96 protein-coding genes, 1 tRNA gene and 1 pseudogene (2 of these 98 running past the window's edge) are annotated in these 115343 nt (G+C 64.3%); 65 read left to right on the top strand and 33 right to left on the bottom strand.

Going from position 1 to position 115343, the window contains the following annotated elements; genetic code table 11:
• Positions 1-253, bottom strand: partial view of a LysR family transcriptional regulator gene (locus tag ASF04_RS11005; protein WP_229205005.1) — the 5' end (the start) only. Its footprint begins 668 nt before the window's first position; 253 of the gene's 921 nt are visible here — the first part of the coding sequence; its start codon is at positions 251-253; the stop codon falls past the left edge of the window.
• Positions 254-362: 109 nt separating this feature from the next.
• Between ASF04_RS11005 and ASF04_RS11010 the strand changes: the two genes are divergently transcribed.
• On the top strand, positions 363-1202 hold the full coding sequence (locus ASF04_RS11010) for a phytanoyl-CoA dioxygenase family protein (RefSeq protein ID WP_056141115.1): 840 nt from the start codon (positions 363-365) through the stop codon (positions 1200-1202).
• Positions 1202-2017 carry a sugar phosphate isomerase/epimerase gene (locus ASF04_RS11015; protein WP_056141118.1) on the top strand — a complete coding sequence of 272 codons (816 nt, stop codon included), beginning with the start codon at positions 1202-1204 and terminating at the stop codon, positions 2015-2017. The genes ASF04_RS11010 and ASF04_RS11015 overlap by 1 nt, the downstream gene beginning before the upstream one ends.
• A 4-nt stretch (positions 2018-2021) precedes the next feature.
• On the opposite strand, the gene ASF04_RS11020 is transcribed toward ASF04_RS11015, so the two are convergent.
• Positions 2022-3080: a CHASE domain-containing protein gene (locus tag ASF04_RS11020; RefSeq protein WP_056141122.1), complete on the bottom strand. Its 1059-nt coding sequence runs from the start codon at positions 3078-3080 to the stop codon at positions 2022-2024.
• A gap of 3 nt (positions 3081-3083) precedes the next feature.
• A complete protein-coding gene (locus ASF04_RS11025) occupies positions 3084-4211 on the bottom strand; it encodes an HD domain-containing phosphohydrolase (protein ID WP_019923037.1) in 1128 nt (375 codons plus the stop codon).
• Positions 4212-4329: 118 nt separating this feature from the next.
• Between ASF04_RS11025 and ASF04_RS11030 the strand changes: the two genes are divergently transcribed.
• From ASF04_RS11030 to ASF04_RS11065, 8 genes are all read left to right on the top strand, one after another.
• Positions 4330-4815, top strand: coding sequence for a MarR family winged helix-turn-helix transcriptional regulator (locus ASF04_RS11030; protein ID WP_056141125.1), 486 nt, complete (start codon positions 4330-4332; stop codon positions 4813-4815).
• Between the two features lie 24 nt (positions 4816-4839).
• A complete protein-coding gene (locus tag ASF04_RS11035) occupies positions 4840-5586 on the top strand; it encodes a 2OG-Fe dioxygenase family protein (protein WP_056141127.1) in 747 nt (248 codons plus the stop codon).
• Between the two features lie 56 nt (positions 5587-5642).
• On the top strand, positions 5643-6995 hold the full coding sequence (locus ASF04_RS11040; RefSeq protein ID WP_056141129.1) for a hybrid sensor histidine kinase/response regulator: 1353 nt from the start codon (positions 5643-5645) through the stop codon (positions 6993-6995).
• 270 nt (positions 6996-7265) lie between these two features.
• A complete protein-coding gene (locus ASF04_RS11045; protein ID WP_056141132.1) occupies positions 7266-7952 on the top strand; it encodes a CerR family C-terminal domain-containing protein in 687 nt (228 codons plus the stop codon).
• Entirely contained in the window at positions 7949-9448 is a 1500-nt protein-coding gene (locus ASF04_RS11050) for a TolC family protein (RefSeq protein WP_056141134.1), read from the top strand. The genes ASF04_RS11045 and ASF04_RS11050 overlap by 4 nt, the downstream gene beginning before the upstream one ends.
• Before the next feature lie 38 nt (positions 9449-9486).
• Complete coding sequence (locus tag ASF04_RS11055; protein WP_373922132.1) at positions 9487-10629, top strand: efflux RND transporter periplasmic adaptor subunit; 1143 nt, start codon at positions 9487-9489, stop codon at positions 10627-10629.
• 8 nt (positions 10630-10637) lie between these two features.
• Complete coding sequence (locus tag ASF04_RS11060) at positions 10638-13754, top strand: efflux RND transporter permease subunit (protein ID WP_056141139.1); 3117 nt, start codon at positions 10638-10640, stop codon at positions 13752-13754.
• A gap of 10 nt (positions 13755-13764) precedes the next feature.
• A complete protein-coding gene (locus ASF04_RS11065; RefSeq protein WP_056141142.1) occupies positions 13765-14229 on the top strand; it encodes a GyrI-like domain-containing protein in 465 nt (154 codons plus the stop codon).
• Here the strand turns inward: ASF04_RS11065 and ASF04_RS11070 are convergent, their stop codons facing one another.
• From ASF04_RS11070 to ASF04_RS11090, 5 genes are all read right to left on the bottom strand, one after another.
• The gene (locus ASF04_RS11070; protein ID WP_229205006.1) at positions 14230-15633 is read right to left on the bottom strand and encodes an efflux transporter outer membrane subunit; all 1404 of its coding nucleotides are present in this window, start codon (positions 15631-15633) and stop codon (positions 14230-14232) included.
• Positions 15630-16808: an HlyD family secretion protein gene (locus tag ASF04_RS11075; protein ID WP_056141148.1), complete on the bottom strand. Its 1179-nt coding sequence runs from the start codon at positions 16806-16808 to the stop codon at positions 15630-15632. The genes ASF04_RS11070 and ASF04_RS11075 overlap by 4 nt, the downstream gene beginning before the upstream one ends.
• Before the next feature lie 16 nt (positions 16809-16824).
• The gene (locus tag ASF04_RS11080) at positions 16825-18498 is read right to left on the bottom strand and encodes an MFS transporter (protein ID WP_082488692.1); all 1674 of its coding nucleotides are present in this window, start codon (positions 18496-18498) and stop codon (positions 16825-16827) included.
• Positions 18499-18687: 189 nt separating this feature from the next.
• Positions 18688-21117, bottom strand: coding sequence for a catalase (locus ASF04_RS11085; protein ID WP_056141154.1), 2430 nt, complete (start codon positions 21115-21117; stop codon positions 18688-18690).
• A gap of 76 nt (positions 21118-21193) precedes the next feature.
• Entirely contained in the window at positions 21194-21574 is a 381-nt protein-coding gene (locus ASF04_RS11090) for a hypothetical protein (protein WP_056141157.1), read from the bottom strand.
• 179 nt (positions 21575-21753) lie between these two features.
• Here ASF04_RS11090 and ASF04_RS11095 point away from each other — a divergent pair, with 179 nt between their 5' ends.
• The gene (locus tag ASF04_RS11095; RefSeq protein WP_056141160.1) at positions 21754-24204 is read left to right on the top strand and encodes a hypothetical protein; all 2451 of its coding nucleotides are present in this window, start codon (positions 21754-21756) and stop codon (positions 24202-24204) included.
• Between the two features lie 234 nt (positions 24205-24438).
• Positions 24439-25572 (top strand): branched-chain amino acid ABC transporter substrate-binding protein, encoded by a 1134-nt coding sequence (locus ASF04_RS11100; RefSeq protein ID WP_056141162.1) that lies wholly within the window; start codon positions 24439-24441, stop codon positions 25570-25572.
• Here the strand turns inward: ASF04_RS11100 and ASF04_RS11105 are convergent.
• Positions 25566-26198, bottom strand: coding sequence for a biliverdin-producing heme oxygenase (locus ASF04_RS11105; protein WP_056141975.1), 633 nt, complete (start codon positions 26196-26198; stop codon positions 25566-25568). The two genes, ASF04_RS11100 and ASF04_RS11105, sit on opposite strands and share 7 nt — an antisense overlap.
• A 159-nt stretch (positions 26199-26357) precedes the next feature.
• Here ASF04_RS11105 and ASF04_RS11110 point away from each other — a divergent pair, with 159 nt between their 5' ends.
• Positions 26358-27977 (top strand): response regulator, encoded by a 1620-nt coding sequence (locus ASF04_RS11110; RefSeq protein ID WP_229205007.1) that lies wholly within the window; start codon positions 26358-26360, stop codon positions 27975-27977.
• Here ASF04_RS11110 and ASF04_RS11115 read toward each other — a convergent pair.
• From ASF04_RS11115 to msrA, 4 genes are all read right to left on the bottom strand, one after another.
• The gene (locus tag ASF04_RS11115; protein ID WP_056141170.1) at positions 27964-28419 is read right to left on the bottom strand and encodes a response regulator; all 456 of its coding nucleotides are present in this window, start codon (positions 28417-28419) and stop codon (positions 27964-27966) included. The genes ASF04_RS11110 and ASF04_RS11115 overlap by 14 nt on opposite strands.
• Before the next feature lie 13 nt (positions 28420-28432).
• Complete coding sequence (locus tag ASF04_RS11120; protein WP_056141173.1) at positions 28433-30694, bottom strand: ATP-binding protein; 2262 nt, start codon at positions 30692-30694, stop codon at positions 28433-28435.
• A gap of 104 nt (positions 30695-30798) precedes the next feature.
• Entirely contained in the window at positions 30799-31182 is a 384-nt protein-coding gene (locus tag ASF04_RS11125) for a DUF1842 domain-containing protein (RefSeq protein WP_056141176.1), read from the bottom strand.
• 106 nt (positions 31183-31288) lie between these two features.
• Positions 31289-31789 carry a peptide-methionine (S)-S-oxide reductase MsrA gene (gene msrA / locus ASF04_RS11130; RefSeq protein ID WP_056141978.1) on the bottom strand — a complete coding sequence of 167 codons (501 nt, stop codon included), beginning with the start codon at positions 31787-31789 and terminating at the stop codon, positions 31289-31291.
• A gap of 219 nt (positions 31790-32008) precedes the next feature.
• On the opposite strand from msrA, the gene ASF04_RS11135 reads away from it, so the two are divergent.
• Positions 32009-32404: a response regulator gene (locus tag ASF04_RS11135; RefSeq protein ID WP_056141178.1), complete on the top strand. Its 396-nt coding sequence runs from the start codon at positions 32009-32011 to the stop codon at positions 32402-32404.
• A gap of 59 nt (positions 32405-32463) precedes the next feature.
• On the top strand, positions 32464-32673 hold the full coding sequence (locus ASF04_RS11140) for a hypothetical protein (protein WP_056141180.1): 210 nt from the start codon (positions 32464-32466) through the stop codon (positions 32671-32673).
• 29 nt (positions 32674-32702) lie between these two features.
• On the opposite strand, the gene ASF04_RS11145 is transcribed toward ASF04_RS11140, so the two are convergent.
• Positions 32703-33377 (bottom strand): hypothetical protein, encoded by a 675-nt coding sequence (locus ASF04_RS11145; protein WP_056141183.1) that lies wholly within the window; start codon positions 33375-33377, stop codon positions 32703-32705.
• 143 nt (positions 33378-33520) lie between these two features.
• On the opposite strand from ASF04_RS11145, the gene ASF04_RS11150 reads away from it, so the two are divergent.
• The 6 genes from ASF04_RS11150 (at position 33521) to ASF04_RS11175 (ending at position 47961) form a co-directional block, all read left to right on the top strand.
• The gene (locus ASF04_RS11150) at positions 33521-37207 is read left to right on the top strand and encodes a DUF4132 domain-containing protein (protein ID WP_229205009.1); all 3687 of its coding nucleotides are present in this window, start codon (positions 33521-33523) and stop codon (positions 37205-37207) included.
• A gap of 89 nt (positions 37208-37296) precedes the next feature.
• Positions 37297-41073 (top strand): DUF4132 domain-containing protein, encoded by a 3777-nt coding sequence (locus ASF04_RS11155; protein ID WP_082488693.1) that lies wholly within the window; start codon positions 37297-37299, stop codon positions 41071-41073.
• Between the two features lie 12 nt (positions 41074-41085).
• Positions 41086-42183 carry an AAA family ATPase gene (locus ASF04_RS11160; protein ID WP_056141194.1) on the top strand — a complete coding sequence of 366 codons (1098 nt, stop codon included), beginning with the start codon at positions 41086-41088 and terminating at the stop codon, positions 42181-42183.
• Positions 42174-44783 (top strand): DUF5682 family protein, encoded by a 2610-nt coding sequence (locus tag ASF04_RS11165; protein WP_056141196.1) that lies wholly within the window; start codon positions 42174-42176, stop codon positions 44781-44783. Before ASF04_RS11160 ends, ASF04_RS11165 begins: the two co-directional genes overlap by 10 nt.
• Positions 44756-45940 carry a VWA domain-containing protein gene (locus tag ASF04_RS11170; protein WP_229205010.1) on the top strand — a complete coding sequence of 395 codons (1185 nt, stop codon included), beginning with the start codon at positions 44756-44758 and terminating at the stop codon, positions 45938-45940. The genes ASF04_RS11165 and ASF04_RS11170 overlap by 28 nt, the downstream gene beginning before the upstream one ends.
• Complete coding sequence (locus tag ASF04_RS11175) at positions 45937-47961, top strand: SWIM zinc finger family protein (protein ID WP_056141200.1); 2025 nt, start codon at positions 45937-45939, stop codon at positions 47959-47961. Before ASF04_RS11170 ends, ASF04_RS11175 begins: the two co-directional genes overlap by 4 nt.
• Here ASF04_RS11175 and ASF04_RS11180 read toward each other — a convergent pair.
• Positions 47950-50988 carry a sensor histidine kinase gene (locus ASF04_RS11180; protein ID WP_156368603.1) on the bottom strand — a complete coding sequence of 1013 codons (3039 nt, stop codon included), beginning with the start codon at positions 50986-50988 and terminating at the stop codon, positions 47950-47952. The genes ASF04_RS11175 and ASF04_RS11180 overlap by 12 nt on opposite strands.
• Positions 50989-51141: 153 nt before the next feature.
• On the opposite strand from ASF04_RS11180, the gene ASF04_RS11185 reads away from it, so the two are divergent.
• The gene (locus ASF04_RS11185; protein ID WP_056141210.1) at positions 51142-52722 is read left to right on the top strand and encodes a methyl-accepting chemotaxis protein; all 1581 of its coding nucleotides are present in this window, start codon (positions 51142-51144) and stop codon (positions 52720-52722) included.
• Between the two features lie 13 nt (positions 52723-52735).
• Here the strand turns inward: ASF04_RS11185 and ASF04_RS11190 are convergent, their stop codons facing one another.
• Positions 52736-53470 carry an alpha/beta hydrolase family protein gene (locus ASF04_RS11190; RefSeq protein WP_373922138.1) on the bottom strand — a complete coding sequence of 245 codons (735 nt, stop codon included), beginning with the start codon at positions 53468-53470 and terminating at the stop codon, positions 52736-52738.
• Between the two features lie 156 nt (positions 53471-53626).
• Here ASF04_RS11190 and ASF04_RS28185 point away from each other — a divergent pair, with 156 nt between their 5' ends.
• The 6 genes from ASF04_RS28185 (at position 53627) to ASF04_RS27470 (ending at position 59799) form a co-directional block, all read left to right on the top strand.
• Complete coding sequence (locus ASF04_RS28185; protein ID WP_229205012.1) at positions 53627-54028, top strand: antitoxin VbhA family protein; 402 nt, start codon at positions 53627-53629, stop codon at positions 54026-54028.
• A 3-nt stretch (positions 54029-54031) separates the two neighbouring features.
• Positions 54032-54925 (top strand): Fic family protein, encoded by an 894-nt coding sequence (locus ASF04_RS11200; RefSeq protein WP_056141212.1) that lies wholly within the window; start codon positions 54032-54034, stop codon positions 54923-54925.
• 543 nt (positions 54926-55468) lie between these two features.
• The gene (locus tag ASF04_RS26755; RefSeq protein ID WP_162241434.1) at positions 55469-56785 is read left to right on the top strand and encodes a protein kinase; all 1317 of its coding nucleotides are present in this window, start codon (positions 55469-55471) and stop codon (positions 56783-56785) included.
• A 15-nt stretch (positions 56786-56800) separates the two neighbouring features.
• Positions 56801-57919: an AAA family ATPase gene (locus tag ASF04_RS26760; RefSeq protein ID WP_082488696.1), complete on the top strand. Its 1119-nt coding sequence runs from the start codon at positions 56801-56803 to the stop codon at positions 57917-57919.
• A gap of 1 nt (position 57920) precedes the next feature.
• Positions 57921-59282, top strand: a complete 1362-nt coding sequence (locus ASF04_RS27465) for a hypothetical protein (RefSeq protein WP_156368604.1) — start codon at positions 57921-57923, stop codon at positions 59280-59282.
• Positions 59269-59799 (top strand): hypothetical protein, encoded by a 531-nt coding sequence (locus ASF04_RS27470; RefSeq protein WP_156368605.1) that lies wholly within the window; start codon positions 59269-59271, stop codon positions 59797-59799. Before ASF04_RS27465 ends, ASF04_RS27470 begins: the two co-directional genes overlap by 14 nt.
• A 1795-nt stretch (positions 59800-61594) precedes the next feature.
• On the opposite strand, the gene ASF04_RS11205 is transcribed toward ASF04_RS27470, so the two are convergent.
• The gene (locus tag ASF04_RS11205; protein ID WP_056141215.1) at positions 61595-61801 is read right to left on the bottom strand and encodes a hypothetical protein; all 207 of its coding nucleotides are present in this window, start codon (positions 61799-61801) and stop codon (positions 61595-61597) included.
• 404 nt (positions 61802-62205) lie between these two features.
• Between ASF04_RS11205 and ASF04_RS11210 the strand changes: the two genes are divergently transcribed.
• Positions 62206-62520, top strand: coding sequence for an AlpA family transcriptional regulator (locus tag ASF04_RS11210; RefSeq protein WP_056141218.1), 315 nt, complete (start codon positions 62206-62208; stop codon positions 62518-62520).
• Here ASF04_RS11210 and ASF04_RS11215 read toward each other — a convergent pair.
• The 4 genes from ASF04_RS11215 to pepN form a co-directional block, all read right to left on the bottom strand.
• Positions 62474-63718 (bottom strand): integrase arm-type DNA-binding domain-containing protein, encoded by a 1245-nt coding sequence (locus ASF04_RS11215; RefSeq protein WP_056141220.1) that lies wholly within the window; start codon positions 63716-63718, stop codon positions 62474-62476. The genes ASF04_RS11210 and ASF04_RS11215 overlap by 47 nt on opposite strands.
• Positions 63719-63910: 192 nt before the next feature.
• Positions 63911-63986, bottom strand: a tRNA-Thr gene (locus ASF04_RS11220).
• A gap of 105 nt (positions 63987-64091) precedes the next feature.
• Positions 64092-65093: a class 1 fructose-bisphosphatase gene (locus ASF04_RS11225; RefSeq protein ID WP_056141224.1), complete on the bottom strand. Its 1002-nt coding sequence runs from the start codon at positions 65091-65093 to the stop codon at positions 64092-64094.
• 19 nt (positions 65094-65112) lie between these two features.
• A complete protein-coding gene (gene pepN, locus ASF04_RS11230; protein ID WP_056141227.1) occupies positions 65113-67761 on the bottom strand; it encodes an aminopeptidase N in 2649 nt (882 codons plus the stop codon).
• Positions 67762-67970: 209 nt separating this feature from the next.
• Between pepN and ASF04_RS11235 the strand changes: the two genes are divergently transcribed.
• A complete protein-coding gene (locus ASF04_RS11235) occupies positions 67971-68657 on the top strand; it encodes a DUF4136 domain-containing protein (protein ID WP_056141230.1) in 687 nt (228 codons plus the stop codon).
• A gap of 90 nt (positions 68658-68747) precedes the next feature.
• Here the strand turns inward: ASF04_RS11235 and ASF04_RS11240 are convergent, their stop codons facing one another.
• The 5 genes from ASF04_RS11240 to ASF04_RS11260 all read right to left on the bottom strand — a co-directional run bounded on the left by ASF04_RS11240 (position 68748) and on the right by ASF04_RS11260 (position 73500).
• The gene (locus ASF04_RS11240) at positions 68748-68927 is read right to left on the bottom strand and encodes a CsbD family protein (protein ID WP_019923087.1); all 180 of its coding nucleotides are present in this window, start codon (positions 68925-68927) and stop codon (positions 68748-68750) included.
• Positions 68928-69030: 103 nt separating this feature from the next.
• Positions 69031-69522 (bottom strand): DUF6328 family protein, encoded by a 492-nt coding sequence (locus tag ASF04_RS11245; protein WP_056141233.1) that lies wholly within the window; start codon positions 69520-69522, stop codon positions 69031-69033.
• Positions 69519-70493, bottom strand: coding sequence for a quinone oxidoreductase (locus ASF04_RS11250; RefSeq protein WP_056141236.1), 975 nt, complete (start codon positions 70491-70493; stop codon positions 69519-69521). Before ASF04_RS11250 ends, ASF04_RS11245 begins: the two co-directional genes overlap by 4 nt.
• Before the next feature lie 39 nt (positions 70494-70532).
• Positions 70533-70919, bottom strand: coding sequence for a methylglyoxal synthase (locus ASF04_RS11255; RefSeq protein ID WP_056141240.1), 387 nt, complete (start codon positions 70917-70919; stop codon positions 70533-70535).
• Positions 70920-70977: 58 nt separating this feature from the next.
• Positions 70978-73500: an alkaline phosphatase gene (locus ASF04_RS11260; protein WP_056141243.1), complete on the bottom strand. Its 2523-nt coding sequence runs from the start codon at positions 73498-73500 to the stop codon at positions 70978-70980.
• A 202-nt stretch (positions 73501-73702) separates the two neighbouring features.
• Between ASF04_RS11260 and ASF04_RS11265 the strand changes: the two genes are divergently transcribed.
• The 11 genes from ASF04_RS11265 to ASF04_RS11320 all read left to right on the top strand — a co-directional run bounded on the left by ASF04_RS11265 (position 73703) and on the right by ASF04_RS11320 (position 84464).
• Positions 73703-74428, top strand: a complete 726-nt coding sequence (locus ASF04_RS11265) for a YebC/PmpR family DNA-binding transcriptional regulator (protein WP_019923092.1) — start codon at positions 73703-73705, stop codon at positions 74426-74428.
• Positions 74429-74434: 6 nt separating this feature from the next.
• Positions 74435-75721: a phosphoribosylamine--glycine ligase gene (gene purD / locus ASF04_RS11270; protein ID WP_056141245.1), complete on the top strand. Its 1287-nt coding sequence runs from the start codon at positions 74435-74437 to the stop codon at positions 75719-75721.
• Positions 75722-75723: 2 nt separating this feature from the next.
• Positions 75724-76650: an oxygen-dependent coproporphyrinogen oxidase gene (gene hemF, locus ASF04_RS11275; protein WP_056141247.1), complete on the top strand. Its 927-nt coding sequence runs from the start codon at positions 75724-75726 to the stop codon at positions 76648-76650.
• Positions 76647-77318 (top strand): nicotinate-nucleotide adenylyltransferase, encoded by a 672-nt coding sequence (locus ASF04_RS11280; protein ID WP_056141250.1) that lies wholly within the window; start codon positions 76647-76649, stop codon positions 77316-77318. The genes hemF and ASF04_RS11280 overlap by 4 nt, the downstream gene beginning before the upstream one ends.
• A complete protein-coding gene (rsfS, locus tag ASF04_RS11285) occupies positions 77318-78001 on the top strand; it encodes a ribosome silencing factor (RefSeq protein ID WP_056141252.1) in 684 nt (227 codons plus the stop codon). Before ASF04_RS11280 ends, rsfS begins: the two co-directional genes overlap by 1 nt.
• Before the next feature lie 6 nt (positions 78002-78007).
• Positions 78008-78478, top strand: a complete 471-nt coding sequence (rlmH, locus tag ASF04_RS11290; RefSeq protein WP_056141254.1) for a 23S rRNA (pseudouridine(1915)-N(3))-methyltransferase RlmH — start codon at positions 78008-78010, stop codon at positions 78476-78478.
• Positions 78479-78480: 2 nt separating this feature from the next.
• Positions 78481-79107 carry a nucleoside triphosphate pyrophosphatase gene (locus ASF04_RS11295; protein ID WP_056141257.1) on the top strand — a complete coding sequence of 209 codons (627 nt, stop codon included), beginning with the start codon at positions 78481-78483 and terminating at the stop codon, positions 79105-79107.
• Between the two features lie 62 nt (positions 79108-79169).
• Positions 79170-80648 (top strand): ribonuclease G, encoded by a 1479-nt coding sequence (gene rng / locus ASF04_RS11300; protein ID WP_019923099.1) that lies wholly within the window; start codon positions 79170-79172, stop codon positions 80646-80648.
• Positions 80649-80690: 42 nt separating this feature from the next.
• Entirely contained in the window at positions 80691-82112 is a 1422-nt protein-coding gene (locus tag ASF04_RS11305) for an AAA family ATPase (RefSeq protein ID WP_056141260.1), read from the top strand.
• A 3-nt stretch (positions 82113-82115) separates the two neighbouring features.
• Positions 82116-82751, top strand: coding sequence for a retron Ec78 anti-phage system effector HNH endonuclease PtuB (gene ptuB, locus ASF04_RS26765; protein ID WP_082488698.1), 636 nt, complete (start codon positions 82116-82118; stop codon positions 82749-82751).
• An 81-nt stretch (positions 82752-82832) separates the two neighbouring features.
• Positions 82833-84464, top strand: coding sequence for a ParB-like protein (locus tag ASF04_RS11320; RefSeq protein WP_056141269.1), 1632 nt, complete (start codon positions 82833-82835; stop codon positions 84462-84464).
• Positions 84465-84524: 60 nt separating this feature from the next.
• Here the strand turns inward: ASF04_RS11320 and ASF04_RS11325 are convergent, their stop codons facing one another.
• The 3 genes from ASF04_RS11325 to ASF04_RS11335 are packed head-to-tail and all read right to left on the bottom strand — an operon-like array spanning position 84525 to position 87083.
• Complete coding sequence (locus ASF04_RS11325) at positions 84525-85910, bottom strand: caspase family protein (protein WP_082488700.1); 1386 nt, start codon at positions 85908-85910, stop codon at positions 84525-84527.
• Positions 85907-86533 (bottom strand): anti-sigma factor, encoded by a 627-nt coding sequence (locus tag ASF04_RS11330; RefSeq protein WP_056141273.1) that lies wholly within the window; start codon positions 86531-86533, stop codon positions 85907-85909. Before ASF04_RS11330 ends, ASF04_RS11325 begins: the two co-directional genes overlap by 4 nt.
• Positions 86526-87083 carry an RNA polymerase sigma factor gene (locus ASF04_RS11335; RefSeq protein WP_162241435.1) on the bottom strand — a complete coding sequence of 186 codons (558 nt, stop codon included), beginning with the start codon at positions 87081-87083 and terminating at the stop codon, positions 86526-86528. Before ASF04_RS11335 ends, ASF04_RS11330 begins: the two co-directional genes overlap by 8 nt.
• Before the next feature lie 260 nt (positions 87084-87343).
• Between ASF04_RS11335 and ASF04_RS28715 the strand changes: the two are divergent.
• From ASF04_RS28715 to ASF04_RS11370, 8 genes and pseudogenes are all read left to right on the top strand, one after another.
• Positions 87344-87484 (top strand): annotated as a pseudogene (locus tag ASF04_RS28715) (zinc ribbon domain-containing protein); the annotation flags it as partial.
• Between the two features lie 300 nt (positions 87485-87784).
• Complete coding sequence (locus tag ASF04_RS27475) at positions 87785-88894, top strand: hypothetical protein (RefSeq protein ID WP_229205013.1); 1110 nt, start codon at positions 87785-87787, stop codon at positions 88892-88894.
• Between the two features lie 17 nt (positions 88895-88911).
• A complete protein-coding gene (locus tag ASF04_RS11345) occupies positions 88912-89628 on the top strand; it encodes a hypothetical protein (RefSeq protein ID WP_056141282.1) in 717 nt (238 codons plus the stop codon).
• A gap of 47 nt (positions 89629-89675) precedes the next feature.
• Complete coding sequence (locus ASF04_RS11350; protein ID WP_156368607.1) at positions 89676-90659, top strand: zinc ribbon domain-containing protein; 984 nt, start codon at positions 89676-89678, stop codon at positions 90657-90659.
• 49 nt (positions 90660-90708) lie between these two features.
• Positions 90709-91467, top strand: a complete 759-nt coding sequence (locus tag ASF04_RS11355) for a hypothetical protein (protein WP_056141285.1) — start codon at positions 90709-90711, stop codon at positions 91465-91467.
• Between the two features lie 73 nt (positions 91468-91540).
• Entirely contained in the window at positions 91541-92629 is a 1089-nt protein-coding gene (locus tag ASF04_RS11360; RefSeq protein WP_056141287.1) for a hypothetical protein, read from the top strand.
• Positions 92626-94284 (top strand): hypothetical protein, encoded by a 1659-nt coding sequence (locus tag ASF04_RS11365; protein ID WP_056141289.1) that lies wholly within the window; start codon positions 92626-92628, stop codon positions 94282-94284. Before ASF04_RS11360 ends, ASF04_RS11365 begins: the two co-directional genes overlap by 4 nt.
• Positions 94271-95077, top strand: a complete 807-nt coding sequence (locus tag ASF04_RS11370) for a hypothetical protein (RefSeq protein WP_156368608.1) — start codon at positions 94271-94273, stop codon at positions 95075-95077. Before ASF04_RS11365 ends, ASF04_RS11370 begins: the two co-directional genes overlap by 14 nt.
• Before the next feature lie 92 nt (positions 95078-95169).
• On the opposite strand, the gene ASF04_RS11375 is transcribed toward ASF04_RS11370, so the two are convergent.
• The gene (locus tag ASF04_RS11375) at positions 95170-95550 is read right to left on the bottom strand and encodes a hypothetical protein (RefSeq protein WP_056141293.1); all 381 of its coding nucleotides are present in this window, start codon (positions 95548-95550) and stop codon (positions 95170-95172) included.
• Between the two features lie 239 nt (positions 95551-95789).
• Here ASF04_RS11375 and ASF04_RS11380 point away from each other — a divergent pair, with 239 nt between their 5' ends.
• Positions 95790-96554, top strand: coding sequence for a hypothetical protein (locus ASF04_RS11380; RefSeq protein ID WP_056141296.1), 765 nt, complete (start codon positions 95790-95792; stop codon positions 96552-96554).
• Between the two features lie 160 nt (positions 96555-96714).
• On the opposite strand, the gene ASF04_RS11385 is transcribed toward ASF04_RS11380, so the two are convergent.
• From ASF04_RS11385 to ASF04_RS11395, 3 genes are read right to left on the bottom strand one after another with little or no spacing between them, the layout of a single operon-like run.
• The gene (locus ASF04_RS11385) at positions 96715-98109 is read right to left on the bottom strand and encodes a vWA domain-containing protein (protein WP_056141299.1); all 1395 of its coding nucleotides are present in this window, start codon (positions 98107-98109) and stop codon (positions 96715-96717) included.
• A 1-nt stretch (position 98110) separates the two neighbouring features.
• The gene (locus ASF04_RS11390) at positions 98111-98737 is read right to left on the bottom strand and encodes a TadE/TadG family type IV pilus assembly protein (protein ID WP_056141301.1); all 627 of its coding nucleotides are present in this window, start codon (positions 98735-98737) and stop codon (positions 98111-98113) included.
• Positions 98737-99258: a TadE/TadG family type IV pilus assembly protein gene (locus ASF04_RS11395; RefSeq protein ID WP_229205014.1), complete on the bottom strand. Its 522-nt coding sequence runs from the start codon at positions 99256-99258 to the stop codon at positions 98737-98739. The genes ASF04_RS11390 and ASF04_RS11395 overlap by 1 nt, the downstream gene beginning before the upstream one ends.
• Positions 99259-99576: 318 nt before the next feature.
• Here ASF04_RS11395 and ASF04_RS11400 point away from each other — a divergent pair, with 318 nt between their 5' ends.
• The 15 genes from ASF04_RS11400 to ASF04_RS11470 form a co-directional block, all read left to right on the top strand.
• On the top strand, positions 99577-101259 hold the full coding sequence (locus ASF04_RS11400) for a sensor histidine kinase (RefSeq protein WP_056141304.1): 1683 nt from the start codon (positions 99577-99579) through the stop codon (positions 101257-101259).
• Between the two features lie 13 nt (positions 101260-101272).
• Entirely contained in the window at positions 101273-101947 is a 675-nt protein-coding gene (locus ASF04_RS11405) for a response regulator transcription factor (protein ID WP_229205015.1), read from the top strand.
• A gap of 285 nt (positions 101948-102232) precedes the next feature.
• On the top strand, positions 102233-102394 hold the full coding sequence (locus ASF04_RS11410; protein ID WP_019924821.1) for a Flp family type IVb pilin: 162 nt from the start codon (positions 102233-102235) through the stop codon (positions 102392-102394).
• Positions 102395-102458: 64 nt separating this feature from the next.
• Complete coding sequence (locus ASF04_RS11415; RefSeq protein WP_019924821.1) at positions 102459-102620, top strand: Flp family type IVb pilin; 162 nt, start codon at positions 102459-102461, stop codon at positions 102618-102620.
• Positions 102621-102701: 81 nt separating this feature from the next.
• The gene (locus ASF04_RS11420) at positions 102702-103277 is read left to right on the top strand and encodes a prepilin peptidase (protein WP_056141310.1); all 576 of its coding nucleotides are present in this window, start codon (positions 102702-102704) and stop codon (positions 103275-103277) included.
• On the top strand, positions 103274-104800 hold the full coding sequence (locus tag ASF04_RS11425; protein WP_229205016.1) for an ATP-binding protein: 1527 nt from the start codon (positions 103274-103276) through the stop codon (positions 104798-104800). Before ASF04_RS11420 ends, ASF04_RS11425 begins: the two co-directional genes overlap by 4 nt.
• Positions 104797-105687, top strand: a complete 891-nt coding sequence (cpaB, locus tag ASF04_RS11430) for a Flp pilus assembly protein CpaB (RefSeq protein WP_056141318.1) — start codon at positions 104797-104799, stop codon at positions 105685-105687. The genes ASF04_RS11425 and cpaB overlap by 4 nt, the downstream gene beginning before the upstream one ends.
• Positions 105688-105731: 44 nt before the next feature.
• Positions 105732-107411, top strand: coding sequence for a type II and III secretion system protein family protein (locus ASF04_RS11435; protein WP_056141320.1), 1680 nt, complete (start codon positions 105732-105734; stop codon positions 107409-107411).
• 8 nt (positions 107412-107419) lie between these two features.
• On the top strand, positions 107420-107701 hold the full coding sequence (locus tag ASF04_RS11440) for a hypothetical protein (RefSeq protein ID WP_056141324.1): 282 nt from the start codon (positions 107420-107422) through the stop codon (positions 107699-107701).
• Between the two features lie 20 nt (positions 107702-107721).
• Positions 107722-108891: an AAA family ATPase gene (locus ASF04_RS11445; protein WP_056141326.1), complete on the top strand. Its 1170-nt coding sequence runs from the start codon at positions 107722-107724 to the stop codon at positions 108889-108891.
• A gap of 9 nt (positions 108892-108900) precedes the next feature.
• Complete coding sequence (locus tag ASF04_RS11450; RefSeq protein WP_200931084.1) at positions 108901-110244, top strand: CpaF family protein; 1344 nt, start codon at positions 108901-108903, stop codon at positions 110242-110244.
• 8 nt (positions 110245-110252) lie between these two features.
• Complete coding sequence (locus ASF04_RS11455; protein WP_056141329.1) at positions 110253-111227, top strand: type II secretion system F family protein; 975 nt, start codon at positions 110253-110255, stop codon at positions 111225-111227.
• A gap of 4 nt (positions 111228-111231) precedes the next feature.
• Positions 111232-112158: a type II secretion system F family protein gene (locus tag ASF04_RS11460; RefSeq protein ID WP_056141332.1), complete on the top strand. Its 927-nt coding sequence runs from the start codon at positions 111232-111234 to the stop codon at positions 112156-112158.
• Positions 112159-112169: 11 nt separating this feature from the next.
• Positions 112170-112727, top strand: coding sequence for a tetratricopeptide repeat protein (locus ASF04_RS11465; protein WP_056141333.1), 558 nt, complete (start codon positions 112170-112172; stop codon positions 112725-112727).
• On the top strand, positions 112724-115343 hold the 5' portion of the coding sequence (locus ASF04_RS11470; RefSeq protein ID WP_156368609.1) for a hypothetical protein. 311 nt of this gene lie beyond the right edge of the window; the window shows 2620 of its 2931 coding nt (coding positions 1-2620); it begins with the start codon at positions 112724-112726; the stop codon falls past the right edge of the window. Before ASF04_RS11465 ends, ASF04_RS11470 begins: the two co-directional genes overlap by 4 nt.

A 115343-nucleotide genomic window follows, 5' to 3' on the forward strand; every position in this document is an offset into this window, starting at 1 on the left:
TGGCCACTGCGCGCGCCGCCTCGTGCGCCTGCGCCACGGCGGCGGCGCACGGCGCCAGGTAGGCCTGGCCGGCGTCGGTCAGGCTCACTTCGCGGGTGGACCGGTGCAGCAGGCGCGCCTGCAGGCGGTCTTCCAGTTGCAGCACGTGCTTGCTGACCATGGCGCGCGTGAGCCCCAGCCGGCGGCCCGCCTCGCTGAAACTGCGCTGGCGCGCCACCTCGACAAAAATTTCCATTGCGCGTAATTGGTCCATGCTCGATTGTCTCCACTTTGACGACAATGTGTCAATGCTTTGATCGTTGTTGGAGCCAGCGGCCGCGCTTACAATCGCTGATCTTCTTAATTGAGCCTGGAGCTGCAACATGTTGACAGACGCGCAAAAACTGCAATACCAACGCGATGGTTACCTGGTCGTGCCGAATTTCAAGAGCGCCGCCGACATCGCCGTGCTGCGCGAGCGCGCGGCGCAGATTGTCAACCAGTTCGATCCGGGCGCGCAGTCGGGCATCTTCAGCACCATCGAGCAGGAAAAGACCACCGACGACTACTTCCTCGGCTCGGACAACACCGTGCGCTGTTTCTTCGAGGAAGAAGCGTTCGGCGCTGACGGCCAGCTGAAACAGGACAAGTCGCTGTCGATCAACAAGATCGGCCACGCCATGCACGATCTCGATCCCACCTTCCGCGCGTTTACCGCCGACGAGCGCCTGAACGCGGTCGCCCGCGACATCGGCCTGGCAGACCCCAAGGTGTGGCAGTCGATGTACATCTTCAAGCAGCCCGGCATCGGCGGCGAAGTGCGCTGGCACCAGGACGCCACCTATTTCGATACCGACCCGGTAAGCGTGACCACGTTCTGGTTCGCGCTGGAAGACGCCACGCTCGACAACGGCTGCATGTGGGCCGAACCGGGCGGCCACCGGGGCCCGATGCGCGAACGCTTCCTGCGCAATGGCGACCAGGTACGGATGGAAAAGCTCAGCGACATGCCGTGGCCCGACAACAGCACCGCCGTGCCGCTGCCGTGCAAGGCCGGCAGCCTGATGGTATTCCACGGCCTGCTGCCGCACTACAGCGCGCCGAACCGCTCGGCCGTCTCGCGCCACGCCTACACGCTGCACGTGACCGACGGCGCCACTACCTATTCGCCGCAGAACTGGATCCAGCGCGACGAGCGCCTGCCGGTGCGAGGCTTCATCTGATGCAGGTCCAGATTTTTGCCGCCCACTGGGGCAACAACGAGCTGCCGGCCGACGTCTTCATCGAACGCGTCAAAGCGGCGGGCTTCGACGGCATCGAGCTCTCCTTGCCTCTGGAGGCAGCCGCGCGCGACGACTGGACCGGCCGCATTGCCGCTGCCGGCCTGGCGCTGATCGTGGGCCAATGGGAAACCGCGCTGGTGCCGGAGTTCGCGGCCCACCGGGCAGCGCTGGCCGAGCTGCTGCACAATGCCTGCGCGGCACGCCCGCTGCACGTCAATTCGCAGACCGGCAAGGATTACTTCACGTTCGAACAGAACTGCGAGCTGCTCGACATGGCAGCGGCGATCTCGCGCGAGCACGGCGTTCCGATCTACCACGAGACCCACCGCAGCCGCTGGAGCGCACACCCGGCGCTGGCCCTGCCCTACCTGCGCCAGCTGTCCGACCTGCACCTGACGGCCGACCTGTCGCACTGGTGCTGCGCGTGCGAGTCGCTGCTGGGCGACCAGCCGCAGACGCTTGCCGCAACGCTGCCGCGCGTGCGCCACATCCACGCACGGGTGGGCCACGAGCAGGGACCGCAGGTGGCGGACTTCCGCGCGCCCGAGTCGCAGGCTGCACTGGCCGCCCACCTGTCGTGGTGGGACGAAGTGGTGCGCTGGCGCCGCGCTGCGGGCGCCGAGCGTTTGACCATCACGCCGGAATTCGGCCCGGTGCCGTACACCCAGACCTTGCCGTACACGGGAGCGGCGGTATCGAACGCGTGGGAGTTGAACGTGGCGATGCTGGACGTGCTGCGCCAGCGCTACTGCTAAATCTCTACTGCTGCACCCTGCCCGCCCGGGCGGGTCGCAGCATCGCAATGGCGGCGGCCAGCGCGCTGATGACCGCGCCGGCCAGCGCCACCGCCAGCACCGCCGCCGACGCGCCGCCGTAGCGCACGCCGGGCTTGCCCTCGAAGCGCAGCAGCCAGCGCCGCTGGCCCACCTCCAGCACTTTTTCCGCCACCAGTCCCGCGTTGTCGGTCCCCTGTGGCGCGGCCTTGCCCGCGCTGTCGTACAGCAGGTTGCCCAGGTTGTCGCTAGCGGCGCGCGGCGCCATGGCGCCATTGACGTAGCCGCCGTCCTCGATGCGCACGTGCAGGTGTTCGAGCAGCGCGCCATCGATCACCTCGCGCATCAGCGCATTGACCCGGAACACGATGGCGACGAAACCGACCAGCGCCGCGCGGCGCCGCGCCTCGGTATCGACCACGGCATCGTTGCGGTACACCGGCGCGCGCGCCACGAAGCCCGGTTCGCCGGTCACATCCTGCACCAGCGTGATCGGCTCGGTGGCGACGATGCCGCCGCTGTCGCGCGCCAGCGTCACCGCGCGCAGATGCGGCGGCAGCGCAGCCAGATCCAGGCCAACCGCGCTCTCGTTGCCTTTGACCGGCGCCGTGTACTCGATCACGTAGTGGACCGGCGCATGGGTGACCGGGTGCACGCGGAAGTTCGGATAGCCGCCCGCGTCCACGCTGGTGTCGGCGCGCACGGCAGCCACAAAGGCGTCGAACTGTTCTGCGGGCACGGCGCGCACGAACTGCACTGCCTGGAATCCGGGATAGCGGCGTTCGAGCTTGAGCTCCGCGCTGAAGCGGTGGAAGCGCGCGCGGTCGATGCGGTCGTCGAGCGCGTACATGCCCTTCAGGCTGAGCAGGACATCGAAACAGGTTTGCAGCCGCGCCTCGGTATCGCGCGCGACCTTCTCGGTGTCGCGCTGGAAGCGCGTCTCCATCTGCGCGCGCTGGTCCGCGTGCACCAGCCAGCAGATAGTGCCGGTCAGTCCCAGCCCGACGGCAAGGGTGACAAGACCGCGCGCGCGCATGGGCTGCATGGCCTACAGGTGCTGTGACAACAGCGGACCGATGCCATGCTCGAGGTCCTGCACATTGTCGGCGTAACGCTCGGCGATGTCGCGGAACTCTTCCTCGGCTGCCAGCATGGCATCGACCACGTCGGGATCGAAATGTTCGCCGCTGGCCTGGCGCACCATTTCCATCGCGGTCTCATGGGTAAACGCGGGCTTGTACACGCGCTTGGAAATGAGCGCGTCGTACACGTCGGCCACAGCCATCAGCCGCGCCGCCAGGGGAATCGCGTCGCCCTTCAACCCTTCCGGGTAGCCGGTGCCGTCGTATTTTTCCTGGTGCGAATAGGTGATCTCGCGCGCGTAGCGCAGGAAGGTATTGGTATAGCCCAGGTGGTTTTCGACGTTGACGATGGCGTCGCGGCCGTACACGGTGTGCATTTTCATCACCGAGAATTCGGCCGGCGTGAGCGCGCCGGGTTTGAGCAGAATGGCGTCGGGGATCGACACCTTGCCGATGTCGTGCAGCGGCGCGGCCTTGTACAGCGACTTGATGTTGGCGTCGCTCAGTTCCTCGGCAAAGCGCGGGCTGCCCTGCAGGCGGCGCGCCAGCGCGACGACGTAGTGCTGCACGCGGCGCAGGTGGTTGGCGGTTTCGTATTCACGCGTCTCGGCCAGCGAGGCCAGCGCCCAGATCATGGCGTCGAGCATCTGGCTCAATTCCGCCGTCACTTCTTCCACCACGTGTTCGAGCAGGTTGCGCTGCTGCTTGAGCAGCTCGCGCGCATGGCGTAGCTGCAAATGGGTGTCCACCCGCGCGCGCAGCACCTCGCCGACGAACGGCTTGGGAATGATGTCCACCGCGCCCTCGCAAATGGCGCGCGCCTCGTCGGGTTCCGACTGCAGGAAGATGAGCGGGATGTCGGCCGTGTCAGGGCTCGATTTGAGCTGCTGGCACACGGTATAGCCGTCGATGTCGGGCAGCGCGGCGTCGAGCACCACCAGGTCGGGCCGGGGCACGTGCTCCATCACCATCAGCGCGGCGCGGCCGCTGTTGGCCAGGCGGACCTCGTAACGGTCCTGCAACAGGCTGTTCATCTGGATCAGATTGTCCGAAGCCTCGTCAACGATCAGCACGATGGCTCTTTTGGCATTCATCTACCGCACTCCCTGAAAATTAGCTATTAGCAACATATGACCACATCATACCCTGTCAGTGACGACAATTTACAGGCCATCGCTTGCAATTGTATAGCGCACTACCCATAATGGGATCATGAATACCAAAACTTCCTCCGTCCCCGCCCCAGCCGAAGACGCTGCAGGCGCCGGCCAGGCGCCGCAACTGGACCAGCAACTGTGCTTCGCGCTGTATTCGACGTCGCTGGCGATGAGCAAGATCTACCGCAAGCTGCTGCGCGGCCTGGGCCTGACCTACTCGCAGTACCTGGTGATGCTGGTGCTGTGGGAAAAGGACGAGCAGACCGTGTCCGAAGTGGGCGAACGGCTGTTCCTCGATTCGGCCACGCTGACGCCGCTGCTCAAGCGCATGGAAGCGGCCGAGCTGCTCACCCGCACCCGCGCTGCCGTCGATGAGCGGCAAGTGATCATCAAGCTCACCGCCAGCGGCGACGCCCTGCGCGCGCAGGCAGCCAAGCTGCCGCCGTCCATCCTGCAAGCCACACGCTGCTCGGTCGAGCAGGTGGTGGACATGAAACAGCAACTCGACACCCTGCGCGCCAGCCTGATGGCCGCCGGCTAAATATACCGTCATACCGATATCGCCATGAAGCCATTCAACCCGATCTACACGCCGCGCGCGCAGGCGGCCGAAGCGCTGCGCACCCAGGGCTACGCGCTGCTGTCGCCGCAGGACGTGGCCGCGCTGGCCGGCGTATCGCGCGACGCGCTCGACGCCCTGGCCCCGAGCTGGAACGCGCTCGAACCCGACCAGTACCTCAAGGACGGCGGCCGCTACCGGCGCCGCCGCCACTCCTGCTTCGTGCAGGAAGGCGACCGCCTCACGCAAACCACGCACCGCGCGCACTGGCAGCCGCTCGAATACAACGCCCTGCACGGCGGCATGCACCGCCTGTTCGAGCCGGTGATGCCGGCCACCGTGGCGCAGCCGGCGTGGCCGGCGCTGATCGCCGCCATCGGCCAGGTGTGCAGTGCAGCCAGAGATAGCAACCAGCCGTGGTACGTGGAAGCGCACCAGTTCCGCATCGACACCGCCGACGGTATCGGCCGCCCCACGCCGGAAGGCGCGCACCGCGACGGCGTCGATTTCGTTGCCGTGATCCTGGTCGCACGCGACCAGGTCAAGGGCGGTGAAACCCGCGTATTCGAGGCCGACGGCCCCAACGGCAAACGCTTCACCATGACCGAACCCTGGACTTTGCTGCTGCTCGACGACGCCACCGTGATCCACGAATCGACGCCGATCCAGCCGCTGCACGTCTACGGACACCGCGACACACTGGTCCTTACCTGGCGCGCCGGCGCGTTCCAGGGCGAGGAAAAACCCCTGTAGCGGATTAAATCCGCTATAGTCACAATAGAAAATTCAAGCATTCAGGAGGGTGGTCAGTGGACGCCAGCTATGAGATACAGCCCGATGAAATCGAAATACTGATCGTCGAAGATAGTCCTACCCAGGCCGAGCGTCTGCGCCGGCTGATCCAGTCGATGCGCTATCGCGCCCGCGTGGCCGGCAACGGCCGCCTGGCGCTCGAAGCCATCCGCGAAAGCAAGCCGCACCTGGTTCTGTCCGACATCGTCATGCCCGAAATGGATGGCTATACGCTGTGCCGCGCCATCAAGTCCGACCCCGAACTGCGCGATATCCCGGTCATCCTGGTCACATCGCTGATGGACCCCAAGGACATCATACGCGGCATCGAATGCGGCGCCGACAATTTCATCCGCAAGCCGTACGCGGAAGACTACCTGCTCAACCGCATCGGCCACATGCTGATGAACCAGAAGCTGCGCCGCAACCAGAACATGGAAATCGGCATCGCCCTGTACCTGGGTGAGCAAAAGCACTTCATCAACGCCGAACGCCAGCAAATCCTCGATCTGCTGATCTCCACCTACGAGCAGGCGGTGCAGGTCAATGGCGAACTGCAAGCGCGCGAGCGGCAGGTCATCGAGCTCAATATGCGCCTGGCCAACCATGCCGGCGAGCTCGAAACCATCAACCGCGAAATCGCGCTGAAAAACCTCGAGCTGGCCGAAGCGAGCCGCATGAAGTCCGCCTTCATCGCCAATATGTCGCACGAGCTGCGCACGCCGCTCAACGCCATCATCGGCTTTACCGGCGCGCTGCTGATGAAGCTTCCCGGCCCGCTGACCGGGGAACAGGACAAGCAGCTCAACACCATCCGCACCAGCGCGCGCCACCTGCTCTCGCTCATCAACGACATCCTCGATGTGGCCAAGATCGAAGCCGGCAAGGTCACGCTCGAAGTGCAAAAAGTGCAGTGCCAGAACCTGGTGCGCGACGTGGTGGACACCCTGCGTCCGCTGGCGCTGCAAAAGAATCTCACGCTAGAGATCGACCTGGCCGACGAACCGATCGTGCTCGAAACCGACCAGCGCGCGCTCACGCAAATCCTGCTCAACCTTGGCAACAACGCCATCAAGTTCACCGAGACCGGATCGGTGCGTGTCTCGCTCGCGCAACGCGCGGGCGAAGGCCAGCAGATGATCGAATTCTCGGTGGCCGACAGCGGCGCCGGCATCCGCGAGGAAGACCAGAACAAGCTGTTCCAGGCCTTCTCGCAGCTCGATTCCACGTCCACCCGCCACGCCGAAGGCGCGGGCCTGGGCCTGTACCTGTGCCAGAACCTCGCCAACCTGATTGGCGGTTCCCTGTTCTTCAAGAGCGACTTCGGCCAGGGCAGCACCTTTACCCTGGCGCTGCCGCGCCGCGGATAAAATATATTTCGCACATGGTAGTTCTACGGTATTGCAGCGCAACATAAAAGGGGATATATTGGAACTGTCTCCTCCAACCGTTCGCTGAACATTGGAATTAAGCCCGCCACCTTTACAGGTCGCGGGCATTTTTTTGCCCGCATTTTGCCCGTATGCCTGGCTGCAAATAATCACGGATTTGATTGTGCCGTGCAGCACAACTCTCAGCAATAAACTAAACAACCGATTTAGTTATATCAATCGTTTAAATTGTGTGCTGTAATCGCAGCCATGAATCCCAAATCCACCTCTTCTTCCGCCGACGACGCCCGCAAGCCGCGCTCGGACGGCGAACAGTCGCGCGAACGGCTGCTGCACGCGGCCATGCGCCTGTTCGGCCAGCAGGGCTTTTCCAAGACCTCCACCCGTGAAATCGCCCAGGCGGCCGGCGCCAACGTCGCTGCCATCAGCTACTACTTCGGCGACAAGTCCGGCCTGTACCAGGCCTGCTTCGGCTTCATGTGCACCACGCCCGGCGGCAACGTCGCCGCGTTCGAGCAGCCGCACTTCACGCTGCGCGAATCGCTGCAGGGCTATTACCACCAGATGCTGGCGCCGCTGTTGCAGCACGAGGACGCCGACCTGCTGCTGCGCCTGTTTTACCGCGAGATGCTCGAGCCCACCGGCCTGTGGCAGCGCGAGATCGAAAACAACATCAAGCCCGAACATGCGGCGCTGCTGCGGGTGCTGTGTCGCCACCTGGGCACGCAGGAAGTCACCGACGACCTGCAACGCCTGGCCCATGCGATTCCGAGCATGTGCGTCACGCTGCTGATCGCGCGCGACGTCATTGCCGCCGTCTCGCCGCAACTGGTCGAGTCGCCTGCCGCGTTCGCGGTATGGGCCGAGCAGCTGGTCGATTACGCCGAAGCGCTGGTGCAGGTCGAAAAAAACAAACTTCAACAAAGGACAGCATGAACAGGACTTTACGGGTTGCCGTGGCGTGCGCCATGGCGGCGATGTTAGGAGCTTGCGCGGTCAAGGCGCCGGCGCCGCAGGTCGATGCGCAAGCGCCCGCGCAGTGGCAGGCCCCCCTGCCCCACAACGGCAGCCGCGCCAATCTCGCCACCTGGTGGCGCCAGCAGACCGACACGCTGCTGGCCGAACTGATCGAAGCGGCGCAGGCGGTCAGTCCCACGGTGTCGTCGGCCGCCTCGCGTATTGCCCAGTCGCGCGCGGACCAAGTGGCCGCCGGCGCCGCGCTGGTGCCCAACGTGGACGCGGCGGGCAGCATCAGCCGCGCCAACCAGCAGTCGCTCACCCCCATGGGCACCACGTCGCAGGCGGCGTTGCAGGCTTCGTGGGAGATCGACCTGTTCGGCGCCAACCGCGCCGCGCGCGACGCCGCGCAAGCGCGCTACCAGAGCGCGCAGGCCGGCTGGCACGACGCCCGCGTATCGGTGGCGGCGGAAACCGCCAACCAGTATTTCGCCCTGCGCGCCTGCCAGCAATTGCTGGACGTGGCCAGGCAGGACGCCGCCTCGCGCGCCGACACCGCGCGCCTGACGGAACTGTCCGCCGGCGCCGGCTTCGAATCGCCGGCCAACCTGGCGCTGGCACGCGCCAGCGCCGCCGACGGCAACAGCCGCTACCTGGCCCAGCGCGCCAGCTGCGACGTCAACGTCAAGGCGCTGGTAGCGCTGACCGCGATGCAGGAGCCGGAGTTGCGGCGGCGGTTGGCTGGTAATGCCGATGCGAGCGCTGGTGGAGCTGGTGCTGGTGCCGTTGCTGCTGGAGCCAATGCCGGCGATAACGGCGGCGCCAGCGTGTCGGCGATGGTGCCAGCCTTCGGCGTCACCGAACTGCCAGCGCAAACGCTGGCCCAACGCCCTGACGTCTTCACCGCCGAGCGCGAAGTGGCGGCCGCCAGCGCGGAGGTCGGCAGCGCCCGCGCCCAGCGCTATCCGCGCCTGACCATCTCGGGCGCGGTCGGCATCGCCAATTTCCATAGTGGCGGTGTCAATACCAAGACCGACACCTGGACTATCGGCCCGGTCTCGGTATCGGTGCCGATTTTCGACGCCGGCCGGCGCCGCGCCAACGAGGATGCCGCCGGCGCCCGCTACGACGCCGCTGTCGTCAGCTACCGCGCCACGGTGCGCCAGGCCGTGAGCGAAGTCGAGCAGGCGATGGTCAACCTCGACAGCACGGCGCAGCGCACGCTGGACGCCGGCACCGCCACGCAAGGCTACCGCACCAATTTCAACGCGGTGGAGCAGCGCTACAAGAACGGCATGGCCAGCCTGTTCGAACTGGAAGACGCGCGCCGCACCCGCCTGGCCGCCGAACAGAACCAGGTCACGCTGGCGCGCGAGCGCAACGCCGCCTGGGTGGCGCTGTACCGCGCCGCTGGCGGCGGCTGGACCGCTCCTGCTGCCGTTGGTAACTCTGCTGACACCGCAGCACCCAACTGATACCTGATCCCGGACTTATGAAAACTCTGAAATCGACTATGAATCCTGCGAATTTGAAGCCCACCGTGCTGGCCCTGCTGGCGGTGTTCGTGGTGGCCGGCGCCGGCATGGCGTTCTATTCGCCCGCCACGCAAGCGGCCGACGATAAAAAAGCTGCCGCGCCCAAGCCCGCGTTGACCGTCACCGTGGTCAAACCGTCGTCCGCGCGCCTGCCCATCACGCTGGCCGCCAACGGCAACGTCGCCGCCTGGCAGGAGGCCAGCGTGAGCAGCGAATCGAACGGCTTGCGCCTGACCGAAGTGCGTGTCAACGTGGGCGACGTGGTCAAGGCCGGCGACGTGCTGGCCGTATTCTCGGCCGACACCGTCAACGCCGACGTGGCGCAGGCCAAAGCGGCCCTGCTTGAAGCGCAAGCCAATGCCGCCGACGCCGTGGCCAATGCCGCGCGCGCCCGCACGCTCCAGGATTCCGGCGCGCTCAGCGCCCAGCAGATCAGCCAGTACAACACCGCCGAACAAACCGCCAGCGCCAGGATAGCCTCGGCCCAGGCGGCGCTGGCCACGCAACAGCTGCGCCTGAAATACACGAAGGTGGTCGCACCCGACAGCGGCGTGATCTCGGCGCGCACGGCCACCGTCGGCGCCGTGTCGGCGCCGGGAACGGAGCTGTTCCGCATGATCCGCCAGGGCCGCCTCGAGTGGCGCGCCGAGGTGGTGGCGCAGGACCTGCGCAGCATCGTGGCCGGTTCGACCGCGCTGGTGAAAGCGGCCAACGGCAGCGAAACCACCGGCAAGGTGCGCATGATTGCGCCGACCGTGGACCTGCAAACCCGCTCGGCGCTGGTGTACGTGGACCTGCCGCAGAACGCCGGCTCGAAAGACGCGCCGTTCAAGGCCGGCATGTTCGCCAGCGGCAAATTCGAACTGGGTTCGTCCGAGGCCCTGACCGTGCCGCAGCAGGCCATCGTGGTGCGCGACGGCTTCAGCTTCGTGTTCCGCCTCACGCCAGACAACCACGTGGCACAGGTGAAGGTGCAGCCGGGCCGGCGCCTGGGCGACCGCATCGAAGTGGTGGGCGGCCTGAAGGCCGATACGCCGGTGGTGCTGCGCGGCGCCGGCTTCCTCAATGACGGCGACCTGGTACACGTGGTAGCCGAGCAAGCCGCTACCGCCTCCAAGTAAGGAACGCCATGAACTTTTCCGCGTTATCGATCAAGAACCCGATCCCGGCGATCATGCTGTTCGTGCTGCTCACGCTGGCAGGCCTGATGGCCTACAAGGCCAACCCGGTGCAGGACTTCCCGGACATCGAGCTGCCCATCGTCACCGTCACCGCCACGCTTGAAGGCACGGCGCCGGCGCAGCTGGAAACCGAAGTCACGCGCAAGATCGAGGATTCGGTGGCCACGCTGCAGGGCGTGAAAAACATCTATTCGACGGTGCTTGACGGCGTCTCGACCACCACCGTCGAATTTATCCTGGAAAAGCCGATCTCGGACGCCGTCAACGACGTGCGCGACGCGGTGGCGCGCGTCAAAGCCGACATGCCGGCCGAGCTGCGCGATCCGTCCGTGACCAAGGCTGCCACCGCCGGCCGGGTGGTACAGACCTTTACTGCCGCTGCGGCCAATATTCCCGGCGAGAAGATGGACACGCAGGAGCTGAGCTGGTTCGTCGATAACGTCGTGGCCAAGCGCCTGCTGGCGGTGCCGGGCCTCGGTGCGGTCAAGCGCGTGGGCGGCGTCTATCGCGAGATCCGGGTGGAGCTCGACGATGCGCGCATGGCGGCGTTGCGCGTCTCGGCGCTCGACGTTTCGCGCCAGTTGCGGCTGGTGCAGAGGGAGGCGCCGGGCGGGCGCGGCGACGTCAGTGGCGCCGAGCAGTCGGTGCGCACGATTGCCACCGTCAAGAGCGCGGCCGAACTGGCCGCCATCGAACTGCCGCTGACCGACGGGCGCCGCGTGCGCCTCGACCAGGTGGCCACCATTACCGACACCGTGTCGGAACCGCGCGCGATCGCCATGCAGGACGGACGCGAGGTGGTGGGCTTTGAAGTGTTCCGCACCAAGGGCGCCAGCGAAGTGGCCGTGGCCCGGGGCGCGCGCGCCGCCATCGAACAGCTCAATCTCGACAACCCGAAAGTGGTGCTGCAACAGGTGATCGACAACGCGATTCCGGTCGAAGAAGATTTCGATGGCTCGATGCACCTGCTGTACGAAGGCGCGCTGCTGGCGGTACTGGTCGTGTGGTGGTTCCTGCGCGACTGGCGCGCCACGCTGGTGGCCGCCGCCGCGCTGCCGCTGTCGGTGATGCCGGCGTTCCTCGGCATCTGGCTGTTCGGCTACACGCTCAACATCGTCACCCTGCTGTCGCTGGCGCTGGTCGTCGGCGTGCTGGTCGATGACGCCATCGTCGAAATCGAAAACATCGAGCGCCACCTGCGCATGGGCAAAACGCCGATGGAAGCGGCGCTGGAAGCGGCCGACGAAATCGGCATGGCGGTGATCGCCACCACGTTCGCACTGGTGGCCGTGTTCCTGCCCACCGCGTTCATGAGCGGCGTGCCGGGCCTGTTCTTCAAGCAGTTCGGCTGGACCGCCGTGATCGCGGTACTGGCGTCGCTGGTGGTGGCGCGGTTGCTCACGCCGATGATGGCCGCTTACCTGCTCAAGCCTGCCGTGCACAAGGAAGAAAAAGACGGCTGGATCATGACGCGGTACATGCGCACCATGCAGTGGTGCCTGCGCAATCGCGGCAAAACGGCCATCGCTTCGCTGGTGTTCTTTGCCGGCTCGATTGCGCTGGTGGGCCTGCTCCCTACCGGCTTCGTGCCAGCGGCCGACCGTTCGCAAACCCAGATCAACCTGGAACTGCCGCCCGGCTCCACGCTGGCCGAAACCCGCGTGGTGGCCGAGCGCGCGCGCCTGGCGGCGATGCAGGTACCTGGCATCAAGGCGGTATTCAGTTCCATCGGCGGCGGCTCGAGCGGCGACGCCTTTGCTCCCGGCGCAGCTGCCGAGGCGCGCAGCGCGGTGCTCACGCTGTCCACCGTGCACCGCACCGACCGCAAGGAATCGATGGCGGACCTGGAAGCACACATCCGCGAACAGCTGAACAACGTGCCCGGTGCGCGCTTCAAGGTCGGCCCGCCCGACAGCGGCGTCAAGATGCAGCTGGTGCTGCGCAGCGACGATCCGGTGGCGCTGCGCGAGACGGCGCAAAAGGTCGAACGCGAGATGCGCACGCTGCAAGGCGTGGGCAATGTGCGTTCCACCGCGTCGCTGGTGCGCCCCGAGATCATCGTCAAGCCGGACTTCGCCAAGGCGGCCGACCTCGGTGTAACCGCCAATGCCATCGGCCAGACCGTGCGCGTGGCCACCGCCGGCGACTACGACACCGACCTGACCAAGATGAACCTGCCCGAGCGCCAGGTGCCGATCCGCGTCAAGCTGCCCGACGCCGTGCGCGCGGACCTCGACGCCATCGGCCGCCTGACGGTGCCGGGCAAGAACGGCCCGGTGCTGCTGGCGACAGTGGCCACCATCACCATGGAAAGCGGCCCGGCGCAGATCAACCGCTTGAATCGCAGCCGCAACGTCACGTTCGAGGTGGAACTGGGCAAGCGCACCCTGGGCGAAGTGAACACCGAGGCGCGCGCCCTGCCCACCATGCAGAACCTGCCCAAGTCGGTCCACATCGCGGAACTGGGCGACGCCCAGGAGATGGCGGCGCTGTTCAACAGCTTCGGCACCGCCATGCTGATCGGCGTGCTGTGCATCTACTGCGTGCTGGTCTTGCTATTCAAGGACTTCATGCAGCCCCTCACCATCCTGGCCGCGCTGCCGCTGTCGATCGGCGGCGCCTTTGTGGCGCTGTTGATCACGGGCCGGGCGCTGTCGATGCCGTCGATGATCGGCCTGATCATGCTGATGGGGATCGTCACCAAGAACTCGATCCTGCTGGTGGACTACGCGATCCTGGCGCGCCAGGCCGGCATGAACCGCTTCGACGCGTTGGTCGATGCCTGCCACAAGCGCAGCCGCCCGATCCTGATGACAACGATTGCCATGGGCGCCGGCATGATGCCGCTGGCGCTGGGTTGGGGCGCCGACCCGAGCTTCCGTTCGCCGATGGCGATCACGGTCATCGGTGGGCTGATCACCTCGACCTTGTTGAGTTTGCTGGTGGTGCCGGCGGTGTTTACTTACGTGGACGATTTCGAGCACTGGTTGCAGCGTTTGATGCGAAAATTACGCCGCGAGCCGGAACCGGGACCGGAGCCAAAAACACATCCGGCCACCACTTAAGGAGAACACGATGGAACACGACATCAAGGAGTTACCCGCAGTACGCCTGGCGGGCCTGCGCTACAAGGGCCCGTTCGGCCCCGGCATCGGCGAATTCTGGCGCGAAGTGTTCACGCCATGGCAAAAAGCCTATAACCTGCTGGACCGCCACACGTACGGCGTAGCGCTGGACAACCCGGACACCACGCCGCCAAGCGAAACCCGCTACGACGCCGCCGTGGAAGTGGCCGCCGATTACCCGATTGCCTCCCCCGCGATCGAATCGTCGATCCCGGCCGGCCGGTACGCGGTCGCCGCGTTCGAAGGCACCGCCCAGCAAATGCCGGCCGCCTGGGGCGAATTGATGAAAGAACTGCACAGTGCCGGCACTGCCGCCGAAGGCATCTGCTTCGAACGCTACAGCGCCAACGCCGACAGCGTCCCCGATCCCGCTACCGGCATCTTCAAGGCCGAGCTTTGCGTGCCGGTTAAATAGTCACCGAGAAGGGCCGGCGGTCCAGCCGCCGCCCATCGCCCGGTACAAATCCACCGACGCCGTCAACATGCGCGTACGCAGCTGCAAGCTGCCCACGTCGGCGCTGTACAGCGTGCGCTGGGCATCGAGTTCTTCCAGGTACGACGCGTAGCCGTTGCGGTAGCGGTTGTGGGCGATGCGCAGGGTTTCGGCCGCTGTCGCGCGGCGCGCATCGTTTTGCACTGCCTGTTCTTTCAACCGGGCGATGGCATCCAGGCCGTTGTCGGTTTCGGCAAAGGCGGTGCGCACCGCGCTTTCGTACGCGACGATCACCTGGTCGCGCTGCGCGGCCACCGAGTCGGTCTGGCTCTGCACCCGGCCGCCATCGAAAATCGGCGCAGCCAGTGCACCCGTCAAATGCCACAGCCGCGTGGGCGCGTTCAAAAAATCGTGCATCTTCAGGCTCTGGATGCCGCCGACGGCAGTGAGCTTGAACGATGGCAGCAGCTGGTCGCGCGTGGCCTGCAAGTTGGCGTTGATCGCCAACAGGTTGTACTCGGCGCGGGCAATGTCGGGCCGGCGCCGCAGCAGTTCGGACGGCAAGCCTTCCGGCACCGGCGGCGACTGCAAGGCCGTCAACTCCATGCCGCGCGCAATCGGTCCGGGGTTGCCACCGGCAAGGATGGCCAAGGCGTTTTCCTGTTCAAAAATCTGGCGCTTCAACTGCGGCACCGTCTCGGCCGTGGTCTGGTACTCGGCCTGCGCCTGCAGCCACTCCAGACGCGAACTGTAGCCGACGTCGAACTGGCGCTTGGCCAGGTCGCGCGACTGTTCGCGCAGCTTGAGGGTCGCTTCCGTCAGCGCCAGCTGGGCGTCAAGCCCGCGCAAGTTCAGGTAGCCGGTGGCCACGGTGGCGGCAATCGACAACGCCACCGCGTCGGCATTGGCCTGCTCCGCCTGGTACGTGGCAGTGGCGGCATCGGTGGCGGCGGCCAGCCGGCCCCACAGGTCCACCTCGTAGCTGGCCTGGACTTCGGCCTGGTAGACGTTGGTGACAGACGGCGTACCAACACTGGATACCTGGCGCGCGCGGGTGGGCGTGGTATCGGCCGACACCACCGCCTGTTGCCCGGCGGCCGCCACGCCCACCAGCGCGCGGTACTGCGCCACGCGGGCGCGCGCCACGCGCACGTCGCCATTGTGCTCGAGCGCCTGCGTCACCAGCGCGCTCAATACCGGATCGCCGAACGCCTGCCACCACTGCTGTTCCACCGGGCCGGCGTTCTGGCCCGGACCTGCTGCGGGCGTACGCCACGCCGCCGGCGTTTGCAGGGTTGACGCCGGTGGGGGAGCCACGGTGGCCGCGCAGCCGGCCAGCGCCAGCGCCGTCGCCAGCGCCGTCAGCCTGATCACGCTGTCCATCATGGCTGCCCTCCCTCGTCGGCATCGTTGAGCACCGCCGACGTGTCGATGCTGACGATCACCGACATACCGGGCGCCAGCCGCTGCGCGCGCGCCTGGCCGGCGTCGATGCGGATGCGCACCGGGATGCGCTGGGCGATCTTGACGTAATTGCCGGTGGCGTTATCGGCCGGCAGCACCGAGAATTCCGAACCGGTGGCCGGCGAAATGCGTTCGACCTGCCCGGTCAGCTGCGCACCGTCAAGTGCATCGACCTTGAAGGTCGCGCTCTGGCCCACGCGCACGTGGTTCATCTGGGTTTCCTTCAAATTGGCGATGACCCACAACTGGCGCGGCACCAGTCCCATCAACTGGGCGCCGGTGTTGACGTACGCGCCCTTGCGCACCGTGACCTGGCCCAGCTGGCCGTCCTCGGGCGCGACGATGCGGGTGTTCTCCAGGTCCACCTTCGCTGCCTTGAGCGCGGCGGCGGCGTTGTCCACTGCCGCTTCCAGCGACTGCTTGTTGACGGTGACCGAGCGCACCTGCTGCTTGGCGATGTCGAGGTTGGCGCGCGCCTGCGCCACGGCGGCGGCGGTTTGCGCCTGCACTGCGCGCGAGGCATCCTGTTCGCGCAGCGACAGCGAGCCGTCTTCTGCCAGCGAATCCACCCGTTTCAAATCCGCCTGCGACTTCATGGCCTGGGCCTGGGCATTGGCCAGCACCGCCTGGTTGAGCACCACGCCCGCTTCGGCCGTGCGGTGCGACTGCTCCCAGTTGGCCAGCGCCGCCTTCTGCGCGGCCAGTTGCGCCTGCGCCTGGTCGTAGCGCTGCTGGTAGATGCGGTCGTCAATCTTCGCCAGCAGTTCGTCCTTCTTGACGAACTGGAAGTCCTGCACATTGACCTCGGTGACATAGCCGGCGATCTGGGTGCCGATCAGCGTTACCTGGCCGCGCACCAGCGCATTCTCGGTGGAGACGATGGGCGTGGTAAACGGCGGCAGGCGCCACGCGTACAGCACCACCAGCACGCCCACCAGCGCGATCAGGGCAAAGGCGATGGTGGAGATGATCTGCGCGCGCCGGTGCGGCGGCGGCTCTTCCCTGGTGCTGGCCACGGCGGCCGTGGCGGCAGCGGCCGCTACTTCGGCCACATGTTTGTCGGAAGGCGTGGGATTGTCGGGAGTATTGTCGGCCATGGTGTTTTGCGAAAAATTATCGGGATTCGGAATTGGTCAGCGAGACGGCGGCTATGCCGGTCTGGGCGCCCTGGAACAGGCTCGGCGGGCACACCGTGCAGATGCTCCACAGGTAGCGCCCCAGCATCCACGCCAGCGTGAGCAGCGCGATCACGGTCACCATCAGGAATACATCGTTGTAGGCCAGGATATTGGCCTCGCGCGTGGCCGCCGCCCCCAGCGACGCCACGCCCTGCGCGCTGCGCACGGCCGGGTCGCCCACCACGCCGCCGAGCGCCGCACCGCCGTTCTGGATGCGCGCGGCCACCAGCGGGTTCAGGAGCGTCAGGTGCTCGGTCAGCAGGCTGGAATGGTATTTTTCGCGCACCACCTGGAACGTGCCGACGATGGCGCTGCCCAGCAGGCTGCCCAGCGTCTGCGTGATCGAGAACATCACCGAGAAGCTCACCAGGTTGTTGGGCGCGGCCACCACCGCGCCGAAGCCGGAGACGAACGTGGGGCCGATGAAGAACGCGCCGCCAAAGCCCAGCAGGAACTGGCTGATGTACATGTCGGCCGGGCGCGTGAGGTTGGTGGCGCGCGAATCCATGTAGGCGCCGATCGCCATCACCACCAGCGAGAACATGAGCTGCGCGGGAATGCGCGCCGGCGTGATGGTCCACGCGCTCACCAGCATGCCCAGCACGGCGCCGGCCATCACCACGATCCACAGCATCTGCATCTGGTCGTTATTGAGGCCCAGCGTCTGCAGGAAACCCACGGTACCATTGGCCTCCGACTGCACGATGCGGATCAGCAGCACCGACAGCGCCAGGCGCGTCATGTTGCCGGTAGTGAGCCAGCGCGTGTTGATCAGCGGGCGCGCGCGGTTATGCTCGATCAGCAGCGCGGCGGAAATGAGCACGATGGCGCCCACCAGGCACAAGCCCAGCCAGCGCGACTCGAACCACCAAACGGTGCGCCCCAGCGCCAGCACGGCGGACAGCAGCGCCACGCCGGGCGCGAACAGGCCGAACGTGACGAAATCCATTTTCTCGAACGCCTTGATACGGTCGCCCGGCGGCAGTTTCAGGTACAACACGCAGCCGAGCGACAGCAGCGCCAGTCCCAGTTCGAAAAAATACAACCCGCGCCACTCGGCGATTTCCATCAGGTTGGTGGAAAACAGCCGCGCCATGGGCGTGGCCAGTTGCGAAAAGCCGATCCCCAATACCACGCCTTTCACACGATGCTGGGCGGGAAACGCCTGCAGCACGTAGTACAGGCCCAAGGTGGTCAGCGCGGCGCCGCTCATGCCGTGGGCCGCGCGCACGGCAATCGCCGACGCCAGCCCGTGCACGAACAGGTGGGCCACCGTGGCCAGCGCGTACAGCACCAAAAACAATTCGGTAAACAATCGCAGCCCATACTGCTGGCGGAACTTCACCAGCAGCAGGTTCATGGAGACGTTAGCCATCACGTAGGCGGCCGGCAACCATTGAATTTCAGCCGAGAACACGCCCAGCGAGCCTTGCAGGTACGGCAGGTTGACGATCACCAGTGCGTTGCCGAGGCCGCCGGTGATGGCGACGATGAAGCCGATGACGAAAAACGCCACGCGGCGCGGGAAGGAATGGTGCGGGCTGGACGGCGACCCGGGCAAGGTGGGACGCTCATGCGGTTGCCAGACTTGAGGGGCGTAAACGTCCATCGGGGCCAGTTGTTTTAGTATTTTTTGACAGGGTAAGCTGAACTGCGACAGCCAGTATGTTGCATATTACTATGATGAGCCTGCGCACACGATTTGACGACTGCCCGGAAGTGAGGGAGCTTACAGAAAACCAGGCACAAAAAAAACGCCGCCACATCGCTGCGGCGGCGCCTCATGCTGCAATCGCGCTTACACCATCGAACCTTCGGCTTCACGCTGGAAGTTACGGTGTGCGCCCAGTGCCGCCTTGAACTCCGCCAGCGCCGACGTGACGCTGCCGGCATCGACGATCCACAGCGACGGATCGCCCTGGCCGCTTGGCAGCTTGACCTGCACACCGAGCTTTTTCAGCACGTCGGCGCCAGCGCCGATGGCCAGGATCGGCTTGCAGTGGTTGTACTGCTGGCGCACGAAGTCCAGCGCGATGGCTTCCGCCTGCAGCGATTTGGCACTGCCCTCGCCGTCGGCAATGACGACCGCGTCGTACAGCACGGCAGGACCGGCCTCGAACGAGATTTCCACGTCGAGCGCACTGCCATCGGCCGCTTTCAGCTGGCCCAGGTAAGGACCGACCACGCGCGGCACCGCGCCAGCCTTCAGCAGGTCCGCATACACGGCCTGCACCCCGGCTGCATCGACCCCATGCGAGGCGATGATGGCGACCTTGCGGCCTTTCACACCGACCGAACCGGGACGCGCCAGCAGCGACAGGGCCGGCGACGGCGCGTATTCCGGTGGCGTGGCGTCGGTGGCCAGCGGCATCGGCGCTGGCACGTCCAGGCCCAGGCCGGTGGCCACGCCCTGCGCCAGTTCGGCATCGACATTGGCCAGCATCGACAGCAGGCGCACGCGGATCGCGGGCACCGTCACCCGGCTCAATTCAAAACGGTAGGCGTTGATGATGTGGGTTTGTTCGGACGGCGTCTGGCTGATCCAGAACAGGCGCGCCTGCGAGTAGTGGTCGGCAAACAGCTCCGGCTTGCCGCGCACCTTATCCTCGGGCTTTTGCAGCTTCTGGTCGATGCTGGAAAACGCCGTGGTAAAGCCGGCCATGCCAGCCTGGAACGGGCAGCCGCCCGCCAGCGAGTTCGGTTCATACGCCACGCGGCCACGGTGGATGGCCTGGCGGTGCATGCCATCGCGCTGGTTGTTGTGCACGGGCGCGATCGGTGCATTGATCGGCAGCTCGTGGAAGTTCGGACCACCGAGGCGGCTGATCTGTGTATCGACATACGAATGGATGCGGCCTTGCAACAGCGGGTCGTTCGTAAAATCGATGCCCGGCACCACGTGCGCGGTGCAGAAGGCCACCTGCTCGGTCTCGGCAAAGAAGTTATCGGGGTTGCGGTTCAGGACCATCTTGCCGATGGGCTGGACCGGCACCAGTTCTTCCGGCACGATCTTGGTCGCGTCGAGCACGTCGAACGGGAATTGTTCGGCCTGTTCTTCGCTGAAGACCTGCACACCGAGTTCCCACTCGGGGTAGTTGCCCGCCTCGATCGCTTCCCACAGGTCGCGGCGGTGGAAGTCGGCGTCGGCGCCGCAGATCTTGGCAGCTTCGTCCCACACCAGCGAGTGCGTGCCACCCACCGGGTTCCAGTGGAATTTGCAGAATACTGAAGCGCCTTGCGCATTAACCAGGCGGAACGTATGCACGCCGAAGCCCTGCATGGTGCGCAGGCTGCGCGGGATGGCGCGGTCGGACAGGTGCCACATCAGCATGTGGGTCGATTCCGGCATCAGCGTGACGAAGTCCCAGAAGGTGTCGTGTGCGCTGGCGGCCTGCGGAATGCCGTTGTGCGGTTCCGGTTTCACGGCGTGGATCAGGTCCGGGAACTTCATCGCGTCCTGGATGAAGAACACGGGCATGTTGTTACCAACCAGGTCCCAGTTGCCTTCGTCGGTGTAGAACTTGACCGCGAAGCCGCGTACATCGCGCACGGTGTCGGCCGAACCGCGTTCACCGGCCACGGTGGAGAAGCGCACGAATACCGGCGTGCGTTTGCCCTTGTCGGCAAACGGCGCAGCGCGCGTGAGTTCCGAATAATTGTCATAGCTTTCGAAGTAGCCATGGGCGGCCGAACCGCGCGCGTGCACCACGCGCTCCGGAATGCGCTCGTGGTCGAAATGCGTGATTTTTTCGCGCAGGATGAAGTCTTCCATCGCGGTCGGGCCGCGCAGGCCGATCTTCAGCGAATTCTGGTTGTCGGCTACCGGCACGCCCTGGTTGGTAGTCAGGCGCTGGCCGGTCGCATCGACGCGCACGCGGTCGAGCGGGTCCACGGTCGGGTTGACGCCTTGTGGCTGGATGCCGTCGCCGACCTTGGCCGACGCGTTGGTCTCGGTAGTAGTGCTGGCGCCACCGAACAGGTGCTTCATCGGGCAGGTAGCGCCCGCTTGCGGCGTGCGCGCGGCATCGCCATGCTCACCGGCCTTGTTCGGATTGAACGGCATGCCTGCAGCCGCTTCCTGGCCGCCGGCCACCTTGTCGAGCAAGGCTGCCTCTTGAGGCGCGCCACCGAGACTTCCTGGCGGCGGCGCGGATGATGGTGTTGACACGGTACTCAAAACGGAACCGGCTCCCATGACGGAAGCCGGTGTTTTCTTAGCATTGCTCATTGGATATCCCTTGGTGTACGGCGCCCGCGCGGGCTGCCGGACATACCGGCAGCAGGACCGGCAGGGCAGCCTGGTTTTACTTGCGCGAGTTCAGCAGCTTGGAGATGCCGTAGCCAGCAGCGGCGGCAATCAATACTGACAGTGCTGGGTGCGAACGTACCTGGGTACGGCCCGATTCGGCCCAGACCTTGGCGTTTTCGCTCAGTTGCTTGGTGCCGGCGGACAGGCGCTCGACGGTGCCATCCCATTTCTGGTTGACGCTGTTGACGGTGTCGGCAACCTTGTCAACGCCGTTGTGCGCGCTTTGCGCCAGACGGTCGGTGGTTGGCGGCACTTTGTCGGCCACGCGGTCGATGGTGGAATGGGCATCGGCACGGACGTCACGGTTGATCTTGGTGATACCGTCACGGGCGCTGTCGATCTTGTTCTCAATCTTGTTTTGCGTATTGTTATCCATGATCGTTCCTTTCGTTAGTTTGCGAAGCTGCAAGAACGACAATATGCTCATTTGTGACATGCGACCGTGCGGAATCTAACCATGAGCGTATCTGCAGCCATATGTGAGCTGGCACACGGACGAGCCGGCTGCACTGGAGGATGCTAAACTTTCCCCGTACTGTCTCTGAGGAGCGCGCCATGTTTCCGATCTCGTCCACGCTGACCACGCCGGTCAATTTCCCGACGGTGAACCCGACGCTGCAAACCTCGGCAGTGAATTCGGTCAACTCGTCCACCCAGGCGGTCGGCTCTGCCACCGATGCGCCGCTGGCCTCGGTCACCATCGACCTGTCGCCGGTGGCCGGCTTCCTGCTGGCGGTATCGCGCTCGCAGCAGCAAATCGCCCAGCTGCAAGCCGGGGGCAGCCGGGCCACCCTGGACGGCGCCCTGCGCGCCAGCCTGCTCAATGACGCCACCCAGCAGGTGGTCGATGCGTTCAACCTGTTGCCGGGCGTCGATTTCAACCAGTCGCAGCCATTGGGCTCCACCTTGCTCAACAACCTGGTGAACAATCTCAACCAGCAGGTACAAGGCCAGCAGACCGGTGCCGAAAACCTGGCCCGGCTTGGCGTCACGCTGCAGCCGGCGCTGCTGTCCGATCCCACCGGCGGCCTGTCGCTCGACAATGAAATCCTGCGCGCCGCTTTCAATACCAACGAACAAAACACCACCAGCACCTTGCAGGACACGCTGACCAATTTCCGCAACCTGGCCACCGAGTATGCGGAGCAACTGAGCGCCACGGCCACCACCTCGTTCAACCAGTTGCTGCCCGGCGACACGGCCGCACTGTCGCCGGCCGACCAGGCGCAAAACGCCCGCCTCGACTTCGCCCGCGCCCAGCTCGACCTGCTGTCGCAAAACCCCTTGAACGAAACCGCCGCCGACCGCCTGGGCGCGCAGCGCGCGGCGCTCGAACAGCCGCTCACGCCGACCGCCACCGCTCCGCAATCGCCGATCGTCAATCCCTTGTTCACCTCGACCTCGGCCGCCATCGCCGCCCAGAACGCCCAGAACAGTCAAGCGTTGCAAGCGCAGCAGACCGACCTGGCGCAACGGGCGGAACAGACGCTGCAAGCGCAACAAACCACCCAAGCTGCCAACGTGGCGCAACAGCAGGCGCTGCAAGGCCTCAATTACGCCGAGCTGCAACAGGCGGCACTGGCCGAGGCCGCCAACCTGAACGCGCAGCAAAATCTGCAAACCGACGCCACCTTGCAAGCACAGCAGGCGGCCCAGGCGCAACAAGTAACCCAAGCCCAACAGGCGGCCCAGGCCCAGCAAGATCTGCAAGCCGACAATACCTTGCAAGCGCAGCAGGCAGCTCAAGCCCAACAAGCAGCCCGGACCCAACAAGACCTGCAAGCCGACACCACCTTGCAGGCGCAACAGGCGGCGCAGGCGCAGCAGACAATCCAGGCTCAGCAAGCAGCCAGGGCGCAGCAAGACCTGCAAGCAGACAACACCTTGCAGGCGCGACAAGCAGCCCAGGCGCAGCAGACGATCCAGGCTCAGCAAGCAGCCCGGGCCCAGCAAGGTCTTCAAGCCGACAATACGTTGCAGGCGCAACAAGCCGGCCAAGCGCAACAAGCACTTGCGCAGCAGGCGCTGCAAGCCCAGCAGCAAGTCGCCAATACGCAGCTGGCGCAGGCGCGGCAGAATGCGCAGACCGTCAACGCCGCGCAAGTGCAGCAGGATTTGCAATCGGCCAATTTGCTGCAATCGCAATTGGCCGCGACGCAGGCTGCGCAGCAAGCCACCGAGCAAGCGACGCAAACATCGGCCGCCACACAGGCACAGCAAGCCAACCAGGCCCAGCAGGCCAACCAGCTGCAGCAGACGCAGCAGGCAGACCAGGCGGCCGAGACCACCGCGCGGGCCGACGAGGCCGACGCCACCCAGGCAGCTGCCGAGGCCGCTCAAACCAGCGCCCAGGCCCAGGCCGCCCGCCAGCAGACCGCAGCCGGCCTGAACGCGGCCACTGCCGCCAGCACCCAAGCGGCGGCCCAGGCGCAAGCGGCGCAGAACGCTGCCGCCACCGCTGCCGCCAACAACCCGGCCAACGCCGGCAGTCCCGAACAGCAGGCGCAGGCGGCGCAAGTGGCCGCCTCCAGCCTGGCTGCGGCGACGTCGGCAGCGTCCAGTGCGCTGGCCCAGGCCCAGGCGGCGCAAAGCGCGGCCGATGCCCTGTCCGCGCAAAGCGCCGCTGCTGCCGCAGCAGCCGATGCCGCGCGCACCGTCCTGGCCCAGGCTGGCAACTCGCCGGCTGCCACCGCCGCAGCGGCAGCAGCGGCGCAGCAAAGCAGCGCGGCCGACACGGCTGCCGCCAACTCGGCGGCAGCCAATGCGGCAGCGGCCGATGCCGCCCAGCAAGCGCGCGCGGCCCAGGCCGCAGCGGCGCAAGCTGCCGCCATGCAGGCCAATCCGCTGCAAGGCAACCCGGCGCTGGCAGCAGCGATTGCCGCCTACAACATCAACGACCCCACGCTGGGCAACAACACGCCCCGCGCCGTCCAGTCCGCCACGCCTGCCGTGGCCCGGGTGGGTGCGGTGACGGCGGCGGACGGCACCCGTGGCATCGGCGCGTAAGCGCTGAGCAATTGCCAAGTCGCGAAGCCGGTGGTGCACATTCGGTGCACCACCGCCTCGCCACGGTGCAACCCGAATTAAATTCGGGTCAGTTGCCCGGCCGCCCCTGCTCCCGCCCTGAAACGGCTGCGAACACGGTACAACTCGCACGATAATATGTCGAATATTTAGCGATAATCAGCGCTCGCTTTATAGCGTTCATAACGTTTGCAATCATCGACATCGGGAGTTCGCATGGGTTTGAAGGACAACGTGAAGTACGCCGCAGCCGCCATGGCGGTACTGGCAGCCACTGCAGCACAAGCGCAGGAAACAGTGGTCAAGATCGGCCATAGCGGCCCGCTGTCGGGCGCCCAGGCGTTTTCGGGCAAGGATAACGAAAACGGCGCCCGCCTGGCGGTCGAGGAACTCAATGCCAAGCCCGTCACCGTGGCCGGCAAAAAACTCAAGTTCGAACTGCTGTCCGAGGACGACCAGGGCGATCCCAAGGCCGGCGTAGCTGCGGCCCAAAAACTGATCGACAACGGCGTGCGTTTCATCGTCGGCCCCTACAACTCGGGCGTGACCATTCCCGCCTCGCGCGCCTACAACGACGCCGGCGCACTGGTGGCCACCGTGGCCACCAATCCGAAAATCACCCAGCAGGGTTACAAGGGCCTGTTCCGCGTCAACGCCAGCGACACCCAGCTGGGCTCGAAAATGGCGCTGTACGCGGCCAATGTACTCAAATTCAAAAACGTTGCCGTCATCGACGACCGCACCGCCTTCGGCCAGGGCGTGGCCGAAGAATTCAAAAAACAGGCGCGCGCCTCGGGCATGACCGTGGCAGGCCACGAGTTCACCACCGACCGCGCCTTCGACTTCAACGCCATCCTGACCAAGCTGAAAAACAAGAAGATCGAGGCGATCTTCTTCGGCGGCTACGCGCCACAGGCAGCACCGATGGCGCGCCAGATGAAGCAGTTGGGCATCAACGCCAAGCTGCTGGGCGGCGACACCATCTGCACCGCCGAAATGGGCAAGCTGGGCGGCGAGTCGGTGGGCGAGAACGTGATGTGCTCGCAGGGCGGCGCCGTGCTCGAGAAGGCCAGCGCAGGTCCGGCCTTCAAGGCCCGCTTCAAGGCCCGGTTCAAGAAAGACCCGGATGTGTACGCGGCCGCTTACTACGACGCCACCATGCTGTACGCGCAGGGCATGCAGAAGTCGGCCTCGGTCGATCCGCAAAAAGTGGGCGCGGCGATCAGCGCCGGCACCTACCAGGGCGTGGCTGGCAACTACGCGTTCGATGCGCGCGGCGACATGAAAGAATCGCCGGTCACCATCTATACCTTCAAAGGCGGCCAGCCCGTGCCGCTGAGCAGTTACTGATCCATTGCGCGGTTAAGCGCAATCAACCGGTCGAAGGCGTCGCGCGCACCGGCGCAGGCGTCTTCGATCTGGGCGGGCTCCACCACGTTTGCGCGCAGCGCCGCCAGAAACTGCTGCCAGCGCGGCCCGGGCGAACCGTTGCCGCGCAGGTAATCGAGCGGATGCGGCGCCAGCCGGGACGCCAGCCGTTTATAAAGCACCGCCCCGCCCAACTGCGATCCTTCCACCACGTAACACACGCCCCAGCGGTAGGCGGCACTGGCCTGCGCCGGCCAGGGTGCAGGCTGCTGCGATAGCGACGGCGGCAGTTGCTGCGGCTGCGGCTGTGACCGCAGCGGCGACGACGGCGGCACCGACTCCTCCCCGGCCGCTGCCGACACCAGTGCGCTATGTGCCAGGTCCACGCGGATCGCACCGAGGTAATCGGGTAATTGCGGACCATCGTTGAAGCCGGCCAGCCACCCGGGCACGGGCGCCAGCCAGCGTTCGAGCAGGCGCAGGTGCGCGCCGTAGGCGGCCAGATCGACCTCGGGCGCGGCCAGCGGCGTGTGCGCGTCGAGCTCGGCATGCCGCGCGGCGGTGGCGGCGCGCAGTGCGGCCAGCACGTCTTGTTCCCTGGTTTCCAACAAATCAACTCCTTTTGTAAGATGCAATGATTTTACACAGGCGTGCAACAACCCGCACACCGTAGGAATTGCCGCCTTGGCTGGTGAGACGCTGAGGTAGAATCTGATAACAACGTCCTATTTTGCCCCATGAGCGACAACCTTTCCCAGAACTGTTCCGTGCTGCTGATCGATGATGAACTCATCGCGCAAGACCTGATCGGAGACCACCTCAGCCGCCAGCCCGGGATCCACCTGCGCTACGACCAGCACGCCGAGCGCGCGGTCGAACTTTGCCGGGAAACCGAAGCCAACGTCGTCCTGGTGGACTTGCGCATGCCCGGCGCCGACGGTTTCGACGTCATCCGCATGCTGCGCGCCAATGCCGATACCGCCCACGTGCCCATCATCCTGCTGTCGTCCGAAGACGACGCGGAAACCAAGGCGCGCGCGTTTGCACTGGGCGCCAACGATTACCTGGTCAAGTGGCCCGAGGCGCGCGAGCTCGAGGCGCGCATCCGCTACCATTGCGCCGCCTACCACGCGCGCCGCCAGCGCGACGCGGCGTTCATCGAACTGCGCCAGCGCGAGGAAGAATTGCGCGCCAGTCAGGCCGCCCTGCACCAGGCGCAAAAAATGGAAGCGATCGGACAGCTCACCGGCGGTGTCGCGCATGACTTCAACAACGTCCTGCAAATCATCAGCGGCAACCTGCACCTGCTCAAGATGCTGGGACTGGTCAGCCCGCAGGGCATGGTGCGGGTGGAAAACGCCCTGGCAGGCGTGGAACGCGGGGCCCGCCTCGCTTCGCACCTGCTGGCGTTCGCCCGCCGCCAGCCGCTGCAAAGCGCGGTGGTCGATCTCAAGCCCATGCTCACCGACATGGACGACATGCTGGGCCACGTACTGGGCCCGCGCGCCAAAGTGGTCACCGATATCGCGCCGCACCTGTGGAATATCGAGGTGGACGTCGGCCAGCTCAACAACGTGATCCTCAACCTGGCCATCAACGCCCGCGACGCCATGCACGGCGAAGGCACGCTCACCATCCGCGCCCGCAACCTCGACGCCGACGCTGCGCGCCTGCACAAGGTCAATGTCGCGGCTGGCGAGCACGTACCGCACGCCGACTACGTGCTGATCGAAATCGTCGATACCGGCGTGGGCATGAGCGACGCGGTGATGCAGCGCGCCTTCGAGCCGTTCTTCACCACCAAGCCTACCGGCCAGGGCACCGGACTGGGGCTGTCGATGGCGTATGGCTTCGTCAAGCAGTCGGGTGGCGAAATTACTCTGCGAAGCCGCCCGGGCGAAGGTACGTGCGTGCAAATCTACCTGCCGCGCAACGAGGCCGTGGCGGCAGCCGACCATGCGGCCGGTGCCGAAACCGTGACCGGCGGCGCCGAAACGATTTTGGTGGTGGAAGACGAGGAAGCGGTGCGCAGCGCCACCGTGGCCATGCTGGCCGATCTCGGCTACCAGGTACTGGCCAGCCCGGATGCCGACGATGCCGCCCGCATGCTCGAAGGCGGCACCGGCATCGACCTGCTGTTTACCGATGTGATCATGCCGGGACGCCTCACCAGCCTGGAACTGTCCGAGCTGCTCAAGCGCCACCAGCCGCAAGCCCAGGTGCTATTTACCTCGGGCTATGCCGAGGGCTTGCTGGCGCACGACGGCAAGCTGCCGCACGGCGTCAACCTGCTGGCCAAACCCTATACCCTGGAAACCTTGAGCGCGCGCATCCGCCAATTGCTACGCCAGCGTTCCACCGCAGCAACAAACATTACTGCGGCTTGATGTAACGCTGCGAGCCTGGCGGCGGTTCGTTGAGCACCGCCCAAAAGATGCCGAGGTCGGAAATGGCGCGCACGAACTCCTGGAAATCAACCGGTTTTACCACGTAGGCGTTCACGCCCAGCTCGTAGCTGCGGATCAGATCCTGCTCTTCGCGCGACGACGTCAGCATCACCACCGGCAGGCTCTTGAGGCCTGCGTTGTCGCGGATTTCCGCCAGCACTTCCAGCCCATCCACTTTCGGCAGTTTCAGGTCCAGCAGCACCACCGCCGGGTTACCCTGATCGCGGTCGGCAAAGGCGCCGCGCATGTGCAGGTAATCGAGCGCGTCGGCCCCATCCCGCACCACGATCACTTCGTTGGCCAGCTGGCTGCGCTCGAGCGCGATCAGGGTCAGTTCCAGGTCGTGCGGATTGTCTTCGACGAGCAGGATGGGTTTTAGCATGCGGGTACCTCGGTCATTCTTTATCAGGTGGGGGTGTATCGGGAATGCTGAACGAAAAAGTCGCGCCCTCGCCGGCGACGGAACGAGCCCAGACCCGGCCGCCATGGCGCTCGACGATGCGGCGCACATTGGCCAGGCCGATGCCGGTACCGTTGAAATCCTCCATGCGATGCAGGCGCTGGAATACGCCAAACAACTTGTGCACGTAGTCCATATTGAAACCGACGCCATTGTCGGCAACATGGAACACGACTTCGTTGCTTAATTTCTCGCTGGTAATACGGATCACGGCGGGATCGCTCTGCGCCGTGAATTTCACGGCATTCGAAAGCAGATTGTACAACGCCAGCTGCAGAAATGCGGGGTCGGCGATCACATCAGGCAAGGTATCGACGTGCCATTCCACGCGCCGGCTGGCATATTCGGGCGCCAGCCGCTCGATACAACCATTGACCATCTCGCCCATGCGGATGCGCACGGGCCGCAGCGCCGCCCTGCCCATCTGCGAAAAACTGAGCAAATCATCGACCAGCTTGCCGGCCAGCCGGGCCGACGTCTTGATATTGGTAAGAAAGCGCAGGCGCCGCTCGGGATTGTCGTTGCCGGCAGTTTCCATCAGCAGGTCGGAAAAGCCCACGATGTGGCGCAGCGGCGCGCGCAGGTCGTGCGAGACCGAGTACGAAAACGCTTCGAGCTCCTTGTTGGCGCGGCCCAGTTCTTCGGCCAGGTCGGCCATCTGCTCGGCGCGTTCGAGCGCGATGCCAAGCAAGGTGGTGCGAAATTCCAGCGCCAGCTCCAGTTCTGCATCGTGCCACGGTGCACTGGTGCCGTGCACGGCTTCGCGCCAGCTCTCGAAACTGGTGCGCGGCGACAGCGCCCCGGGGCCGCGTTTGTCCTGCGGGCGGCCGGCCCAGTCGATGGTGTACACGTGCTCGGGCCGGAACCACAGCAGGTAGTGCTGGTGAATGCGCGAAATCGGCATCGCCAGCAGGCCGCTGGCGATGCGGGCATAGGCGGCTGCGGGCGGATAAATCGCGCCCAGGTGCGCGCTGTGGAACAGGTCTTCGTGCGAGTGCAGGCTGAGCCAGCCTGCCAGTGCGCGGATCTGTTTGTCGGTCGGGGTATCGCCAAAGCTGATCAGGCGGTCGTCAATGACAATGGCCACGCCGCCGGCGCGGGCAAAGCGCAGCAGCTCCGGCATCACGCTGCGCAGGTTTTCGATAAAGTCGGCGCCCTGGGTGAGACCGCCCAGCAGGTTCACCATCACGCGCCGCACTTCGAGGCGGAATTGCAGTTCGTCGGCGTCGGCACGGTTACGGATGCGCAACGCCAGGATCTGGCCGATTTGTTCGCATACGGTACGCTGGTGATAGCTGAGGCGGCGCGGCGTGGCGTGGTGGCATGACAACAGTCCCCACAGCTTGCCCTCCACCACCAGCGAGATCGACATCGAGGCCAGCGTACCCATGTTGCGCATGTATTGCAGGTGCACGGGCGAGACGCTGCGCAGCGATGCCAGCGATAAATCGGTGGCCCGGCCCGTGAACGGATGCGTGGGGGGCAGCAATCCGGCCGGCGTGTAGTTGGCGTCCTGGATCAGGCGGATGCGGTTGAGCAGGTACAGCTCGCGCGCCTGGCGCGGGATATCGCTGGCCGGAAAGCGCTGGCCCATATAGGCCTCGTAGCCGTCCTGCACGGCCTCGGCCAGCACCGTGCCGTGACCGTCCTTGTCGAAGCTGTACACCATCACGCGACCGAAACCGGTAAGCGCGGCGATCTCGTTGACCGCCAGCTGGCTCATGTCGGCAATGGAATCGGCGTCGTTGATCTTGTTGAGGAAGTCACCCACCACCGGGTACAACCGGTGCAAGCTGGCCTCCAGGTTGCCGGCAGCCGGTTCGAATTCGAGCACCAGCAAGCCGTCACGGACGTGGGCCAGCACATCGAACTGGGCGTCATCGGCCGTGAGCGCCACGGTGGCCAGGAAACTGGCGCGTTCATGTACCTGGTCCTGGCGCAACAACGGCGCCAGCTGGTCGGCAGCGTTGCCGATGACGTCACGTAACTGTTGGCCCAGCGCAGCGGCGGGGGCCATGCCGGTGAAATCGGCCAGGTTGTCGCTGACCTGCACCACGCGCGCGGCCGAAGCATCCGCTGCGTCCGGCACGTCCGACAAATCGAGGGACAGCAGGAAGCCGTGCGGCTGAATCGCGCCGGGTATGCGGATCGGCTCGCTTTCGCAGGTGGCGATGTCGGCGGAGGTGGCCTCAGGCATGGTGAACTTACATGGTTGAGCAAAAGCGCATGATAGCAACTTTTACCAACGTCCGACGCGCCGTACGGCCCGCTAGTCCATTTTTATCGCGTGAATTTTCCGGGTCAATGCATATACTCGGGCAACACCGCGTGAGCCACGCCGTCGCGAATTTCCAGCACACGTGGCTGGTGCATGCCAAAGCTCATCTTGTAACAGACCTGCCCCGCCTTCCACGCGGTCGGCAATACCATCAGGAGCTGGAACGCACTTGGTTGCTCTTCACCAACAAAGATTGGTGGAGTACCTGCAAGCAATATCGCCTGCATTGGTTGCTCGCCATCAATCTCGACGTGGTGGCCGCGTACCGTGATCTCGCGCTCCCCATCGAGCCGGGCATTGCCGACGATGGTGTCGTTGCGGCCGTCGACCACCAGGTTCAGGCGCAAGTTGGGATGGCCTTCGACGGGGCTGCTGATGTCGTAGACGGCAGTGAAAAGCTGGCTCATGTTCTTTCCTTTGGAAATGCTCAAAACAGGATCGAACTGTAACCGCCAGCGTCACGGCCGTCCTTCCGGATACCTTCCGAACGGCAAGTGACTGATTTATAAAGATTTAGCGCTTGGGCAATTGCCAGCCCGGCCGCACGTAATGGCAGGTGTAGCCGTTGGGAATGCGCTCGAGGTAGTCCTGGTGCTCGGGCTCGGCTTCCCAGAACGGCCCTGCCGGCGCCAGTTCGGTCACCACTTTGCCGGGCCACAGGCCCGACGCATCGACGTCAGCGATCGTGTCCAGGGCGGTTGCCTTCTGTTGCTCATCAGCATAATAAATGGCAGAGCGATAACTCGTGCCGAGGTCATTGCCCTGCCGGTTGGCGGTGCTGGGATCGTGAATCTGGAAGAAGAATTCCAGCAGCTTGCGGTAGGAAATGACTGCCGGGTCGAATTCGATCTCGATCGCTTCGGCATGAGTGCCGTGGTTGCGGTAGGTGGCATTGGGCACGTCGCCGCCGCTGTAACCCACCCGCGTGGCGACCACGCCGGGCATTTTACGGATCAGGTCCTGCATGCCCCAGAAACAGCCACCAGCCAGGACAGCTTTGTCAGTTGCGCTCATCGTCATTCCTTTTCATTGATCTGGTCAGGCCACTTATGTGGCGACGACGTGGTTTTTATCAACCGTTTACCGCCACACAAATGCATTTCGATCTATAATTTGCCTGTAGGAAAAATTTTACACTTTTGCGTGCCACCTCCCCGCGCGCAGCCCTTCTCCGGCCTGGACCCAGCCGAAAGACCGCGACCTTGATGGTTGCCAACGTTTCGATTGCCAGCCATGGACCATTCCCCTTCTATTAGTAAACGCGTCCTGATCGTTGATGACAACGTGCAAGCCGCGGATATCGCTTCGGAGTTGCTCGACCTCTATGGTTACCAGACCGCAGTGGCGTACGGTGGCCAGCAGGGTTTGCAGGCGGCCGAAGCATTTGCGCCAAACGTCATCCTGCTCGACCTCGGCATGCCCGGCATGGACGGTTTCCAGGTGGCTGCCGCGCTGCGCGCACGGCCGGATTTCCGCGACGTGGCGATTGTGGCGTTCTCGGCCTGGGGCGACAAGGGCACTCGCCAGCGCACCAGCGCGGCCGGTTTCAACGACCACCTGACCAAGCCGGCCAGCCTCGATGAAATCGTCAGCACCATTGCCGCCGCCTGCCAGCCCTGCCACGCCTGACGCCACGCGGGGTTTATGCTATTGTCAACCCATATTCCCCAGCAGAAGCAGGATGCACCATGAACAACCCGGAACCAGGTTCACGACCAGACCGCAGCAAGGCCATCGCGGTCGAGGCGGGGCTCGACCTGCTGAAAACCGAGGGTCGGGCCGCAGCGGCCGCCTTCATGGAAGACGCCGGCGTGCCGCTGGCGGTGATCGCCCGCGTACTTAACGAGCCGGACCGGCGCCGCCTGCATGCACGCGAAGACCCGCAATATATTGATTAACTAGTAGCGATTGACTACCGGGCAACCAGCTATTGGTCGCCCACCAGTTGCACGGCGTCCACAGTTTTGTAATCCCGCTGCAAGTTATTGGCGAACGTTACCTTGACGACCTTGGCCTTGTAGGCGGTCTTGTCGAAAGTACGCACGAACCAGGTACGGTTGCCGTTTTCTTCCTTCTTGACGTCGCTCAGTCCTTCCCACACCGTGTGCCATTTGGCGTCGGTATCCTGCAATTCCACCTTGTTGATCGCCTCCACGCCCTGGCCGCCCGTCAATACCACGCGGACCTCGGTGGCGTTGACAGGGTTGGCATACGTGGTTTCCAGCCAATCGAAACCCTTGTCGATATTATCGTTGGTCCAGTCGCGACCATCGGCCGGCCCCACCGCGCTTTGCGGCTTGTTGGAATCGGACACGCTCTTGTCCTTGTCGCCGAACACCGAACTGGCCTTGGCCTCGGCCGCCCACTGCGCACGCGGATCGTTGATGAACTTGTCTTCCTTCGTGGCGAAGGCCAGCAGCGCCTGCTTGCGCGCCAGTTCCTGCTGCTCCGCCGTCTGCTCGGCCGGTGGCGGTGCCGTGGCGGCGGCCGGCGCCGCAGCGACCGGCACTTCGGCGGCCGGGGCCGGCCCGGGCTCGCGCTTCTTGCACGCGCCCAGCAGCGCAACAACGATCAACGGCACAACAACGGCGGTACGATTCATGCGGGCTCCTGGCGAATGGAAATGTGTAAATGACATTATCAAAATGATCTTACCCGATTTTTAATGTCGAGCGCGCAACGTTGTTCCCCAGCCGAGCAGGAGGCATGGCAAAATATGCAACTGCCAAACTTGATGCAACTTCAATGCTCACATTATTGCAAACCGGATTGACCGGCCTGGACCTGATAGAAACCGGCCTGGCGCAGCGCGCCGCCCGATATGCGGCCAGCGGCGACGACGCGGCCGTGCTAGCCCACCTGGCGACCCTGCCCGGTACACCTGGTAGAGCCGGAGCCGCGCTCGGCTACCCGGGCCACCTCGCCTGGAACGAGATGATCGGTACGCCAGTCGGCTTCCATCAAGCATCGCAAGCCAGCATTGGCGGCCGTCACCAGTTATATCGCGCTGCGACACTGGAGCCGGCCTGCGTCGCCATGCTGGTGCGCTTGGGCAAGGTACTGGCAGCGGCCGACCAGTCGCAGCTGCTTGTGCGCACCGCGCCGTCCACGCCCGCCTGGCTGCAATATCTGCTCAACGACGCCCTTGGCGGTACGTTCAACTGGGAGCGCCGCACCAGCGGCCCCGAAGACCGCGCGGCCTGGAACGTCACCCTGGTAGCGGCGCTGCTGGCCGACGACGGCCAGCCCGAATCGCTGTTGCTGCCGATCGCGTTCGAGCGGCGCGAACTTCATCCCTACCAGGCCGACATGGTACTGCGCCAGTTGCTGGCGCCCGGCGCGCTGGACGACTACCTGCGGGCCCACGTCGCCGAAGTGGCGGCGCTGGCGCCCGTGCTGCCGGTGGCAGGACGGGTCATGCTGGTCAAGCGCCTGGGCAGCCACCCGCCGTTGCTGGCGCCGTTCGCCGAACTGCTGCTGCGGCTGGCCCTCGATAGCAGCAAGGTCGTGCGCACTGCCGCTGCGCAAATGCTCGACGCTATCGACCGCGACCGGCTCGGCCCCTTGCTCGCCACCATGCTGCGCAGCAGCCTCAGCGCGGAAGTGGGCCACGCCGCCGATCTGCTGGCACGCCTGCATGGCGATGCCGCCCGCGCCGCGCTGGAGGCGGCTCTGGCGGATACCACCGGCAAGGCCGCCGCGCAGGCGATCCGCGCCGCGCTGGGCCGCCTGACACCCACCGCCACAGCACAGCCACCGGAGTTGCCGGCGCCCCCGCCGCTGCCGCCGGCCCCGCAAGAGGTACTAGCCGATGACGCGGTCGAGCTGCTGCAATCCAACCACGCGGCGCTGCTGGCACAGGCACGCCTCGATGCGGCAGAGGAGATCGAAAAAAACCGTGACCGCGAGTACCAGTCCGACTACTCCCAGCGCGCCCTGGCGCTGTACAGCACCGTCACCGGCGAGCACTTGCGCCAGGCGGTGCAAGCGCTCAATGGCCAGGCGCCGCTGGCCGCACTGGCCACGCCGGCAGTGGACACGGTGCTCGACTACCGGGGCCTGCTGGCGGCGCGCGCCGACTTCGGCCTGGCGCAATTGCTGCGCCGGCTGACGGCCACCCGGCGCGAAGGCGGCAGCATCTGGCGCCATCCGTTGTTCCGGGCCTGGTTCGCGCAACAGGACCAGCAGGTCGATCTGCGCCAACTGGTAGCGATCATCGATGCCAGCGGCGCCAACGGCCTGCACCTGCCGCTGACCTGCCTGTACTGGAACGACGAACAGTCGCCGCAGCAGATGCTGCCGGCCGACCGCGTGTGGCCGGTGTTCGCCGAACGCACGGAACTGATCGACATCGGCCTGGGGCTGGCGCCGCCGCTCGATCCGGCCACGTATTTTTATACGCCGAGCTTGGTCAACACGCTGTCGGTGCTGGCCACGTTCCCGGTCATGCCCGCGCGCTGGCTGCCACGCCTGCTGGAACTGGCGCTGGGCACGGGCAAGACCGACCGCGCCGCCATCCAGCAGGCGCTGGCCCGGGTGCCGGACATCGTCGCCCGCGTGAGCGAAGCGCTGGGATCGAGCCAGCAGGAAGTGCGTATCGAAGCGGCGCGCTGGCTGGGCGCGCTCGGCGACCGCGCTGCGCTGCCGGCGCTGCAGGCGGCGCTGAACAAGGAAATCCGCGAAGCGGCCAGCGCCGCCATGCTCGGTGCGCTCGAAGCGCTGGGCGAGGACATCGCCACCCACCTCTCGCCCGACAAGCTGCTGGCGCAGGCACGCAAGGGCCTCAAGGCCAGGCTGCCCGCCGGCCTGGCCTGGCTCGACCTCGACGCCCTGCCGCCATGCGCCTGGCGCGACGGTACCCCGGTGGCGGCCGAGATCATTTGCTGGTGGGTGGTATTCGCCTGCAAGCTCAAGGAACCGGCCGGCAATCCCCTGCTGGAGCGCTACCTGTCGCTGCTGGCGCCGGAAGCGCGCGCGACGCTGGGGCGCTGGCTGCTGCACCGGTTCATCGGCCATGACACACGCGGACCGTCGCTGGAAGAAGCCATGGCGTGGGCCGACGCCAACCTGCGCCGTACGCTGGCACTGTACCAGTCGGCACACCACCACATGGGCATGGAGATGCCCACGACGGAGCAACTGTACGAAGACCTCAAACGCGAACACCTGGCCTCCTATATCGGCACCGCAATCTCTGAAAAAGGCATGCTGGCACTGACCTCCGGCGTACCGGGGCGCGAATTCACCGCCATCATCAGCGACTACATGCGCGCGCACTACTTGCGCCGCGCGCAGGTGGAAGCGCTGCTGGAAGCGGCCAGCAACATCGACGACACGGCCGTGATCCAGCTGATGCTGGCCGTCGCCCGGCGCCACCGCACGACGTCGGTGCAGGAAAAAGCGCGCACGCTGGTGCAGCGCATCGCCGACCGCAACGGCTGGACCCGCGACCAGCTGGCCGACCGCACCGTGCCCACCGGCGGCCTCGATGACAGCGGTACGCTGGCGCTGTCGTTCGGCAGCCGCCAGTTCACGGTCACGCTCGACGCCGACCTCAAGCCCGTGCTGCGCAACGCCGACGGCAAGGTGATCGCCGCCCTGCCCGAACCGCGCCAGGACGACGATGCCGATGCGGCCAAGGAAGCCAAACAGCTGCTGGGCGCCTGCAAGAAGGAAGTAAAACAGGTAGTGACCTTGCAGACCGGCCGCCTGTACGAAGCCCTGTGCACCGGCCGCGTATGGCCCGCAGCCGACTGGCGCACCTACCTGCAACAGCATGCGCTGGTAGGTCGGCTGGCGCAGCGGCTGGTGTGGCAGCAGGTGGCATCCGATACGGCGCCGGCGCGTACCTTCCGGCCCACCGAGGACGGCACACTGATCGACGTGGACGACAACGAGTTTGCGCTCGCCGAGGGCGCCGGCGTACGCCTGGCGCACCGCGTGCTGCTCGACGCACCGGCTGCCGCTGCCTGGGCCGCGCACCTGAAAGACTACAAGGTCACGCCATTGTTCGCGCAACTGGCACACGCACTGCCGGTGGCGACGGTGCCGGAAGGCAGCGTTATCGACGACCGCCTCGGCTGGCTGGCCGACAGCTACAAGCTGCGCAGCGCGTTCACCAAGCGCGGCTACCGCAACGCCCCGCCCGAACACGGTCCGGTCTTCTACGAGTATTACAAGGAGTTCGAGAGCGCCGGCCTGTACGTGGGCATCCAGATCAGCGGCAGCGCGCTGTCCGGCGAAAACGATCCTGCCGCGCTCAAAACGCTGGGCGTGCGCAAGCTGGGTCAGCACCGCTACGGCGGTGGCGAGATACCGCTGCGGCAGTTGCCGCCGGCGCTGCTGGCCGAAGTCTGGGCCGACTACCACGCGGTGGCGGCAGCTTGCGCGGGCTTCGATCCGGACTGGCAAAAGAAGGTGCGATGGGAGTGAAGCGGGCCGACCTCGATTTGCCCAAAGCGGGGATTCATGTCAGCATGCGGTTCGTTTGATTTGCCTGTTCGCCAATGTTAAAAAAGATAATGGATGCCCTCGGCACCGCACGCCTTGCACTGAGCTCGGACCTTGCCCTGATCCGCAGCGGTCTGGCCGGCCTGGACCTGACCGACAAAACGCTGACCACCCGCGCGGCCAACTTCGTCGCCAGCGGCGACGATCCGTCCGTGCTGACGGCACTGGCGGCGCTCGGTGGCTTGCCGTTCGAAGCGCTGGGCGATCCGGGCTTGATCGGCTGGGTGCATGGCGGCCGCGCGCAATCGCAGGCCGGCGCAACGGAGGCCGCCACGGCCAGCCTGCGCGCCCGCGCCAGCCTGTACCAGCGCGTGACGGGCGAACCGGAGCAGGTCGCCATGCTGGCGCGGCTGGGGCAAGTGCTGGCGGCAGCCGGCCAGGCGCAGCACCTGAGCCGCCCTATCGACGGTCTGCCCGACTGGCTGCAAACCCTGCTCAACGACGCGCTGTGGAACACCGCCCCCCGTAACATCGGCAGGTCCGACATCACGCCGGAACTACGACCGGCATGGACGGTCGCGCTGCTGGCCGCCTTGCTGGCGGACGACAGTCGCTGCACAATACCAGTGCTGTCGATCGTTTTCGAGCGCAGTGGTATCGACAGCTATCACCAGGACCGTATCTACCTGCCGCTGCTCGCGCCCGGCCTGCTCGACGACTACATGCTGGCCCATCCCGCCGAGGTGGAAGCAGCCGGCCGCACGCTGTCGGCCGTCGGCCGCGTGCAACTGCTCAAGCGCCTGGGCAGCCACCCGCCGCTGCTGGCTGCCTTCAATACACTCATCATCGCCATGGCCGCAGGCGACAGCAAGACCGTGCGCGCAGCAGCCATCCCCCTGATGGACAGCATCGCCCAACCCACCGCACTGGCGGCGCTGGCCGAACTGCTGGCCGACGGCCGCACCGGCGAACGCGCCAACGCCGCCGACCTGCTGGCACGCACCCAGGGCGAGGCCGCGCGCCCGGTGCTGGAGGCGGCGCTGGCGCGGGAAGCCGGCAAAACGGTGCAGCAGGCGATCCAGGCGGCGCTGTCGCGTCTGGGCGCAGCCACCGATGCCGGCGAACTGTCGCTGCCGGAGCCGCCGCCGCTGCCGCCCCCGCCCACCGAGGTGCTGGGCGACGATGCGATTGAGCTGCTGCGACAGAACCGGCTCGAACTGCTCGAGCGATACCGCACCGGCGCGGAACAGGAAATTGCCGACAACCGTGACCGCACCCATCCCTACAAATTTGCGCAGGAGAAGTACGCCCGCTACCGCAAGCTCGACGACGGCATGTTGCGCGACGCGATCCTGGCCGCGAATGGCCAAGGTGGCCAAGGTGGCAAGGGCGGCGAGCGGGCCCGCGCGCTGCTGGCCGACCGCGATCTTATGGCCACGCTGGAATTGGGCGGGCGCCTCGAAGCGCGCGCCGACTTCGGCTTGCTGCAAGTACTGCGCCTGACCGTCGGCAGCGGTTTCAATTACTGGGGCTTGTGGACCCGGCCGCTGTTCCAGAACTGGCTGCGGCGCCAGGACCAGGGGCGGGTCGATCTGCGCCAGTTGATGGCGCTGGTAGGGCAATGCGGCGGCGACGTCCGCGCCTTTGGCGCCAGCCTGCTGCGGCCGCACGGCGGCTCGGCCCTGCTCGATCAACTGCCGGCCGACCGCGTGTGGCCGCTGTTTGCCGAGCATCCGGAGCTGATCGATATCGGTCTCGGGCTGGCGCCGGCCAACCTCGACCGCTACTTTCACGACGTAGGCTGCACGCTGGCGGTGCTGGCCACGTTCCCCGTGATCCCGCCGCGCTGGGTACCCACGCTGATGGAACTGGCGCTGGGCGAAGGCAAGTCCCACCGCGCGGCCGCCCGCCAGGCCATGGCGCGCATGCCCGACATCGGCAAGCGCGTGGTGGATGCCCTGCAATCGGGTAAACAGGAGCTGCGCATCGAAGCGGCACGCTGGCTGGCCGCGCTCGACTACCGCGCCGGCATCCCGGCGCTGCAGGCGGCGCTCGACAAGGAAACCCGCGAAACTGCCAGCGCCGCCATGATGACCGCGCTTGAACAACTGGGCGTGGATATCGCCGCCTACCTGGCGCCGGAAAAACTGCTGGCGCAGGCGCGCAAAGGCCTCAAGGCCAAGCCGCCGGCCAGCATGGCGTGGCTCGATCTCGACAGCCTGCCCGCCTGCACCTGGGCCGACGGTTCACCGGTCGAGGCAGAGATCATCCGCTGGTGGGTGATCCTGGCCTGCAAGCTCAAGGAACCGGGCGGCAATGCACTGCTGGAGCGCTACCTGGGCCTGTTATCCAGGCCGTCGGCCGCCGCCCTGGGCACGCTGCTGCTGCACCAGTTCATCACGCGCGACACCGCGCGTCCGCCGCTGGAAGACCTCAACGCCGACGTCGATGCCAGTGTGGACCGGCACTACCAGGATTATCTCGCCTCGATCAAGCGCTATCCCGAGGCTTACGCGGGCCAGGCCAGGCTCACCCTCGAGCAGATGCGCGCCCAGCTGTACGACCAGCTCAAGCGCGAGAAAATGAGCGAGTACCTGGGCACGGCCATCAACGAGAAGGGCATGCTGGCGCTGGTGGCCTGCGTGCCGGGCGCACAGCTGGTGGCCGCCATCCAGCAGTACATGCGCGACCACTACCAGCGCCGCGCCCAGGTCGAGGCGCTGCTGGAGGCGGCCTGCGGATCCAACGACGGCGCCGTGATCCAGTTCGCGCTCGGTATCGCGCGCCGTTACCGCACGGCGTCGGTGCAGGAAAAGGCACGCATGCTGGTGCAGCGCATCGCCGACCGCAATGGCTGGACCCAGGACGAGCTGGCCGACCGCACTGTGCCCACCGGCGGCCTCGATGACAGCGGCCGCATGGCGCTGCAATATGGCAGCCGCGTATTTACCGTCTCGCTCGACGCAGCCCTCAAGCCGGTGCTGCGCAACGAAGAAGGCAAAACGGTGGCCGCACTGCCGGCGCCGCGCCAGGACGACGATGCGGACGCCATCAAGGAAGCCAAACAGCAGTTCGCCACCTGCAAGAAGGAAGTGAAACAGGTGGTGGACATGCAGACCAGCCGCCTGTACGAGGCCATGTGCGCCGGCCGCCGCTGGCCCGCCGTCGAATGGCGCCAGTACCTGCTGCGCCACCCGGTGGTCGGGCGCCTGGCGCAGCAGCTGGTGTGGGAAGAAGTGGCGATCGATGGCGCAGGCATAGTGGTCACGCGCTGCTTCCGCCCCACCGAGGACGGCAGCCTGATCGACGCCGGCGACGACGACATCGACCTCGATGACGCGGCGCAGGTACGCCTGGCGCATGGCGCGCTGCTGCCGGCGGCCGCCGCTGCCGCCTGGACCGCGCACTGCAAGGACTACAAGCTGACGCCGTTGTTCGCGCAGATGACGCATGCGCTGCCCGCGCAGCGGGACGGCAGCGCAATCGACGACCGCCTGGGCTGGCTGTCCGACAGTTTCACCCTGCGCGGCGCCTTTGCCAAACGTGGCTACCAGCGCGGCGCGGCGGAAGACGGCGGCGTCTTCTTCGAGTATCACAAGGACTTCGCGGCCAGCAGCCTGGCCGTGGTGATCGAATTTTCGGGCAGCAGCCTGCCCGAGGAAAATATCACCGCCGTGCTCAAGTCGCTCTCGTTCCGCCGCCACGGCGCGCACCGCTACGACTACAGCACAGTGCCGCTGGCGCAAGTGCCGCCGGTGCTGCTGGCCGAAGCCTACGGCGACTACCTCGCGGTGGCCGCCGCCTGCACCGGCTTCGACCCGGACTGGGAAAAGAAAACGCCGTGGTAACCAAGGAATGCAATGACTGAACCAACCATCCTGCGCGCCAGCGCCGAACTGCGCTACCGCGAAGAACTCGAGCGCCTGCGCGCGGTCGACAGCGACCAGCGCCCCGCTGGCTGGCGCCTGTCCCCGCGCGCTGTGCGCCGCTTCATCCTCGGCGATGCGGCGCTGGACGTGGGCCGCAAGTTCTACGGCGACGACCCGCTGGTGGACCGCGCCATCGTCACACTGATGGGCCACCAGGGCCTGATGCTGGTGGGAGAGCCGGGCACCGCCAAGTCGCTGCTCTCGGAATTACTCAGTGCAGCCATCAGCGGCGATTCGGCGCTGACCATCCAGGGCACGGCCGGCACTACCGAAGACCACATCAAGTATTCGTGGAATTACGCGCTGCTGCTGGCCGAAGGCCCGAGCCTGCGCGCCATGGTGCCGTCGCCGCTGTACCAGGCCATGGTGGCCGGGCGCATCGTGCGCTTCGAGGAAATCACGCGCTGCCCGCCCGAGATCCAGGACGTGATGATTTCGCTGATGTCGGAAAAGCAGATCATGGTGCCGGAACTGGGCGAACAGGCGCGCGTGCATGCGCAGCGCGGCTTCAACGTCATCGCCACCGCCAACCTGCGCGACCGCGGCGTGCACGAGATGTCGTCCGCGCTCAAGCGCCGCTTCAATTTCGAGACCGTGCGGCCGATCCGCGACCACGACTTCGAGGTGGAACTGGTGATGCAGCAGGTGAAACGCGACCTGGACGGCGCCGGCCTCGGCGCCCAGGTGCGGGTGGAGCGCGACATCGTCGCCCTGCTGGTGACCACGTTCCAGGAACTGCGCGCCGGTCAGACGCGCGAAGGCACGGCCATCAAGACGCCGGATACCGTGATGTCCACCGCCGAAGCGGTCAACGTTGCCTACGCCGCCGCGCTGGAGGCCACCTATTTCGGCAACGGCCAATTGACGCCGCGCGAGATCGCCAACCAGTTGCAAGGCGTGGTCCTCAAGGACAATGCCGACGACCTCAAACGCGTACAGCATTATTTCGATACCGTGGCGCGCGAACGGGCGCGGCGCGACAGCAACTGGAAGGCGTTCTGCGACGCCGCGCGCAGCCTGTGGCCATAGCGCCGGCGCCCACGCTGGCGGCGCTGGCGCCGCTATTGATCGACGGCGTCCACTTCGCGCCGATCCGCCACCACAGCCCGGCGTGCGCGCTGGCGGTGCAGGCGCTGATCCGCGAAGTGCGCCCCGCCGCCGTGCTGATCGAGGGGCCGGACGACTTCAACGCGCTGCTGCCGCTGCTGCTCGATGCCGCCACCCGGCCGCCGGTGGCGATCCTGGCCCAGGCGACGGCGCCGACCGGAAGGAACGATCCCGACGCGGCGCGCTCGGTGTTTTACCCGTTCTGCGACTACAGCCCGGAATGGGTGGCGCTGCACGAAGGCCGCGCGGCCGGCGCGCAACTGGCTTTTATCGACCGCCCGTGGCGCCCCAATGACGATAACTACGACCGCAACGACAGCGACGACGATGAGGACATCGGCAACCTGATGTCGGAGCGCTACCTGGCCCACAGCGACTACCTGAAGGCGCTGGCCGCGCGCACCGGCTGCCGCGACCAGGACGAATTGTGGGACCACCTGTTCGAGCTGCGCGACAGCGCCGCCCTGCGCGACTGGCGGCATTTGTTCGCCGACGTCCACGCCTACTGCGCCATGGCGCGCAACGATTACGAGCCGGCAGTGCTGGAAGCCGAGGGCAGCCTGCCGCGCGAACGCCACATGGCCGCGCACCTGCGCGCCTGGCGCGCCAAAGTCGAAGGCCCGATCGTAGTGGTGACCGGCGGCTTTCACACCACGGCGCTGCAACGCATGCTGCACGCACCGGAAACGGCGCCTGCGGTGAGAGACAGCGGCGCCGGCAAGCGCCTGGGCAGCTGGCTGATCCGCTACAGCTTCGACCGCCTCGACGCCCTGAGCGGCTACGCCTCCGGCATGCCCTCGCCCGCTTATTACCAGCGCGTGTGGGAGAGCGCCAACGCCACCGCAGACGGCCCGCTGTTGGCCGACGTCGCGGCCGAATGCCTCACCGGCCTGGCGCGCATCAGCCGAGAACTGGGCCTCTCCGAGCAGATTTCCACGGCAGGCGTGCAGGCGGCGGTGGTGCAGGCGGTGCGCCTGGCCGACCTGCGCGGCCACGCGGGACCGGGCCGGCAAGACCTGCTCGACGCCGTGCGTTCGTGCTTCATCAAGGGCGCTATCGACGACGGCACCAGCGGCATGGCGGCCGACATCCACCGCTACCTCGGCGGCAGCAAAATCGGCGATATTCCGCCGTCGGCCGGCTCGCCGCCGTTACTGGAAGATGCACGCCGCACAGCCGCGCACATGCGCATCAACCTCGGCGACAGCACCGCGCGCACCGTGCGCCTGGACCTGTACCGCAAGGACCGCCACCGTGCGCGCAGCCGCTTCCTGCACCTGATGGCGTATCTCGACACGGGCCTGGCGCGGTGGCAATCGGGCCCGGACTTCATCGGCGGCAGCTCGCTCGACCTCCTGATGGAAGAGTGGCGCGTGGCCTGGAGCCCGCTGGTGGAAGCGCGCCTGATCGAATGTTCGCCGCTGGGCGCCACCTTGCAGGCGGTCGCCATGGCGCGGTTGCACCGCGACCAGGCCGCGCTGGCGGCGCAAGGCCAGGGCCGCTCGGCGTCGGCGGCGGTCAGCCTGCTCACGCGCGCTTGCGTAATTGGCCTGCACCAGCAACTGCCGTCGCTGCTGCAACTGGTCGCCGACCTGCTGGACGAGGACAGCAACGCAGCCTCGGTGATCACGTGCAGCCACCGGTTGCTGCTGCTCTGGCGCGGACGCGAGCCGCTGGGATTGCAGGAGCATCCGCAACTGCGCGCACTGCTGCTGCAAGCGTGGAACACCGCGCTGTACCTGGTGCCGCAACTGGCGCAGGCCAAGCCTGAAGACGAAGCGGCCGCCATCGGCCACCTGCGCACCCTGCGCACGCTACACGGCGCCTTGCGCCAGTTGGCAGATGATCGGGCGGCCGGCGCTCCGGCTGCTGGCGCTGCTGCGGCTGAATCTCCGGCAGCCGGCGTCCCAGTGGCTGACGGTCCGGCGGCCGGCGGCCCGGCGGCCGGCGCTCCGGTGGCCGGGATCACGGTGAGCGGCATCCCGGCAGCGAGTGCGCCCGCGCCGCGCCATACCAGCATCTGGCAACGCCAGTTACTGGCGCTGGCCACGGCCATCGACGGCGCGCCCGGCGTGCGCAGCGCCGCTGCCGCCACGCTGTTCATCGACGGCGCCTGGACCGATACCGAACTGGCGGCGATGCTGCAAGCGTGTTTCGGTCCCGGCGCCCTGCCCGGCGACGCCGTGCGCGGCCTGGCCGGCCTGATGGCGGTGGCGCCGGAGCTGCTGCTCACCCAGGCAGGCCTGCGCGCACAGGTAAGCGCCATCGTGGCCGGCTGGGACGAGCGTACATTCATAGACTTCCTGCCCGACCTGCGCCAGGCATTCACCCTGCTCAAGCCGCAGGAGACGGCGCACCTGGCCGAGGCGCTGACCGGTACGCAGCAACTGACGCTGGCCGAAACCCACTACACCGCCACCGAGGCCGACCTGCTGGCCGGCGTGGCGCTGCAAGCGCGGCTGGCCGCCAGCGTGGCGCGCGACGGCCTGGGTGCATGGCTGACCACCGGGGCCACATCATGACCGACACCATGAACACCCAGCACAACGACAGCGCCAGCGACCCCGAACTGCTGCGCCGCTGGCGCCTGATCCTGGGCCGCTACGCCGGCCAGCCCAACAGCGTCGCCATGAGTCCGCGCGACCAGCAGATCGACCACGCGCTCGACTACCTGTACGGCCGCGAATACCAGGGGCGCGGCCTGCTGCGCACCCCGGGCAGCGGCGGCTCGCTCGACCCCAGCGCGATCAAGGCGGTGGACTGGTTGCAGCGCACCCGCACGCTGTTCCCACAGGACGTGTTCGAGCGCATCCAGCAGCACGCGGTGGAAAAATACCAGTTGGCCGAACTGCTGCAGGACCCGGACGTGCTGCGTTCGCTGGAGCCGAACCAGGCGCTGGCGCGTACCCTGCTCGGCATGCGCGGACGCTTGAGCGCGCAGATGCGCGACGCCGTGCAGGACGTGATCCGCCAGGTGGTCGAGGAGATCACGCGGTGCCTGCGGCCGCAGTTCGTCAACGCGCTGGTGGGCCGGCGCAACCGGTTTCGCCGTTCGCACATGCCCAGCGCGCAGAACTTCGACTGGCGCGCCACCATCGCCGCCAACCTGCGCCACTACGACCTGGCCAGCGGCCGGCTGGTGATTGCGCGGCCGATCTTCAATGCGCGGGTCAAGCGTCACCTGCCGTGGGACGTGATCCTGTGCGTGGACCAGAGCGCGTCGATGCTCGATTCGGTGATGTACAGCGCGGTGGTGGCCGGCATCCTTTCCAGCCTGCCCACGGTCAATGTAAAACTGGTGGTGTTCGATACCAGCGTAGTGGACCTGACCCACCTTGCTGCGGATCCGGTGCAGCTGCTGCTCACGGTGCAACTGGGCGGCGGCACCGACATCGGCCGCGCCATGCAGTATTGCGAAACGCTGGTGCGCACGCCGCAGCGTACGGTGGTTGCGCTGATCAGCGATTTCGAGGAAGGTGCGCTACCGGGGCCGCTGCTGGCCAGCGTGCAGCGCATGACCGAAGCGCGCGTCAAAGTGCTGGGGCTGGCGGCGCTCGACGAAGCGGCGCGACCGGTGTACGACCACACCATGGCGCAGCGCCTGGCCGGGCGTGGCGCCGAGGTGGCGGCGCTCACCCCCGCGCATTTCGCCGAATGGCTGGCCGAGGTGATGGCGTGACGGACTGGCTCCATATTTACCGCAACACCGACGACGACACCCTGGCCGCCCTGGGCAGCACGGGCCTGGTAAGGCGCGCCGCCAAGGACGTGGAAGCGGGCAAGGTGGCGTGGGAAACTGCGCCCCACCTGCTGCGCGCGGACGGACAACTGGTGCGCATCGACGCCGGCGGCCCGGCCCGCGCCAGCTGCGACTGCCCCGCACCCGGCGTATGCAAACACATACTGGCCGCCGTCATCTGGCTGCGTAACGCCGCGCCGGAGCCTGATGTGGCCGATGCTCTGCCTGTCCTGCTGGCCGAAGTAATGGCGCTGGATCCTGCCGCCGTGTTCAAGACCGCCGGCCTGGCCGCCACCCGCAAGGCAGCTGCTCTGCACGCGGTGGAGCATCCAGTGACCTTGTCCGCCACCGCCGGCGCCTTGCTGATCACGCTGCCGTCGCTCGACATCACATGCCGCTACATCGGCGGCGCCGGCTTTGCCGGCATGGTGTCGGAAGCGCCGGCCGCGTCGCGCGCGGCGGTGCACGTCCTGGCGCTGGCTGCCGTCTGGCGCCAGCAGGGCTGCGCCATCGCATGGCCGGCGCCGTCCAGGTCCGGTGCAGCTGCGGCGCCCGATGATGATGCCGGCCTGTCCGCCGACGAGCAGCGCTTCATCGAACGCCTGCGCGCGCTGGTGCTGGCCGCGTTCGAGGATGGCTGGTCGCACGTGAGTGAGATCGTGCCGGCGCAGTTGCGCGCGCTGGCCATGTCGGCGCGGGTGGAGTCGTTCCCGCGCCTGGCCGGCATGTTGCGCGCGCTGGCCGGCACCGCCAGCTTGCTGGTGGAGCGCGACGCGGGCGCCGACGAGCGCCAGGCGATCCGCCTGGCCACCGGCATCTACGCCCTCACCCACGCGCTGGAATCTGCCCGAGGTGGGCTGCTGCGCGAGCTGCGTGGCCGCGAGCGCCGCAGTTTCGACGGCAACCAGGCGCTGGAACTGCTGCCGCTGGGCGCCCACTGGTGGGAACAGCGCGGCGGCGCGCGCGGCTTGAGCATCGCGTTCTGGAACCCCGCCGCACAGGGCGTGATGCAGGCGGTGCTGGCGCGCCGCGACCACGCCGACCGCCACTTCAACCGCGAACTGGCCTGGAGCACGACCAGCCTGTGGCAAGGCGCAGGCGCCGCGGCCACGCTGGCCGGTGGCGCGCTGACGCTGGAACAGGCGCGCATATCCGACGACTTGCGCCTGGGCCTGAGCATGGAGACCCGCGCCAGCGTGCAGCCGCCCTGGCGCGCCACTGACGAGCGCTGGACCAGCGCCGGCTACGACGACTGGAATGTTCTGGCCGATGCCCTGCGCGCCAGCGCCGGTCTGCGCGGCGAAGCGCTCGACTGCGTACTGCTCAAGCCCGCGCGCTGCGATACGCCGCGCCTCGACGAAGCGCGCCAGACCTTCGACTGGACCTTGCGTGACAACAGCGGCGCGGCGCTGGCGCTGCAACTGCCGTGCGACCCCGTGCACCATCAGCGCATCGGCAACCTGGAGGACTGGGTGGCGAACGGCGCGCCGATCAGCGCCGTGCTGGCGCGTTATGAGCGCAGCCTGCAGGGCGGCCGGCTCGAACCACTGACGTTGATGATCGAAACGGCCGGCGTGCTGCGCGCAGTTTCGCTCGACTACGAAGGCGCGCCAGCCGGTGCGGCCAGAAGCGCACCGCTGCTGCAACGACTGGCGCGCTTGTTCGGCGCCAGGTCGGCTGCCGCAACGCCAGCCGACATCCCTGCCGAATCCATCGAGACCGCCACCCACGCCGGCTGGATCGGCGCCATGCAACAACTGCTGGAAAACCAGGCCATGAGCGGCAGGCTGCATGTGCCAGGGGCGGACCGCCAGCGCCTGGTCGCGCTGCGCGCCAGCCTGCGCGCGAGCGGCGTCGATCTGCTGGCGGACGCGCTGGCGCGCTATCTCGACCAGCCAGACACCGCGCGCGGCATCGCCCTGCTCTACCTGTGTCTGACCTGCGCCGAGCTAGGAGGTTAGCGGTACCTCCAGGCGTACCTCGGTGCCACCACCGGCGCGGCGGCTGATGCGCAAGCTGGCTTTGACCAGGTGCGCGCGCTCGCGCATGCCGGCCAGGCCCCAGTGGCCGTGCGGCGCACCGTGGGTCAGTACCTGGTCGTCGATGCCGCATCCGGCATCGAGCACGCGCAGTTGCACACCATCCGGCGCGTAGCGCAGTGCGATGTGCACCGTCACCGCGCCGGAATGGCGGCAGGCGTTGTGCAGCGCCTCAAGCGCGATCGCATGCACTTCGTGCTGCACACTGTCGGACAGCGGCACCGGCTTGCCCTGCTGCTCGACATGCACGGTCACGCCGTACTGCTGGCCGCAGGCGGCAGCCGCTTCTTCCAGCGCCCGCTGCAGGCCCGGTTGCGCGTCGTCACCCGAGCGCAGCGCCCATACCTGTTCGCGCCCTTCCAGCAGCACCGCGTCGGCGGTATCGAGTGCGTGGTCGATTTCGCGTTGCAGCGGATCGTCGGTGGCGATGCCATGCTTGATGCGGTCAAAACGCATGATCAGTGCCTGTACGCTTTGCAAGAAGCTGTCGTGCAGGGTGCGGGCGATGCGGGTACGCTCGTCGAGGCGCTCCTGCATGCGCTCGGCCACGCGCGCCGTCGCCAGTTGCACGCGCCAGCGGAACAGGCCATAGCCGGCCAGCGCCAGCACCAGCGCGCACAGCAGCTTGAACCACAGCGTCTGCACGAAAGTCGGTGCGATGGCCACATCGAGCGTGGCCGGCCGCGTGCTCCACACGCCGTCCTCGTTCGAAGCCAGCACCTCGAAGCGGTAGTCGCCCGGTCCCATGTTGGTATAAAAAGCCTGGCGCCGGGTGCCGGCGTCGCGCCAGCCATCCTCCAGTCCTACCAGGCGGTAGCGGAAGCGCGCACGCTCGGGGATGGTCAGCACGGCGGCGGTGAAATCGAGTTCGATGTTTTCGGTACCAGCGGGCAGGCGCGCGGCGCCGTTGAGCGGGTAGGAACGGCCTTCCGCGCGCAGGCCGATCACCTGCGGCGTGGGCATCAGCGGATTATGGGTGATGTGGCGGGGATCGATCCAGCCGACATAGGAGCTGGAGGCGTACCAGATATGGCCGTCGCTGCTTTCCGCCAGCGTGGGGATGGGGCGCAGCTGCGTGGCGATGCCGCCATAGCCATCGAGGTAATCGAAGCGCTCCATGGGCACCGCCACCGTCGCTGCGCCGTTCGCCAGCGCGGCAGCCACGTCGCGTGCACGGATATGCGCCAGCCCACCGACGCCATGCAACCACAAGTCGCCGGCAGCGTTTTCCACGATGCCCGACACGCCGAACAGTTCGGCGCTGCCCGCATCGCGCAACATGGCGAAGCGCTTGCCGTTCCAGTGTGCGAAGCCATGGTCGCCGCCAACCCACAGGTGCTTGCCACGACTGTTGATGGCGAGGATATTACCGGCGGCCAGGCCTTCGCCGGCGCCCAGCTGGCGCAGCGCGCCATCGGCCGACAGCACCGCCATGGCGTTTTCCGGATAGCCGAACCAGAGCCGTCCCTGTGCGTCGGCATGCAGCGAAATCGCCGTGCGCGCCGCCAGTTCCGGCGCCGCCGGCCGCCCCCACACGCCCGCCTTGAATGTATGGATGCCGTGGCCGATGATCGAGAGCCACAGCGTGCCGTCGCCATCCATCGCCATGGCCTGCACCGCCATCCTGGCCGGCCCGCTCGGCAAAGGCCAGCGCCGGTACCGGGCATCGCGCACCTGCCACAGCGCGCCCTCTGCCGCGAACCACGCGCTGCCATCGGCGGCGCGGGCGCTGGCTGTCGGGCTGTGGATCGGCGTGGCAAAGCGGCGGCCATCCTGGTCGACCCGGTACAGGGTATCGTCGAAGCCGATCATGCCCGGCGTGCTGCCCATCCATAACTCGCCGTGCGCACCGGCCAGTACGCTCATGAACGCGGTCTGGGCGCCGCCCCACTCCAGCCGGTTGATGCGGCCGTGGCTAAGGCGATCGACGCCACCTTCCGTGGTCAGCCAGGTATTGCCTTCGCGGTCCGTGAACTGGGCGTGGACATTGCGGCCACTGAAACCACCTTCAATCGCATCGGCGCTGCGGGCCGGATCCGACGGATCGACCTGGTACACCCCCTGCGGGGTCATGATCCATAACCCACCGTCCATTTTCTGAAAGACGTCCAGCCGTTGCTGCGTAAAGTGCGGCAGCGCCAGTGGCCGTACCAACTCGGTGGCGGGATCGAAAATGAACAACGCCCGGTGCTCGGTCTTGAGCAGGATGGTGCCGTCGGGACGAAGGTCGCCGCTATCGATGGGGGGCAAGCCCGATGTACCTGATATGCGCCGGAACCGCTGGCTGCCCGGCTGCCTGATGTATAAGCCCGTATCCGCGTATGCCAGCAAGGCGCCATTGGGCGCCACCGTAAAATGGCTGAAATTGCCCGGTGCGATGCCCTCGGCGGCGCCCATGGCGGCCCACCGCTGGCCATCGCGGCGGAACACCCCGACGTAAGTCGCCGCCCACATCACCCCGTCCGGGGTGCGGGCCAGTTCCTGCGTGGTACGCGCCGGCAGGCCTTGCGCCTCGCGGTAGTGCGTTACCGCGCCGTGCTCGAACACGCTCGCACCACCGAACCGGTAGCCCACCCACAGCGCGTCACCGTACGCGGCCACCGCCGACACATCGGTCGCCAGCAGCTTGTTGCCATCAATCGCATCGACGCGGTCGAAGCGCACACCGTCAAACCGGTGCAGCCCCTCGTAATTGGCCAACCACAGCATGCCACGACTATCCTGCGCCATGGCGATAGCCGCCGACGGCGCACCATCGCGCTTGCGCCAGGCGACATGCTGCAAGGTGCTCTGCCGGTACGGCGCAACCGGCACTTCGACCTGCGCTCTGTCGAAGACCTGCGGCGGCGGTGGCGCGGGCGTCGTGTAGCCGATGGCCGGCGCAAGCGCCAGCAAAAGCAGCACGGGGCGAGCGGCCAGCCGCAATGCGCGTAGGGACAGTGGAACCATGTGATGTTGTGACGAGGGAGGCCACGCATTATAGACCGACAGGAAATTTAGAATCTCCCCTCTAATTAATAAATTCCACATGGAAATTACTTTTCCAACAAGAAATATTCAATTACTATTACTTTTCCTCAATATGTACAAAAAATATAATCAATGAAGAATTTATCGTTCAAGCAAAAACTATGGCTGCCCCTGATACTGAGTCTGCTCTGCATCTTTGTCATTTTTGTCCACGGCGCGATCCAGACGCGCGATCTGCGCATGCAAGAGCGCCAGAAGGATCTCACCAACGTCAACCAGGTAGGCCTGAGCATCGTCAAGCATTTTGATGCGCAGGCCACCGCCGGCCAGATCACAAAAGAAGAAGCGCAGCGCCGCGCCATCGACGTTGTGCGTTCGCTGCGTTTCGGCGAAGACGGCTACACCGCCATCGCCAGCAAGGACATGATCTCGCTGATGAATCCCTTCGCGCCGCAAAACAACGGCAAGGACATGAGCGGCTTCAAGGACATCAACAACTATTACCTGTACCGCGAAATCGCCGCCGCTGGCGCCAGCACCACCGGTTCCGGCTACGTGCGCTACGTGTGGCCGCGCCCGGGCGGCAAGGAGCCGCTGCCAAAGACCAGCCGCGTGGACCGCTACGGCCCATGGGGCTGGGACCTGATCACGGGCGTGTACATGGACGACATCGACCGCGCCTTCCGAGCGGAGCTGCTGAAATCGGGCAGCGTGCTACTGGGCGTGACGCTGCTGCTGGGCTTTATCGTCACCCGCATCAACCAGGGCCTGCGACAAACCATCGGCGGCGAACCGGCGCTGGTGCGCGAAGCGGCCGCCCGCATCGCCAGCGGCGACTTCAGCGTGCCGATCCATGTCGACGCACGCGACGACAGCAGCATCTTCTTCGGCATGAAGAGCATGCAAACCCAGCTCGCCAGCACCATCGGCGACATCCGCCGCAGCGCCGACACCATCGCCCTCGCCTCGTCCGAAATCGCCAGCGGCAATATGGACCTGTCGGCCCGCACCGAGTCGCAAGCCAGCTCGCTCGAACAGACCGCCGCCTCGATGGAAGAGCTGACCGCGACGGTCAACCAGAACGCCGTCAACGCCCAGCAAGCCAACGAGATGGTGATCTCGGCCGCCAGCGTGGCCGGCAAGGGTGGCGAAGTAGTCGCCAAGGTCGTGCAAACCATGGACACCATCAACAGCTCGGCCACGCGCATCGTCGATATCATCAGCGTGATCGATGGCATCGCGTTCCAGACCAATATCCTGGCCTTGAACGCGGCCGTGGAAGCGGCGCGCGCCGGCGAGCAAGGCCGTGGTTTCGCCGTGGTCGCGAGCGAAGTGCGCAACCTGGCGCAGCGCAGTGCAGCCGCCGCCAAAGAGATCAAGACCCTGATCGGCGACTCGGTGGACAGCATCAAGGTGGGCAGCGGCCTGGTGGCCGAAGCTGGCGCCACCATGGACCAGATCGTGGCGAGCGTCTCGCGCGTGACCACCATCATGACCGCGATCACCGCTGCCTCGCACGAACAGAGCATCGGCATCGGCCATGTCAACCAGGCCATCACCGAAATGGACGCCGTGACCCAGCAGAATGCCGCACTGGTGGAAGAAGCGGCATCCGCCTCGGCCAGCATGCAGGACCAGGCCAGCATGCTGGCGCAACTGGTGCTGCGCTTCCGCCTGGACAAGGCCGAGCGCAAGGTAGCCCTGCTGCGCTAAGGCGCTTGGTCCGTTAGCGCCGTTCGAACCACGCCATGAAGGCGTCGTATTCGGGCTGCGCCTCCGGCACCGGCCGGCCTGCCGGCACCAGCTGATGTCCGGCCAATGGAATGCGGCGGAACGTCACATCCCGGCCCTGGGTGCGCAATTGCGCGTACAGCACTTCGGTGGACAGGATCGGAACGCTGTCGTCCTGCATGCCGCTGGCCAGGTACACGCGCGCCTTCGAGTGCGCCATGTTCTCCGCCGTGGACTGCGCAAAGAAACTGCTCCAGCGCAGGTACGGGTGGCCCCAGGCGAACTTGCTGGTGCTCGTCGGATCGGCGGCGATCGCACCGTAGGTCCGGTCCAGCTCCTGCAGCTGTTTGAGCTTGTCCTCGTCGCTGCCGTTCGAGCGATAGATGTTGGCGGCGAAGTCGTAGAGCTGGGTCGGTCCGTTGGCAGCGATAAGCACCACGTCCGTCACCTCGGCCAGTTCACGCGCCAGTCCGGCGGCCATGGGTGCGCCTTCCGACATCCCGATCACCAGCACGCGCCGCGCGTCGACTTCGGGCCGCAACAATGCGTGGCGCACCGCCTGCTTGAGCGTGGCCAGCCACGTGTCGTAGGAAAAGTGGCGATTGAAATCGCCGGCGCAGCCGACTGCCGAACCGGGGGCGCCCTGTTGCGGTTCGTCCGACTGGAAAGGCTTGTCCACGGCCATGACGGCATATCGCTTTTCGGCCGCGAGCGGTATCCACGAATAGATATTCGAAGAGCGGTTGGCCGTAGCATGGCGGGGCTTCGTTAATCCAAATAGCTATTTTGCCGGAAAAACCATTTTGCAGGATAAAGTCGAAATAAGAATGTGATGCGCGACTTGAGAATTGACTTCATGCAGCTATGTGTGTGCATTGAATGTGCAATGCACATACACTACAATAAAATCTGCTATTCGCCGAAGTTCGACTTTTTAAAAGGTGCCATGATGTCCAAGGAAGTACAGATGACTTTTCGCGTCGAGTCTGAATTGCGCACGGATTTTGCAGCAGCAGCTGCTGCAGAAGATCGCCCCGCTGCCCAATTATTGCGAGAGTTTATGCGGGCATATGTCAACCAGTCGAAACAAAAGCTGCTTACCTCGGCTAACAATATCGTTTCGCCCGCTGAGAAGCGGCGCAGGGAGCAGGCCGTTAACTTTGCCCGTGCGTCCGTAGGACTGGAAGGCTTCAAGCCGTCACCGGCAGCGGAAGCCAGCGCCCGACAATTCATTAATGGCCGAGTCAACATGGCTGAATTAGTAAAGCCAATCAAAGACTCCGAATAAGCCATGAGCAATAAATCGTTGACCGACGAGCAGCGCGAACAGCTTGAAGCCGACTTCACATTCAAAAGAATTTACGAACTTGAGCTGTACCCGGTGCAAGGAAAATTCGACGCAAGCCACTTGCGCGAAGTCAACCGCCGAATTTTTCAAGACCTGCCCGGCGCCGGCTTTGATCACGTCACCCCAGGCGAATATCGGAAGCCGGTGCCTGATGGCCGAGACTGGATGAAGCAGCGCGGCCTATCGACCGTGAACGGCCAATTCTTTGTAGCCTACTCACGTATGGACGCGCTCGCAATTAACCGGATTGACATCGCGCTTGCTACGGCCACGCCCGGCGAACTTCGCAATTTGAAGACATCGGAATTCACGGCGCGACTTGCAACACTTTACACGGAGCTTGATTACCTTCATCCGTTCAGCGACGGCAACAGCCGAACCTTGCGAACCTTTACCAGGCAACTCGCCAGGGAAGCGGGCTATCAACTGGAGTGGGAACGGTTTGGAGGTAGCGAGGTTGCCCGCGACCTCCTGTACATCGCACGTGACCGCAGTGTCAACGAACTGGCAAAACCGCATGTTCAACACGAAAACACCATGCGCAAAATCATTTTTACTCGTGACCGACTGGACGGCAATCGAAACTTGCCGGACTTACTGCGCGATGTGGTTCGTCCTGGCCGCGCGGTAGCTTTCGAGAGAAGTCCCGAAGCGCAAGCGTTGGAAGATTATCCAGAACTGAAAGAGGCATACAAAACGATGCACGAGGCCGCGCGGTATTTTGCGACCAAATGGCCAGGCAAGGTCGCGGCGCAAGAGCAAGCAATTCAGACTGTGATGAACCACGTTCAGGAGCGTTTGAACGCTGGCGAAACGACAGATTTTTGCAATTCCTAAAATGGAAAAAACCGCGCCCTTCTTTGCAAAGGTGCGGGCTTCTGCTATTACTTGAGCTTGCCGGAATCACATTCCGCTATGGCGCACCTCTCCCAGAGACACAAATGTCCCTCGCTTGTCCCTCAGGCGGACTCTTGTTCGCCAGTATGGTTCCCGGCGTGCTCTGGAGCAATTGAACGTGGCCAATTTCCGAGCTGCTTGGGCGTTGGACTAGGGGGCGGGGGGAAAGTTCAAATTTTTTTCGCTTCAGGCTGCATCACGTGATGTTTATCGCGCGTGAGATATCGTTGCGCCTGGGAATTTTACGCATTGATGCAACCCCGGCCAAAGCTGCCCCTCCATCAGTGCGTGTCTTTGGTTGCGTACAATCCTGATCGACATTTGAGTGGGATGCGCAGAATTTAGAGGAGGACCCGGGCCAGTTTCTTCGGAAAAAAGTTGCATTCTGGGTATAATGAACCACGCTTTTCAAGGCCTTTCGCCAAAGCGCTACCCTGCGTTCCACATGATTTACCTTCCTGTAGGTATTGCACGATGCATGACGTGAAAAACCTCATAAATAGCAGCTTTCGCCAATACCAAATCACGCGAATGCTCGGTGAAGGCGCTGATGGCATAGTCTACGCAGCCACCGGCCCAGAAGGAGAAGTTGCCCTAAAGCTTTTTTTCCCAGATGTGCTTGCCCGCAATGGAATTGAAGAAGGCCTGCACCGCTTGGAGTTGCAAATGCAACTTCGTGGAGTAAAAGCTCATCCTAATTTGGTAAAGCTAATAGACGGAGGATTCTGCCAAGAGTTGCAAACACTATATGTCTTCATGGAGCTTGTGCCAGGATCGTCCTTGGACAAAGTGGCCAGCGACGTCCCAAGAGCTGCAATTCCAGCCTTAGTTATGCAATTAGCGGGAGCCGCCGAATTCCTTGCAGGTTTGGAGCTAATACATCGTGACATTAAACCTGCGAACATAATTGTAAGCGATGATTTCACCCACCTGACACTTTTGGATTTAGGTGTAGTTTTAACTATACCGAGTGAAGATGATCCGCGACTTTCTGGCGATAAATTTATCGCGACTACTCGTTATAGCCCTCCAGAATTCGTATGGCGAACGGAGGATTCTGATGATAAAGACGCTTGGAACGCGATCACGTTCTATCAAATAGGTGCAACGCTTCACGATATTCTAATGCGCAAGGCGATCTTTTCGGGTTTTGATCAGCCACATGCCAAACTGTATGACTCGGTAAAGTATCTTTCACCAGTAGTAGATGCCACAGATTGCGACCAATGGTTGATTTCCTTAACGAAATGCTGTCTTGTAAAAAACTGGCGAGATCGAATTCAAATGGTCTCATGGGAAACTTTCAAAGGGCCAGTTGTTTCTCATACAGAACTTGATCTCCAGCAGCGGGCGATTCGCTTAAAGCAAATTCGAAACCAGGAAAAACGCGCAATGGAAGAAGCCCAGCAAATAAAGCCGCCCACAAATGACAGAATACACCAGCTTTGGCAACTGCAGGAAAGTGTCTTCATGGAAATACGTCAGTATCTACTCGGGGCAAATATATTTCCTTCCCGTTTTAGCGCGTTGCAAACTACTCAATCTGAATCGTCGTATATTATAAAATTCACTTTTGAACCGCAGTCGCAAATTGGATTTAATGAGGCATTCACAGTAACAATAGTCATGTCAATCAGCTCACAATTTGAGCAAGCCACGACAATGATAATATCAGGATCAATTGGATCAAACTCCGAACTATTCGAGGCAAAGTGGAATGAAATGCTTACAGTTGAGTCTTCAGTCAAAATCATTCAAAATTGCTTACTGAATATCGTTGACCAAATCATTCCTGACTAAAACTTTGAGGATAATATGCGCGGCACATTTTGGATTGGTGAGTCTCAGCTCGACGTCGAACAAGCTGCTGCAGTACAGAGCATGGATGGTGCCGATAGCTTTCTTGTTCGCGGCCCAGCTGGGTCTGGAAAAACGAACATATTATTACTACGCGCAAAATGGCTTAAATTAAAAGACATTCATGAATTTAAAATTATTGTCTTCACCGCAAGCCTTAAGCGTTTTGTGCAGGAAGGATGTGAGGGATACGGAATTCCACCACAGCATGTCAGTACAGGAATGCAGTTCTTTAAATCTTTACTTGACGAATATCATATAAAGCTGGACTTGACGAACGATTTTGAAACTGATCGAGCCATGGTTGCCGGACGCGTGCAATCTCTTGTCGATGAGAAAGGGATAAAGCCAATTTACGAGGCTTTGCTTGTAGATGAATGTCAAGACTATATGGACACGGAATTGCTTGTAATGCGAAAACTTTGTGATCGCTTAATTCTGGTCGCTGATTCTCGCCAATCGATCTATAAAACAACTCATACACCGAGACTTTTAGAATCGTTAGTAAGCGACAAAGTGATTACATTGAAGTATCATTATCGTAGTGGTCTTAACTTGTGCCGCGTGGCTGATACTATTCTGAAAGATTCGGCGAACTTTGCGCCAGTCTATGGCGAGTGCCGATATGATGAAGCATCCCAGCCATCGTCAGTTGTTTCAGTGACTAGTAGCAATTTTTCTGAGCAAGTCAGTTCTATCATCTCCAAGCTGCGAGGCCAGGTCGATTTGTATCCTGATGAACTAATTGGTGTGCTTTTTCCCAAACGAGAACAACTCGACCAGTTTACCGCTAGCTTGGCCATAGTTGCTGGTGAGTTTGATACGTCACGCATTCGCGCTGAGACGATGCACAGTGCAAAAGGCCTTGAGTTCAGGGCGGTGCATATCGGTGGTTGTGAAGCGCTATACAAGATGGGCTCCGTTCAAAAGCGTCTTGCTTACACAGCGGTGCTTCGTGGACGAACCTCAGTACACGTGTACTACACCGGAAGTATGCCGGGCTACCTGGAGAGTGCAATCGCTCGACTATCGGCACCAAAAGCTAATCCCGTGATGGGCGACCTCTTTAGGAAATAAGATGTTTACGAAGCAATTTCTTAATACCGCTACTATTTTTGGCTCTGCCTCAACCGAAAAGCCAGCTCTCAACGACCTTTTGACAATTAGCGGCGCTGTGGAACAGCCTCTCCATGAATGCTATTTTGAAGACGGAGCTAACTCTGGGCTGCCGGCTTTCGTAGTTCCTTACAACGATGATGAAGAGAGTTTTTTTGCGGATGTTGCGACCTATTATCCTGCATGGTCCCCCGTTACCGCCCACATTCATGTGCTCCGAAAGGAGCAAATTCCGGAAAAAATCGCAACGACTCGTGCTCGCACAAAAGCAAAGACAAATATTCGGCCGGAAAAAGTCACGCTTAGCATTTGGAGTGCACTGGCATATTCGGAAGCTGCGTCTCTTTGCGTAATTCACAATCTCACTGAGCAAGAGCCAAGCTATGGATTATGCAGAAGAACGCTTGCATTTTCCTTGGCTAGAGCAAGTTCATTATATCCCGCTATTCCTACGCCTGTCGTCACAGAAAAATGGAACAAACTTCGCGCAATCACACATGGTGAGCCAATCCACTTGCTGATCGAAACCGTAGATTTTTTATCATCCGTATTGAAAGGGGTCCCTCAAAAGACATCAAATGATCAATTCGGTGAAGTATTACCATTTTTTCCTGATTTGGATTTTCGCCAATTTTTAACTGATGATGATTATATCGGACGTTATTTACTTGAGTATCATCCATTGGTCGAAAATGCAGCTTCGGAGCTCTCAGGGGACTTTGATCGACGAATGGAAGCGTTCCAGAAAATTGTTGATTTGGTAATGAAAAATCCACACAGCCAATTAATTGATACGGTAACTATTGGCTTTTTTGCGAATAGAATTTTACCCGGTTCAATGCGATATATGCGCGTACTAGGGCGCTTATTGGGTAATTACCAGTCGCTGTTGGTGTGGTATGGATTTTTCTCTGCGCTATCAGAGCGTTATACCTCGGAAAGTGCCGCATTGGCTATCGATAGAAAACTGCAACGGGACATCACCCAATATTTTGACCTACGTATCTCGCCGCAAGTTGATATTTCTATCGATGAATTCCATACAATCTCTCGAGTTGGTCTTAAATCCATAGCGCTACGACCTGTGCAGCCCCGATCCTTATTTGTATCTTTACTGCCTGGAATCGATGTACACGTCCGATTAAATGAAGAATTTAGCGATTCAGATAATAAAGATTCGGAGAATTTGCGACAGTTAAAACAACGCGATAGGTTATTAGCAAACGTGTTGAACGAAGCGCAAAAGCTTTTAAATACTTCGTTAGCCGATGATCAATTTTCCCCAAAAAGTAGTAAATCTCGATATATTCGTGATCGATATTAAAAATTCAATAAAATTTATGAAATTCTCTTTTGAGTCATTAAAATTCTTTCGAGGAGTGGGCGAAGATATTCTGGTAGATCGCCCAACGATTCATAAGACGAGGATGGATCGACGTCCGAGAGATTTAGCTTTAGGACTTCATGAAGAGGCCGACAATTGGTTTAACATGAGATTCGGTGTGCGGTATCGCAGCCAAGCACTCTTCATTACCGGCTCTTGGACTGCGGCTCGAGCCTACGCTGCTAGTGACCAACATGTCGTACGAATTATTCCCGCAGAGCAATATAGATTTTGCTGGTCAGCGACACTCCGCGATCTACTTGAGTATCATACGACAGCAAATGCAAACGAATCGATAAGCAATTTTCTCGAACGAAACTTGTATAGCGAAGATGACCTAAAAGCCGCAAACGTGTCTGGTCACGAAGTTATGTTGCACTGCTCTGAATATATAGCCATTCCTTACCCGCGCCCGCCAGACCAGATTGGAAAGTCGAGCTTGATCTTGCTTGGTTAATTGACACGTAAGCTGAGTCAGAACACAGCGAATCACCGTTTCTAGCTCCATGGAAACGCTGTTCAAGAAAAATTCCTTATCGTCTACTACTGGTCAACGACCAGAAGTGGAGGGTCCGGATTTTGCCGCGCATGCTGCGCTGCTTACGATCATGACCAACGTACTGACAGGTGCCAACGGCGGTGTTACCGGACTTTGAATCATCTCGACGGGCCTAGATCGCAAGGGCGCCGCCCGTTCATCTCTGCCTTTTTCTTTTTTAATCGCCCCGTCTGCATTTGATCCAGTAAGCAGACGGCCATGTTCGCGCTCGATGGCACGCCTCAACAATTCGTGGCGTCGATAATCATGGCTGTCCGATGTAACTCCGCCATCGACGGGGGGGGAGGATCACCAGCGCATGCACATGAGGATGCTCGGTGTCGATGTGGCACATGACCAGGAACGATTGTTTTCCAGTCCCATTCCACGCAGGTATTGCTGGGCAATCTGCCTCCACATTTCGGCGCTCACGCTTTCAAGGGTGCCGCCGACAACGCCCCATGCAAAACGGCCCTTGCCTAGCATGAAAGGCGGCTGTCGGATTTTAACGAATTCCCTTGCCAGCGGGTGGCGTGCTCACATTCATGCAATAGCACCAGCTCATCGCAATCAACGGCTCAAAAAACGGTCGTTCGACTTCATCCTATTTCCCGTACATAAATATCCAATTCCGTCGCTAAGCCATTGATTTAATTGATACTTTAAAACATAACAACGTCCTAAACCATCCGATTACATCCGATTACATCCGATTGGGCGCGGCTCATACCTTTGGACCAAGCGGGTATGCAGCGGTGCGGCCCGCCCCTCCCAGCGACAGCAATTCATTCATCTTCATCCGATTGAGCAGATCTTTTCCTTGCCCCTCGGATAAACGGCAAAGTTCGCAATCTGTTCGTAGCCTATTCGTAGCCTATTCGTAGCCTATTCGTAGCTCATTCGTGGCTCATTCGTGGCTCATTCGTAGCTCATTCGTAGCTCATTTGTAGTCGAGTCGTAGCCTGTTCGTACCCATCCTTCGCCCACTAATACTCTGGCGAAAACGTCGCCCGGAACGTTGCGGCCGACAGTAACGTCAATCCTCCCAGTGCGGGGAGTCCCCGCGCCCCTGCCAATCTCTCACACATCACGCAACCTCCGGTTGGGCCGCAAAGCCGCGCCAGTGCTGGCTTTGCGCGTTAACGCGTTGCAGCCCTCTGTAAAACAAGGTTGCCCCCGATTGAACCGCAAAGCCGCACCAGCACTCGCTTTGCGGCAGATTTAGGCGATAACACGCTCCGGTCCTCGGCGAAACGGTTTAACGCCAGGAAGAATCAGCCGCAGAGACTGCAGGCCTGCAACTGTTCGAGCAAATCGCCCGCACTGGTCACGCGGTGGCCTTGAGGGCAAGGCATCGGAGTTGCTGGCGTCACTGCGGCCTGTCGCGATCGGTGCTGGCCGGGACATGCTGATGACCGCCGCCGCCATGCCGGTGACAATCTGCATCCCGACGCGCGTAACGCTGAGCATTGCTGCCTTTCGGGCTACCCGGCCTCGCAGAGCAGGATTCCGTTGAGCACGAAGTGCGAATAAGGAGTTGTGATGGAGGAATACACGCTCGCGTGTAGGCCTACATCACCTATCCTGCCCTGCTCTCAGCATCGATTGATTCACGAATGTGTCCGGTAGGTTGTCCGGTTTGAGCGCGTTTTTGCGCGGTTTTGGCAGGGTTCTGACCGAAACTCAGGCAGCAGATAATCCGCAGGCATGGATTTCAGATCATTGAGGACTGAACCGGCTCCAGCTGCCGACCTGCCAGGTGCGTGCGGCGCCGCTGCTGCATGACGGCGCCGACGTTCCTGCTGGCGCCGACCTGACGGCGCACCGCGCCCACCGTCATCAACTGGCGTGCTGCCGCCCTGCTCATCCAGCATGTCGGCGGCGTGGATGAGTTGTGCGTACTGCCGACGTCCGCGCTCATGATGGCCCGTCCTCGCGGCAATGGCGTCTTGCCACGCCGCAGCTTCCGGGCTCATCAAATAGTAATAATAATATTACTATTATTATTCTTATTCTTCTTATTATTACTCTTACCGCAGGCCTAAGACGGCCCCAGCATTTTTCTGGATGAGTACGTCTCAGCGGACTGAGGCGCATCGGCAGCCGGACTGTGCCGGCGCAGCGCGGGAGGGTCGGCGGATCATGCCGTAGGTAAAAGATTCAAACAGGAAGTTAGCACACCAGTTTCCTTTTCGCAGCATTGGGCAAACTCAAGCGTGCGCCATCTTTCCGGCGCAAGTCGCTACAAGCTGGCGCTGCGACAAACCCCGCTGGCAGTCAGCGCCCTACTTTGTCGTTAGAGCTGCCGAGACGAGGAGACACCGCATGGACACCAGCCACACCGATAGCCCGCCTGGCACGTCGCGCCTGCTGCGCATCCGCGAGGTGCTGCACCTGTGCGGGCTCTCGCGCGCCACGCTGTACCGCGAGATCAAGCTGCATACCTTCCCTGCCCCGGTCAAGCTGTCAGCGCGGTCGGTGGGGTGGTTGCAGGAGGATGTGGCGCGGTGGCTCGCGGCGCGCATTGCCCAGCGCGGACCGGCCTATGACGCGGCGCCGCGCCGAAACGCAAGCGCGGCGCAGGAGAGTGCTGCTACTGCGGACCGGGGCCGGGACCGGTCACAGTGCGAAGGGGAATGACGTCGGCGCCGGTGCGCAGCTTGTCCAGGTAATCGGCCCAGCGCTGCATCATCGCGGCGCGTGCTGGCAGGTGCGCGGTGCGGTTGTAGGCGCGGCCGTTCGGGTCGATCACGCGGTGCGCCAGCTGGTGCTCGATCAGGTCCACGCGCTCGCCCAGCACTTCGTCCAGGATCGTGCGCGCCGTGGCGCGGAAGCCGTGCGCCGTCATCACCTCCTTGGCAAAGCCCATGCCGCGCAAGGCCGCGTTGATGGTGTTCTCGCTCATGCAGGCCTGCTCGGTGCGCAGGCTCGGAAAAACGTACTTGCCGTGTCCCGTGATGCGGCGCAGCTGGCGCAGGATGTCGAGTGCCTGCGTGGACAGCGGCACCATGTGCTCCATCCGCATTTTCATCTTGGCGGCCGGGATGCGCCACGCGGCGCCGTCAAGATCGAATTCGCGCCATTCTGCGGCGCGCAATTCGCCGGGACGTACAAACACCAGCGGCGCCAGTTTTAACGCCGACACGGCCACGATATGGCCGTTGTAGGCGTCGATGGCGCGCAGCAGCACCGCCAGTTCTTCCGGCTCCGTGATCGCAGCAAAGTTGGTGCGCGGGACGGCGATCAGCGCGCCCTTCAAATCGGGCGTCACATCGCGCTCGGACCAGCCGATTGCCACGCCGTGGCGCAGCACCTGGCCGCACAGCTGCTTGATGCGGTGGGCCGAATCGACGGCGCCGCGCGCCTCCACCCGCTGCACCACGCCCAGCACGTCGCGCGGCTTGATGCTTGATACGGGCAGGCTGCCGATGTAGGGGAAGACGTCGTGCTCCAGCCACGCCAGCACCTTCTCCTGGGTGGCGGTGCTGCGGCTGGCGTCCATCTTCGCCAGCCACAGGAGCGCCAGTGCGCGAAAGGTGTTCTGCGCGTCTTCGCGCCGCTGCTGCTCGTACGGGTCGATGACCGGCGCCCGCGGATCGACGCCGGCGCGCAGCAGCTTGCGGGCGTCGGCGCACGCTTCGCGCGCCTCGGCCAGCGACACGTCCGGGTAGATGCCAAGGGCCAGCGTCTTGTGCCTGCCGTCGAAGCGGTAGTTCATCCGCCAGTACTTGTTGGACTCCTTGACCAGCAGGTACAGCGCGCGGCCGTCGCTGTATTTGTCGCCACTGGGTTTGCCGGAATGCTTGAGCTTCCGGATAAAAAGATCGGTGAGTGCCATGGCGCAATCCCATTCCGAGTGCGGCGCCGATTGAGGGACCAAGATTTTTCGTGAGGGACAAGCGCCAATTTGTCCCTCACCGGTCGTGGATTTCATGCTACACCCCGGTAAACCACGAGACAACAAAAAACCCGCGCTCCCTATGAGAGAGGCGGGTTTCGAGACTTCTTGACACTTTTTACTGCTGAGTTCTGGTGCCGCTTGCCGGAATCGAACTGGCGACCTTTTCATTACGAATGAACTGCTCTACCAACTGAGCTAAAGCGGCGACGACCCGCATTCTAACAAAGAACCTTCGCACCACGCTAGTCCAAAACCAATAAATTTTGGCAGTGGTGCAAAAATAACCTTGCTATCTACGGATCAGGGGCGATCAGCCCTTGTGATAACCGGCCACCACTTCCACTTCCTCGCGCGAGCCGAGGAAGACTGGCACGCGCTGGTGCAGCTTGGTCGGCTGGATGTCGAGGATGCGTTGCTGGCCGTCGGTGGCTACGCCGCCAGCTTGCTCGACGATGAAGGCCATCGGGTTCGCTTCGTACATCAGGCGCAGCTTGCCGGGCATCGAGGTGTCGCGGGTGTCGGCCGGGTACATGAAGATGCCGCCGCGGTTCAGGATGCGGTGCACGTCGGCCACCATCGAGGCAACCCAGCGCATGTTGAAGTTCGCACCGCGCGGACCGGTTTCGCCGGCCAGCAGTTCATTGACGTAGCGCTGCACCGGTGCGTGCCAGTGGCGCGCGTTCGACGCGTTGATGGAGAATTCGCGGGTCTTGGCCGGGATCTGCATGTCGCGCTGGGTCAGTACCCATGAACCCATTTCGCGGTCCAGGGTGAAGCAGTTGACGCCGTTGCCGGTGGTGAGTACCAGCATGGTCTGCGGGCCGTACACGGCGTAGCCTGCGGCGACCTGGCGGCTGCCCGGTTGCAGGAAGTCCTGCTCGGTCGGCTCGGTCATGCCTTCCGGCGCTTTCAGCACCGAGAAGATGGTGCCGATCGAGACGTTGACGTCGATGTTCGACGAACCGTCCAGCGGGTCGAACGTCAACAGGTATTCGCCTTTCGGATAGCGGTTCGGGATCTTGTGGATGGTTTCCATTTCTTCCGACGCCATCGCGGCCAGGTGACCGCCCCACTCGTTCGCTTCGAGCAGGATCTCGTTGGAGATGATGTCGAGTTTTTTCTGTACTTCGCCCTGCACGTTCTCGGTGCTGGCGGTGCCCAGCACTTCACCCAGCGCGCCTTTGCCCACGGCGTGGCTGATGGTTTTGCAGGCGCGGGCCACCACTTCGATCAGCAGGCGCAGTTCGGCGGGGATGGAGTTGTTCTGGCGCTGTTCTTCGACCAGGTATTGGGTGAGGCTGATACGTTTCATGAGGGGCCTTTGGTTAAGATTAATTGGCGAGTGCCTTGGTGATCACTTCCAGCACGTCGTTCGAGAGTTTGGTTTGGGCGGCGACCTGCTCCAGCGCGGCTTTCATTTTCGCTTGCAGCGCCGGGGCGTAACGGCGCCAGCGGTCCATGCTGCGCGCGAAGCGGGCGGCTACTTGCGGGTTGATCGCGTCGAGCTTGATCACGTGTTCGGCCCAGAAGGCGTAGGCGCTGCCGTCCGCCGCGTGGAACTGCGACGGGTTGGCATTGGTGAAGTTGAACAGCAGGCTGCGCGCGCGGTTCGGATTCTTGAGCGTGAAGGCCGGGTGCTGCATCAGCTTGCGCACGGCGGCAACATCGGTGGTCGGCGTGGCGGCCTGCATGGCAAACCACTTGTCGATCACTAGCGCCTCGCCCGCGAAATCGTCGTAGAAGCGTTGCAGGAACGCGCCGACCTCAAGACCGCTGTGGATCAGCGCCACCAGTGCGGCAAAGCGGTCGGTCATGTTGCCGGCCTGTTCGCACTGGTGTTGCGCCAGCGACTGCGTGACCGCGTCCGGCGCCACCAGCAGGTACGACAGGCACAGGTTTTTCAGCGCGCGCTTGCCGGCCGACAGTGCGTCCGGGCTGTACTCGCCCGGGGTCTGGTTGGCGTGGTACTGCGCCAGCAGTTCGGCACGCAGCTCGGTGCCGATGGTGCGGCGCATGAACTGGCGCGCGATGTGGATCGCGTGCGGATCGACCACGTCCATCTGCTCGGCGATGATGCCCTCGGATGGCAGGATCAGCGCCAGTTCGCGGAAGGCCGGATCGAGCGTCTCGTCGATCAGCAGCGCGCGCTGGGCGTCGAGGAAGGTCGTATCGAGCTTGAGCGGCTTGTCATGCTTGCCTGCCACCTGCGCGGTGAGCTTGAGCAAGCGCGCCATGGCCAGGCGCTGGCCCGCTTCCCAGCGGTTGACCGGGTCGCTGTCGTGGCGGAACAGGTGCAGCAGTTCGTCGTCGGTGTAGTCGTATTCCAGAATCACCGGCGCGGAAAAATCGCGCAGGATCGATGGCGTGGGACGCTCGTCGATATTGCGGAAGCGGAAAATCTGCTCGTGTTCCGTCAGCTCCAGCACCACCGTGGTGGCGCCCTTGTCGTGGTTGCCGCCGTCGAGCGTGAGCGGCAGGTCGCGGCCGTCTTCTCCCAGCAGGCCCACGGCCACGGGAATGTGGAACGGCAGCTGGTCCGGGTGGTTGCTGCGCTGGCTCAGGATGATGTCGAAGTTGCGCTTGACGGCATCGTAGCGGGTGCGCGCGGTGACTACCGGCGTGCCGGCCTGGCTGTACCAGCGTTCGAACTGGCGCAGGTCGCGACCATTGGCGTCGGCCATGGCGGCGCGGAAGTCGTCGCAGGTGACAGCCTGGCCGTCATGGCGCTCAAAATACAGGTCCATGCCCTTGCGAAAGCCGTCGCGGCCCACCAGGGTCTGGTACATGCGCACCACTTCGGCACCCTTTTCGTACACGGTGACGGTATAAAAATTGTTGATCTCGACGAACGAGTCGGGACGCACCGGGTGCGACATCGGTCCCGCATCTTCCGGGAACTGCGCCTGGCGCAAGGTGCGCACCTGGTCGATGCGGGTGACGGCGCGGCCGCTGTCGCTGCCGATCATGTCGGCGGAAAATTCCTGGTCGCGGAACACGGTCAGGCCTTCCTTGAGCGACAGCTGGAACCAGTCGCGGCACGTCACGCGGTTGCCGGTCCAGTTGTGGAAGTACTCGTGGCCCACCACGGCTTCGATGCCGGCGTAATCGACGTCGGTGGCCACGCGCGGGTTGGCCAGCACGAACTTGGTGTTGAAGATATTGAGGCCCTTGTTTTCCATCGCGCCCATGTTGAAGTCACCCACGGCAACGATCATGAAGCGGTCGAGGTCGAGCTCGAGGCCGAAGCGCTCCTCGTCCCAGCGGATCGAGTTTTTCAGCGACTGCATGGCGTAATCGGTCTTGTCGAGATTGCCGTCTTCCACCCACACTTGCAGCAGCACGTCGCGGCCCGAATTCAGGGTGTAGGTCTCTTCCTGGCACACCAGTTTGGCCGCCACCAGCGCAAACAGGTACGACGGCTTCTTGAACGGGTCTTCCCACTTGGCGTAGTGGCGGCCATCATCGAGGTCGCCCTCTTCGACCAGGTTGCCGTTCGACAGCAGCACCGGGTACATGGCCTTGTCAGCGCGTAGCATCACGGTGTACTTGGCCATCACGTCCGGACGGTCGGGGAAATACGTGATGCGGCGGAAGCCTTCGGCTTCGCACTGGGTGAAAAAGTTGCCGTTCGACACGTACAAACCGGACAAGGTGGTGTTTTCCACCGGCGCGCACAAGGTTTCGATTTCCAGCACCACGTGCTCGGGCGCATCTTTAATCGTGAGCACCACGCCGTCGATCTGGTACTCGCCCGCTTCCAGCAGCTTGCCGTTCAACCGCAGTTGCACCAGTTCAATTTCCTCGCCGTGCAGGACGATATCGCTGTGCGTGCCTGCCGGGTTGCGCTGCATGGTAATGCGGTTGGCAACAATGGTGCGGTTGGGGTCCAGGTCGAAGCCCAGTTCAACCGTATCGACCAGGAAGGCGGGAGGGGTGTAATCTTTGCGGTAAATCGTCAGTGGGCTGCTATCGGTACGCATGGGATTGTGTTGGACGTTAGGCAAAAGTCTATTTTACCAATACCAGCGCCGCGCCGACGCTTGATTTTCCTCAAGGCTGGTCGAAAGTTGCTGATTTCCACGCTGCCGTAACATTCTGTAATAATGATGCGTAGTCTGTGTGTGCGACGTAAACTGTAGTACTGAACATACCGTCTTTCCCGCGTTTTCCCGTTTTTAAGAGGCCTATCATGAGATATCTCGCCATCCTGGCGACTGCCGCCGTCATGCTGTTGACCGGTTGCGCCACCACCATCCGCAGCGACGTTACCGCTTTCAACGCCTGGCCGGCAGACCTGCAGGCCAAAACCTACGCGTTCGAGGCGCCGCGCGGCGTGGACGATACGCTGGAATACCGCAGCTACCAGGTGCTGGTGAGCAATGAATTGAGCAAGCTGGGCTTCCAGCAGGCCGACGAAGGCCAGCAGCCCAACCTGCTGGTGGGCATGAAATACCTGACCATCGACCAGCCGGTGCGGGTGATCCGCGAAGATCCGTTCATGGGCGCGCCGTGGGGCAGCCCATACTGGGGCCGTCCCGGCTATGGCCGCTACGGCTGGGGCTATTCGCGCTGGGCCTACAGCCCGTTCTACGATCCCTTCCGCTACAACGGTTTCGGCGTGGAAGAGCGCATACGCCACCAGTACCAGCGCCAGCTGCGCGTGACCATCAACACCACCAGCGGCCGCAAGCTGTATGACGTGACGGTGCAAAACACCAGCAGTGTCGCTGCCACGCCGCACGTGATGCCGGCGCTGGTGCAAAGCGCGTTCACCGGATTCCCGGGCCAGAGCGGCGTGCCGCGCCGGGTGGAAATCACCATCGATCCGAAGGTCGATACCGTGGTGGCTGGTCAGCCTGCCGTCAAAGCAAATTGAGGTTGAGTCGTTCCCGCCAATGCGGGAACGACGGACAAAAGAAAAGCGCCTGTGTCTGCACACAGGCGCTTTTTCTTTTACGTCAACCAATTACTTGGTGGCGATTTTAGCGGCTTCTTTCAGATCGCCCACTTTTTCCTGGACCTTGCCTTCGCCTTGCTTGGCCAGGCCTTTGGCTTCCTGCTCTGGGCTGTCGATCAGATCGCCAACGCCTTCTTGAATTTTGCCGCCGATGTTTTTCAGTTTGCCTTCGATTTGGTCTTTGTTCATGATGGAACTCCTGGTCTGGGCAAAAGCCGGAATGGCTTTGCATTGAGACCAGAATACTTCCCACTAGCAAACCCGTCTGTACGCTTGCGTACAAAAACCCGGACTACACGCCGGCATGCTTTTTCAGGTACTTGGGCATCCACCACCAGACCACCAAGATCAGCAGCGCCACCAGGCCGGACGTGATCAGGCCCACCATGGCGCCAAACACTTCCGAGATCACCAGGTCGGTGCCCAGCACGAGGGCAATGGCCAGCGTGAGTGAACCGCTGACCATCAGCTTGGTGGCCACGCGCTTGAAACGGGCCCGGTCCTTCAAAGGCCGCATCATGCGGTGCTGCACCGCTGGCGCACTCAATAACACCAGGCTGGTAAGCGACAACACGAAGGTGGCCAGGAACAGCAGCTTCTCGCTATGGACGATGCGCGCAAAGCCGCCGTTGAACGGCAGGATGATCAGGAAGGCCGTCAGCATTTGCGCACCCGGCAGCAGGATGCGCATTTCGCTCAGCATGTCCGAAAAATCGCCGTCGTCCTCGTCGTCATCCTCCTGGCGATGGCGCCCTTCGTTTTCGTCGAAAATCTGCTTGCTCATGGCAGCAGGATGGTCGAACCCGTGGTCTTGCGCCCTTCCAGGTCGCGGTGGGCCTGGGCCACGTCGGCCAGCGCGTAGCGCTGGCGCACGTCCACTTTTACTTCGCCGCTGGTCACCACGCCGAACAGCGAACGCGCCGCCGCTTCCAGCTCGTCGCGCGTGGACAGGTACGCCGCCATCGACGGCCGCGTCACGTACAGCGAGCCGCGCTTGGCCAGTTCGGCCAGCGCGAACGACTCCACAGGGCCCGATGCGTTGCCGAAGCTGACCATGGTGCCCAGCGGCGCCAGGCAGTCGAGCGAGGCGATGAAGGTGTCCTTGCCGATCGAGTCGTACACGGCGCGCACGCCCTTGCCGCCGGTGATCTCGCGCACCCGTTCCGTGAAATTCTCGGTGTTGTAGTTGATGACGTGAGCAGCGCCGTGTTCGAGGGCCAGCGCCGCTTTTTCGCTTGATCCCACCGTGCCGATCAGCGTCACGCCCAGCACCTTGGCCCACTGGCAGGCGATCAGGCCCACGCCGCCGGCAGCGGCATGGAACACGATGGTGTCGCCGGCCTTGAGCGCGACTGTACGGTGCAGCAGGTACTGCACCGTGAGGCCTTGCAGCATCATGGCGGCAGCGGTGTCAAACGCCACGTTCTCGGGCAGCACCAGCAGCTTGGACGCCGGCATATTGCGCGCCTGCGCGTATGCGCCGATCGGGCCGCCGGCATAGGCCACGCGGTCGCCGACTTTTACTTCGGTCACGCCCTCGCCCACCGCTTCCACCACGCCGGCGCCTTCCATGCCCAGGCCGGCCGGCAGCGGTTGCGGGTACAGGCCGGTGCGGTGATAGACGTCGATGAAATTGAGGCCGATGGCTTCGTGCCGCACTTGCGCCTCGCCAGGGGCCGGCGATTGCAGGTCCACGTCCACCAGTTCCATCACTTCGGGGCCGCCGTGGCGGGAAATACGAATTGCCTTGGTCATCGTTTGCTCCAGTGTGTAATGGTGGCAGTGTAGCGCGCGTTACGCGGTCGCAGCGCGCAGCTGCAACTGCGACAGCACCAGGTGCGCCGACGAGACGTTGGTCGCGCACGGCGTGTTGTGGACGTCGCACGCGCGCACCAGGGCGTTGATGTCCGGCTCGTGCGGCTGCGGCGTCATCGGATCGCGCAGGAAGATCACGCAGTCGATTTCGCCCTGCACCAGCATCGAACCGATTTGCAGGTCGCCGCCGAACGGGCCAGAATGCTTGCGGTCCACGGTCAGTCCCAGCTCGTTGGCCAGGCGCCCGCCGGTGGTGCCAGTCGCCACCAGGTCGCAGGTAGCGAGGAAATCGCGGTACTGGCCGGCCAGCAGGATCATGTCGTCTTTTTTCTTGTCGTGCGCAATCAGGGCAATACGGGTTTTCATGGTCTCATCCGTTTATATGATTTACAGATGATACCAGCCCGGATTGCCCTCTTGACAGCTAGCTGACGACCACTGCCGCCACGCCTGCAGTCACGGTGGCAGTCGTCGTGCGCGCCACCAGCGTGGCCGGTGCGCTGGTGCCCACCAGCTTGTTCACCTGGCGGAACTGCGCCACCAGCCTGGCCGGCGTGAGCGTGACCAGCGTGTAGCCTTGGGCATCGGTGTTCAGGTGCTTGATCCAGCCGTTGTTGCCGAGCGCGGCCAGTTGCTGCGCCAGCGCCAGCAGGCTGGTGTTGAAGTCGCTGCTCGCCTGCAGGCCGGCCATCACCGCCGTGACGGTCGCTTCCAGCGCGCCTTCCGCCACGCGTTTTGCTGCCAGCGCGCCGCGCAGCTGCACCCGCAACTGTTCCAGCAACTGCGCCAGCGTGGGCGCAGCCTTGCCCATGGTGTAGTCGAGCAGGTTGAAGTTCAGGCTCACCGTGCCCACGCCCGGCACGGGAGTCGCCAGCGGGTACGACACCAGCGTGCCGATGTCGCCCAGCGCGGATGCCGCGTCGCGCAGGTAGCTGAAGAACGAGTCGGAGCTGATCCCGGCAGAAACCAGATCGACCATTACCGGCGTGCCGCCGCCGGCAGCATCGAAGTCGTCGTTGACGGTGCCGGCAAAGAAGGCGTGGATATCGCCGGTGAGCGCCACCACGTTGCCGATGTTGTTGGACTTGAGGTGGGCGATTAACGCCTTGCGCTCGCCGTTGTAGCCGTCCCACTGGTCGCAGTTGAGCAGGAAGCGCGCGAAGAACGGCGCCAGCGCTTCCTGCTTGCCCGAAGCGGCAACGAAACTCGAGGCGGCGCCTTTGGCCTGCACATCCTGCTTGATATAGCCGAACGCGATGGTCTGCGCCGCTGCGCCGGCCTGCGCGATGGCAGCGGCGCCACCAGCGGCGGCCATGGTCACCGCCGCATAAACCGCCACCGCCAGTCCCGCCTGCGTGGCGCTCAAGCCGGCGCCCACGCCCGCTGCCGCTTGCGCTTGCGCCGCGCCACCGGACAGCGCCGCCGTCATGATGGCGGCCGCGCCATTTTGAGCGGTCCTGGCAGCAGCACCGGCGGCCGCTGCAGCGACGATCGCGCCGGCCAGCGCCACGTTGCCGCCAGTGGCGCCAGCCGTGGTGCCCACCTGCGCGGCCACGGTGGGTACGGCGTTCAGGGCCAGCAGCGTGGCAATCGCATCGATGCCATTCATCCCCATGCGCAGCAGCGACACTTCATTGCCCCACAACTTCCAGGTACTGGTGGCGGCCTTCATCTTGTCCATCCACCACTGGCGCTGGGTGTTGCCGAGGATGGAGACACCGGACAGCGGCGCCTGCCCGGCGGCGGTGGCGCCGGCGATTTTTTGCGCTTCGACGGCGGCCAGCGTCTGCTGCGGCACCAGGTAGCGCGAGCCGATGCGGCCCAGCGGCTTGCCGGTGGCCGGATTGATGCTGGACTCGGGAATGATGTGATCGGAGCGGTACAGGCGCTGGTCGGTCATCACCAGCTGCATCAGTTTGCCGAACTGGAAATCACGGTAGATGCGGATGTTCTGGAACGAGCTGTCGGCCGCGTCGAACGATACGTCGGCCGGCATGAACTCGAACCACGCCTGGTTGGCGTTGCGGCGGCGGCTGGACTGGTGCAGGTCGGTGCCGTCGGCATTGGTGCTGCCGTCGTAGGTTTGCGCGTCCTGCCAGGCGTCGTCGGTGAATTCGTGGTCGTCCCACACGGCGATGAAGGCAAAGCGCTCGTGCAGCGCCTGCAAACGTGGATCGGTGCGGTACTGTTTATACAGGTAGCGGTAGTCGGCCAGGGTGTTGGCGTACTTGGCTGTGCTCGATCCCGCCTTGGCCACGCCGTCGGGCAGCGTCAGCGCGCCGTGGCGGCTTTCCACGGCGCCCAGCTGGAAATCGTCGCCCACGGTCTCGTAGATGTAGTCGCCCAGGTGGACGATGAAATCGAGCTGCTCGACGGCGATCGACGTCATCGCGCCCCAGTGGTTCACGCTCCAGTCCTGGCAGGTCATATACACGAACTGCAGTTGCGCGACGTCGGCGGTGGCGGCTGGCGCAGTCTTGAAGCGGCCCACGTTGGAGCGGGTATCGCCGGCGACGAACTGGTAGTAATACACGGCGCCCGGCGCCAGGCCCGTCACCTTGTGGCGCACCGTGTTGTCGTACTGGCCGAGCAAAGGCAGGTGCACGTCCACCACCGGGGCGCCCGCCAGCACGGCGTTCGAACCCAATGCGGCGCTGTTGTCGCCAGCGGTGACCAGCAGGCGGATCGCGCCGTCCTGGCCCGCAGGCGCGGTGGCGACATTGCCGGCGGCGGCCGGCACGGCGCGCGTCCACAGCAGGATGCTGTCGGCGCGCGGGTCGCCCGAGGCCACGCTTTGCGGGAATTTCCAGGCGCCCGTGACCAGCGGCGCGCCGGTGTCGCCCACCACGACGGTGTTATCGCTGCCGCCGCAGCCGGCCAGGCCCGCGCCGGTTGCAACCGACGCCGTAATAAAACCGCCCCACTTCAAAAACCGCCTTCTGTCCATAACCGTTCCGCCTCTACAACAGTATTAAAAAATAAAGGCTAACACCGGTATATGACAGCATCTCTACAGGAACTTGAGCGTTGCCTCTAGTAAACGGTAACGGCGGCATCCCCGCCCCCGCTGGCGGTTTTGGCAAGGGGTCTTGTGCTAGAATACCGCCCTCACCGGATACCTCAAATCTACCGCCAAAGGACGACCGAACATGGCTGGACACAGCAAATGGGCCAACATCAAGCATAAAAAGGCTGCCACCGACGCAAAACGGGGCAAGATCTGGACGCGCCTGATCAAGGAAATCACCGTTGCCGCACGCATGGGCGGCGGCGACATCGCGTCCAACCCGCGCCTGCGCCTGGCCATCGACAAGGCGGCCGACGCCAATATGCCGAAAGATAACGTGCAACGCGCGATCACGCGCGGCACCGGCGGCGAGGACGGCGCCAGCTACGAGGAAGTCCGCTACGAAGGCTACGGCATCGGCGGCGCGGCGATTATTGTCGACTGCATGACCGACAACCGCGTGCGCACCGTGGCCGAAGTACGCCACGCGTTCAACAAGAACGGCGGCAACATGGGTACCGAGAACTCGGTCTCGTTCATGTTCAAGCACTGCGGCCAGTTCCTGTTCGCCCCGGGCACCAGCGAAGACGCACTGATGGAAGCGGCGCTGGAAGCCGGCGCCGAAGACGTGCTGACCGACGACGAAGGCGGCATCGAAGTGCTGTGCGGCCCGCACGACTTCGCCGGCGTGAAAGATGCGCTGGAAGCGGCCGGGTTCAAGGCCGAAGTGGCCGAAATCATCATGAAGCCTGCCACCGAGACGGTCTTTACCGGCGACGACGCGCTCAAGATGCAAAAGCTGCTCGACGCCCTGGAAAACCTGGACGACGTGCAGGAAGTGTATTCCAACGCACTGATTGAAGACTGAGGACTTATGAAAATTTTGGTAGTCGGCTCCGGTGGCCGTGAGCACGCGCTGGCCTGGAAACTGGCGCAGTCCGAACGCATCCAGATGGTGTACGTCGCCCCCGGCAACGGTGGCACCGCGCACGACTCGCGCATGGTCAATGTCAACATCACCGACCTGCACGAGCTGGCGAACTTCGTCGAGAAAGAACACATCGGCCTCACCGTCGTCGGCCCGGAAACCCCGCTGGCCGGCGGCATCGTCAACCTGTTCCGCGCCCGTGGCCTGAAGATCTTCGGACCGACCAAGGAAGCGGCGCAGCTCGAATCGTCGAAAGACTTCGCCAAGGCGTTCATGCAGCGCCACGGCATTCCGACTGCCAAATACCAGACCTTCTCGGACGTGGCGCAAGCGCACGCCTACATCGATGCCAACGGCGCCCCGATCGTCATCAAGGCCGACGGCCTGGCTGCCGGCAAGGGCGTGGTCGTTGCCCTGTCGCTCGAAGAAGCGCACCGCGCGGTCGACGACATGCTGGCCGATAACCGCTTCGGCGACGCCGGCGCGCGCATCGTGATCGAAGAATTCCTCGCCGGCGAAGAAGCGAGCTTCATCGTCATGTGCGACGGTAAAAACGTGCTGCCGCTGGCCACCAGCCAGGACCACAAGCGCCTCAAGGATCACGACGAAGGCCCGAACACGGGCGGCATGGGCGCCTACTCGCCAGCGCCGATCGTCACCCCGGCCATGCATGCACGCGTGATGCGCGAGATCATCAACCCGACCATCGCCGGCATGACCCGCGACGGCATCGTGTTCACCGGCTTTTTGTATGCCGGCCTGATGATCGACGCCGAAGGCAACCCGCGCACGCTGGAATTCAACTGCCGCATGGGCGATCCGGAAACCCAGCCGATCATGGCGCGCCTGAAAACCGACCTGCTGTCGGTGATGGAACACGCGGTCAACGGCACCCTGAACCAGGTCGAACTGGAATGGGACCGCCGCACCGCCGTGGGCGTGGTGCTCGCTGCCGCCGGCTACCCGAATGCGCCACTGAAAGGCGCCGTCATCAGCGCGATTCCGGCCGAAACGCCGGAGTCGGTCACCTTCCACGCTGGCACTGCGCTCGCTGGCGAGGGTCACAACGGCGGCAACCAGCTGGTGGTCACCGGTGGCCGCGTGCTGTGCTCCGTCGGTCTGGGTGACAGCGTCAAGCTGGCGCAGCGCCAGGCGTACGACGTGGTCGACCAGATCTCGTTCGACGGCATGCAGTGCCGCCGCGACATCGGCTGGCGTGGCCTGAAGCACTGATCATGTCCGCCGCACTCGCCGCCGCGCCCGACACCGCCGCCGTCAAGGCCTGGCTGCTGGACCTGCAAGAGCGCATCGTCTGCGCGCTCGAAGCGGTGGACGGCACGCCCTTCCTGCGCGACGCGTGGGACCGGCCCGAGGGCGGTGGCGGCATTTCGCGCCTGGTCGAAGAAGGCAATGTGATCGAGCGCGGCGGCGTGAATTTTTCGCACGTGATGGGTTCAAAGCTGCCGCCATCGGCCAGCGCGCTGCGCCCGCACCTCGGTGGCCAGCCATGGCAGGCGATGGGCGTGTCGCTGGTGATCCATCCGCGCAATCCGTATGCGCCCACGGTGCACATGAATGTGCGGTTTTTCAGCACCACGACCAACGAAGGCGAGCCGGTGTGGTGGTTCGGCGGCGGCATGGATCTGACGCCGTATTACGGTTTCGTGGAAGATGCGAAGCACTTCCATCAGACGTGCCACGATGCGCTGGCGCCGTTCGGCGCCGATCTGCATGGGCGCTTCAAAAAGTGGTGCGACGAGTATTTTTATCTGAAACACCGGCAGGAAGCGCGCGGCGTGGGCGGCATCTTCTTTGACGACGTCAACGATGGCAGTTTCGAGCAATGCTTCGCCATGGAGCGCAGCGTGGGCGACGCGTTCCTGGCGGCCTACCTGCCGATCCTCGAGCGCCGCAAGGACCTCGAATACGGCGAGCGCGAACGCGACTTCCAGGCGTACCGGCGCGGCCGGTACGTGGAATTCAACCTGGTGTTCGACCGTGGTACCCTGTTCGGCCTGCAGTCCGGTGGCCGCACCGAGGCGATCCTGATGTCGATGCCGCCGGTAGTGAAGTGGCGCTATCGCTGGGAGCCGCAGGACGGCACGCCCGAGGCGGCGCTGTATTCCGACTTCCTGCCGCATCGCGACTGGCTGGCTGCGTGACCGGGCCGCACGCACAGCGGATCGCTCTGCTGGGCGGCAGCTACGATCCGGTCCACCTTGGCCATGTGGCGCTTGGCGCGCATTTCGCGCAGCTGCTGCAAGTGGATCAATTGCGCGTGGTGCCTGCCGGTTTGCCGTGGCAAAAGTCCACGCTCAAGGCCACGCCCGCACAGCGCGCCGAGATGGTGACGCTGGCGTTTGCAAAACAACCGTTCCCGGTGGTGGTGGACATGCAGGAAATCGAGCGGGCCGCGCGCGGCCAGCCAACCTACACCATCGACACCCTGCGCGCAGTGCGCGCGGAACTGGGGCCGCAGGCCTCGATCTCTTTTCTGATGGGAGCCGACCAGTTGCAGCGGCTCGACACCTGGCACCAATGGCAAGCGCTGTTCGACCACGCCCATATCTGCGTGGCCGCGCGACCAGGTTTTAGTATCGATGGCGCAGGGCTACCAGCCGCCGTCGCCGCGGCGTTTTCCAGTCGACTGGGAACGCCCGACAACATCCGCAACACGCCGCACGGTCTGACGTATCTGGCACAAGACTTCGCGGTGGATATTTCCGCCACTCAGATACGTGCGGCATTACAACGGGGGGAGCAGGCAAATTCGCTTATCCCGCCGCTAGTGCTAGACTATATTGAACAACATAATTTATACAGAAGCTAATGGACATCAAAAAACTGCAAGCCCTCGTCGTTGACGCCCTCGAAGACGTCAAGGCACAAGACATCACGGTATTCGATACGACCCACCTGACCAGCCTGTTCGACCGCATTGCCATCGCCTCCGGTACCTCCAACCGCCAGACCAAGGCGCTGGCCGCTTCGGTGCGCGATAAAGTCAAGGCCGCCGGCGGCGACGTGTACGGCATGGAAGGCGAGGACACCGGTGAATGGGTGCTGGTCGACCTGGGCGACATGATCGTCCACATCATGCAGGCACCAATCCGCGCCTACTACCGCCTGGAAGAAATCTGGGGCGACAAGCCAGTGAAACTGGGCGCCGCCAAGCGCAAGGGCACCGTGGAAGCGGAAGAAGCAGCGCCGAAAAAAGTCAGCTCGCACCTGGCCGCCGGCAAAAAAGCGGTCGATGCATCGCCAGTGGTCGAGAAAAAGACCCCGGCACGCAAGCCTGCCGCTGCCAAGGCTGCCGCTACCGGCGAGAAGAAAGCCGCCAAGCCAGCCGCCGTACCAGCCGGCAAGAAGATCAAGGTCGCCCAGCCAAAAGCCACGGTCGCCGCCGTGAAAGCGTTGAAAGCCACGCCGAAGCCGAAGGCCGCCAAGCCGAAAGCCGAAGAAGCGCCGGCCAAGACCGTCATCAAGCGTATCAAGAAACCGGCAGCGGAATAACGCTGTATGCAGCTGATCATCGCTGCGGTCGGCCACAAAATGCCGGCCTGGATCGAAAACGGCTACGCCGAATACGTCAAGCGCATGCCGCCCGAACTGAAGATCGTGCTCAAGGAAATCAAGCCGGTCGAACGTTCGGGCAGCAAGACTGCCGCCACCGCGATGGCGCTCGAACGCGAGCGCATCGAAGCGGCATTGCCGAAATCGGTGCGCATCATCGCGCTGGACGAACGCGGCAAGGATCTCACCTCGGTGGGCCTGTCGCAGCAGCTCGAAACCTGGCAACAGGACGGCCGCGACACGGCCTTCCTGATCGGCGGCGCCGACGGCCTCGATCCTGCGCTCAAGGCGCGGGCCGAGGGCCTGATCCGCATCTCCAGCATGACCCTCCCCCACGGCATGGTGCGCGTGCTGCTGGCCGAGCAGCTGTACCGGGCCTGGACCATCACGCAAAACCATCCCTACCACCGGGTCTGATCATGACAAACAGGTTAGTCGATAAAAAGATCTACCTTGCCTCGAAAAGTCCGCGCCGGCGCGAGCTGCTGCGCCAGGTCGGTATCGACTTCGAACTGCTGCTGCTGCGCGCCGACGGCCCGCGCGGCGCCGACGTCACCGAAGAAGTGCTGCCCGGCGAAGCGCCGCTCGATTACGTCGCGCGCGTGGCGCTGGAAAAGGCCGTGTTCGCGCACGGGCTGCTCAAGCGCCGCCATCTCACGCCGCGCCCCGTGCTCACGGCCGACACCACCGTCACTATCGACGGCCACATCCTCGGCAAGCCCGCCAACGCGCTGGAAGCTGCCGCCATGCTCGAACAGCTGTCGGGCCGTACCCACCAGGTACTGACGTCGATCGCGGTGTGCAGCGCCGGCTTCCAGGAGCAGGTGACGCAGGTATCGGAAGTGCGCTTCGGCGTGCTGACGCCGGAAGCCATTGCCGCCTATTGCGCCAGCCAGGAGCCGTACGACAAGGCCGGCGGTTACGGCATCCAGGGCCCGGCCGCGCAGTTCATCGAACACATTGCCGGCAGCCACTCCGGCATCATGGGCCTGCCCCTGTACGAAACTGCGCAGCTGCTGCGCCAGGCGGGTTTGCCGCTGCCCTAGCGGCCCCACTGGCGTGCGTGTATGATCGTCGTTCAAATAGCCAGCGCAGCCCGCGGAGACACATGAACGAAGACATCCTGATCAACATCACCCCGCAAGAGACCCGTGTCGCCCTGATATTACAGGGCGCGGTGCAGGAACTGCACATCGAACGCACGCTCACGCGCGGCCTGGCGGGCAATGTCTATTCCGGCAAAGTGGTACGCGTCCTCCCCGGCATGCAGTCGGCCTTCATCGACATCGGCCTCGAACGCGCGGCGTTCCTGCACGTGGCCGACATCTGGGAAGCGCGCCCGCACGACGCCGCCAACAGCTCCACCGCCGGCGCCATCCCCACCCCGATCGAAAAAATCCTGTTCGACGGCCAGGTGCTCACGGTGCAAGTGATCAAGGACCCGATCGGCACCAAGGGCGCGCGCCTGTCCACGCAAATTTCGATTGCCGGGCGCATGCTGGTGTACCTGCCGCAGGATAACCATATCGGCATCTCGCAAAAGATCGAAAAGGAATCCGAGCGCGAAGCGCTGCGCACGCGCCTGCAAAAGCTGCTGCCCGCCGACGAGAAAGGCGGCTACATCGTGCGCACCCAGGCCGAGGACGCGTCCGACGCCGACATTGCCGCCGACGTCGAGTACCTGCGCAAGACCTGGAGCGCGATCACGCACGGCGCGCGCACCCTGCCCGCCACCACGCTGCTGCACCAGGACTTGAGCCTGGCCCAGCGCGTGCTGCGCGACTTCGTCCACGAGCACACCGCCACCATCCAGGTGGACTCGCGCGAGAATCACCTGATGCTGCAGGAGTTTGGCCAGGCTTACACGCCCGGCGTGCTGCCGCGTTTGCAGCACTACACGGGCGAGCGCCCGCTGTTCGACCTGTACGGCGTGGAAGAAGAAATCCTGCGCGCGCTGGGCCGCCGCGTGGACTTGAAATCCGGCGGCTATCTGATCGTCGATCAGACCGAGGCGATGACCACCATCGACGTCAACACCGGCGGTTTTGTCGGCGGCCGCAACTTCGCCGACACGATTTTCAAGACCAACCTGGAAGCGGCGCACGCGATCGCCCGCCAGCTACGCCTGCGCAACCTGGGCGGCATCATCATCCTCGACTTCATCGACATGGATAATACCGAGCACCGCGCGGCCGTGCTGTCGGAATTGAAAAAGGCGCTGGCGCGCGACCGCACCAAGGTGTCGGTCTCGAACTTCTCGGCGCTGGGCCTGGTGGAAATGACGCGCAAGCGCACCCGCGAATCGCTGGCCCACATCCTGTGCGAACCGTGCCCGGCCTGCAGCGGCAAGGGCCAAGTCAAAACCTCGCGCACCATCTGCTACGAAATCCTGCGCGAACTGCTGCGCGAAGCGAAACAATTCAACCCGCGCGAATTCCGCATCCTGGCGTCGCAGGAAGTGGTCGATATGTTCCTGGAAGAGGAATCGCAGCATCTGGCCATGCTGGGCGACTTCATCGGCAAGAAGATTTCGTTGCAGGTGGAGACGGCTTATCATCAGGAGCAGTACGACATCATCCTGATGTAAACTCGTCCTCTTTGATCCATAGCGTGCAAGGAGTGCGAAGCGATGAGGCTGGCATCTATACGACTGCGCAATTTCCGCCTGTTTTCGGACGTCACGTGCGAGCTGCACCCCGAGCTGACCGTCCTTGTCGCCGACAACGGACGCGGCAAGACCAGCGTGCTTGACGCGATTCGCATTCTCTTCGGCACTTATCTGGCAGTCTTCCCGACCGGCAAAGGCCAGGGCATCACGCTCTCCGACGTGCGAACGGTTGAGCTCGACCGCGAACTGCCATCCAGTTCCACCGTCTATCCGGTGGAGCTTGAAGCATGGGGCGAGCTCACGCCGGACCAGCCAGCCGTCTCCTGGTCACGCGCTTTGAATACTGCCAAGGGCGGCACGACGATCAAGGATGCTCGCGCCCTTACCCGGTACGCATCCCTGTTGCGTAGCAATGGGCAAGCACAGGCTCAGCATGGGCAACCTGAAGATTGGCCCTTGCTTGCTTACTATGGGACAGGCCGCCTTTGGCATCAAAGCAAGCTTACAAACGGAAAGCTGTTTACCAATGGCTACGATACCCGTTCCGCCGCATATCGCGACTGCATGGAACCAGCGTCCGGTTTCAAGAGCTTCATGGAGTGGTATGCCTACGCTTACCGCGCGATCACGCAAAGCAAGATTCGCTTCATGGAAAGCACGCCGGGCGCCACTGCACAAGAAGTCATTGCGCACCAGAGTGCGTTTTCTCCCCTTGTAGATGCCGTTCGTACAGCGGTCGACGCCATCCTGCGGCCTACCGGCTGGAAGGGCTTGTGGTATTCAGAAGTCCTGGCGGACATCACCATGACCCACGACCAGTTGGGCACCATGGCTGTCAGCCGGCTCAGCGATGGCATCCGCAACAGTTTGGGTATGGCTGCAGATATTGCTTTCCGTGCCGTGCAACTCAATCCCCACCTTGGCGCCGACGCTGCAAAAAAAGCACGCGGGATTGTCCTGATCGATGAACTCGATATGCATCTCCACCCTTCGTGGCAGCAGGTGATTTTGACCAGCCTGCGCGAAGCTTTTCCGCTGATCCAGTTCATTGTGACGACGCATAGCCCACAGGTACTGACCAGCATAGACCACACGAGTATCCGGGTGATACGCGAAGGCGATCCATCTTCTACGCAAACCGCGTGGATCGACACCGTGCCGCTGCAAACCAGGGGCGTGGCAAGTTCCAGCGTACTCGCGCAGATCATGGGCGTCGATCCGGTACCCGATGTGCCGGAGGCGCGCATGTTGGAGCAATACCACGCGCTGATCCAGCAGAACCTGCACCTGCAAGCTGCGGGCCTGGACCTGCGCGCCCGCCTCGACGCGCATTTCGGTGCGCACCATCCCGTGATGCTGGAGTGCGACCGCATGCTGCGTTTGCAGAAATATCAGCAAAAGCTGCAGCCCTCGCCACGCGCGCCGGATCATCAACCTGGCTAAGCCATGCGCCATCTGGTCCGCGATCAGCAGCCGCCAGCATGCCTGGGCCGCCATCGACATGGTGCGGAGCAGTGGTCAGCACTAACACCTGACGAGCGTATCGAAATCTGGACCGGGCTCGACGCGATGCAGCACGGACGCTGTGCATATTGCGAAGCTGCGCTGCCCGCAGAGAACCGGCATATCGAACATTTTCGCCAGCGTCACTACTACCCGCAGGGCACGTTCGATTGGCACAATTTGTTCGGTTCCTGCAATCGCAGAGATAGCTGTGGCAATCATAAGGACGGGGTGGGAGCCTATCCTCATCAAAACCTGATCAAGCCGGACGTCGAGGATCCGGAACACTTTTTATTGTTTACACCGATAGGCTCGGTACATGCTCGGGCCAACCTCAACGCAGCGGAGCGACTGCGAGCAGAAGAGACTATCCGTATTCTGCACCTCAACGGTCCACTTCAGGCTATCCGTCGCGAAGTCTTGCGCCACTACGTGGAAACAGCGGAGATACTTGCGGAAGTAGCACTGCAAGAGGGGGAGGAAGCAGCGCACCTGCTGTTGCAGGAAGAGCTCGATGCGGTCGAACAGCTGCCACACGTCACGGCCATCCGGCATTTGCTCACCAATCAGAAGGCTTGAATCGTTGTCATTAGCCTACTTCCAGTAACAAAGCCGTCACATTCCCCCGGTATGCTCACGCGTTTTGCCAACGGAGTTCCCATGCACTCGACGCGCCAGCGCCCTACCGGTTTTCCACGCCACCTGCCTTTGCTGCTCACCCTGCCACTGTTGCTGGCTGCTTGCGGCGGTGGTGATGCGAACCTGGATACGACGCCCACCCGCGCCATGACCGTCGTGGCCGCCACCGGCAAGGCCATGGCTGGCGCCGCCGTGACGGTGCAGGATGCGGCCAAGGCCACGGTCGGTAGCGGCACCACCGATGCCAACGGCAAGCTGGTGCTGAACCTGCCGGCCAGCGCTGCCGCGCCGTTCCTGTTGACGGTCACGCCGACCTCGGGCAGCGCCCAGTACGCGGTCACGGTCAAGGAGACTGCCGTCAATGTCACGCCGCTGACGTCGGTGCTGGCGATGCAACTGCTCGGGACCACGCCGGCAGCGACCAGCGCCAGCCAGCTGGCAGCCGTCGATGGGACAAAAATCGCCACCGCGCAAACCCAGCTGTCCACCGCGCTGGCCGATGCCATGCGCGCCATGGGCGTGTCCGCCACCTACGATTTCGTCAACGGCCCGCTGGTGCCCGGCAGCAGTACCGATGCCGCCGACAAGCTGCTCGACCAGTTGGCGGTCAAGGTCAGCGGTACCGATATCGACATCGTCAACACCAGCGGCGCCATCCTGGTGCAGAGCACCGGCGGCAGCGTGCCGCGTGCCACCGGCACGGCGCTGTTGACCGCGCCTGCCACCCCGACCGCGCGCCAGCAGCAACTGATGGCGATGGTGCCGGGCACCGCCGCCGCGCCGGTGTTCATCGAAGTGGCGCTGGACGAATTGCTGCCGACCCAGCCGGCAGTCGGCTATGACCAGATCTATTACAAGCTCGGCCGTTACAGCGCCGAAGACCTGATCATGGACAAGACCAACAAGCCGAAGAAATTCGCCGAACTGTGCGAAGCCAATGGCCAGGACGACGTGGTGACCAAGACCGCCAACGTCACCGGCGCCACGCTGATCAAGCCACCCGCCACGTTCGCGTGCAAGTCGCCGGTGGGCACCAAGCCGGGCGACATGAAAACGGTGGTGGTCGGTCCTGGCGGCAAGCTGTACCTGACCGATGGCCACCACACCTTCAGCGCGTTCTGGAATGCCGACGGCGGCGTCAACCAGAAGCTGAAAGTATGGGTCAAGCTGACCGACAACCTGAGCAAGCTGAACGAGGTGGATTTCTGGAGCGCGATGAAGGCCGGCAAAAAAGTCTGGCTCAAGGACGGCGCCAACCGCCCTATCGTCACCGGCCAGCTGCCGCAGCAGAGCGGCCTCGCGGCCCTGGGCAACGATCCGTACCGCGCGCTGGTGTACTTCACCCGCGACGCCGGCTACGTCGTCCCGGAAGCCAGCACCGAGTTCCTCGAGTTTTACTGGGGCGACTGGCTGCGCAGCAAGATCGACCTGGCCGGCTACGATCTGACCAGCAGCACCAGCTACGCGTCGGCCATCCTCAAGGCCTCGCAGGCGATGGTGGCGTTGCAGGCGACCGACGTGGTCAGCGGTGGCAATACGGCCGCGTCGCTGGGATGGTCCGGCAAGCTCGACACCAAGGCGCTGGACGACCTGGTCACGCCAACCGGCAAGCTGACCTATTCGATCGCCTACAAGAAGACGCTGGTCAAGTAATGCGCCATAGCGCTGTCGACGTTTCGACAGCGCTTGCTGAGCATCGTCTCCGCCGGGGCATCAGCGTCCCGGCGGCGCCATCATCGACTGGTTGCTTTTCATGAGCGTGTCGAGCATGTTGCGCACCGCTTCCGGCGAGCGGCTTTGCATCATGTCGAGCTGGGCCAGGTTGATGCGCGCGCGCGGGTAGTTGGCCTGCGCTGCCTGGGTCAGCCAGCGGCGCGCGGCCGCCAGGTCTTTCGGCACTTCGCGGCCTTCGTAGTACATCTCGCCCAACTCGTTTTGCGCCACCGGGAAACCAAGCGTGGCCGCTTGCTGGAACCACTGCCGTGCGCGCTTGCCGCACGCTGTGCGTCCCGCGCCGCCCTGGCAGGCCTGTTCGATGCGTCCCAGGGTGGTCATGGCCACCACGTTGCCCTTGGCGGCGCGGCGCTTGAGTTCGGCCACTTCCTCGGCGCCGGACTGGCCGACGCGCTGCTGCAATTGCCAGTCGAGCTCGGTCCAACCGCGTTCGTCGAGGTGGCGGTACCAGGCCGCATCGCCTTCGCTGCCCAGCGCACCGGGTTTGTCGCCGGAACGGTAGCGGCCTGCCGGCTTTGCTGCACCGGCAACGGCGCCGGTCTTGTCCGGCGCCATCGGTGCGCCATAACGCAGCCCCGGCGGCGGCCGGAAATAGGCGTCGCCCACTAGCGATGATTCCACCCACGGCTGCTGGTCTTCCAGCGTGCGCCGCCGTACCTGGTCGGCCACGGTGCGGAACAGGTCGGTTACCGGCAGCCCCGGCTGGCCGATCAGGCCGGCCAGCGTTTCGGTATAGATGCTGTTCTTGCGACCGGTGCCATCTTCCGCCAGTTGGCCCGGCGCGGTCGAATAGGCCACCAGGGTGCCGCGCGGCGCCACTGCCGGCCCCAGGCCGAGGTTGCCGATGGCGCGCATGCGCACGGCCGGCATCGGCTGGAACGGGTTGTTGCGGCAGGCGTCGAGAATCACCATGTTGACTGCCGACGGCGCCAGCGCCAGCCGCTCGTGCAGGGCCGACAGCGGATACGCCTTGAGCGCCACCCCGGCTTCGCTGGTGGGCGACATATCGGTCGGGATCAGATAATTGACGCCATTGATCTGCATGCCGTGGCCGGCGTAATACACCACCGCCGTGGCGCCAGCCGTCAGGCCGGTGGCGAACTGGCGCACCGTGTCGTACAGGGCACTGCGGCCCAGGTCCTTGGCCAACGTCACGCGAAAGCCGGCGCGGCGCAAAGCGCCGGCGATCAGGTCGGCGTCGGCACGGGTGTTGGGCAGCAAGCCGTTGTTGTAGGCGCCGTTGCCGATCACCAGCGCCTGCCGTTCGGGCGGGGCCGATACCGGTTCGGCGGCGCGCACGACAGGCAAGCCTGACCACGCGGCCGCTACCAGCAGCGCCAGCAAGGTGCGGCGCTGAGGTCTCATCGGCGCACCAGCAGCACGTCTTCCACCAGCGGCGAGGCGGCCAGGCGGGCCCGCACCGGTTCGGCGCTGCCCGGCTCGTCGAGGGCGATCCACAGTTCTCCCGACACCGACGGTCCCCACACGATGTGGCAACGGTTTTGCACCAGCAGCTCGGCCAGGTCGGCAAAGCGGGCGTCGCGCCGCACCACCAGCTTGAGGTCGGAGGCCCTCGCCGGCTGCGCGGCCGTGCCGCGATAGCTGACCGTGGGCGTTTGCGGGTCGAGCCGATAGACATTCCAGCCCATTTGCACCGCGATCAGCGCCACCCCCAGCGCGCCAACGGGCGCCCAGCGCGCGGCAGCCAGACCCTGCCACCAGCGCTGCCACCAGGCCGGCGCCGCTGGCCGGCTGGCCTCCAGGCGAGCGGCCAGCGCCTCGTAGCCGGCCAGCGGCGCGCGTTCGGTCACGCGCTGGCGCGCGGCGGCGGTCACGGCCTGCAGGAATTGCAGTTCCTGGCGGCCGTTGGCGTCATGCGCCAGCCATGCCTCCACTTCCTGGCGCCGGGCCGGATCGAGCGTGCGGTTCAGGTAAAACGGCAGCAGCTCGCGCAGGCGCAGGCGGTCGTCGTCGGTGTAGTCAGCCACGCTTGCCTCCCAGGTAATCGGGGCCGAAGGCCCGGGCCAGGCAGTCGCGGATACGCTGGCGCGCGTGGAACAGGCGCGACTTGAGCGTGCCCTCCGGCACTTCCATGTCGCGGCTGGCCTCGGCCAGTCCCTCCTCTGCCACCGCGGTACGGTAGATCGCTTCGCGCTGGCCGGCAGGCAGCTTGTCGATGCACACCAGGATCGCCTGTGTGGCTTGGTCCTGCTCGATCCCGGTCAGCACGTTCCAGTCGAGGTTGCCGTGTTTGTCGGCGATCGCGGCGGTCAGTTCTTGCGTTTCCAGTTCGGTGGCCATGTCGCGCTGCCATTGCCGGATGCGGTTGTTGGCGATGCCGCACAGCCAGGTGGAAAACTCCGACAGGCCGTTATAGGCAGCCGGTTTGCTAAAGGCGATAAACAGACTATCCATCGTGATTTCCTCCGCGCTCATGTCGCTCCAGACCCGGTAGCGCACATAGGCAAACAATTGCGGCTGATACACGCTGTACAGCCTTCTCGATGCTTGATCGTCGCGGTCGGCGATCCGGTTCAATAAATTTCTGACTTCCGCGCGCGGCAGATTATGCATAAAAAGGCGTGTTCAAAACAGCTGAAAAAATTACGAAAAATAATGTGAACCGAATCGGGAAACGCTGCGATAGAGCTGGAAAGGACGCCAAAAAACGTGCCTCAGAATTTTACGCTGCTATGCGGCATATTTTCCACTTGACAATATTATTATTTGCAATTGGGAAATGTTACTTGTAAGATTCAGGTGTATTTTATACAATTTCTTTAGGGAATGGTAATCAAATGACGATTTGCACGAATTGCCAGACCATTAATGCTGCACATGCGAAATTTTGCAAAGGGTGCGGCACCGGTCTGACGCCAGCTTCGAGCGGCAGCCAGTGCGAGTGCGGCGCGCCGCTTGCTCCTGCGGCCAAATTCTGCCGCAATTGCGGCAAACCGGCTGCGCTTCCAGCCGCAGTAGCGGTGGCTGTACCTGTGTCCGAGCCGATTCCCGAGGCGGTGGCGGTGATTGATCCGGTGCCTGAGCCAGTGCTGGAACCCGTTCCTGTGATTGAACCTATGCTTGAACCAGTACAGGTTCCTGAGTTCGTAGCTGAGCGTGAGTCTGCGCCGGTTGTCGAGCATAAGCCAGTGGCTGAGCCTGAACCAATTCCTGCGCCGGCACCCGAGCCGGTGCCAGTGCGGATGTTCGTGCCTGAGCCAGAACCGTTGGCAGCTCCGGTGGATGAGCCTGCTAAGGCCCCGGCATTCGATCCGGTGCAAGCACCTGTGCTGGAGAATGCGCCTGAACCGATGCCCGCGCCGGTATCCATTCCCGTGCCTGAACAATTGACAGCTCCGGTGCAGGAACTTGCCCCGGCCTCCGAGCTGCGCCAAGCGCCTGTGCTGGAAACCAAGCCTGAGCCTGAACCGGTTCCTGCGCCGGTACCAGAGCCGGCGCCAGCGCTCTTGTCCGAGCCTGAAGTATTGACGACTCCGGTGGAGGAAGCTGCTCCGGCCCCGGCAACCGAGCCTGTGCCTGTGCCGGAACCGGTGACCGAACCGGAAACGCTGGCGCAACCTGAGCCATTGCCTGATCCTGCCCTTGTCCCGGCAGCGACGATCGCCACGCCCGAAGCGCCGCCATCATCGCCACCGTGGTCTGCGCCAGTCTCGACCGAGCCGCCGGCCCGCAAGTGGGCGCTGATCGCTGCTGCCGCGGCTGCGGTCGTTGCGCTTGCCGGCGGTGGCGCCTACTTCTGGCAGTCGTCCAAATCCGCAGCGCCGGTACCAGCGCCGCTGACAGATGCGGCCAGCGCACCGGCGGCTGGCGAACCGGCGGCTGGAGCAACGACATCTGGAGCACCGGCAACGCTGGCGATCGATACAGCGCCGGCAGCCACCGCGCCAGCAGCGATCCCGCCCGAGGCACCTGCAACTGCAACTGCTCCGGTTCCTGCTCCTGCTCCGGTTCCGGCTACGGCTCCTACCCCGGCAAAGTCTCCGGCCCCGGCCCCGGCAGCAACGCAAGCACCTGCCGCAGCACCAGCGCCGGCAGCAACCCCGGCACCGAAAGCAGTACCAGCCAGCCCCAAAGCCACGCCACCGGTCGCAGCCCCGCGCGTGGACCGCGCACAGGCGGCACCGGCAAGCAACCCGCTCAGCGGCAAGGTGAGCGCCATGCTCGACAAGGCGGAAAACTTCATCGCGCTGCGCCAGTTCGACAAGGCCATCGCCACCGCCGAAGCCGCGCTCGATCTCGATCCCGCCAGCGGCGCCGCCAGGGCCACGCTGGCCAAAGCCAAGACCAAGCAATCCGAAGCATTGAAATCCGGCAGTTCCATCGAATAATCGCGAAAGGTCATACCATGAAAAAAACTACCCTTGCCGCCAGCGCCTGCCTGATTGCCGCGCTGACCGGTTGCGCCGCGCCCAACGGTCCCGGCGGTCCTGGCGGCGGTAACCAGCCAACCTCCGACAACAACACTACTGCCATCCGCTGCGGCTCGATGGCGCTCGGTGGCGCCGTGCTGGGCGGCCTGCTCGGCGGCAAAAAAGGCGCGCTCAAGGGCGCGGCCGTGGGCCTGGCTGCGTGCGCCGTGGTCGAAGTGGCCAGCCGCCAGACCAGCTCGTCCGCCGACGTGGAAAAGACTTACCGCACCGCCAACCGCAACGCCTTGCCGCCGAAAGCCAAGATCGTCGCCTACACCACCGCCGTCACGCCGCAAGGCGTGGCCCGCACCATGGAACCGATCAAGGTGCAATCGACGATCCGCGCCGTGTCCGGCACCGGCGAGCCGGTGCGTGAAGTGAAGGAGGTGCTGATCGCCTACGGTCCGGACGGCGAAGAGTTCAAACGTGGCGAAAAAATCGTCAACGACAAGGGCGGTAGCGGCGAGTTCGACAACAGCTTCACGCTGCGCCTGCCGGAAGGCGCGCCCGAAGGCGTGTACAAGCTACGCACCCAGTTGTACCTGAACGGCGCCATGGCCAGCACCAACGAAGGCGCATTGCAAGTCTTCAGAGGCGGAAAGGTCGCACTGCTGCCACGCGACGGCGCCATCGTGACGCTGGCGTCCCGCTGAACAAACCCAACTTCCATTCAAGAAATTCAATAACGAGGAGTATGTCCATGTCTGCTGTTCCAGTCTTTTGTGGTGCCTGCGGTAAATCCGCCGCTCCCGAATCGCGCTTTTGCGAAGATTGCGGCACGCCGCTGAAAACCGTCGCTGCCGTGACGCCCGATCTGACCAGTGCCGCCGCGCCGGTCATCCCGCTGCCGACGCCAGCCCCGGCACCATCACAAGCACCCGCAGCCACCACCGCGCGCGGCGTGGTCTTGCGCGACACCAATGCCGGCCCCGGCCTGGTGGTCGTGGATGGCCGCCAGTTGACGTTCACGCTCGAACAGCATTGGCGCAGCCCGACCAGCGCGCCGACGGTCAACACCCAGGTCGATGTCGCACGCGACGCAAGCGGCCAGGTACTGGCGGTAACGCCGGTGCCGGAGTCGGTGCTGGCCAAGGAAAAGCTGGACAAGATGAAGGACGGCATGAACGACCTGAAGGACGAGTACCTGCCGAAACTGATGGTGCGCGTGGACCAGGTCGGCAAGCCGCTGCTGATCGCAGTCGCCCTGCTGGCCATCGCCTGGATCTGGCTGCCGGCCGTGTCCATCAACATCAGCGCCAGCATCGTGCAAAACCTGACCATGTTCGACCTGCTGCGCCTGGCCAACGTCAGTTCCAGCCTCGAAGGCATGATGCAAGGCGGTAACGGCAGCAGCGGCCTGTACGGCTTCCTGTGCGTGGTCGCCATGATTGCCCCGCTGGCCCACGTGTTCGTGGCCGACAAACGGGCGGCGTTCGGCCTGTTCGCGCCGCTGGCCTTCCTGGTGCTGACCGGGCTGGGCATTTACCTGAAGATCCGCAACCTGACCAGCGCCGCCAGCGAAAGCATGCGTGGCTTCGGCGGCAGCCAGATGGGCGACTTTGCCGGCGCCATGATGAAACAGGCGCTGGCCGCCTTCTCGGTTGGCTACGGCAGCTACATCGCCCTGATCGTGGCGCTGTACCTGGCCTGGCGCGGCGTCCAGAAAGTTCTGGCAGCACGCTGATCGACACGACCACAACAACTATTTTGACCTTCCACACCAAGGAACCTTCATGAACCGCATGCTCCGTAACGCTACCCTGATCCTCTGCAACACCGCCCTGCTGGCCGGCCTGGCCGCCTGCAGCAAACCGGCCGACACCGCCGCACCGGCAGCCGACGCCTCGGCACCGAAGCCCAGCCTGCAAGACCTGCAAAACCCGAAAGCGGTGCAACAGGCCGTGGCCAGCACCCTGCCCCAAGGCGACAAGGCCACCCCGCTGACCAGCTACCGCAAGATCGACAGCGGCCACCAAGTGATGTTCCTCTACTACGGCATGTCGAGCCTGCCGGTGCCGTACGAAGACGTGGCGCAGATTTACTCGGCCGAGTACAGCCGCACCAGCGACGGCTTCCAGCGCAAGGACATCCTCAAGGCGCTGCAACCGCGCATCGACCAGGAAATCGAACGCGCCAAGGCCGGCCGCTACGTCATCCTCGAAAGCCGCGACGGCGCGCTGCTGGAGCGCTACAACTTCGAGAAAAAGACCTTTACCATCAAGGACATGACCAGCAACGACCGCTACACCTACTTCCACGACAACAGCCAGTACACGCTGGGCCAGAGCAACGCCACCGACTTCGCCAACCTGCCGGTGCCGGACGAAACCAAGGCTCGCGCCATCGAAGGTTACTTGAGCAAGTACGCCCAGCTGCGCATGGAAGTCTATGGCTTTGCGCAAGATGCCGACCCGAGCAACCGCCGCGTCAAGCTGCAGGTGATGAAAGTACGCCTGTATAGCCCAAGCAACGAACTGCTCGCCGAGATCTAAACTCCGCCAGCCGCCAGCCCCCTGCTGCATGCGCGGGGAGCCGGCGGCGCCAACCATGTCACTGGCACTACCTATGTTAAAGTCCTACCGCGCGCTGTACGCGCTTCCTGTCGTTGCCGCGCTGCTGCTGAGCGCCTGTGCGGTCAATCGCCAGGGCAACAACTTCAAATTCGGCATCGACGTCGACGAGCTGACCGCCTCCACGCTGCAGGAATTCCAGCTGGGCACGGCGCGTGGCGTGCTGCGCCGCACCCAGCAGAACCAGGTGCAAATCAAACTCTACGACCGCATGAAACTGATCGACCTGGGCCAGCTGTCCACGGTGCGCATCGGCGACGCGGTACGGTTTCCCGCGCACGACCTGATCCTGGTCCACGTGCCGACTGCCCACTGCCCCTACGCCTACCGGCTGTACCAGCTGAGCGGCTATGAAGTCGGCATGTGGAACATCAACGATATCGCCGGCCGCTGCAGCATGCCGCTGTCCTTCAGCGCCGACGCCCAGAGCTGGGTGGCGCAGCAGCAGTCGGTACCCAACCCGGTGGCCTGGGCCTGGTCGAACGGCCAGCTAGTGAGCGGACCGCTGCCGCGTGCACCGGGCGCCGACAACGCCACTGCCAACCTGCCGCGCAACGGCGCTGGCACCATCGAAGGCAGCTTCCAGCGCGGCGACGCGGCGTCTGGCGCGGTTGCACCGGGCACAGTGATGTCGGGCACCGCAGCGCCGCGTCCAGCGAGGTCGGGCACTATCTCAGGCGCAGGTACGCAGGGCGTCGCTACGTCAGGGGGTGCGACACCGGGCTCAGCAAAAGCAGGCGCTACCGGACCTGCGGCGAACACCCGGCCGGCAGCAGGCATGCGCTTTGAAACGGCCGATGGCGCCGCCAGCCGCGCCAGCACAGGCAGCACCGCGCCACGCGACAGCGCCACATCGGCAGCGGGATCGGCGTCGGCAGCGGCAGCGGCGCCTGCGGCGGGAACAGCATCGGCACCGGCCCGTGCGGCCTCGACGCCCGCGCCGCGCGCCAGCGCGCCAGCTGGCACGCTCAAACGCGTGGACAGCGGCAGCTATGCGCGTCTGCCGGACGCCAGCAGCGCTACGGTGGTGCCGCCCACCCGCATCATTTTGCGCAACAGTAACGGCGAAGGCGCCGCGCAATGACGAAGACCGACGCGCCGCGCCGGCGTTTTGCGCTGCTCGGCCCGCAGCCGCGCGCGCCATGGGTCTGGATCATGGCGCTGGTTACCGGTGTCTATCTGCTGGTGGAGTGCGGCTTCAACTCGCGCCTGCTCGACGTGGTGGGCGGCATGCCCGACCAGGAGGCGGTCGAAGCCATCGAGGAAATCGGCCGCAGCCTGTCCGGAATTGCATTGGCGCTGATGTTCTGGCCGTGGGTGCTCAAGCGGGCCGCCGACAAACGCTGGAATTACTTCCTCACCGCGCTGGCGCTGCTGGTGCTGACCATTGTCGTCGCCACGACTGTGTATCGCGGCGAACAGAAACTGGTGGACGGTATCGTCGAGCGCTCCAGCGCCGAGCAGCGCTTCCTGGCGACCAACCTGGTGGCCCTGCAAGGCGCGCTGGTGAGCAACAAGGTGCTGCTTGACGAACTGCCGCTCACGCTCGAACAACTGCGCGCGCCGGACGGCAAGAGCTTCCTGGCCGTGTTCCCGCTACTGGCGCTGTCCACGCACGAACTCGACCATATACTTCAGGCACAAAAGCCGCTGATCCTGCGCGCCATGGCCGACCAGCTGCACGGCGGCGAGAACGCCAGCTACAACCATTTTCTGACGTCGCGCGAAACGCTGATCGAGACCTATAACGATCACTATGTGCCGGCGTCGAACGCCTATCAGGACAGCCTGGGCGGCATCGGCGCGCGCCAGGACAAGGCCTGGAACGATTACCTGGCGCGCCTGCGCAAGCGCGGAGTCGATCCCGACAACGTCCCGCCGGCCTACTGGTCCGATATCCGCAAGGACGTACGCAAGCGCGGCGTCAATGTGGCAAAGGACTGGGACCCGGGCGACCGCGCCGGCTTCGAACGTGCGGTGGGCCTATCGGTGCGCAGCGAGTCGGACAAGCGCTTCCGCGAGGGCGTGGCCAAGCATCTCGATGGCAATAGTCTGCCGCCGGGACTGGGCATGAGCGCCTTCTTCAGCCATGCCGTGGTGCAGGCCAAGTGGCGCAAGAGCCTGCATTACAAGAACAGCAGCTTCGCGCTGCCGGTCGAGCTGCCGCCGCAGGCGCAGGCGCCGCACTTCTTCAACCGCACCGTCTACCAGCGCGTGCTCGATGACGATGTGCGCGCCACGCTGCCGCAATACACGGCGCCGGTGGCCACCTTTGCCGATGGCGGCAAGAACAGCGACCTGGGGCGTGACAGCCTGCGCGCGCTGGCCGTGCCGCCGATCGCACTGGGCTTTTCCATCGTCGGCGCGCTGATCCACCTGGTCAAGCTCACGCTGTTCGTGATCCAGCTCGCCTGCGCTTGGGGATTCCTGAGCGGCATCGTCAAGGGCTTCTGCGTGCCGGCGCTGGCGCTGTTGCTGCTGGCGGTGTTCCACTTCATTCCCACCAGCGAGATCACGCGCCAGCCGCTGTACGACTATTTCGAGCAGCGCGGCGCCGGTCTCGGTGCAACCGAACCCAACTGGCAAGGCCGCACCGCCATGTTCTTCACGCGCGCCGTGATCCACGCCCAGGTACCGGCCTACCCCTTGTTCGAGGCGGTGCGCCTGAACCTGCTGGGCGGCTACGAATTCGGCTACGAAAGCCATCAAAAGACAGGAAAATCCGATGCGAACAAATAACTCCATGCGCCCGCTGCTGCGGGCCGCCGCGCTGCTGGCTACGCTGATGACAGGGCAGGCAAACGCTGGCGCCCTGCCCGATGTGCAGAACGTGATGCAACTGGAACCGGAAGGCTATGTCGCCCTCAACAAGATCACCACGCCGCTGCTGTACCCGGTCCACACCGGCAAGCCCTACAACACCAAGTTCCTGCTCAGCATAGGACGCGAGAACCTGCCGCCCGACCTGCGCGAACTGCAGCCCAACCTCGAGGACATCAACGAGTTCCGCGTCCACGCCCTGCTGCAACAGTTCGAGCCATACCTGAACGGACGCATGGAAGCGTTGCGCAACGCCAAGGGCTACCTGGTGCCGTTGCAGGCCAAGCTGGGCGAATACGATTTCCAGCGCCGCCGGTTTCCGCTGTCGCTGAACATGATGGTGACCAAGACGAAGTCGCCCGACAGCTACCACTGCGCCGGCGCCTACGACGAATTCCGCCACACCAGGCTGAGCGCCTGCGTGTCGGCCACCAACTGGAACAACCAGAACAAGGCGTTCCAGTTCCTGGCCATCGACGACATGCAGCAAGCCGAACACATCAAGCGCCAGCTGCTCAACAAGCAGGCCGGGTTTTACTTCCTGATGCAAAACGACGGCCGTTTCCGCGTCGTCGATAACGCCAAGATGAAATACGGCGGCTTCATGGAACCGACGCTGGCCTCGGGCGTGCTGCCGGCGCGCGTAATCGGCCTGCTGCTGGTCGATCACACCAACAGCGCCATCATCCTGGCCGGGGAGATGACGCCTTGATGCGCTGATGCGCTAACGCGTTGACTTCCTGACGCGCGGCTGCGCCTGCGGCTACGGTTATGGCTGTGGCTGTGGCTGTGGCTGCGCCACGATTATTGCGGGGACTGCGCCTGCGATGCGGGTAGCGGCAAGGCATCGAGTACCAGGCCGGTGGCCTGCAACTGCTGCGCGGCCTGCACCGCGTCGCCCTGCCCTGCCGACAGCAGGTAGGCGCCCTGGGCATCGGGACCGTGGACGATATTCAAGCCCAGCCGGTGCAACGCCAGCCGTATCGCACCGGCGCTGGCGCGGTCGTCGAACACCACCTTCAGTTGCGCCGTCGCAGCGGCGCCAGCGCTCGCCCCCGCCTGCCCGCGATAGCGCGCGGCCTCCATGTCGGGCGCTCCCACCTGCGCCAGCCGCCAGCTCTGCACCGATACCCCGGCTACAAGCACCGCCATCACCCCATACGAAAGGTGGGGGATGACGCGCATGGAAAGCTCCTCGAAAAATTCAACGTTTGGTCCGCGGCACAGGCGGTGTTTTTCCTATTCGCTGGCGTGCGCCAAAAGTGGACAAACTTTTTGAAATTTTTTTGCCGAGCCCGTTGCTGGCCATTTCAGCTTGCAATCAAGGTTTACGCAACAAAGACGGGACTATTTGAACGGAAGTCGTGCACGCAAAAATCGTTGTGATAGTGTTGATGTCGCAAATATAACGAGAAGGAGACGAAATGTACCAAACTCGACTTGCCCGCCGCTGGACGCCCCTGGCGCTCAGTCTTTCCCTGATCTTCACCGGCGCGTCCGCCCTGGCCGCCGAGCAGCCCCCGCCCGCCCCCGCCCCCAGTCCCGCCATCGGCGACAACTGGACCTACCAGTACACCGACGCCCGCAACGGTGTCAAAGGCAATATCAGCCGCCTCGAAGTGTCGGCCATCGACACCACCGGCGTGCACGTGGACATCCACCGCCCCGGCGGTACCGCCCCCATCGGCAAGCAATTATTCAGCGCCGACATGAACCCGATCGACCGCGGCAGCATGCACTTCGCACCGTCGTTCGCGCGCTACGCCTTCCCGCTCACGCCGGGCAAGGAGTGGAACAGCGAGGCCGTGGCCGACAACACCAAGCTCGGCAAGCAGTGGCGCTATGCCATCAAGGGCAAGGTGGTGGACTGGGAAAAAGTGCGAGTGCCGGCCGGCGAGTTCCACGCGCTCAAGGTGATTGTGGAAGCCGAGTATCGCGGCAAGGACACCGGCCCCAACAGCGGCAACGGCAACCTGGTGGAGACCGTGTGGTTCGTCCCCGAGATCAACAACTTCGTCAAGCTCGACTACCGCGACACCGACTGGCAGGGCCGCACCGTCAACCGCGACGGCTGGGAGCTGGTATCGTACGGCCACAAGGCAGTGGCACCAGCCACACCGATGCCACCAACCGCACCGGCAGAACCGGCCCCGCTGACAGCACCGCCGGTAGCCAGTGCCACCCGCTAACCAGTTGCAATTCGGTAGCAGCTGAGAAAGCTTCCAGCGACGCAGCGACGAATCGAAGCGGTTGAGTAAGCCTTCAGCGCAAGGCGCAGCGACAAAGACAGTACGCCAGTACTGCGAGGCGCTGCAACGCCGCGATGGAGGCTTTATCAGGCGCTCTGATCTATCGCGAGATGCGCATGATGGCGGAGGCCAGTTTGGAAAAACAAGGCGTCAGATCGCTGGTGGTAGCCGCATAACAGTACAGACCGACGGGCTTGGCCGCGTTGAAGCAGCGCGCCGGGGCGTCGGTCGAATTCGCCATGCACTTGAGGGTGTCCTCGCCCTTTTCGCCATCGACGCCGGTGGCCGACTTGAGTGCCGAACCGAGCCCCAGCGTAAACACGTAAATCCCCTCGTCCTGCGACTTTTTCGCCATCGCTTCGACCAGGTTGCGGGCCGCGCGGTTGACGTTGGTGAAGGTGACGGCATTGGTGACCTTGCGCGGAGAATCGGTCACTACCGCGAACTCGCGCAGGTTCGGATCGTTGGGCTTGCTTTCCGGGTTGTGGCCGTTATACCAGTCGGGCAAAGCGCTGGCCTTGTCGTCGATGTCGTAGTAGTAGCGGCCGTAGCGGTCGTAGCCGTAGGCGTAATTCGGGTTGCAGCGCTGGTCGGTCAGCACGCTGGCCTGCACGTCGATGCGGTACAGGCCGCCCGGGGTGCCGGAGCTGCCGTCGTCGGTGGTGATCACGCCGGCCTTGGTGCAATCGCTCGGGGTTTTCCAGGTCAGGTAGCTGGCGAACGAGTTCGGCGCGCCATCCGAGAAAAACACGATCACGCGCAGGTTGGAGCGGTTGTTGTTCGACGTGGGCACGCTGTTGAGCTGCTGGCGCGCCCAGTACATGCCTTCCGGCGACGCGGTCGAGCCGCTGAAGTCGAAGTCGTTGATGTGCTTGATCATCGAGGTGCGGTCGAAACCGCGCGCCACCGGCCGGATCGGATCATCGACCACCGCGCCGTATGAAAAATGGATCAGCCCCACGCGGTCCTGGTCGGCGTTGAACTGGTTGAGGAAGGTCTTGGCCGAGGCGATCACGTTGCTGCCCTGGTAGTACAGCGAGCCCGAGGTATCGAGCACCACGGCCATGTCCAGGTCCTTGCGCACCGCCTGCGAGGCCACGGCCGGCGTCAGCGGCGATACCCCCAGCAGGCCCAGGAACGAGATCGGCAGCGTCGCGCTGGCACTGACCGACACCGTCACCATGCCGTTGTTGAACACCACGCTCGGCGCGTTGAGCCTGGCCGTGGAACCCATGTAGTTGGCCGGGTAGTTGGCATTGAAGAAGCGGATCGCTGCCGCCTGCGCATTGGCGCGCTGGGTGGCTTCGTCCTTGCCCTGCGAGACGGCGCGCGCGGCCGCCAGGCTGGCGGCGTCGGTGGCGGCGTTGAGCTTGTCGCGCACCATGTAGGTGACGCCGGTATCGACCACCAGGCCCACCGCAGCCACCAGCACCGCTATCGACAGCGCCATCATGACCACCACGCTGCCTGTTTGCCTGGAACGCTTGGAGACCATATCAGAACACCGTCATCGAATAGAGATTGGTGCCGAAACTCGGCACGGTCAGGGGGCCCAGCGATACATTGCCGAACAACACATTGAATTTGTAAAAGCTCTCGGCCGCATAAATGATTTCACCCTCGAACAGCTGACCGCTCATGAGCGAGATGCGCGGCGCATTGGCGCCGGTGGCGATGTTGCTGCAGGCGCCGGTGGTCGTGTTCCAGCTGGCGCAGCTCCACAAGCGGCTGGGCGGCGCATAGCCGCTCACGCGGAAACCGAGCCGGTTGACGCTGTCGTCCCAGCGGTACTGTTCCAGCACCACCGTGGTGATGGCGCCGGAACTGTCCTTGTAGCCCATCAGCTTGGTGATGTAGAGCATGCCGCGCGCATTCATGTCCAGTGGCGGCGCCGAGGCCGCCACTGCGCGCATGATGGCCTGGCTGTTGTCGGTCAGTTGCAGCTTGCTGCGCGCGGCCAGGTTGGCGGATTCGCGGCTCAGGTTGATCAGCACCGAGCTCGCTTGCAGGCCACGGGCGAAGTCGGTCACCGCCATGACCATGAACACCAGTAACGGCAGCAGCAACGCGAATTCGATGGCGGCAATGCCGCGCTGGCGGCGGCTTTTGACTACCGGCTGCATCAGTTCACCCCCGCATAGTTTTCGTTGAGCATGGTGACTGCCACCGTGAACCTGTATTTGCCGTCCTTGAAGAACGGCTTGAGCAAGGGCGTGGCCAGCGGCCAAGCACAGTCGAGCTTGATCACCAGGATGTCGCCGGCCTGGCCGAACATGGCGGCGTTATACGAGCTGCTGTCGGTGTAGGTGACGTTATTGGTCGTGATTACCGGCGCTACCTTGGCGTACATGCCGACCGAGCTGGTTTTCATGCGCGCCAGGATGGCCTGATAGCGTTGTTGGTTGGAGACATTGGGGTCGGCATCGGACAGGCCGGTGATGGCGTAGCGGCCACCCTCGCGCACCGCGTACTGCATGGTGAGGTTGGCGAAAAACATCAGGCTCAATTCGATCACGCCGATCAGCAGCAACAGGAATACCGGCATCACCAATGCCATTTCCACCACGGTGGCGCCGCCCTCGCGGTGCCTCATGCGCGCAGGAACGCCCTGGCGCGATCGGTCTGTCGAACGAAAAACTGTCATGTCATCTTCTGGGTGAGAAAGCAACCGTGGCGGTTGCATGGTCTTGCTGTGGCGCTGTCGCTTGGGCGGCCCGGGGACATCGACGACGGATTGAGGGTGCCGATGCCCGCATTGTAGCCCGGTCAAAATATTTCAGATAGTAATTTAATGTTTTTTTTGCGGAATTATGGGAGTAGCCTCTGGTCATGACGATACCGCACCTTGTGATCGTTTTACGTTTTCAAGCTGACAATATGCCTGAATAAACAACAGCTTAGCTTCTTGAAGTCGCGCATTTTTTTTGTACAATGCAACACTCTTTCACAGCCCGGAGACACGGTGGCAACAATCAGCAAGCCAGCGGCAGGCCCCAACGCGGCAGATCCGACCGCGGACGCCACCAGCGCGACCATGGTGTTCGGCATGCGCCTGGTGCTGGCGATCTCGGCTTTGCTGACGCTGTACATCGCTCCTGCCGATCTCGACTTCAAGTCCGGGCTCGGCACTGTCATCTTCCTCGCGTACGCGATCCACAGCGCGGTGCTGTACCTGGCGGCGCGCCTGCACCGCAATCCTTTCTGGCACGGCAAGACGGTGTACTGGCTGGACCTGGGCTGGTATGGGCTGATGGTGTACTTCAGCGGCGACAGCAACAGCTTCTTCGTGCCGTTCTTCTTTTTCGTGATCCTGACCACGTCGTTCCAGTGGGGCTTCGAGGAAGGCGCGCGGATTTCGCTGGCCTCGGCTGTCGTGCTGGCCGCCGCCGCGCTCATCGTCAACCCGAATACCGACCCGGCCCACCTGCTGCTGCGCATCACCTTCGTGCTGGTGCTCGGCTACATGATCGCCTACTGGGGCGAGATGGGCATCGTCCAGCGCCGCAGGCTGGGCTTGTTGCGCCACGTGAGCCGGCTGTTCAATCCGCGCTTCGGCGTGGCGCAAACGCTGACCTCGCTGCTGGAGGAAACCCGGACCTTCTACCAGGCCAGCACCTGCATCCTCCTGATGCGCGAGGACGACGACGCCAACTGGCTGCTGCGTTCCGTCAGCGCGCAACACATGGGCCGCGCGGCCACCGTCTCGCGCATGTCGAACGCGGCAGCTGCACCGCTGCTCGGTTTTCCGCCTGGCCACAAGGTGCTGTACAACCAGCCGCTCGATGCGCGCCTGCCGTGGAGCGGCGAGGCCCGTGCGCGCCAGACCGACGGCCGCTGGGAGCCGATCGATACGGCCCCCTGCGAGCAGCTGGCCGACCTGTTCGATGCGCGCGCCTTCATCAGCGCGCCGCTGCCGCTGCGCCGGGGGGCGGGCCGCATCTTCGTGGTCTCGGCCGGGCGCCGCTTCAAACGCAGCGACGCCAGCTTCCTGGCGCAGGTGGTCGGCCAGGCGTTTCCGGTGATCGAAAATATCGCCCTGCTCGACAGCATGGCGTCGGAGGCAGCCTTCCGCGAGCGCCAGAAAATCGCCCGCGACCTGCACGACACCACCATCCAGCCGTATATCGGCCTGCGCCACGCGCTGTCCGCCATGCGCCACGGCGCCGCGCCCGATAACCCGCTGCTGGACGACCTGGACAAGCTGATCGCCATGAGCGGCGAAGTGATCGGCGACATGCGCAACTTCGCCCGCAACGTGCGCCGCGACGACGGCACCGGCGAGCCGGAACTGATGACGGCGCTGCGCCGCCAGGCGCGCCAGATCCAGGAGTTTTACGGACTGGAAATCGCACTGCGCATCGTGCCCGAGGTCGATATCAGCGACCGCCTGGCGGCGGAAGTGTTTCAGATTGTTAACGAGGGGATGAGCAATATCCGCAAGCACACGCGTGCGCGGGTCGGTGCGGTTACACTAGCAACGTCCAGCCGTTGCCTGCAGATCGATATCGACAACGAAAACCCGGACGGGACGCCGGGCCAATTCCTGCCCGGTTCCATCGCCGAGCGGGCCGCTGCACTCGGCGGCGGGGTCGAGATCACGCATCCGGACGGCAGCACCCGGGTCCGGGTCAGCATTCCGTTGTAAGAAAGGAACCACCGTGAGTAGTACCTCCGCACCGATCCGCGTGATGCTGGTCGATGACCACGCTACCCTGCTCTGGGGCTTGCGCAAGCTGATCGAAGGCACCGCGCCCGAGATGGAGCTGGTGGCCACCGCCGCCGATCCCGACCAGGCCCTGGTCGAGGCGGCACGCACGCGTCCCGACATCGTGCTGCTCGACCTCGACCTGGGCGGCCGCAGCTCGCTCGAGATCCTGCCCGACCTGCTCACCGGGCGCGCCGCGCGCGTGCTGATCCTGTCCGGCAACCGCGACGAGGCCCTGCTGGGGCAGGCCATGCGCCTCGGTGCGCGCGGCGTGGTGGGCAAGGATGCCGACGCCGAAGTGGTGCTGGCGGCCGTGCGCAAGGTCCACGGCGGCGAGATGTGGATGTCGCAAACCATGATGACGGCCATGCTGGGCGCGTTCATCAACCCGGCCGCCACCGACTACCGCAATATCGAAGCGGAGAAAATCGCCTCGCTCACGCTCAAGGAGCGCAAGATCGTCCAGGCTGTCGTGCACAGCAACGGCGCCGCCAACAAGGACCTGGCGCAACAGCTGTTCATCGCCGAACCCACGCTGCGCAACTACCTCACCTCGATTTACCAGAAGCTCGACGTCGCCAACCGGCTCGAGCTCTATGTCTACGCCACCAAAAACCGCCTCGGCTGACAGAGCGCTCAACAAAACCTCCATGGCTGCGTTGCAGCGCCTCGCCGTACATTCGTACTGTCTTCGTCGCCGCGCCTTGCCCTGCAGGCTTTGTTAAGCGCTCCCCTTTCCCCCACCGTGACAAATGTCACGGTCAAATCCACCGCTTTGTCACAGTCATTTCAGGAGCATTGTCCGATGTGGCAGGGAAGGCGCGTCTCTATAATTCATTCCATCAGCTCAGGTGTTGTTAAGTAGCTGAAGCCCACAAGGGCAGGCAACATTAACCCACTAAAGGAAACCAACATGAACGCCATCAAAAACTTCATCGCCGACGAATCCGGTGTCACCGCTATCGAATACGCCATGATCGCCGCACTGGTCGCCGTCGTCGGCCTGACCGCCGTGAAAACCCTGGGCACCCAGATCCAGACGCTGTTCGGCAAAGTTGTGACCGCCACCGCCTGATCACTGCAATACCAGACACGCACTACACAATTTACTTTACGAATAACTTTTCAAGGAAAACATCATGAACGCCATCAAAAACTTCATCGCCGACGAATCCGGTGTCACCGCTATCGAATACGCGATGATCGCCGCACTGGTCGCCGTGGTTGGCCTGACCGCTGTCAAAACCCTGGGTACCCAGATCCAGACGCTGTTCGGCAAAGTCGTGACCGCTACCGCCTAAGTAACTGCTTTACCAGGAATGTCCGGTACGGTTCACACCGGCCGGGCATTTTTTTATTCCCCAACGAGACGAGACCTGGCCATGAAATGGTTACCCTTCATCGTGTTGTCGCTGTTGCTCGCTGGCGCTGTCTGGCAGGACGTGCGCAGCCGCCGCATTCCCAACCAGCTCGTCCTCGTGGGCCTGGTCCTCGCTTTTGCCTTGCAGCTGGTGCTGCCTGCCGGTGATGGCCTGTTCGTCGCGCCGTTCGGCAGCATCGGCTTGCTCTGGTCGCTGGCCGGTTTCGGTACAGGCCTGGCGCTGCTGCTGCCCATGTACGCGCTGCGCGCACTCGGCGCCGGCGACGTCAAGCTGCTGGCCATGATCGGCGCCTTTGTCGGCCCCGGCGCCGTGATCGGCATCGCCGCCTGCACCTTGCTGGCCGGCGGCGTGCTGGCGCTGGTGGTGTCGATGTATCTTGGCACGCTCAAGCGCATGCTCGGCAATTCCATGCACCTGGTCACGCACAGCGTGTTCGGCGCCCTCAACGGCCAGTCGGCCGCGATCGAAGCGCCGGCCGCCCCCAGCGGCAAGCTGCCGTACGCAATCGCCATCGCCGCCGGCGCCGCGCCTTACCTGGTGTACGCTGCCCTCAACGGCAAGAGCCTGTTCGCGTGAACCTGCCTGCGACACCCGGCGCCACGCTGGCCGCGACTGCGCCGGCTTCCACGACGGCCGCGTACACGGCGTCCGCTCACACGGCGTCCGCTCACACGGCGTCCGCTCACACGGCGTCCGCGCCGGCTTTCATGCGCGCGCCGCGCACGGTGGAAGATACCGGTTTGCCTTTCCTGTTCCTGGTCGAGCTGCTGCTCAAGGTGCTGGCCCAGCGCGGCCAGCTCAAGCTGCCGGAACTGGCCAGCCACCTGAAACTGGCCGTGGGCGTGATCGATCCGCTGATCGCGTTCATGCGCACGGAAAAACTGTGCGAAGTCACGCGCCGGGGCGGCAGCGGCACCGACGCCGACCTGGCCTACCACCTGACCGAACTCGGTCACGAACGCGCGCGCCAGTGCCGGGAGCGCAATGCCTACGCCGGTCCGGCGCCCGTGACCCTGGCCGACTACCGCCGCCAGGTGGCGCTGCAAAGCGTGGCCGACCTGCACGTCACGCGCGCCGAGGTCACGCGCGAGTTCAACGACATCGTGGTCAACCAGCAAGTGCTCGACCAGCTGGGCGCAGCGATGAACTCGGGCCGCGCGATTTTTATTCACGGCATGGCCGGCAGCGGCAAGACCTACCTGGCCGAACGCCTGCGCGGCCTGCTGCACGGCGATATCGCCCTGCCCTACGCCATCATGATCGACGGCGAAGTGGTGCCGTTCTACGATCCGGTCCAGCACCGCGCCAGCACCCAGGTCGAGGCCGCAGCGCCGGACAGCGCCGGCTACGACAGCATCGACAAGCTGCGCAGCATCGACCTGCGCTGGGTGCGCGGCGTGCAGCGCCCGGCCACGCTGACCGGCGGCGAACTGACGCTGGAGATGCTCGACCTGCGCTTCGACCCGAACACGCGCCTGTACCAGGCGCCTCCCCATTTGAAAGCCAATAACGGCATCTTCATCATCGACGACCTCGGGCGCCAGCGCTGTTCGCCGCTGGAATTGATGAACCGTTGGATCGTGCCGATGGATCGCGGAATCGACTATCTTTCGTTGCATACAGGCCACGTTTTCGAAGTTCCGTTTGATGTAGTCGTGGTATTCTCATCGAACTTCTTACCCGAGCGCTTGTCCGATGGCGCTTTCCTGCGCCGCCTCGGTTACAAGATCGAAGTGCCGCCGCAAACAGAGGCTGAATATGAACGCATTTTCCGTCAAGTCTGCCAGCAAGCGGACCTCGCTTTCGAGCCCGATGCCTACCACTACCTGCTGCAGGAAAAACACCGCCGCGAAGATGTGCCGCTCCTCGCATGCTATCCACGCGATCTGATCCGGCAACTGCTGGACCTGGCACGCTACGAAGCGGCGCCGGCAGTGATGACGCGCGCCGCGCTCGACTGGGCCTGGCATAACTATTTCGCTGGCGCCGGCGTGCGCCGCATGGCGGCAGCCCAGCACCACCACAGTACCGGCGGCGATGCCGACCGGGAGCGCCGTGACAGCGGCGCGGCGTTCAATCCGATGAAAGCAAACTCATGAGAAATACACGGGCCCTGGTGATGATCGCAGTCGCGCTGGTATTGGCGCTTGTAGCGGTGGTGGTGGCGGCGCACTGGATCAACGACCAAGGTGCGGCCGGCAACAAGAAAGTGGCGGTGGCGCTGGTCGATATTCCGATGGGTGCGCGCATCACGCCCGAGATGCTGAACCTGATCGAGTGGCCCAGCAACGCCATGCCGCCGGGCGCGATCACCGACATCAAGCAGCTCGACAACCGCGTCTCGCGTACCGCCATCGAACATGGCGAGCCCATCATGGAAAGCAAGCTGGCGCCGGCCGGCACCACCGGCGGCCTGTCGGCCGTGGTGGCACAAGGCAAGCGCGCAATGACGGTGCGCGTCAACGACGTGGTGGGTGTGGCCGGCTTTGCCCTGCCCGGCAATTTTGTCGACATCCTGGTCAACACCCAGGAAGAAGCGCGCGGCGACTTTGGCAACGACCGCGCGCGTGAACAGGCGATCTCCAAGATCGTGCTCGAACGGATACTGGTGCTGGCCGTGGCGCAGGAATCGAACCGCGACGACACCAAGCCGAAAGTGGTCAACGCCGTCACGCTGGAACTGACGCCGGACCAGGTGGAAAAGCTCGACCTGGCGCGCAGCGTGGGCACGCTGTCGCTGGTGTTGCGCAACCAGATCGATCCCAAGACCGCCGATACCGCCGGCGCCACCAAGGACAGCCTGCTCGACCCCGACGGCGCGCGCGCCGCGCTGCTGGGCCGCAATCGCCCGCAGCCGCAGCAGTCGGTTGCCAAGGCGGCCGCTGCGACGGCAGCGGCACCAACGCCGGCGCCGCGCCCGGTCGTGCCGCACGGTGACAAGGTCGAAGTGATCAAGGGCCTCGACCGCAGCACCCAGCAATTCTGATGTCCCCGCTTCGCTTTGTTTTACCACGCACAAGGATGCCATCGATGACCGTATTTCGCATGACTGCCAAGGCGGCACCCGCCGGACTGACGACCCTGGCCGTGCTGGCCGCGCTGGCAACCCTGGCCGTTCCGGCGCCGCTGGTGTACGCGCAGGGCAAGGCCAAGCCGGCCGCTGTTCCGGCCGCCACCGCCGCCACTGCCGCGATCGCCACCACGCCGTCGGGCCTGCCCGGCACGGCAGCCGGCAACGCCAGCAGCGTGCAGATGGCGCAGCAGATCGACCTGGCCGAAGGCAAGTCCACCCTGATGCACCTGCCCTACCCGGCCGCGCGGCTGGCAGTGGGCGATGCGCGCGTGGCCGACGTCATCCTGATCAATCCCAGCGAAGTCTATATGCTGGGCAAGGCCACCGGCACCACCAACCTGATCCTGTGGAACAAGGCCAACCAGGCCACCATCATCGACATCAGCGTGGGCATCGATGCCGCGCCGCTGCGCCAGCAGTTTGCTGCCCTGTTCCCCACCGAGCGCGATATCGTGGTCACCGTGTCCGGCAACGCCCTGATCCTGTCGGGCAGCGTGGCTGACACCATCCGCGCCGGCCAGGTGGTGGCGGTTGCGACCGCCTACCTGCAACGCGGCGCGCGCGGCGCCATGAGCCAGGCGCCGGCGCAGGCTGGCGCAGGTGCAGCAGCTGCTACCGGTGCCGCTGGTGCCTCCGGTAATGGCGGTCCCGGCAGCGCAGGCGCCCCTTTGACGGCCGTCGATTCCGGCGCCAGCCTGCTGACGGGCGGCACCGCCGTCGGCAGCGCCGCCAGCCGCGTGGTCAACATGCTGTCGGTGGCAGCACCGCAGCAGGTGATGCTGGAAGTGAAAATCGCCGAAGTATCGAAAAGCCTGGTGGACCAGCTGGGCGCGAGCATCGGCGTGGCCGGCACTGCCGGCAACTGGACTTACAGCCTGCTGTCGAATCTGCTTACCGGGAATGCCGGCAAGCTCGATGCGTTCAACGGCAAGAACGGCAACTTCGCCACGCTCGACGCCCAGAAGCGCGACGGCCTGGTCAAGATCCTGGCCGAGCCGACCGTGATGGCGATCAGCGGCCAGGAGGCCAGCTTCCTGGCCGGCGGCAAGATCTACATCCCGGTCGCGCAAGATGGTACCGGCGGTTCCTCGCGCATCACGCTCGAGGAAAAGGAATACGGCGTGGCCGTCAAGTTTACCCCCACCGTGCTCGAAGGCGGACGCATCAACCTGCGCGTGGCGCCGGAAGTATCCGAGATCAACCGCGAAGGCATCGGCATCAGCGCCACCGGCAGCACCGCCACCGCCATCCTGCCGGCCTTTACCACGCGCCGCGCCAGCACCACGGTACAGTTGTACGACGGCCAGAGTTTTGCCATCGGCGGCCTGATCAAGAACAACGTCACCACCAGCATCAAGGCCTTCCCGGGCCTCGGTGAAATTCCGATCCTGGGCGCGCTGTTCCGCAGCAGCGATTTCCAGAGCGACCGCACCGAGCTGGTGTTCATCGTCACGCCGCACCTGGCGCGGCCGCTGGCGCCGAACCCCAAGCTGCCCACCGACGACTACGTGCAGCCGAACCGTTTCGACTTCTTCGGCATGGGCAAGATGGAAGGCCGCGCGCCGGCGCCCGCAGCCGCATCGACACCGGCGCCAGCCGAACCGCAACCCGCCGGCGCCGGCTTCGACGTCAAATAGGAGACCGCATGGCCCGCATATTTCTTTCCGCCGCCCTGGTTACCACGCTGGTGCTCAGTGGCTGCTCGCTGTCGCCACGGCTGGACCACCAGTTCGGCGCCAGCGTGCAGCAGGCGCTGGCACAGCAAACGTTGAACCCGCAGGCCGGCGCCAACCGCTCGCCCGTCAATGGCATGGACGGCAAGGCTGCCGAGTCCGTGTATGAAAACTATCAGAAATCGTTCCGCGCGCCGGAAGCCCAGGGCAGTTCGCTGACCTCGGGCTCGGGCACCAGCTCGGGTACGCGCTGAACCAACGCCAAGGACACCCATTGAAAATCGCCGTCATTTCCAAGGATGAACGCCACCTGCTGGACCTGGGCCGCCTGCTGCGCGCACGCCCGACCGGCGACGAGGTGGACCTGCTGTCGGGCGGCCTGATCCGGCTGGCCGGCATGGCCGACGAGCAGTTGCCCGACGTGCTGATCATCGACCAGCCGTCCGTTGCCGATGGCGACCTGATCCAGGTTGAACGCCTCAGCGGCCTGCATCCGACCATGGCCTTCATTGCGCTCACCAGCGAGAGTTCGTCCGATTTTCTGCTGCAGGCAATGCGCGCCGGCGTGCGCGAAGTGCTGCCTGCCCCGGTCACGTCCGCCACGCTGTACCCGGTGCTCGACCGCATCGCCGAAAAATTGGGCCGGCGCCACCATGCCAGCGGCAAGGTACTGGCATTCATCTCGTGCAAGGGCGGCAGCGGCGCGACTTTTCTTGCCACCAACCTCGGTTACGCGCTCGCGGCCAGCGGCGCCAAGCGCGTGGCGCTGATCGACATGAATTTGCAGTTTGGCGACGCGTCGCTGTTCGTCTCCGACCACAAGCCGCTGGCCACCCTGTCGGACGTGGCCAGCCAGATCCACCGGCTCGACCCGTCGTTCCTGTCATCGAGCATGCTGAGCATTCTGCCCAACTACGGCGTGCTGGCCGCGCCGTCCGATCCGGCCCATACCAGTGACGTCAAGCCCGACCATATCGACGCCATCCTCAAGCTGGCGCGCCAGCAGTACGACTTCATCATCCTCGACGTGGGCCGCAGCCTGGACGCAGTGACCATCCGCGCGCTCGACCACGCCGACCTGATTTTTCCGATCCTGCAAACGACCTTGCCGTACATCCGCGACAGCAAGCGCCTGTTGACGGTGTTCCGTTCGCTCGAATACTCGAAAGAGAAAATCCAGCTGATCGTCAACCGCCACGACAAGGGCGGCGAAATCCGCTTGAAAGACCTGGAGGCGGCATTCGACACCGACCAGATGCAGACCATTCCGAACCACTACGACGCTGCCGCCGCCTCGGTCAACCAGGGCGTGCCGGTGATGAAGCTGGCGCCCACCAGCCCGTTGAGTCGTGCGCTGGACGAATTCGCGCGCAGCCTCAGTGGCGAAGCGGCCGCCGTCAAACCGGTCAGCTGGATTGACAAGCTGCGTGGCCGCAAGGATTAAGGATCCACCATGAACACTCCCATTTCTCTGCGCGAGCGGCTTGAAACCGGCACCACCCGCGTGGTGGCCCAGCGCGTGACCGGCATCGACAACCGCGCCTACCAGGACCTCAAGCACCGCCTGCACCAGACCCTGCTCGACCGGGTGGACCTGGAAAGCATCCAGCGCCTGTCGCAGGACCAGATCAGGCTCGAATTGCGCACGCTGGTCGAGCGGCTGCTGGAAGAAGAGTCGGTTGTCATCAACGACGCCGAGCGCAAGAATCTCACCCGCGACATCCAGAACGAGATGCTGGGCTTCGGCCCGCTCGAGCCGCTGCTGGAAGACCCCACCGTGTCCGACATCCTGGTCAACACCCACCGCCAGATCTACGTCGAGCGGCGCGGCAAACTGGAGCTGACCGACGTCACCTTCACCGACAGCGCCCACCTGATGAAGATCATCGACAAGATCGTCTCGCGCGTGGGCCGCCGCATCGACGAATCGAGCCCGATGGTCGATGCGCGCCTGCCCGACGGTTCGCGCGTCAACGCCATCATTCCGCCGCTGGCGATCGACGGTCCGATCGTCTCGATCCGGCGCTTCTCGGCCGACCCGCTGCGGCTGGCCGACCTGGTGGCCTACGGCTCGATGACGGCCGACATGGCCGAAGTGCTGCAGGGTTTGGGCCGCGCCAAGGTCAACATCCTGATCTCGGGCGGTACCGGTTCGGGCAAGACCACCATGCTCAACGTGATCTCCGGCTTCATCGGCCAGACCGAGCGCATTGTGACGGTGGAAGACGCGGCCGAGCTGCAACTGCAGCAACCGCACGTGGTGCGGCTGGAAACCCGGCCGCCGAATATCGAGGGCAAGGGCGAAGTGACGCAGCGCGCGCTGGTGCGCAACGCGCTGCGGATGCGCCCCGACCGCATCATCCTCGGCGAGGTGCGCGGCGCCGAAGCGCTCGACATGCTGGGCGCGATGAACACCGGCCACGAAGGCTCGATGGCGACCATCCACGCCAACACCCCGCGCGACGCCCTCACGCGCCTGGAAAACATGATCAGCATGGCCGCCGCCAACCTGCCCACCAGGGCCATGCGCCAGCAGATCAGCTCTGCCGTGGGTGTGGTGGTGCAGGTCTCGCGCCTGCCCGACGGCAAGCGCAAGGTGATGTCGATCCAGGAGGTCACCGGCATGGAGGGCGAGATGATCACCATGCAGGAGATCTTCAGCTACAAGCAGACGGGCCTCGGCGACGACGGCACCGTGCACGGCCACCACAGCCCCAGCGGCATCCGGCCGCGCTTCATCGACCGCCTGCGCAACTTCGGCGTCACGGTGTCGAACACCGTGTTCGAACCGACCTAAGGGCCAGCATGGATTACCGTTTGATCGTCTTCGGTCTGTGCGTGTTCGGCGCCGTGGCGCTGCTGGTGTGGGGCATTTACAGCAGCGTGCACAACGTCAAGGGGGAGCAGGCCAAGCGCGTGGCGCGGCGCCTGCGCAACGCCATCGGCGACGACGGCGCGGAGCCGGCCGTCTCGATCACCAAGGACCGCATGCTCAGCCGCGATCCCGACACCCATCGCCTGCTGCTGCGCATCCCCGGCATCCTGCTGCTCGACCAGGTGCTGCTGCAATCGGGCCGCAGCTGGACCGCCGCACGCCTGCTCACCATCATCGCCATCGCGGCGGTGTGCGGCGTGGTGCTGGGGCTGGTGCTGCGCCTGCCGTTCAGCGGTGCGCTGGTGCTGGGCCTGTGCGCCCCCTGCCTGCCATGGTGGGAGCTCAACCGCGCCAAGAAGCGCCGCATCACCCGCATCGAACTGCTGCTGCCCGAGGCGCTCGACATGATGAGCCGCGCCATGAAGGCCGGCCACGCGTTTCCCACCGCGCTGAAGATGGTGGCCGACGAGATGCCGATGCCGCTGTCGATGGAGTTTCGCGCCGTGTTCGACGAGGTCAATTTCGGCATCAGCATGCCGGACGCGCTGATGGGCATGGCGCAGCGCGTGCCCAGCGCCGACCTGCGCTACTTCGTGGTGGCGGTGCTGATCCAGCGCGAGACCGGCGGCAATCTGACCGAGCTGCTGGCGTCGATCAGCGCCATCATCCGCGACCGCCTGCGCCTGCTGGCGCAAGTGCGCGTGATGTCGGCCGAGGGCAAGATGTCGGCCTGGGTGCTGGGCCTGCTGCCGTTCGGCGTGGGCGGCATCATGTTCGTGCTGAACCGCGAATTCCTCACCATCCTGTTTGTCGATCCACAGGGCCAGCGCCTGCTGATGGGCGCGGCGGGCATGATGCTGCTCGGCTTCCTGGTGATCCGCAAGATCACCAAAATCAGGATCTGACCCCATGACACCGATTCAACTGATTTTTTTGGTCGTGATCTTCATCGGCGTGTTCGGCGCCGCGCTGGTGGCCGCGCGCCTGTTTACCAACACCGCCGTGCGCGACCGGCTCGACGCCCTGTCCGAGCAGCCCGAGTCCAGCTTCGACCGTGGCCGCTGGCTGCAACAGCTGGTCAACCTGGCCTCGCCGCTGGCCAAGTTGTCGGTGCCGGCCGAAGGCTGGGAAACCTCGGCCGTGCGCCGCCGCTTCATCAACGCCGGCTGGCGCACGCCGGCCGCACCGGGCCTGTTCTACGCCGCCAAGACCGGGCTGGCGCTGCTGCTGCCGCTGCTGGTGTTCCTGTACCTGAGCAGCACCGGCAGCCAGGCCGAAGGCATGACCAAGTTGAGCTACCTGCTGGTGGCCGCCGCCATCGGCTACTACGTGCCAGGGTTGGTGCTGAACGAAGTGATCAAGCGCCGGCAGCGCGACATTTTCGAGAGTTTTCCCGATGCGCTGGACCTGATGACGGTGTGCGTGGAAGCGGGACTGGCAATGGACGCGGCGCTGGCGCGGGTGGCGCAGGAGATCGGCCTGAAAAGCGTGATCCTGGCCGAGGAGCTGCAACTCGTCACGCTGGAACTGCGCGCCGGCAGCGCCAAGGAAAAGGCACTGCGCAACCTGTCGCTGCGCACCGGCGTGGACGACGTCGATGCGCTGGTGACGATGCTGATCCAGGCCGACCGCTTCGGCACCAGCGTGGCCGATTCGCTGCGGGTGCAATCGGAACTGCTGCGCACCAAGCGCCGCCAGCGTGCCGAGGAGCAGGCCGCCAAGATCGCCTTGAAGCTGCTGTTTCCGCTGATTTTCTTCATCTTCCCCAGCCTGCTGGTGGTACTGCTGGGCCCTGCGCTGCTGCAGTTGTACCAGGGCCTGGCTGCAGCCCAATAACTGGAATGTCCATGCGATTTCACGCGCTATGTTTCGCCCTGTGCGCCGCCGGCCTGCTGCCGGCATGCGGCATCGCGCCCAAGCCGGCGCCGGCGCCAGCGCTGGCCACGGCGCCGCTGCTGCGCCTCAGCGACGGCGACGGCAACCAGCCCGGCTACGCCTACCGGCTGGGCCGCGCCTACGAGCAGCAGGGCGACCTGGCGCGCGCCGATGCCGCCTATGCCCGCTCGCTGGCGCTGGACCCGGACCAGCTCGACGCCCGCAACGCCCGCGCGGTGCTGCTGGCAAAGCAAGGCCGCCTGGACGACGCGGCAGCCTTGCTGCAAAAGCTGACCAGGGATTTCCCGTACAGTGCCCAGGCGCTGGGCAATCTCGGCTACCTCCGTTATTTGCAGGGCGATTACGCCCAGGCGGCCACCGCGCTGCGGGCCGCGCTGGCGCTGCAGCCCGATTACGCGCCGGCGCGCGCCAACCTGGCACTGCCCGGTATCGACCGCGCGGCCGCCGCACCAGCAGCCAGCGCCGCCACGGCACGCACCACCCCAGTTTTCAACCAGGAGTCTCCATGAAACGAACCACGTCCGGCCGGGGTCCCACCGGCTATTTGTTGCAGGTCTTCCTGGCAGCTTTAATGGCGGCGATACTTGCCGCCTGCGGTGGTGGCGGCGCCAGCGGCGGCAACGGCTGCACCACGCTCGATCCGAACCGCGATACCGCGTTGCCGGGCTGCCCCGCAGTCACTCCCGTCACGCCCGTGGTGCCGTCACCGACCATGGTGCTGGCCCTGACCGACGGCACCGGCAATGCCGTCACCGCCATCACCAGCGAGCGCCCCGGCACCCTGGTGGCCGTGTTCAAGACCGGCGCCAACGTCGCTGTCGGCAATGCGCTGGTCACCTTTACCAGCACCGACCGCACCGCAGTCTTCGTGCCCGGTTCCGGCACCGCGATCACCAACGCCGGCGGCGTGGCCAGCATCACGCTGCCGATCGGCGCCACCGCCGGCGCCTTCAGCGTGACGGCCAGCGCCAGCGTCGATGGCAAGACCGCCACCGCTACCGCCAACTACAACGTCACCTTGCCGCCACCGGCCGGCAGCCCCTCGCTGGTGCTGACCATCAATAGCGTCAACGGCGTGCCGACCAATGCGGTCACGCCGTCGCGCCCGGGCAGCCTGGCCGCCACCGTGCGCGACGCCAGCGGCGTGGTGATCCCCAACGCCCTGGTACGCTTCGTCACCACCGACACCACCGCCACGCTGGTGCCATCGACCGGTACCGCGCTCACCAATGCGGCCGGCGTGGCCCGGGTGGTCATCCCGGCCGGCACCGTTACCGGCGCCTATGCCGCCACCGCCAGCATCACGGTCGGCGGCCAGCCGCTGACGGCCACCGCCAACTACACGGCAACCATTCCGCCGGTCGTACCAGTGCCGACGCCACCGCCACCAACGCTGACCCTGGCGCTCACCAGCCCGGCCGGCAGCAGTACCATCAACGTCGCGCCGGACAGCCCCGGCACGCTGGTGGCAACCGTGCGCGATACCGCCAGCGCACCGGTCGCCAATGCGCTGGTCACCTTTGCCAGCACCGACAGCACCGCCAGCCTGACGCCGGTGAGCGGCACCGCCCTGACCGATGCCAGCGGCCGCGCCACGCTGGTGGTCAACGCCGGCACCAGCCCCGGTGGCTACAGCGCCACCGCCGGCGTCACCGTGGCCGGCCAGGCACTGGCTGCCAGCACCAACTATGCCGTCACGTTCCCGACGCTGACGCTGTCCACGCCAACGCTCTCGCCGGCGTCGCTCGCTGCCGGCGGCACCGCCAGCGTGAGCGCCACCCTGTTCAACGGCGGCACGCCTTACCTGCCGGTACAGTCGGTTGTCTTCAGCTCGCCCTGCGCGGCCGCCGGCAAGGTCCGCCTGGTCACACCGGTGAACACCGTCAACGGCGTGGCCACCACGTCGTACACCGACCTCGGTTGCGGCGCCAGCGATCCGGTCACGGCCACCGTCGCCTACAACGGCAGCACGCTCACCACCAGCGCCACGCTGACGGTGCGCCTGGCCACCGCCGGCCAGCTGACCTTTGTCTCGGCGCTGCCGCAAAACATCGCACTGAAGGGCACCGGCGGCGCCGGCCGCCAGGAGACGGCCACCGTCACCTTCAAGGTGCTCGACGGCGCCGGCAAGCCGTTCGCCGGCCAGCTGGTCAACTTCGCGCTCAACACCGGCGTGGGCGGCCTGGCCCTGAGCCCGGCCAGCGCCACCACCGGCACCGACGGCACGGTCTCCACCATCGTCTCGGCCGGCACCATCAACACCCCGGTGCGGGTGTCCGCCACCCTGCCCGGCGGCGGCATCAGCACCGTCTCCGACCAGCTGGTGGTTTCGACCGGCGTGCCGGAACAGGTCAGTTTTTCGCTGAGCGCCCTGGTGCGCAACGTCGAAGGCGGTTCGTTCAACGGTTGCCCGGCGCCCGCCGGCACCACCCTGACCGCGCGCCTGGCCGACCGCTTCCACAACCCGGCGCCGGACGGCACCGCCGTCAGCTTCACGGCCGAGGGTGGCACTGTCGATGCGTCATGCCTGACCGGCGAAACGTCCACCACGCTCACCGACGGTACCGTGATCAAGCAAAAAGGCACGCCCGGCGAATGCACGGTGCGCTTCTGCGCGGCCAGCCCGCGTCCGGCCGACGGCCGCGTGACGGTGCTGGCGTATGCGCTGGGAGAAGAGAGTTTTGTCGATGCCAACGGCAACAACCGCTATGACGCCGGCGAAGTGTTCACCGACCTGGGCGATCCGTTCCGCAACGACCGCGCCGTGACCGACGCCAACGCTGCCGGCATCAACGACGCCTATGCCAGCAACAGCGCCACGCGCATGGCCGGCGAACCATTCATCGACACCGATGGCAACGGTACCTGGACCGCCGGCGGCAATGGCGTGTACAACGGCGTGCTGCGTGCGCCGGGCGTGGGCAGCGGCGCCACCGTGCACCTGCGCCAGGCGATGGTGATGGTGCTGTCGAACAGCACGCCGGCGGTAAGCCTGCTCGACCAGGCGCTGAACGGCGCGCCCACCATCGGCACGCTGGCGCTGAGCCAGTGCGTCAACGGCCAGCCGTTCGTCAACCAGACCAAGACGTTCCGCTTTGCCATCCGCGACAACAACCAGACCGTGT

The sequence above is a fragment of the Duganella sp. Leaf61 genome, from assembly GCF_001421905.1.
Taxonomy (GTDB): Bacteria; Pseudomonadota; Gammaproteobacteria; order Burkholderiales; family Burkholderiaceae_D; genus Rugamonas; species Rugamonas zoogloeoides.

Coding starts and splice junctions, on each gene's coding strand:
- ASF04_RS11010 (WP_056141115.1), top strand. CDS start 363: ATGTTGACAGACGCGCAAAAACTGCAATACCAACGCGATGGTTACCTG.
- ASF04_RS11015 (WP_056141118.1), top strand. CDS start 1,202: ATGCAGGTCCAGATTTTTGCCGCCCACTGGGGCAACAACGAGCTGCCG.
- ASF04_RS11020 (WP_056141122.1), bottom strand. CDS start 3,080: ATGCAGCCCATGCGCGCGCGCGGTCTTGTCACCCTTGCCGTCGGGCTG.
- ASF04_RS11025 (WP_019923037.1), bottom strand. CDS start 4,211: ATGAATGCCAAAAGAGCCATCGTGCTGATCGTTGACGAGGCTTCGGAC.
- ASF04_RS11030 (WP_056141125.1), top strand. CDS start 4,330: ATGAATACCAAAACTTCCTCCGTCCCCGCCCCAGCCGAAGACGCTGCA.
- ASF04_RS11035 (WP_056141127.1), top strand. CDS start 4,840: ATGAAGCCATTCAACCCGATCTACACGCCGCGCGCGCAGGCGGCCGAA.
- ASF04_RS11045 (WP_056141132.1), top strand. CDS start 7,266: ATGAATCCCAAATCCACCTCTTCTTCCGCCGACGACGCCCGCAAGCCG.
- ASF04_RS11050 (WP_056141134.1), top strand. CDS start 7,949: ATGAACAGGACTTTACGGGTTGCCGTGGCGTGCGCCATGGCGGCGATG.
- ASF04_RS11055 (WP_373922132.1), top strand. CDS start 9,487: ATGAATCCTGCGAATTTGAAGCCCACCGTGCTGGCCCTGCTGGCGGTG.
- ASF04_RS11060 (WP_056141139.1), top strand. CDS start 10,638: ATGAACTTTTCCGCGTTATCGATCAAGAACCCGATCCCGGCGATCATG.
- ASF04_RS11065 (WP_056141142.1), top strand. CDS start 13,765: ATGGAACACGACATCAAGGAGTTACCCGCAGTACGCCTGGCGGGCCTG.
- ASF04_RS11070 (WP_229205006.1), bottom strand. CDS start 15,633: ATGATGGACAGCGTGATCAGGCTGACGGCGCTGGCGACGGCGCTGGCG.
- ASF04_RS11075 (WP_056141148.1), bottom strand. CDS start 16,808: ATGGCCGACAATACTCCCGACAATCCCACGCCTTCCGACAAACATGTG.
- ASF04_RS11080 (WP_082488692.1), bottom strand. CDS start 18,498: ATGGACGTTTACGCCCCTCAAGTCTGGCAACCGCATGAGCGTCCCACC.
- ASF04_RS11085 (WP_056141154.1), bottom strand. CDS start 21,117: ATGAGCAATGCTAAGAAAACACCGGCTTCCGTCATGGGAGCCGGTTCC.
- ASF04_RS11090 (WP_056141157.1), bottom strand. CDS start 21,574: ATGGATAACAATACGCAAAACAAGATTGAGAACAAGATCGACAGCGCC.
- ASF04_RS11095 (WP_056141160.1), top strand. CDS start 21,754: ATGTTTCCGATCTCGTCCACGCTGACCACGCCGGTCAATTTCCCGACG.
- ASF04_RS11100 (WP_056141162.1), top strand. CDS start 24,439: ATGGGTTTGAAGGACAACGTGAAGTACGCCGCAGCCGCCATGGCGGTA.
- ASF04_RS11115 (WP_056141170.1), bottom strand. CDS start 28,419: ATGCTAAAACCCATCCTGCTCGTCGAAGACAATCCGCACGACCTGGAA.
- ASF04_RS11120 (WP_056141173.1), bottom strand. CDS start 30,694: ATGCCTGAGGCCACCTCCGCCGACATCGCCACCTGCGAAAGCGAGCCG.
- ASF04_RS11125 (WP_056141176.1), bottom strand. CDS start 31,182: ATGAGCCAGCTTTTCACTGCCGTCTACGACATCAGCAGCCCCGTCGAA.
- msrA (WP_056141978.1), bottom strand. CDS start 31,789: ATGAGCGCAACTGACAAAGCTGTCCTGGCTGGTGGCTGTTTCTGGGGC.
- ASF04_RS11135 (WP_056141178.1), top strand. CDS start 32,009: ATGGACCATTCCCCTTCTATTAGTAAACGCGTCCTGATCGTTGATGAC.
- ASF04_RS11140 (WP_056141180.1), top strand. CDS start 32,464: ATGAACAACCCGGAACCAGGTTCACGACCAGACCGCAGCAAGGCCATC.
- ASF04_RS11145 (WP_056141183.1), bottom strand. CDS start 33,377: ATGAATCGTACCGCCGTTGTTGTGCCGTTGATCGTTGTTGCGCTGCTG.
- ASF04_RS11150 (WP_229205009.1), top strand. CDS start 33,521: ATGCTCACATTATTGCAAACCGGATTGACCGGCCTGGACCTGATAGAA.
- ASF04_RS11155 (WP_082488693.1), top strand. CDS start 37,297: ATGGATGCCCTCGGCACCGCACGCCTTGCACTGAGCTCGGACCTTGCC.
- ASF04_RS11160 (WP_056141194.1), top strand. CDS start 41,086: ATGACTGAACCAACCATCCTGCGCGCCAGCGCCGAACTGCGCTACCGC.
- ASF04_RS11170 (WP_229205010.1), top strand. CDS start 44,756: ATGGCTGACCACCGGGGCCACATCATGACCGACACCATGAACACCCAG.
- ASF04_RS11180 (WP_156368603.1), bottom strand. CDS start 50,988: ATGGTTCCACTGTCCCTACGCGCATTGCGGCTGGCCGCTCGCCCCGTG.
- ASF04_RS11185 (WP_056141210.1), top strand. CDS start 51,142: ATGAAGAATTTATCGTTCAAGCAAAAACTATGGCTGCCCCTGATACTG.
- ASF04_RS28185 (WP_229205012.1), top strand. CDS start 53,627: ATGCACATACACTACAATAAAATCTGCTATTCGCCGAAGTTCGACTTT.
- ASF04_RS11200 (WP_056141212.1), top strand. CDS start 54,032: ATGAGCAATAAATCGTTGACCGACGAGCAGCGCGAACAGCTTGAAGCC.
- ASF04_RS26760 (WP_082488696.1), top strand. CDS start 56,801: ATGCGCGGCACATTTTGGATTGGTGAGTCTCAGCTCGACGTCGAACAA.
- ASF04_RS27465 (WP_156368604.1), top strand. CDS start 57,921: ATGTTTACGAAGCAATTTCTTAATACCGCTACTATTTTTGGCTCTGCC.
- ASF04_RS11205 (WP_056141215.1), bottom strand. CDS start 61,801: ATGAGCGCGGACGTCGGCAGTACGCACAACTCATCCACGCCGCCGACA.
- ASF04_RS11210 (WP_056141218.1), top strand. CDS start 62,206: ATGGACACCAGCCACACCGATAGCCCGCCTGGCACGTCGCGCCTGCTG.
- ASF04_RS11215 (WP_056141220.1), bottom strand. CDS start 63,718: ATGGCACTCACCGATCTTTTTATCCGGAAGCTCAAGCATTCCGGCAAA.
- ASF04_RS11225 (WP_056141224.1), bottom strand. CDS start 65,093: ATGAAACGTATCAGCCTCACCCAATACCTGGTCGAAGAACAGCGCCAG.
- pepN (WP_056141227.1), bottom strand. CDS start 67,761: ATGCGTACCGATAGCAGCCCACTGACGATTTACCGCAAAGATTACACC.
- ASF04_RS11235 (WP_056141230.1), top strand. CDS start 67,971: ATGAGATATCTCGCCATCCTGGCGACTGCCGCCGTCATGCTGTTGACC.
- ASF04_RS11240 (WP_019923087.1), bottom strand. CDS start 68,927: ATGAACAAAGACCAAATCGAAGGCAAACTGAAAAACATCGGCGGCAAA.
- ASF04_RS11245 (WP_056141233.1), bottom strand. CDS start 69,522: ATGAGCAAGCAGATTTTCGACGAAAACGAAGGGCGCCATCGCCAGGAG.
- ASF04_RS11250 (WP_056141236.1), bottom strand. CDS start 70,493: ATGACCAAGGCAATTCGTATTTCCCGCCACGGCGGCCCCGAAGTGATG.
- ASF04_RS11255 (WP_056141240.1), bottom strand. CDS start 70,919: ATGAAAACCCGTATTGCCCTGATTGCGCACGACAAGAAAAAAGACGAC.
- ASF04_RS11260 (WP_056141243.1), bottom strand. CDS start 73,500: ATGGACAGAAGGCGGTTTTTGAAGTGGGGCGGTTTTATTACGGCGTCG.
- ASF04_RS11265 (WP_019923092.1), top strand. CDS start 73,703: ATGGCTGGACACAGCAAATGGGCCAACATCAAGCATAAAAAGGCTGCC.
- purD (WP_056141245.1), top strand. CDS start 74,435: ATGAAAATTTTGGTAGTCGGCTCCGGTGGCCGTGAGCACGCGCTGGCC.
- hemF (WP_056141247.1), top strand. CDS start 75,724: ATGTCCGCCGCACTCGCCGCCGCGCCCGACACCGCCGCCGTCAAGGCC.
- rsfS (WP_056141252.1), top strand. CDS start 77,318: ATGGACATCAAAAAACTGCAAGCCCTCGTCGTTGACGCCCTCGAAGAC.
- rlmH (WP_056141254.1), top strand. CDS start 78,008: ATGCAGCTGATCATCGCTGCGGTCGGCCACAAAATGCCGGCCTGGATC.
- ASF04_RS11295 (WP_056141257.1), top strand. CDS start 78,481: ATGACAAACAGGTTAGTCGATAAAAAGATCTACCTTGCCTCGAAAAGT.
- rng (WP_019923099.1), top strand. CDS start 79,170: ATGAACGAAGACATCCTGATCAACATCACCCCGCAAGAGACCCGTGTC.
- ASF04_RS11305 (WP_056141260.1), top strand. CDS start 80,691: ATGAGGCTGGCATCTATACGACTGCGCAATTTCCGCCTGTTTTCGGAC.
- ptuB (WP_082488698.1), top strand. CDS start 82,116: ATGCGCCATCTGGTCCGCGATCAGCAGCCGCCAGCATGCCTGGGCCGC.
- ASF04_RS11320 (WP_056141269.1), top strand. CDS start 82,833: ATGCACTCGACGCGCCAGCGCCCTACCGGTTTTCCACGCCACCTGCCT.
- ASF04_RS11325 (WP_082488700.1), bottom strand. CDS start 85,910: ATGAGACCTCAGCGCCGCACCTTGCTGGCGCTGCTGGTAGCGGCCGCG.
- ASF04_RS11345 (WP_056141282.1), top strand. CDS start 88,912: ATGAAAAAAACTACCCTTGCCGCCAGCGCCTGCCTGATTGCCGCGCTG.
- ASF04_RS11350 (WP_156368607.1), top strand. CDS start 89,676: ATGTCTGCTGTTCCAGTCTTTTGTGGTGCCTGCGGTAAATCCGCCGCT.
- ASF04_RS11355 (WP_056141285.1), top strand. CDS start 90,709: ATGAACCGCATGCTCCGTAACGCTACCCTGATCCTCTGCAACACCGCC.
- ASF04_RS11360 (WP_056141287.1), top strand. CDS start 91,541: ATGTTAAAGTCCTACCGCGCGCTGTACGCGCTTCCTGTCGTTGCCGCG.
- ASF04_RS11365 (WP_056141289.1), top strand. CDS start 92,626: ATGACGAAGACCGACGCGCCGCGCCGGCGTTTTGCGCTGCTCGGCCCG.
- ASF04_RS11370 (WP_156368608.1), top strand. CDS start 94,271: ATGCGAACAAATAACTCCATGCGCCCGCTGCTGCGGGCCGCCGCGCTG.
- ASF04_RS11375 (WP_056141293.1), bottom strand. CDS start 95,550: ATGCGCGTCATCCCCCACCTTTCGTATGGGGTGATGGCGGTGCTTGTA.
- ASF04_RS11380 (WP_056141296.1), top strand. CDS start 95,790: ATGTACCAAACTCGACTTGCCCGCCGCTGGACGCCCCTGGCGCTCAGT.
- ASF04_RS11385 (WP_056141299.1), bottom strand. CDS start 98,109: ATGGTCTCCAAGCGTTCCAGGCAAACAGGCAGCGTGGTGGTCATGATG.
- ASF04_RS11390 (WP_056141301.1), bottom strand. CDS start 98,737: ATGCAGCCGGTAGTCAAAAGCCGCCGCCAGCGCGGCATTGCCGCCATC.
- ASF04_RS11395 (WP_229205014.1), bottom strand. CDS start 99,258: ATGACAGTTTTTCGTTCGACAGACCGATCGCGCCAGGGCGTTCCTGCG.
- ASF04_RS11410 (WP_019924821.1), top strand. CDS start 102,233: ATGAACGCCATCAAAAACTTCATCGCCGACGAATCCGGTGTCACCGCT.
- ASF04_RS11415 (WP_019924821.1), top strand. CDS start 102,459: ATGAACGCCATCAAAAACTTCATCGCCGACGAATCCGGTGTCACCGCT.
- ASF04_RS11420 (WP_056141310.1), top strand. CDS start 102,702: ATGAAATGGTTACCCTTCATCGTGTTGTCGCTGTTGCTCGCTGGCGCT.
- cpaB (WP_056141318.1), top strand. CDS start 104,797: ATGAGAAATACACGGGCCCTGGTGATGATCGCAGTCGCGCTGGTATTG.
- ASF04_RS11435 (WP_056141320.1), top strand. CDS start 105,732: ATGACCGTATTTCGCATGACTGCCAAGGCGGCACCCGCCGGACTGACG.
- ASF04_RS11440 (WP_056141324.1), top strand. CDS start 107,420: ATGGCCCGCATATTTCTTTCCGCCGCCCTGGTTACCACGCTGGTGCTC.
- ASF04_RS11450 (WP_200931084.1), top strand. CDS start 108,901: ATGAACACTCCCATTTCTCTGCGCGAGCGGCTTGAAACCGGCACCACC.
- ASF04_RS11455 (WP_056141329.1), top strand. CDS start 110,253: ATGGATTACCGTTTGATCGTCTTCGGTCTGTGCGTGTTCGGCGCCGTG.
- ASF04_RS11460 (WP_056141332.1), top strand. CDS start 111,232: ATGACACCGATTCAACTGATTTTTTTGGTCGTGATCTTCATCGGCGTG.
- ASF04_RS11465 (WP_056141333.1), top strand. CDS start 112,170: ATGCGATTTCACGCGCTATGTTTCGCCCTGTGCGCCGCCGGCCTGCTG.